Source organism: Collinsella sp. AM34-10, from assembly GCF_003469185.1.
GTDB lineage: Bacteria > Actinomycetota > Coriobacteriia > Coriobacteriales > Coriobacteriaceae > Collinsella.
On record NZ_QSIL01000005.1, the window covers coordinates 57,672 to 173,014 of the forward strand.

A 115,343-nucleotide genomic window follows, 5' to 3' on the forward strand; every position below is an offset into this window, starting at 1 on the left:
GCGCTGCCAAGCGTGTAGTTGCGCAGGGCCGTTGCCGCGTCGATACGCTCGCTCGGCAGCCAGCCGCCCTCGGGCCAGTGGCTGCGGGGATCTTGGCGCGTGATAGCCGTGTAGAGCACGTTCATGCTGGTAACGGCCGTGATGGGGCTGTCGGTACCGAAAGCTTGACGGATACCGCGCTGCTGATAAGTTGCGAACGGCCACATGATGCGGCTGCGTTCCAGGCCCAGGTCGCGCTCCGGGCCACCCGGGTCGAGCGTGATGTGGCAAGGCTGGCTCGAGGCAATGACGTTGAGTTTGCGCAGACGATCGATGTCCTCGGGCAGCAGATTCTCCAAATGCTCAAGCGTATTATGGCCGTGCGGGGGCAAACCGTAGAGCTCTGCCGCCTCCTCAAAGATATCGAGCGCGGCATGGATGGCGCCGTCGCCGATAACGTGGATGCGCACGGTGTGGCCGCGCTCGGCTGCCGCCAGGACCAGCTTGCGCATGCGCTCGACGGGAACCGTCAGACGGCCTTGGTCGCCCGGGAAGCGCGGGTTGGTATAGGGATCGGTGAGGTATGCGGTGTGCTCGCTCGACACGCCATCGAAGAACTGCTTAAAGCCCGGCGCCGAGAGCAACGCATTGTTTGCGTAGCGGGTCTGAAGTTCTTCCAAGCGCGATTGGTCATCCAACAGCGTGGGGAACAGGTGGGCGCGAATGCCCAGCTTGCCAATCGCCTGAAGCTTGTCGTAGACGTCGTCGCGGATAAAGTCACAGCCCGGCATGGGCATGAGCGACATGTCGCAAATCGAGGTAATGCCCTGCTCGGCCATGCGTTTCATTTGGTCGGCATACGCGCTCGCGATGCGATCCTCGCCCAGCCACTCAAGACAGCGCGGCAGCAGCTGCATGGCCGCAGCCTCGTGAGCGATACCCGTGAGCTCGCCATTTGCATCCTTGTCGTAGCTGCCACCCGCCGGCGGCTCGCTGTCGCGCGTCACGCCGAGTGCCTCGAGCGCGCGGCTGTTGAGCCACAGCGTGTGCCCGTCGCCCGAGTACATAACGCAGGGACGATCAGGAAATGCCGCATCGAGGGAGGCCTTGGTAGGGTGCTCGGGCGGATCCCAACGGTAGTCGCGCCAGCCCTGCGTCACAACCCAAGCGTCATCGGGCAGGTCCTGGGAAAACTCGAGCGCGTGTTGCACCAGCGCCGCCTCGGACGTGCCCATATCCATGAGCATGTACGGCGAGGAGCCGACCGAGGTATGGAAGAAGTGCAGATGAGCGTCATGGAAACCTGGGCAGACAAACTGCTCGCCGTAGTCGATAACCGGCGTGGCGGCAGGCGCGGCGGCAATCACGTCATCGGGCGCACCGACTGCGACGATACGGTCGCCTGCGATGGCAATCGCCAGCTCGCGGGCGGTATCGATGCCGTCTTGCGCGGTAAAGACGTTCTTGGAGCGGATAATCCGATCGATATGTTGCATGGGCATCCCCATCTCTGGCAGGAAATTCAACACCCCCGAGTGTACTCCCCCGCCCTTGTAACAAAACCCCAAGCGGCAAACGGCAACTTTACCAGCCCTAGCGGCAGGTGGCATACTGGAGAGAGCCTGTACGATTTTGCGATCAACCCAGCAAGGAGCAAATCGACCATGACGAAGACCAAGGCACAGCAGATTATGGCGGCGACCGAGGCTCGCGCGGCTGACGACGTCACCGCAGCCATCAAAGATATCGCTACCGAGTTTGAGCCCTATATCATCAAGCAGCGCCGGCACTTCCATAAGCACCCGGAGCTGAGCCTTGCCGAGGAGCGCACGACCTCCGACATCGCCAACCAGCTCGATGCCATGAATATCCCCTACGAGCGTCCGCTCAAGACCGGCTTGGTGGCAACGCTTCGCGGTACCGCGCCGGACGCCTACCGCGAGGACGGCACGCCGCGCCGCCGCATCCTGCTGCGCGCCGACATCGACGCCCTGCCCGTCACCGAGCAGACCGGCGAGGAGTTCGCCAGCGTCAACGAGGGCTGCATGCATGCCTGCGGCCACGACTGCCATATCGCCATGATGCTCGGCACGTTGCAGATTCTGCGCCACATGACCGATGACATTCACGGCGAGGTCCGCATCGTGTTCCAGCCCAGCGAGGAAAACGGCCAGGGTGCCAAGCTCATGATCGGCACCGGCGTGCTCGATGGCGTCGATGGCGCCTATGCCGCGCACATCTGGAGCGAGGTCGACGCCGGCACCGTGAGCTGCGAGCCCGGCCCGCGCATGGCCAATACCGACTGGTTCCGCATCGACGTTCGCGGCACCTCGTGCCACGGTGCCATGCCCCAGCGCGGCCACGACGCCGTTATGGTGGCGGCAGAGATCGTCAACGCCCTGCAGACCATCGTCTCGCGCGAGATTAGCCCCTACGAACCCGCCGTCATCACCGTCGGCGAACTGCACGGCGGCACCGCGCGCAACGTTATCGCCGGCACGGCGTACCTCGCTGGCACAGTGCGCACCTATGGCGACAAGACGCATGAGGAGATGCCCGAGCTTATGCGCCGCATCGTGGAGCACACCGCAGCAGCACTAGGCGCCGAGGCCGAACTCACCGACTACACTATCGCCAACTACAAGGTCGAAAACGATGCCGCCTCGAGCGAGCGCTGCCGCCAAGCTGTGCTCAAGTGCCTGGGCCCCGCAGGCGAGGGCCATTACCGCGGCACGCTTTCGGGCGAGGATTTCTCGGAGTACCTGCGCCGTGTGCCGGGCGTGCTCGCCTTTGTTGGCACGCGCAACCCCCAGATCGGCGCCACCTATGCCCAGCACTCCTGCTTCTACAAGATCGACGAGAGTGTGCTCGCCAAGGGCTCCATGGTAGCCGCCCAGTATGCCATCGACTTTTTGGCCGAGCCCACACAAGAAGAGCTCGACGGCCCCACGATCGCCGCGGTTGCCGAGACCAATCCCGACCTGGCCGCCAAGCTGCGCTCTGCCAAGGCAACGGCCGCCGAGGCCCGCGACGCCATGCACGACGCCCGCACCGCCCGCCATGCTGCCATCAAGGGCATCCACGATGCGCGGGCTGCCGCTCGCCACGAGGAGAAGCGCGACGAGTAGCCGTCACGCCCACCCATAACAACCTGGCTAGAGCAAAGCGGGGGCGAACGTTATCTCAACGTTCGCCCCCGCTTATGTGTCGACCGCTTTTCTAGCGCGTCCTCCGTCACGACAGGTAAGAGCGAAGGATGGTGAGCCAGCGTGGGGTTTCGAGGTGGATGATATCGGTGGGAACTCCGGCGGGAGCGTGACCACCAAAGAGCAGGCCCGCGTCTGCCGGGTTGATAAGGCGCACGATCCATACGGTAACGACCAGCACACACAGAACAATAACCGCAATGTCGATGCCACGCTTTAGCTTGCTCGATGCCACCTCCTCGCGCACGAACGCGAGCGCAAACGCAATCGGCACCACCCAAAACAGCGGATGGTAGGCAAAGGCAGCCGCATAATCGAGGCGCAGCGCCGCCAGCCACGCCCTCGTCATGCCGCATCCCGGACAAGGAATGCCCGTCATCAATCGAAAAATGCAGCCAATGTCGAGCAGGTAGAGCGCGAGCCAGGCGACAAAGAGCGCGCCGGTGCAAAAAAGGGCGCGGCGAAGGAGCTCTGCCGTGCCCCTATGTCCCTGGGAGCTGTTCACGCCGCCCTTATTGTTAGGCACGAGCGCCAAGGCGAGTGTTGTAAGCCGTTGCCATGGCATTGGTATTATTGATGACGATGTTCATAGCGAAGATGGGACCAAGGCCGCACAGGAGCGCGCCGAAGATCTGCCACAGAAGAACGGTGGTGCCGTTTTCCTGGAACACCAGGCCGTAGCGAGGAGCGTTGGCCTGCAGGCGGTTGCCAATCTTGTAATACCAGTAGTACGCGTAGAAGCCGCAGGTCACAAACGATAGAAGGATGAATTCCGCCAGACCCGGCGTGTAATCGCCGTCATCCTGACACAACGTGTTGACGTCGCGTGCCAAGCAATACAGGAAGTAGAACGAATAGATACCGCAGGTCACAAGAGAGAGCAGCAGCCAGCCGATCAGGCTGCGGTCAGCCTTAATGGGGCCATAGCCCATCGGAGCGGATGCGGACTGTTGGGCGTATTGACCGGTGTACTGCTGCTGAGGCTGGGGCGCGGGCTGAATAGCCTGGGCCGGAGCGGGCTGGGGCTGCGGGGCCGCAGCGGCAGAAGCGGCACCAACGGCGGATCCGCAAACAGGGCAGAATTTGGCATCATCCGAAATGGGAGAACCACAAGTGGGACAGAACATGAGCCTCTCCTTTTCCTAAGGCGTCGCACGCCTTCAAACCTTACACGTCTACGTTCTCAACAATAGCCGCGACGTTGTTGCGCAACATTGACCAATTTCCGAGAAATTTTGCTGCAACCGTTTTCCCAGGCATTTTCTTGCTTTCGCAGTAGAAAAAGGCACCCCGGGCTCAGTTGCCCAGGGCGCCTCGACCGGCTATTCGGTTTGATTGTTTTCGGCAGCAGGATTATCGCCCGGCTCATCCGCCGGCGTGGCAACGGCATCCCAATCGGGCTCCGCAGGCGTCGCCTCGGACGCCGGTGCGGGGACAGGAGCAGGTGCCGGGGCAGGGGCAGGCGCGGGTGCCGGGGCAGGTGCAGGCGCGGGTGCCGGGGCAGGCGCAGCACCAGTGGCTGCCGTGGGATTGAATCCCGCAGGAGCAGGCTTCTTCTCACCCGGGAGCACAAAAGTCAAAACGTCGTCCTTGTCCTCATCGGCCCATTCGCTTGCATAACGTGCAGCCCAATAGCCAACGGCACGGTGCTTGAGCATCTTGCCAAAGACCGTAAGGAACACCGTGACGAATGCAATCAGCACCAGGAACAATACGAGCGTGACACCACCGGCGGTAACAATCGCCTCGATACCCGTGGGGCGATAGTAATAGCCGTACGCGCCAATTCCGGCGATGGCACCAAAGACAGCTGTCAAGATCCACGTAATGGCGTTGGAAACCAGGCCCGTCAAAAACTCGGGAAGGAACGAAGCACAGAACAGCTTGGTCTTGTTGTGCTTAAAGGCCGCCCAAACCTTATCGAGCGAAAACGCGCTCTCGACGCGACCGGTCACCGCAAAGTGCATCACGGCGATGTCGGCGAACATCTTAAAGAAGACACCCAGAATCGCCGAGGCAATCAGAGCCAGGACAAGCAGGCCGAGCGAACCGAACAGCGCTGCCTCGAGTGCATAGGAGCCGTAATAAGAATACGAGCCCGCGGCGCCAATTACCACGCCCTCCACCAGCGAAAGCACTACACCGATAACGGGAATGGCAGCGATAACCTCGAGCACCACCGAGATGACGCTCGAAAAGACTCCGAGACCAAACGACGTGGAGCGCATGAGTGGACGGTCCATGCCGTCATCGACCTTGAGCGAAAGATCACGTCCCCACTCAATACCAAAGCCGGAACCGCACACGCTCGCAATGCAAGCTGCCAAAAAGCCGATGGCAGCCGCAATGCCGCCAATAACGGGAATAAACAACACGAGCACCGACACAACGCAAATCAGCGCCGGCAAAAACGCGATTTGGCATACACGCTGAAGCACGCCCGGAGTCTTTGTCATATCTTGGAACGCCTGAGCCGTGCAGCCCTTTGGCGCATTCGCCACGGGCGGTTGCGGAACAAACTGCTGAGGCTGAGGCTGACCCTGAGGGGCGGAGGCTGCAGCGCCGGCATTGGGGGCACCGCACACGCCGCAGAACTTGTCGTTATCGCCCATGGGGGCGCCACACTGCGAGCAGAACATCGAAATCATCCCTTCGTATCTTGAGCGAGTCACCTGGATCGCAAACGATGTCTTTGGCATCATTATCACCCAATGTGAGTTCAAATACTCAAAGATGACCGATTTGCAAGGTACACGGCGCCAGCAGGCGGTTCGTTGAATGCGTTCGCGCTAGTTCGTACCGCGGAAACCCTTGCCGACGATCTCGGAACTGTCGACAATCGTGATAAAGGCACCCGGATCGACTTCGCGCGCATAGCGGCGCAGCTGCACGGCCTCGCGACGGCTCAGCACGCTCATGATCACCGTCACGCACTTGCCCGAGAAGGCACCGTAGCCGCGACTGATGGTCGCCGTACGGTTGAGATGCTTGACGATAAACTCCTCGACCTTAAGGGGCTCGGAACAAATGACCGTGCAGACCTTACGAAGGTGAATGCTCTCGATGGCCTTGTCGACCACGAGCGTCTTGGCAAACAGGCCGAGCACGCAATACAGGCCGACACGCGGACCATACAAAAAGGCCGCGATGGCCACGATGCCGATATCAACCAACAGCAGCGCGCGGCCAATCTCGAGCGTGGTGCGGCGCTTGAGGATCATGGCGAGGATGTCTGTGCCGCCCGTCGAGGCGCCAATATCAAAGACGATGGCGCTGCCGAGCGCCGGCAGTATCACGGCAAAGCACAGGTCGAGCCACATATCGCCCGTCATCGAAACATCAGTCGGAATAAAGAGCTCAAAAAACGAAACATAGGCGGACAGCGCAAACGAGGCGAAGACGCTCCACAGGATTGCCTTGCGCTCCAAAAAGATAAAGCCCAAAACGACGAGAACCGCGTTGATAATCCACATAAAGACGCCGACGGGCAGGGTCGGGAACAGCGTGGACAGAATGACCGACACGCCCGAGGTGCCGCCAAAAGCAAAGTGATTAGGGGTTTTAAACGCAACGATGGCAAAGGCCGTAAGAATCAGGCCCAGATTGAGCTCGGCGAAAAAGCGCGGGAAGCCCGGCTCCTGGCTGCGCTTTTGGCCGGCACGCTCGCCGCGCTCAATATCGGTGCGATCAACCACGCGCTCCATCGGCACCACGGGAGGACGATGCACCTCCTCGGCAGCTCGCGATGCCGCCTCTGCCGCGGCAGCCTCAATTGCCCATGCCTGGCTTTCTGTTTCGTGCTCGTCAGCCATTACGGCAACCCCTCGTTAACAATTTGGAAACAATGCGCCCATTAGGGTAACGCGGAACGCGACGATTGCAACCCCTAGTTAGACGAGCGGTATGCCTACATCGGGGGCATACAAATAACGGCCGGCCGCACATACATCCGTGCGACCGGCCGTTTGACGTTTTCGCAGATAAAACCTGCCAAAATAAACCTGTCCCTTTTTGGCAGGTTACCTTTTTGGTAGGCTACTCGTGCTGGTTGGTGCGGTGCTCGTACTCCTCGGGGGTGATGACATCCTCGATGCGCAGGTTGACGCCTGCCACCTCAAGGCCGGTCATCGCGGCAAGACGCTCGGTGACGCGCGCCTTAACGTCGTCAAAGATCGCAGGCGCATAGGCGCCGTACTCGATGATGACCGAGATGTTGACGACCACGCGGTTGTCGTCGGTGACCTCGACCGTCACGCCCTTGGTCAGGTTCTCGGCACCAAACTGCTCCTGCACAAAGTGCATGAGGTTGCCCTTCATGCCCAGAACGTGCGGCACCTCGCGGGTGGCCATGGCGACGATCTTCTCAATCACGCCGTTGGAATATGTCAGCGAGTCCTCGGACTCGTCCGCCTCCTCGTCATCCTCGTCCGCCTCGTCTTCGGACTCTGCCTCGACGAGCGCCTCGTCCTCGAGCGTTACGTCCTCCGCCTCGGCGGCGACGGCCTCGCTCGTCTCGAGCTCGGTATCGGCCACATCGACCTTCGTGTTAAAAGCCATGGTTCCTCCTTATGCCTGCCACGGATGCGACAGTCGAATACATATTAGCGGCCGCTAAACAGACGGCCGAAGAAGTTAACGATACCGTTCTCGCCGTCGCGAATCTGGCCGATCACGGCGCCGATCAGCACAAAGAATGCGATGACAAGCGTGTCCCACAGGCCCAACGTAAGTACCAGCACGGCGAGGATAAAGCCTGCCACGGCGCCGAGTGTAGTGTTGGGGTGGCGCACGGCGTAGCTCCAGATAGCAGCGCCCGTACCTTTGATGAGACCCATGGCCTCGTCAAAGTCGTTGGCGGCGCTGTCGTGCTGCTCGCCGGCCTCGGGCTTGGTGTCGGCGGACTCGCCTGCCGGCATAGCGTTCTGATCGATCGTCAGGCGCGGCGTGCGGGCGGTCTTGTCTTGGTTGGTATCACTCACCGGAAACCTCCACGGTCTGGACGGTAGTCTTGGACGGCAAAAAACGGACGCGCGCGGTCGTGCCCGGCGTGCCGAGCATGGTGTCACAGGCCTTCTCGATACGCTGCTGCATCGAGGTGGCAAGAGCGGCAACGTCCCTATCATCGAGCGCGATGGCCTCGACCTTAAAACGAACGTGCGACTCGTCGGAGCCTTGAACGCGCGCCTCGATATGCTCAACCATCACGCGTTCATCGCACTCCGCCGCGGCACGGGCGCACGAGGAAAGCGCTGCGAGCGTGACCTCGATATTGCGCTCCCCCGCCGGATGCACGCAGGACGGCTCGCGACGCGCGAACATCAAGCGGAAAAACCCAATGAGCACGCCAAGCGCCACGATGGCGGCGCACACCGTAACGACGGCGCGAGGCATGGCGTCACGCAACAGCAGCATAAAGCGATACGTATACGGTCCCCAGAACTGGCAGACAAGCGTGCCCAGCGCCACGATGGCGGCGGCAAGGTACACGATTGCTAGGGCTCGTTTGAGCACGCGCATGCGGCGCTCCTTTCGGGTCTCGGTCCACAGAATGCAAAACGATTCGCATCATTATAAAAGAGCCGGGTCCGGTGCTCTACGCACGCGGATCCGGCTCATCTATTCCACGAGGCTTGCATGCTCGCTTCATTATGCCCAGATATGCGCGGCTTAACCCGCGCGGGCGCTACTCCTCCTCGAGGGCAGCGATGACCTCGTCGGTCATATCCATGGTGCTGTAGACGTCCTGGACGTCGTCGAGCTCCTCGAGGCGATCGATGAGGCGCTGAACCTTCTTGGCGTCGGTACCGGAGACCTCGGTCGGGGTGGTCGGAACCATGGTGGTCTCGGAACCCTTGACCTGGACGCCCTGCTCCTCGAGTGCCTTGGAGACAGCCATGACGTCGTTAGCAGCGGTCCAGACGATCCACTCCTCGCCGGCGTCCTCGTAGTCCTCGCCACCGGCCTCGGCGATTGCCATCATGAACTCATCCTCGTCACCGGCAGCACCGTTGGCGATCATGGTCTCCTTCTTGGCGTTCTCGTCCAGGATCTCCTTGGCGACGACGATCTGGCCCTTGCGCTCAAACTGGAAGGCGACGGAACCGGAGGTGCCCAGGTTGCCACCAGCGTGGGAGAAGGCGGAACGGACATCGGCGGCAGTACGGTTGCGGTTGTCGGTCAGGCAGTCGACGTAGACGGCAACGCCGGCGGGACCATAGCCCTCGTACACGATGTTCTCGTAGACGGCGGCGTCGGCACCCGAACCAAATGCCTTGTCGATAGCGGACTTGATCTTGTCCTTAGGCATGGACTGAGCCTTGGCCTTGGCAACAGCAGCAGCGAGGCTGGCATTGTTCTCGGGCAGCGGGTCGCCGCCGAGACGGGCGGCAACGGTGATGTTGCGGCTCAGCTTGGAGAAGAGGGCGGAACGCTTGGCGTCCTGCGCGCCCTTACGATGCTTGGTTGTGGCCCACTTAGAGTGTCCGGACATACGTGTCTCCTATCGGTTTTGACCTAAAGCCCAGCGCAGATGCTCGGGCAATATAAACAAACGTCGTTATGATATACCTACTGGCCTGCGAGATAAACCCCAAAATGAAGGCGTCGTGATGATGCAGCCCCTTGGTGCAAGGAGATCAGGCTTGTTTGCGCCAATGTGGTGCAGATTAAGCTGACCCCAATGCACCAAATTAGGACCAGAGGAGGTCGCTGCGAGTGATGGTGGCCCCGATGGCAAAGGGCATGCAGGCGATAACCGGATACAGGTAGCGCATATAGGTCGAACCGTTGCAGGGACCGATCAGGCACACGGCAAGCACGCCCAGCAGCGGCAACCAAATGGCCAGACCGCGCCATGAATGACGACGTAGCAGATAGACCACCACGGCGATCATGATCCACACATAGGTGGCCGAGCTCATGGTGAGCGAGATAAACGGAATGCGCTGCACTGCCACGCGATACAGGTTGATCAGGTGGTCGCACCAGCGCACAACCTTGCTATCGACCGGATGGAAGTCAAAGTACTTGAGGTTATCGGGCTTCGCCATAATCTCGGCACTGCGCGCCGTGCTGTAGACCCACGCATCGCGGGCACTCGGATAAAAGTAGCCGTAGTAGTTATTGATGAGCGCCGAGATGTAGCACTCGGGATCCTTTTTGAACATCTGCGCCCAGACCTCAAAATAGGCCTTGATGTCCTCCTGCGAGGCGTACTCGTTAAAGCAGTTCTTGACGGCGTCGGACTTGTCGGGGTTGTAACGGCGGCCCAGATTGTCGTACTTGAGCACACGGTCGATCACGGCACGCTCATCGTCGGTCACCAAGCCGTCGCAAGGAGCCTCCACGATAGTGCCGTCCTCCTTAACCGTAGGGTTGACACCCGAGTTGAGGCCGTCGTGCTTTTGGACGAAACGAGCCGTCTGCTGGAACGGAATCGAGAGGATTTCGCGCTTGGAACCAGGCGTAATGTCGTGCGCCGGCATAAAGACCTTGGTGAAGTACATATTAGAGGCAAGGCAGAGTGCAAGCACCGCAAGAACTCCCATCCAGCGGAAACGCGGGATGGAGCCCGAAGACGCAGCACCAGCCTGCTTGGCTGCGCGACGAGCCACATGCGCGTCCCATGCGCAGAACGCCGCCGCGATTACGCATGCCGCCAGGGGAAACACCAGGCCGCCGTTGCGCAGAAACGTGGAACCCATGGCACCCAGAGCGAGCAGCAGCCAGTCATGGCGCGCAAAGAGCACGGGCCTCTGTTCGCCCGCACGCTCGGCATTGGCATCGCGACGGGGCAGGCCGCATGCCACGAGCTTCACGGCCTGCACCAACAGCACCAAAAACGCGTCGGCAAACAGCACATCTTTGGTAAGCAGGGCCGCGTAGTTGGAGAACATGGGCATAAACACAAAGAACAGCAAGATCACGCCGCGAATCGGCAAGCTCACGCCCAGCTTGCGCAGCGACGAGATGGAATAGGCCATGCAGGCGGCCGTAATGACGAACTGAGCGCAGGTGTAGATGGCAAGACCTGCGTTGGCACTGTTGAACAGTGAAAGCCCCAGCTGGACGCACGAACCGATGATAGCCGTGTGCACCACGGGGTGATGTCCGTTGAGCAACACATTGGGATTGAGCAGACGCAGGTAGTCACTCGTGCCGTTGGGGTAGTTGAACCACTGGCGAATCTGCGCACCCGTATCTCCCATAAAAAGGCCGGGCAGCGAAGCGATGAGCGTGGGCGCCCAGGCGACCATAAGCACCAGGAAGGGCCCGGCAAAGGGATGGACCGAGAGCACGGCGTGAGCCACACGCCATACGCGGCCAAAGTGCGCTTCGGAAAACGGAATGCGCCGAGAGCTCAGCCAATCTAGACACTCAAAAGCCAGGTAGAAGGCAACGACCGCCAAGAGCATCCAGCCCGCACCGCCTATCCAGGCGCAGATGATGCGAGCCTTGTCGCCGAGTACGATCTCGGCAGAATCGGTGAGGTCGTAGCTGCGGCCAAACACCATGCAGACGGCAAAGAACAGCGACGGAAGGATCACCGAAGGACGCCAAGCATCGCCGCGGCCAAAGAATACGTAGCGAAACGGCAGCGTGAGCAGGCAGGCAAGCGCAAGCAGCATGACCGCGTCGGTATGGCCGGCAAACGAGAGGAGCACCTCGTAGCACACGTACAGCATGCCCGAGGCTTTGGGGTCAATCGCCAAGACTGCGTTGCTCGAGACCGGCGCGGGATCGATGGAAAACGCCGTGGTCGCCAACAGCGCGAGCAGAAATGCGATGAGCGTCTGCTTGGCGGGGTAGCGCTTAAACCAGACGATGCGGGCAGCGTCGCGCGCAGCCGTTGTGGAGAGGTCGGAATCCTTCACAGTCCGAAAGCCTTTCTAGAAACCTATCAAACTCGGCAAAACCACCACAAAGGTGCCTGTCCCCTTTGTGGTGGTCTTGGCTAGGCGTCCAGGTAGACGCGCTGAGGCTGGTTGCGGTGTCGGGCGAATATGATGAGCGCCAGGCCTGCAATCACAAGTGGCAGACTCAGCAGCTGACCCATGGTGATGACGCCGCCCAGCAGATAGCCCAGCTGGGCATCAGGCACGCGCACAAACTCAATGAGGAAGCGGACGATGCCGTAACCCATCACAAACACACCCATAAACGTACCCTGGGGCAGCAGCGGCTTTTTGCGGCTGAGCACCTGCAAGATGCAAAAGAGCACAATGCCCTCGAGAAATGCCTCGTAGAGCTGGGAGGGATGGCGCGGCATATCGCCTGCGGTGCCGCCAAAGATCACGCCCCAGGGCAGATCGGTCGGCTTGCCCCACAGCTCGCCGTTGACAAAGTTGGCACAGCGCCCCAGGCACAGGGCCAGCGGAGCACCGATGACCGCAAGGTCTGCCAGAGTCCACGCATCGAGCTTGTACATGCGGCACACGAGCACGCCGCCGATGATGCCGCCCACCAGGCCGCCATGGAAGCTCATACCGCCCTCGTTGGTGGCAAAGATCTCGAGCGGATGCGCCCAGTAGTATCCGTCGCCGTAAAAGATAACGTAGAACAGGCGGGCGCCGATAATGAGGCCAAAGACAACACCGACCACGACACTCGTCAGGTCGTCAATCGTGATATCGAAACCCCAACGGCGCTGCGTGCGGTACATGACGACTGCTGTGAGCAGAGCTCCAACCACATAGGCCAAGCCGTACCAGTAGATGGTGATGGGCCCTGCCGAAATGGCGACGGGATCAAGCATATGGTAGAAGTCGTTGAGCATGTCGACCCTCCTACTCCCTACATACAAATGCGGCCGCGGGCCTTGCGCTCGCAGCCGCATATTTGGGCGTAACGTCTATGCGGAGTATGCCGTCCGCAGTTTTCGCATCTTAGAACGGCGCATACTCGTCGTACAGGTCATCGGTCTCGCCGGAGGCATTGACCTGCTCGACACGGGTAACGCCGGGCACATGCTCCTTCAGGATGCGCTCGATACCCATGGACAGGGTCAGCGAGCTCATGGGGCAGCCGGCGCAAGCGCCCTGCAGCTCCAGTTTGACGACGCCCTCGTCGTCAACGCCCACATACTCCATATCGCCGCCGTCGGCCTGCAGGTTGGGGCGGATCTCCTCAAGAACCTTCTTAAGCAGCTCTTCGTTAACAGCCACAGGGGCTCCTTTCTCACAATAACGCGGGCGCGCCCGCGGACAGGGGCTATGTTACTACAGCCATGTACCCGCTCACGAGCCATCCATGCGCGTGGACACGACTTTCACGAGCAGTCAATTTGGGACGGGGCTCTTTTAGCTGCTTTTGCCGGCGCCCGGCGCTAGCACACGTTGCCGCTACTGCTGAGTTTGTTCCCCGGTGCCAATGTGGACATCGACGATGACCTGGCGGTAGCTAATGCCGCAGGAGTCGAGAATACGGCGACTGATGCGGCCGTCGTCGGTGTCGGCATACTTATTGTCCAGGTAGACAACCTCGCCCACACCTACCTGCGCCAGGATCTTGGCGCAGTCGTGGCACGGGAACAGCGTGACGTAGACTGTGGAACCCTCAAGGTCTTTGAGCGAGCCGCGGTAGTTGAGCACGGCGTTGGCCTCGGCATGGACTACGTAGTTATGCTTGTCCTGCAGCGGGTCATCGCTCGTGCCCCACGGGAAAAAGTCGTCGTTGAGTGCCGAGGGCGTACCGTTGTAGCCCACCGAAAGGATGCGGTGGTTGGTGCTGGCGATGCACGCGCCCACCTGCGTATTGGGGTCCTTGCTGCGGCGCTGCGCGGCGATGGCCACGCTCATAAAGAACTCGTCCCAGCTAATAACGTCGCGGCGCTTGCCCGACGTGGTTTGATGAAGATCGTCCGACATGGCAGACACCTCCGAAATCGCAATAGTTTGACCCATTGTAGCAGGTGAAAGGTGGAGACGTTTTTGTCCCACCGCCCCCATCGCTACGCGCGACGAGGCTTTTGGTTGATGCGGTACAGTTCGGCGAGACCCCGCAGCGTCAGTGCGTCGTCTACCGTCAGGCTGTGGCCGAGCAACGCCGCGAGCGCCTCGGCATCGTCGCCAGTGATGACGATGGGCACGCTGCCCTCGCCCGCCGCCTTGGTCGAGCGCATCTCGGCAAGCACCATGTCGAGCATGCCGTCGATGCGAGCCACCTCGCCCAGAACCACGCCCGAGCGCATGGCCTCGCGCGTGTTGCGACCGATCACATGCGTTGGTGCCGAGGGCTCGACCTGCGGCAGGCGCGCCGCAGCGGCCGAAAGCGAGCGGGCGCCAAGTGCCAGACCAGGCGCGATGACGCCGCCGACAAAGGTTCCGCGCGCATCGATGACCTCGATATTGGTCGTAGTGCCCAGGTCGATCGCGATGCACGGAGAGCCGTAGACGGCACGGGCCGCCACGGCGTCGGCGATGCGGTCGGGGCCGATCTCGGCCGGGTCGTCGTAGTGCACGGGCATGCCGGTCTTGAGGCCCGGCCCCACGGTGAGCACGCGCCCCGTGCAGGTGCGGGAAAGTGCCGCCTTCCACGGGCGCTCGAGCGCCGGCACCACGCAACTCAGCACGGCCGCCGCGGGAACGAGTACACCCGGCATGCCCGCATCGATTGCCAGCGCGCCCATGACCTGCACGAGCCTCATGCGCGCCTCGTCGGCCGTGATGCTCGACGGCGTCGTGATCTCGCACGTCGCAAGCGGGCATTCCTGCGCCGCGGCCGAATCCTCGGCAAACAGGCCAAAGCGAATGAATGTGTTGCCCACATCGACCGTCAATATATATGCGCACCCATTAAGCATCGTCGGCGCTCCTTTCGTCTGCCCAGCAGTATATCGCCTACCCAAACCAGCTAAAAAGCCCCGTCCCAAATTGACTACCTTGCGGCTATACTGATGCGCGGTCGTACGTGAGCTCACGCGTCGGCCCTTGGTAACCCGACTTCCCGCGCCGTATCCGTAGCGGCGCTTGCGGGGGAAGCGGATATACGCAAAGGAGTTCTATATGAGCAATCCCTCGAACCGCACCTCGATGCGCGGTCAACTCACGCTGCGCGGCGTCGTCATCGGCGTCCTTGGCTGCGTGATTATCACGGCAAGCTCGGCCTATACTGCCCTCAAGATGGGCGCCCTCCCCTGGCCGATCATTTTCGCTGCCGTCATTTCGCTGTTCTTCCTGAAGCTCATGGGCAACGCCAGCCTCAACGAGGCCAACGTCACCCACACCATCATGTCTGCGGGCGCCATGGTCGCCGGCGGCCTGGCGTTTACCATCCCGGGCGCCTGGATGCTGGGCTATGCCGACCAGATCAGCTGGCTTGACATGTTTATCGTGGCACTCGCCGGCACTATCCTGGGCCTTCTGGCGACAGCGCTCATCCACCGTCACTTTATCGTGGACGCCGCGCTGGAGTTCCCCACCGGCAACGCCGCAGCTCAGACCCTGCGCGCCACCGAGGCCGGCGGCAAGACCGGTAAGCAGCTCTTTGGCTCCATGGCCATCGCAGGCATCTACAGCGTGCTTCGCGACGCTCTGGGCGTGGTGCCCAGCATGCTTTGCACGCTCAATATCCCCGGCGTGACCTTTGCCATCTACAACTCGCCCATGCTGCTGTCCATCGGCTTTTTGGTGGGCTTTGCCCCCGTCGCCTTCTGGTTTGCCGGCGCGCTGCTGGGCAACTTTGGCATCATCGTTGGCGGCACCGCTGCCGGCCTGTTCGATATTGCGACCGCGCAGGGCATCGTCAAGTCCCTCGGTATGGGTCTTATGATGGGCTTCGGCGTCGCCGTCGTCCTTAAAGACATCCTGCCGCAGGTCACCGGTATCGTCCGTGGCCTCGCCGCCGACAGCTCCACCGACACCGACGAGCAATCGCTCATCTCGGGCTCCCTTAAGCTCGACGCCGGCATCATCGGCCTGGGCACCGCAGCCATCGCCGTGATCGTCGCCATCGCGCTCGACCTTGGTCCCGTTCCGGCCGTCATCGTCACGCTGTTCACCTTTGTCACCACCATCATGAGCGCTCAGAGCTGCGGCCAGACGGGTATCGATCCCATGGAGATCTTTGGCCTCATCGTCATGCTCATCGTGGCAGCCTTCGCGCAGCTCGCACAGGTCAAGCTGTTCTTTATCGCTGGCATCGTGGCCGTGGCGTGCGGCCTTGCGGGCGACGTCATGAACGACTTTAAGGCCGGAGCCGTACTGGGTACCAACCCGCGCGCACAGTGGGTCGGCCAGGCCATTGGCGGCATCGTGGGCGCCCTGGTCGCCGCCGCTGTCATGGTCGCGCTCGTCACCGCCTATGGTCCGGACGCCTTTGGCCCTGACAAGAGCTTTGTGGCCGCGCAGGCAAGCGTGGTCGCCACCATGGTCTCGGGCATCCCGAGCGTGCCGTGGTTTGCGGGCGGCTTTATCGCCGGCATCGTCATGTACTGGCTCGGCATTCCGGCCATGATGATCGGCCTGGGCGTGTACCTGCCGTTCTACATGTCGCTCACGGCCTTCTTGGGCTCCTGCGTCAAGCTCGCCTACGACAAGTGGGCCGCACACCGCGACGCCACCGCCGGCCTTTCGGACGAGGAGAAGGCCGCCAAGGATGCCGCCTTCCAGGAGCAGGGCCTGGTCGTTGCCAGCGGCCTGCTGGGCGGCGAGTCCATCGTTGGCGTTATCCTAGCGTTCATCTCGGTGGGATTGAGCCTGCTGGGCTAAACCCAACAACAACGTACCCGTGCAGAGCGCGGGGTCGGAATCAAACCGGCCCCGCGCTTTTTTGTCTATTTGACTCTTATGATCCTCACGGCGTTTTTAGTCATGCCGATTGGCCTTACTTCCAGGTCAACAAACCTTGTCTGACACCTCGCTCAGCGCGGTGTAGAGTAAGGACGACGGGCGGGATACACGGCCCGTGCCAGAACGAGGTGAACATGGAACTCGATAACCAACAGCTCAAGCGCCTGCGCGAGCGTCATCATCGGCGTCACGGCATCCGCCCTGCTCATAGCGAAGCCATGGAAAACGTCACCCGCTTCCTCAAGCGTGCGTTCAACATTCGCGAGGGACGCGCGCCCTATCACGTGATCCGCAAGCGTTTTGTAAACGGGGCGCGTCTGACTGGCTCCCACCTATGCATCCTCATCATCGCCATGTTGATCGCGAGCATCGGCCTCGATATCGATTCGGACATCGCCATCGTGGGCGCCATGCTCATCTGCCCGCTTATGGGATCGGTGCTTGCCATGGCATACGGCATCGCCACGCTCGACCGCGAGATTACCCTCGAGGCCGTCGCAGGCTTGGCTCTACAGATGGCCTTTTGCCTGGTCACGTCCACGTTGTACTTTAAGCTCTCGCCCCTTGGCACCACCACGGCCGCCATCATCGACAATTCGACACCGACTGTGTGGGACCTTGTCGTCGCGCTCGCGGGCGGCTTTGCGGGTGGCCTGGGCAACTCGCGCGACCAGGAACCCGCCACGCTCATCGCCGGCGTGGCCGTGGCGACCGCGCTCATGCCGCCCCTGTGTGCGGCGGGCTATGGCATCGCCATTGCAAGCGGGTCACTGTTTCTCTCGGCGCTTTATGAGTTTGGCATCAACGTGGTCTTTATCGCACTGGCCGCCGAAGCCGTGCTGCTTCTTTTGCGCGTGCCGCTCAAGCGCGACCTGAACGGCGACGGTATTGTGACTGCTGAAGAAAACGCCGAGGTCAACGAGCTATCGCGCAAGGTGCGCCGCCACATCATCGTGGGCACGGTGATCTTTGCCATCCCCTGCATCGTTATGACCGCGGGGTCCATTGGCTCGGCGCAGGCCGGCGTGCAGGACGGCTACGGCGTCACCGAAACCACGCGCGAACTTGCCGCGGTGCTGCCGGGCTTTAAGGATTACACCGTCGCCGTCGAGACCTCGGCTACCGAAGGCGAGGAAGAGGGCATGGTCGAGCGCGAGGTTGTCGCTCACGTGACAACAAGTGAGGCGCTCGGGGCACACGACCGCCGCGTTGCCCGCAAGCTCATCGATCTCAACGTGCCAGAGCTCGATCGCGTGGAGTTTGACGTGAAGTGATGCCGGCGCGGGATGAGCGCTCGCACGGACGCAAGTTATGACGAGGCGCAGACGCGATACGGACGCGAGCAAATAGCGTGGTGCAGTTCACACCCGCGCCCCGCTCGCCGTTTTATTGCCGTGAATCAACTGTCCACATCGACATCGCCAGACTCCACCATAAACGCCGGATCGGTGCTCACCAGATAAAAACGGGTCACCTTGGTATCTCTAAATAGGTAGAGCAAGCCCTGATCGCGTCGGCGCGAAATATGCGCCACGTGGACCGTACCGAATATTTCGCCGTTTTCATTCTTTAATATCAGAATGTTGGGGTCATCCGTACGCTTAAACTGCCCGTCTGTGCAGATTCCGTCTTGGTCAACCAGCTGCCATCGACAGTTGTCCTCCTCAAGAAAAGCCAGGGTTTCCCGACTCGTTTTGTCATCCCGATAGTAACCATCAATGGCGAAGCCTTCGGAAGCACATTCCTGCATATAGGATGTTTCTCGACTTATAGCGAACTGCCCCATAGCGCCCAGGAGCACAGCTAGGCAAACCACTGCAAGGGTTATCGAGATAGTACGGCGGCCCATATTAACCAGCCCGATACTTGTTTAACGGAGCGTGAAACATACTTGGCACCTCCGATATCAGAGCAAACGTCACCCGCAGCCCGGCGGCAGTCATATGTTTCCAACATCAAACCATATGGCAACCACTCGCGAGAGGAGTATCGGCGAACGGTGCATTTTTGCGCTCCATTGGTCAAACGTCAACGCGCGCTACAGCTCTTGCCCGATCAATTCAGATTTTGTCGCATACTACCGTAGATCCCCAACGCTTCCACCCCCAAGAGATCATTTTTAGTACGTAAAGAAGCCCTCGCCCGAGCTTTCGCCCAGCTTGCCTTCGTCGAGCATTTTCTTGAGGACGGACGCCATAGCCTTAAAGTTGTAGGGCATCATCATTTTTTTGAGCAGCGGGCTCACCAAGCCCGGCACCTTCTGATACTGCATGACGATGTTGTAGGCCGTCTGGATACCCACCGTGTCGAATACGCGAAACGGACCCTTGGGGGCACCGGTGCCACGCGTCCACGCGAGGTCGATGCTCTTGGGATCGCTCACGCCCGAGACATACAGGTCAAGGCCCGAAAGCAGCCACGGCACCAGCATGGAATTGAGCAGGTAGCCGTTCTTTTCCTTGTTGACGGGCAGCGCCAGCATGCGGATGTCGTTGGCAAAGTCGACGAGCTCGTCGAAGTAGCGTTTGTCGGCCTGGTCCTGCGCCATGACCTCGGTCATGTTGTTCTTCCAGATGGAGTTGGCAAAGTGCAGCGACAAGTACTTCTCGGGGCGGCCGGTGTACTTGGCAAAGGTGCTCGGCAGCAGCGTGGAAGAGTTGGTAACGATGACGGTCTTTTGCGGTAGTACCGGGGCGAGCTTCTTGTAGAAGTCGATCTTTGCCTGGGTGTCCTCGGCCATAGACTCGATGACCAGGTCGGCGTCGGCCACGGCCTTGGCAAGATCGAGCTCCAGCTTGAGCGTGGAGTAGGCGCGCTCAACGGCAGCGAGCGCCGCCTCCTTGTCGAAGGGCTTGCCGCTATCGGCGATACCGGCACACCACTCGCCCGTGCCGTCCGCCATGCCCTCGATAGCAGCGATGTACTCCTTGCGCACGTGATCGATCTTGGGCTGGGTGCGGCCGATGCTGCCCTCGCTGCGCAGCCAAATCGTTACATCAAAGCCGCAGTAGGCAGCCTGAAAGGCAATCTGGCTTCCCAACACGCCGCCACCGGCAACACAAACGGTCTTGTAGCTCATGGAACGGTCCTCTCTTGCGTAATTCCATAGATGTGTATTTATTCAACCGTAAGAGGACTGCACGCCGGGCATATGTTCTATAAACGGACAGTAATTTGCGGCGAGCGGCAACACCTGTTCATTATCTCAGGGTTCCATGTCCAGCAAAAACGGGTGGTAGCCGGTACGGCTACCACCCGTTTGTCTCATATCTAGCCCAAAGCAGGCCAGTTACTTCTTAATGCCACGTCCCAAACGCTTGGCGACCGATGCAACGGCCTCCTCGCTGGCCGGCCCGCAGCTCACGCAGCCATCGTGGGCACGCATCTGGCCGGTGACCTCGTCCATCGCGAGCGGCGCCACCTTCTCGAGCTTAAAGCCCTTGCCGGCGCGCATGTTTTCCTTGGCCACGCTGATCATGAGCTTAATGCGGTTGAGCTGGTTGACCTCGGACGCGCCGGGGTCGTAGTCCACCGCGACGATGTTGCTCTCGGGGTGCTGGCGGCGCAGCTCCTTGATCACGGCCTTGCCCACCACGTGGTTGGGCAGGCACGCGAAGGGCTGCGTGCAGATGATGTTGGGCGCGCCGTGATCAATCAGGTCGAGCATCTCGGCCGTGAGCAACCAGCCCTCGCCCATGTTGTTGCACACCGAAAGCACCGTGCGGGCCTTGTCGGCCATGGTGCCGATGCGCTCGGGCGCCTCAAAGCGGCGGGACTTCTCGAGCATCTCCTCCACCGGCGTACGCATCCAGTCCACGAGCTTAATAAGCGCTTGCATGCCCGCGCGCGTAGTGGCAGAGCTTCCCAGCTCGTCCTTCTGCAGCTCGGCATTGCTCATGGAGTACAGGAAGAAGTCGAGCAGGCCCGGCACCACGGCCTCGCAGCCCTCGCGCTCGATCACGTCGACCACATGGTTGTTAGCCGTGGGGTGGAACTTGACCAAGATCTCGCCGACCACGCCCACGCGCGGCTTGGTGCCCTCGCCCACAAGCGGCATGGTGTCGAACGCGTGGATGGCCTCGCGGCACAGCTTGGTGTAGTTGTGGCGGTTGAACTTGGGCGCCAGCTTGCGGGCTCGTGCCATGTACTCCTCGTAGAGCGCGTTGGCGGCACCGGACGTGGCCTCGTACGGGCGGCAGCGATAGAGCATCTGCATCATCACGTCGCCAAAGAGCACTGCGTACACGGCCTGCTTAAGCAGCGCCGGCGTAATCTTAAAGCCGGGGTTGTCCTCGCCGAGCGCCACGGCCGAAAGCGAGATCACCGGGATCTCGGGGTGACCGCTCTCGCGCAGGGCCTTGCGGATGAGCGCGATGTAGTTGGTGGCACGGCAGCCGCCGCCGGTTTGGCTGATAACCACGGCCGTCTTGGACAGATCGTACCGACCGCTCTCGATGGCCTCCATAATCTGACCCGTTACCAGGATCGACGGATAGCAAATGTCATTGTTCACATAGCGCAGGCCAGCCTCGACGGCGTCGTGATCGGTTGAGGGCAGCAGCTCCAAGTTGTAGCCGGCACCGCGGAACACCTCTTTGACCAGGTCAAAGTGAATCGGCGCCATCTGCGGGCACAGGATGGTATAGCCCTCGTCACGCATCTGCTCGGTAAAGGGCACCTTGGGCCATGCGGTCGAGGCGCTCTCACGCTGCGCCTCGAACGTGTACTTGCGGCTCGCGAACGCGGGGGCATCCGTGGAAGGCGCCACCGGCGCGGCATCGCCCTGCTCGTAGGCCTCGCCCGCGGCCGTGGCCTCTGCCAAGCGCTCGGCCTCCTGGTCCTTGAGCGCCGCCATGAGCGAGCGGATGCGGATGCGCGCGGCGCCCAGATTGGACACCTCATCGATCTTGAGCACGGTGTAGATCTTGCCGCTGGCCTCAAGGATTTCCTGCACCTGGTCGGTGGTCAGGGCGTCCAAGCCGCAGCCGAAGGAGTTGAGCTGAATCAGGTCCAGGTCGTTGCGCATCGTCACAAAACGGGCGACGGCGTACAGGCGGCTGTGGTACATCCACTGGTCGACGACGCGAATCGGACGCTCGGGCTTCACCAGGTGCGCAAGCGAATCCTCGGTAAAGACCGCAAAGCCAAAGCTCGAGATAAGCTCGGGAAGGGCGTGGTTGATCTCGGGGTCGTTGTGGTAAGGACGGCCGGCGAGTACGATGCCGTGGCCGCCGTGGTCCTCGACCCACTTAAGGGCCTCCTCGCCCATGGTCTGGATATCCTCGTGGAAGCGCGCATCGGCCTCAAAAGCAGCGTTGACGGCGGCATCGACCTCGGAGCGCGTGATCTTGGGACCGCGCACACGACCGCGACCGGCTTGCGCATCGGCCACACGGTCGACGGCGAGCACCTGGTATAGACGGCGCTTGAGCTCGGTCTTGTCGTGATAGGGCACAAACGGGTACAGGAACTCGATGTTCTGCTCGCGGATCTCGTCGATGTTGAGCGCCAGCGCCGTGGGGTAGCTCATGACGATGGGGCAGTTATAGCAGTTGCCGGCGGTCGGATCCTCCTTGCGCTCCCAGCGCACGCACGGCATCCAGATGAAGTCGACGTCACGGTCGATGAGGTTCATCACGTGGCCGTGGCTCATCTTGGCCGGGTAGCACACACTCTCGGACGGCATGGACTCGATGCCCGCCTGGTAGGTCTTTTTGCTCGACTGATCGGACAGCTGCACACTAAAGCCCAGGCGCGTAAAGAACGCATGCCAGAAGGGGTAGTTCTCGTACATGTTGAGTGCGCGCGGGATACCCACGGTGCCGCGCGGGGCCTCGTCGGGGCTCAGCACCTCGCGGTCAAAGAGCAGCTCGTTTTTCTTTTTGAAGAGGTTGGGGGCCTCGGTCTTCTGCTTTTTGTGACCGGCGCCCTTCTCGCAGCGGTTGCCGGTAATGAAGCGCCTGCCGCCGCCAAAGTCGTTGACGGTAAGCTGGCAGTTGTTAGAGCAACGGCCGCAGCGGACATGCTTTTGCGTCACGGTGAGGTGCGCGATGTCTTCGGCAGAAAGAATGGTCGAGGTGCCGTTCGCGCCGGCGCGATCGCGGGCGAGCAGGGCCGCACCGTAGGCGCCCATGCAGCCGGCGATGTCGGGGCGCACGGCGTGAACGCCGGTGAGCTGCTCAAACGCGCGCAGCGTGGCATCGGACATAAAGGTGCCGCCCTGGACGATCACCTGGCTGCCGATCTCCTTGGGATCGCGCAGCTTAATGACCTTGAACAGAGCATTCTTGATGACGGAATAGGACAGGCCGGCCGCGATGTCGCCCACCGTGGCGCCTTCCTTTTGCGCCTGCTTGACGCGCGAGTTCATAAAGACCGTGCAGCGACTGCCCAGGTCGACCGGGGCCTTGGCATGGATGGCGGCGTTGGCGAACGCGTGCACGTCCATGTTCATAGAGACGGCGAAGCTCTCGATAAAGCTACCGCAACCCGACGAGCAGGCCTCGTTGAGCATGATGTGCTCGATTACACCGTCCTTGACGCGCAGGCACTTCATGTCCTGGCCGCCAATGTCCAGAATAAACTCGACGCCGGGCAGGAACGCCTTGGCGCCGCGCAGGTGCGCAACGGTCTCGATCTCGCCGGAGTCGGCCTTGAGGGCTTCGATGAGCAGTGCCTCGCCATAGCCGGTAGTGGTCACGTGGCCGATGGTGCAGCCGGCGGGAATGTGGTTGTAGAAATCGGCCATGATGACCTTGGCCGTGCCCAGGATGTCGCCGTTGTTGTTGCCGTACCAGGTGTGCAGCAGCTGACCGTCCTCGCCCACGAGCGCGGCCTTCATGGTGGTGGAGCCGGCGTCGATGCCGATGAACACGCGTCCGGTGTAGCCTTCGAGCTTGCCCTTGGGGACGACCTCTGTGTCGTGGCGGGTCTTGAACTCGGCAAAGTCCTCGTCGGTGGCAAAGAGCGGATCCAGACGCTCGACCTCGGCACCCTGCGTGTCACCCAGGGCATCGATGGCCTCGATGAGCTGCGGGAACGTGCTGAGCTTATTGGACTCGTGCGCCATGGCGGCGCCGCTCGCCACAAACAGGTGAGCGTTTTGGGGCACGATACGGTGCTCCTCGTCCAGGTTGAGCGTGAGGTAGAAGCGGTGGCGCAGCTCGGAGAGGTACTGCAGCGGGCCGCCCAGGAAGGCGACGTTGCCGCGGATGGGACGGCCGCACGCCAGACCCGAGATGGTCTGGGTCACGACAGCCTGGAAGATGGAGGCGGCCACGTCCTCGGGGCGGGCGCCCTCGTTGAGCAGCGGCTGGACGTCGGTCTTGGCAAAAACGCCGCAGCGGCTGGCAATGGGATAGATGGTGGTGGCGTTGGCCGCGAGTTCGTTAAGGCCGCTGGCGTCAGTGTGCAGCAGGGTTGCCATCTGATCGATGAACGCGCCCGTGCCGCCGGCGCAGGTGCCGTTCATGCGCTGCTCAATGCCATTATCGAAGTAGATGATCTTGGCGTCCTCGCCGCCCAGCTCGATGGCGACATCGGTGGCCGGGATGAGGGTCTCGACGGCACGCTTGCTGGCGATGACCTCCTGGACAAACTCCAGGTCGAGCCACTGGGACAGCAGCAGGCCACCCGAGCCGGTAATGGCGCAGGTCATCTGGGCCGTCGGCAGCACGGTCACAGCGCCCTCGAACAGGTCGCGGGCGCAGGCACGGACGTCGGTGTGGTGGCGCTGGTACTTGGCGTAGACAATCTGGTTGTCGTCGTTGAGCACGGCGAGCTTAACGGTGGTGGAGCCCACGTCGATGCCCAGGTGCAGGTTGCCGTGGGCGTTGCCGGGGTTGAAGATCGCGCCTTCGGGGGCGTGGGCGGCGGCTACGGGCTCAGCGGCGGTGGCGGGCTCGCTGGCAACGGACGTCTCCCCTGCCGCGTTCTTGGCATCGGCAACTGCCTCGGCGACCTTCTCGGCAGCGGCAGTCGCGGCCTTCTGCGCGGCGTCCACCACGGCGGGCGCGGCCTCGCGTGCGGCAGCGACCATGCGGTCCTTGATGCCCTCGACGAGTTTGCTCATTGTCTCTCCTCTTAGTTGTTGGACTCGACGGTTGCGGCGGTGTCGGCCGCGTCCTCGAGCTGCAAGTTCAATAGCTTCATGCCGTATTCCGGCACGTTGATATCGATGGGTTGGCCATACAGGTCACCGGGGCGCACAAAAGCGAGCACCGTCATAATGCGCGCCATGGCCTCAGGCGATTCGGTGAGTCCACGCTCAAACCAGCGCTGAATCATGCCGACCTCGGCACTTACGACGTAGGTAACGTAGTAGTCAAAGAACGTGCCCAGCGCCAGGCCCAAAATGCCCGTCTGCGCACGCGGCACCACAGCCTCACGAGCGGTGTCGATGATCCTTTTAATGAAGGCCTGGTCGCCGCCCGGACCCAACAGCGCACCGATTAAGTCGCGGTTGGCCGCAAGATAACGCAGCAGCTCAACCGAACCGGGCGCCGGCTCGAGCTCATCTATGTTGTGATAGAGATCGGGCAGCTGAGCTGCGGTGATGAGCTCAATGCGCTCACGGATCTCGGCCAGCAAGCCGTCCTCGATTTGATTGATAAAGTCAGGGATATCGCGGTAGTGCGAATAGAACGTGCGGCGCGTAAGACCGGCGCGCTCGGTGAGCGACGCGACATTAATGCGCGAAAGGTCGCCGCTTTCGGCAAGCTCGCTGGCAAGTGCCTGGCGAAGGGCACGCTGCGAGCGAAGGGACCGGCGATCGCATTTCTCGAGCTGGGACAAGCGTCCTCCTTGTTACTCAGCCTGTGCGCTATTGCACAGTGCGAGTATTATTGCACACCGTGTGCATCAACACGTAAAGGCAATATTTTGGATGTGATAAAGGGACAGCCCCTTTGTCCCTTTGTCCCAGCCTGAAGCGACATTGCCGATTGTCCAAAATGTCATTCGTGGGTAGAATAGTGTCGACGGCAGCCCAAGTTCTGGAAAGCTGGGCAGCGCCGTTGCTTGTTTTAGGGGGTCAACGCCTTAGCGGCGGCGACCCCTTCTGTTACGCTTCGAGCGTTGCTTGAGTGCCTCGGAAAGTCCGATAAGCGTCGTAAGAAGCGAGACCAATGCGGTCAGGAGCCTCACGAAATCAATCAAATCGGTCATGGGCATCACCTCCCATCAGATGGAGGGCGCTGCCCGGCACATGGAACTGCCGCCAACGATACCGATTCTATCAAAGCGCAGTTAAATATGCGAATATATGTTCGTGTTTAAAGAAGCTCGTCCCCACTGTGACAAAGGGACAGTCCCTTTGTCACATTATTCGATGACGGTGCAGGAGTTCTGCTTGCGCATGGTGGCGAGCATGTGTTTGGGGACGGCGTGGACCATGCAGTTGCCGATAGTTGCGCTCGCGGCGGCCTTAGCTGCATCGCTTGCGTTTTTGGTCGCGTAGCTGTGGCGGAAACGCTTGACCATGGCGATATCGTTGCCGCCGTCGCCGTAGACCGCGACCTCGTCCTCGGCAATACCGTAGTAGCCCGCCAGCCAGGCAATACTCTCGCCCTTGTTGCACGTCACGTCCGTGATTTCGAACATCACGGGGTCAAACGGCGCGTTGACCACACGGTCCGAACGCTCGGCAAGATACGCCTTAAGGTCGCGCTCCAGCTCGCGCGAGGTCACGCGACAGTTGATCTTGCACACATCGTGGCGCAAGATGTCGCCGATCGACTGGTCGAAATACTGCTCCTCGTGATAGCCGCCACGTGCACGCATGCCACGCATCACGATACGCTTGATGGGGCTGTCCTTTTTAAAGCCCGCCTGGTGCATCTCGAACGAACCACTCGAGAACATGCCGTCGGGCGTGGAGCAGTCAAAGCAGATATCCGGAAACTCCTTGAGTAGCTCCTCGGTGATCTGCGGGTCGACGGTCCAGGTTTTGAGCACCTCGCCATGACTGTCGCGCACGATGGATCCGTTGGAGCAGCAGGCGTCAAGCGCCAGGCCTGTAAAGCCATGCTCGCCGATCGGCAGCGTCGAGCGTCCGGTCGCGGGAACCACATGCAAGCCAGCCTCGGTCAGCTCGCGAATGGCGCGGCGGATAGTCCCATCTGCCTCGTGCAGGGCGTTAAGCAGCGTTCCGTCTAAATCACTCGCGAACATCTTGATCATGGACATACCTCTCTTTCGTCTGCACGATATTGTAGACGAGCAGGAGAACTGGAAACGGCGGGGTAAGCAAACCTTACGCGAGGGCTTACACCGCCCAAGGCCTTACTCGCCCGCCCCTTTGCGTTCAAACATGCCGAGCAAAAGAGCGACGAGCACGCCGGCAGCGACCATCGCCGCCATAACGACCGCAGGCGTTGCCATGTCGTAAGCGTAGCCATAAACCATCTGCCCTATCGGAGTGGTGCACGAAAGCAGCAGGTGAACAATCGAGAGAGCCTTTCCTCTCACCCCTCTTGCAGCCTCGCGCTGCACGCGCCCAATAAGCTCGATCGAAGCGATATTGGCCCACAGCATCACCCAGAACATGCCGAGCGAATAGGCGATGCATGCGGCCCATGCGGGCGCGCCGATCGCCAACGATATCCAAACCGGAACGACCCCAAGAGTCGACAACAGGATGTATCGCCCCATGTGCCCCGCGTTGAACCTATACGGTGACATACCGACCATTAGTCCGCCAACGAGTCCGCCGGCCCCGGCCGTCCCCTCAATGAGGCCAACCCATTGAGCGGACGCCCCGAGATGCACTGAAACGACAACGGGGGTACCCAACGAGGCGCCCGCGAGCGCCAGGTTGAACAACGCTACCAGCAAAACTGTGAGCAACAGCGTTTGTTTAGCCCCAAAGAAAGCAATCGCATTACGTAGGCCAAGATCGGGGCCCTGGCCCTTTTTCGCATCTCTTTCTTTGTTGCATGAAGGCGCCCGAGAAAACAGCGTGCCAACAATTGCGGAGAAGGCAAAGCCCAAAGATGCCACGGCTCCTGCGCCATCGATTCCAGCCCAGCCGTAAAGGGCCGCCCCGGCAAAGGGGCCCAGGATGTTTGCCCCCATCGTGACTTGAGAAGCCCAGGCGCACCCTCGCTCAACCTGATCTTCACCCAACAGCTCGGGAATAGCGGCCTGAACCGCAGGTTTGCAGATTGCCTGAGCGGCATAGTCGGTACACAGCAACACTATTGTCGACGAGACGCAGCCAAACGCGTTCCGGCACAGGGGCATGCAAGCAGTCACCGCCGCGAGCGCCATCCCAAGAACGCTGAAGATGCGACCGCAATCCGCGCGGTCCGCAAGCACACCGCCCAAAGGTGTTGCCGCAAGATAAGGAAGAAAAGACACCGCCCCCACAAGGCCATATGCGGTGGCAGAGCCCGTCTCGTCCAGCACATAAAGTGGATAAGCAAAGCAGAGAACGACACTTCCCAGAAGCAAGCATGCCTGGGCCAGCAGCAAGGCGGCAAACCGCCGTGTGCTCGCGCGACGGACTGTATCGGCACCCGCCGCGTCAAGTCTTTTCCGCTCGATGGACATGCAAAACTCTCCCCAGATACATACTATTGGTATGTATTATGTACAGCCAACTTTCTCCGGGTAGCGCCGGCGCGTTCCTCCACACAATACATACCGTTGGTATCTATCTAGATGTCTGCCGTCCAGGCATTCCAGACCTTCTTGGTAGTCTCGCAAACGTCCTGCCCCAGGTCGATTCCAAGCGCACGGGACATCCTAGAGAGGCACTCTGCCCTCGCGAGCATCGCCTCAAGCGAATCGTTTGGTCTGAATAGCGGAATCAGCCAAAGATTCGCAAGGAGCGCTATGGCCTCTGCCGCCTGCTCCGGGTACTCGCATGTGAGAGAGCCATCCGCCGCGCCTTCCCGGATGATGGGCAATAGGCAGCGATTGGCTGACTCATCAAATGTGCCCTGAAACTGAATCGCCAATAAGCGCGAGCTCTTGATGGGGTCGGCAGCGGGGCTCATACGTCGCCACAGCTCTACCTGGGGAACGATCGAATCCGCAGAGTACAGGCGCTGGAGCTTCTGCGCCCCGTCAAGGCGCCGGTCCTCGAAAAGCTTTTGACGAGCCTCGACGACGGGAGCCATCGCCCGATCAAACGCGGCGTTGAAAATCTCTTCTTTGCTCTTGAAGTGATGATAGACAGCGCCCTTGGTCATGCCATCGAGACGGTCAACGATATCTTGAATGCTCGTCCCCTCATAACCCTGTGCACAGAATAGCTCCAGTGCCGCGTCGAGAATCTTCGCGACCGTCTCCTCGGGATATTTATTGCGACCCATAATCCGTCCATCCGCAACACAAGCCTTATGCCTCACTGCAGTATTTTAACGTTGCAGATGACAGACGGTCGGCCCTACACCGCGGCGGGGCCGTGTTCGCCGGTACGGATGCGGATAACATCCTCGACCGGCTCGACCCAAATCTTGCCGTCGCCGACGGCACCGGTGCGAGCGGCGCTGCAGATAATGTCAACGATACCGTCGACATGCTCGTCGGCGCAGATGAGGGTGAACTGCACCTTGGGGATCGTGTTGACGAGCAACTCGTTGCCGCGCACGTATTCCTTCCAGCCATGCTGCGCGCCGCATCCCTGCACCTGGTTGATAGTCATACCGCGAACATCAGCAGCAAACAGCGCATCTTTAAGAACCTCAAGCTTCTCAGCACGAACGATCGCCGTAATTTTCTTCATAGTGAATTCCTCTCTTCAATAAAAGAAATGAGTTGCCATTCAATGAGGCGGGTTTCCCAGGTGCCGCAGATTGGGTTGAAAGAGGAGCGCCGCGTACTTTTGTACGCAAGCGACGGTTTGAAACCCAAGGTGCGGTGCCTGGGGAAGCCGCGCGACGATTGAACGGCAAGGTGCGGAGCCTGGGGAAGCTGCTAATCGAGTCCCGAGAAGGAGGGGTACGCGCTCTCGCCGTGCTGACTGGCATCCAGGCCCAGCGCCTCGTCGGCCTCGCCCACACGCAGGCTACCGTGGAACAGCGCTTTGACCACCGCGGCGATTGCCAAGTCGAGCACCAGCACAATAGCGACCGTCACCACAATGCCCAGGACCTGCGAGATGAGCAGCGACACGTCGCCCGTGTAGAATAGGCCGCCCTTACCGGTCCACGAAAGCCCCGGCACGCAGAACAGACCCGTGAGCACGCCACCCAAGATGCCGCCAATGCCGTGGCAGCCAAACGCGTCGAGCGCGTCGTCGTAGCCGAACTTGGTCTTAAGATGGCTGATGGCCAGGTAGCAGACGGGCGATACGATCAGGCCCATGACCAACGCTGCCCACGGCTCGACAAAGCCCGCGCCCGGCGTGACCACCACAAGGCCCGCAACCAGACCGGTGCTGGCACCCACCAGCGTGGGGCGACCGGTGTGCACGCGCTCGACGGCAAGCCACGAGACCATGCCTGCCGCGCTGGCCGTCACGGTGTTGAGGATGGCGAGTGCCGCCACGGCGTCGGCCTTAAACTCGCTGCCGCCGTTAAAGCCAAACCAGCCAAACCAAAGCAGGCCGGCGCCCAGCGCCACAAACGGTACGTTATGCGGACGATAGCTCACCATGCCAAAACCGCGACGACGGCCGAGCATTAAGCAGAGGACCAGGCCGGTAAGACCAGACGAAATGTGCACCACGTCGCCGCCGGCAAAGTCGAGTGCGCCGATGATGTCGCCGATAAAGGAGCCATCGCCGCCCCAAACCATGTGGGCGAGCGGCGCATAGACCACAAGCAGCCAAATGCCCAGGAAGGCCGTCATGGCACCAAACTTAACGCGACCGGCCAGGCTGCCCGTGACGATAGCTGCCGTGATCATGGCAAACGCCATCTGAAAGGCGATGTTGATGATCTGAGGGTAGACGGCACCGTCCGCGGCATTGCCCTCGGCCGCCTGCAGCACCTGGTTGAGCACCGGCAGGCACAGCAGCTGGTCAAGGCCTCCAATAAACGGGCTGGAACCGTCGCCGCCGTAGGCCAGCGACCAGCCGGCAACAATCCACAGCACACCAACCAGGCCAATGGCGCCAAAGCACATAAGCATGGTGTTGATGACATTTTTGCGCCTGGACAGGCCGCCATAGAAAAACGCCAGACCCGGTGTCATTAAAAACACGAGCATGGTGCAGATGAGCATAAACGTTGTCGATCCCGTATCGTACATTCGCTCCCCCTTGGTCGCATGGACGTTGTCGGCGCCCATAATGCGGCCGAGGGGCAACTGGTGTAGACCAGATACGGCGTTGTTAAACGCCGCGTTGTCGAATGGAAACGGTGCCGCAATCTTGGAAACGGCGCGGCAACGGGCGCGAAACGAACGGGAAACGTGCGAACGAGAAGGGCGCGCTTGGCCCCGCTCTGGCTAGCGCCGGAACAGCTCGCGGGCTCGATCGCGGAGGTCGGTAGCTCGGATGACGCCCTCGTAGCGATTGATGCGCAGACGCGGGAAGGCGTTAAAGAAGCGCAGGTCGCGACGGCTGAGTGACACGCTCGGCACCGGACGGCTCATGCGCTTGCCGGCAAGGCGACGACTGAGCGACGGACGCGACATGCTCGGCGCGGCATCGGCAACGCGGCGGGCAGCAAGCGCCAGGCCGCGAGCACCATCCGAGATAAACGTCGGCATCGAAGCCTTCTCGCGCAGGGCATCGAGCGCGGCGTCACCCAGCTCGGCCAGCCACGCGTTAACGGCGCGACCGCGGATATGCGTCTGCGCCACCGAGTCGATCGCCGAATCGGGAATACGTTCGAGCATTGAGTCCGAGGCATCGGCAAGCGACTCGTTGATGCGGTCGGCAAGGTCGGCACGCACACGCTCAAGCTGATCGGACAGGCGGCGCCAGCTGGCCAACGAGCACACCGCGTCGACCATCATCGCGACCGCGACGATAAAGGCGGACAGCCGCACAATCGGCACCGGCAGATGGCCAAGCAGCCCCAGCAATGCCGGCTCCACTAAACGGCAAATGCACAACGCACCCAAGCCAAACGCGAAGGCCCAGTACAGGCAGATGCGTCCGTGCAGGTTAAACGGCAGGTGCGAGTAATCCCAAAAGCGCGCACCTGTTGTTTTTTCCAACAAAACGCCTACGCCGTACTCAATCACGCTGCATACGAGCGCCGCGGCAACAAACTGGCTCGAGGCATCCGGAATCCCGCGCAGCAAAAGCCAGCAGGCTATGCCGCCCACACCATAGATAGGACAACACGGCCCCAGCAAAAAACCGCTGTTGGCAAAGCGTCCGTGGTTGAGCATGGCGCAGACTGTCGACTCCCACGCCCAGCCGCAAAACCCGTAAAAGGCAAACGAGAGTACCAGCGCTGAGAGTGGGCAGGCGGCAAGTGTCGCGCCGTCAAATGCCATATCAATCGCGGTTCCCACCGTCTACCCTCTCCTCTTTTCGCTCGATTCTTTACTCGAGCCGTCACTCGAGCCCTCGTTCAAATCGTTCGCGCCGCCTTTGCGCGGCAGACGGCCGGCGACCGTCTCACGCAGCGCGCACCACTTATCAGCCAGGCACACAATCCATGCCTCGCGACACGTCGGCGGCACTGGCACCAGCGGAAACATATGTCGCGCGATAATATTCCGTTCGCGCGGCGTCAGCTCAAAATCCTCTTCGGCACGTGCCAAGGCAAAAAATGGATGCCGAAATCCGTGCAGCCGATGGCTCGGATCAGAGTCATGCCAATCGTAGAGAAAGTAATCGTGTAACAAGGCTCCGCGCAGCAGCGAGGCGCGGTCGACCGAAATGCCAGCACGGCCCAGGCGCTCGGCAAAGGACAGACTTGCCCGCGCCACCGAGGTCACATGCGCATAGACCGTCACATCGCCATGCTGGATAAACTCGCGCGTCAGGTCCAGACGGCCCGCCTGCGCCAGTTGACGGGCAGCATGGTCTACTTCGCGCGCGATGCTCTCGGCACGAACGGTTTCGGACATGCGGCCTCCTTCCAGCGGCTCTCGACGGCAAGCCACAGCCTGCACGCAATGAATAAAATCACCATGGAACTTATCAGTATGGCATCGGGCAAAACGTTTTGCCCCGCCAGTTGGCGAATTACCGCGCCGCCGTCACATATCAAACGCCAAAATGTGCGAGACTGTCTTGTGCAATTGTGCCGGCCGAGGGAGCGCCGGTGCTCGATTCGCATGGAGTAACCCACAACGATGCTGCTTACGCAAACGACAACGCCCGAGGACGTCAAGGCTCTCGACCGCGCCGAGCTTCCGCTGCTCTGCGGCGAGATCCGTCAGGCAATCCTCGAAAGCTCCGCCGCCGTCGGCGGGCACGTTGCCCCCAACCTGGGCGTCGTTGAGCTTACGGTTGCGCTTCATCGCGTGTTTAGCTCCCCCATCGACAAAATTGTCTTTGACGTTTCGCACCAGACCTACGCCCACAAGGCGCTGACTGGGCGCGCGTATACCTATATCGACCCGGCACGCTACGGCGAGGCCTCTGGCTTTGCCAATCCCGACGAGTCCGAGCACGACCTGTTCGCCATGGGCCATACCTCCACGTCGGTGAGCCTGGGCTGCGGCCTGGCGCACGCGCGCGACCTGGCAGGCGACATCTACAACGTCATTACCGTCATTGGCGACGGCTCGCTTTCGGGCGGTCTAGCGTTTGAGGGCTTCAACAATGCCGCCGAACTCGACAGCAACTTGATCATCGTCGTCAATGACAACGACCAGTCCATCGCCGAAAACCACGGTGGCCTGTATCGCAATCTGGCCGAGCTGCGCGCCAGCAACGGCACCTGCGAGCGCAACGTTTTCCGCGCGATGGGGCTCGACTACCGCTATCTGGACGCCGGCAACGATGTGTTGACCCTCGTCGACGCGCTGCAGGAGCTGCGCGATATCGATCATCCCATCGTGCTGCACGTCTCCACCGCCAAGGGCAAGGGCTTTGAGCCGGCCCAGAGCGACCCCGAGCGCTGGCACCACGTGGGTCCGTTTGACATGGCAACCGGGCGCAAGCTCTGCCCGGGCCATCCGAGCGAGCCTGCGCCGCGCACCTATGCCGACATTACGGGCGAGGCGCTCAGCGCCGCCATCGAGCGCGATCCGCAGGTCGTTGGCATCACGGCCGCCACGCCCTACATCATGGGCTTTACACCCGAGCTTCGCGCCGCGGCAGGCAAGCAGTTTGTCGATGTGGGCATTGCCGAGGAGCATGCCGTGACCTTTGCCACCGCGCTTGCGCGCTCGGGCGCCAAGCCGGTCTTTGGTGTGTACGGCACTTTTTTGCAGCGCGCCTACGACGAACTGTGGCACGACCTGTGCCTCAACGACGCCCCGGCGACCATCCTGGTATTTGGCGCGTCGATCTTTGGCACCACATCCGAGACGCACCTCTCGTTCTTTGATATTTCCATGCTGGGCGGTCTTCCCAACATGCACTACTTGGCGCCGACCTGCATGGAGGAATATCTGTCCATGCTGAGCTGGTCGCTCGATCACCGCGAGCATCCCGTGGCGATTCGCGTGCCGGGCATTGGCTTGGTAAGCCGCCCCGACTTGGCGCCTGCCGAGGACGCCGATTACGGCGCCGTTCGTTACAACGTGGTGCGCCAGGGTCGCGACGTAGCAGTGCTCGCGCTCGGCGATTTCTTTGAGCTGGGCGAGCGCGTAGCAAACCGTTTGGCAGCCGAGTACGGTATCGAGGCCACGCTCGTCAACCCGCGCCATGCAACTGAGCTCGACCGTGAGTTCCTCGACAGCCTTGCCGCCGAGCATCGCGTTGTCGTCACCCTCGAGGACGGCATCTTGGACGGCGGCTGGGGCGAGCGCGTGGCGTGCTACCTGGCCTGCACACCGCTGCGCACGCGCACCTTCGGCATCGCCAAGGGCTTCCCCGACCGCTACGACCCCAACGAGCTGCTCGCTCAGAACGGCATGACGGTCGAGAACATGGCCGCCGAAGCCGTAAGGCTACTCAACGAGTAAGAAAACCTCCGCAAGGAAAGCACCCCTGCGGAGGTTTTTATTTTCGCGGCGCGATTATCTCAATCTGTAACATCTATGGCCCGAATTCCCGTCTAACTGTTACAGATCGAGACAAACCGTCTTTGCCCCTGACCTTTGTCTCAATCTGTAACAGATAGAGACCTTTTGCCCGTCTAACTGTTACAGATCGAGACATTCGAATTCCGCTGAAGAGAAAATCTCAATCTGTAAATCTCAATCTGTAACAGTTACTCGGCAAAAATGGCTGCAGATGTTACAGATTGAGACAAAACAGTAAGGCATGCCGCCGCACCCGCCCAAACCACCGCAAAGGTGCCTGTCCCCTTTTGGTGGGTACAATAACCCATAAGGTAAGTATGTTTCTGAGTTATTTCGTGTTGACCCGTCTGAGCGCGATAGGGTATAACTCTACTCAACCGCTAGGGATTTTATTGAGAAAGGTGTTCTACCATGAGCAAGAACCTCTCCCAGCAGGTCGTTCTCGACCGCCGCGGCTTCGTTGCCGCCACCTTCGCAACCGTCGCCGGCCTTGGTCTTGCCGGCTGCTCCGACACCAGCGCCGAGGCCGACAAGGGCTCCGCCGCCTCCTCCAAGAACTCCGAGGATACCGAGGTTTCCGCCACGCTCGACGCCAAGGCATTCGACAATCTCGTCAACGATGGCCCCAAGGCCGATGACGACGCCATCGCCGCCAGCAACTGGGCCACGGCCGTCAAGGACGCCGGCGTCTTTAAGATCGGTGGCGTTCAGACCTCCACACTCTTCTCCCTCCTCAACGAGAAAGACGGTCAGACCCGCGGCTTCGACGCCGGCATCGCACAGCTCCTGTCCAACTACATCCTGGGCGAGAACAAGGTCGAAATCACCCAGGTGACCTCGGACACGCGTGAGTCCGTCCTGCAGAACGGCCAGGTTGATGCCGTCTTTGCCACCTACACCATCACTGACGAGCGTAAAAAGCTCGTCTCCTTCGCCGGCCCCTACTACTACACCCAGCAGGCCATCCTGGTGCTCGCCGACAACGACGACATCAAGAGCGTCGACGATCTGGCCGATAAGAACGTCGCCGTCCAGTCCGGCTCCAACGGCCCCGCCATCCTGGAGGAGTTCGCCCCCAAGGCCAGCCAGCAGGAGTTCAAGACCGACGAGGAAGCCCGCCAGGCACTTCAGCAGGGCCGCGTTGACGCCTACGTCATCGACAACAACATGCAGCAGAGCGCCCTAGTCCGCGAGCCCGGTAAGTATAAGATCGCCGGCAAGCCCTTCGGCAGCAAGGAGCCCTATGGCATCGGCCTGCCGCTCGATTCCGACGGCGTCGCCTTTGTCAACGACTTCCTTAAGAAGATTGAGGACGACGGCACCTGGACCGAGCTGTGGCAGATCTGCATCGGTGACCGCACGGGTGACACCAATGTTCCCGAGCTGCCCGAGATCGGCGCCTAGGCAACGCGCCTAGTAACGGCCGCAACGAAACCATACGGAAACGCACGGTGCGCTTTATTGCGCTAAACTGTTTCCTTACTGAGTTGTCGGGGCTTCCGTACACACGGGAGCCCCTTTCCTTATCGGCGGGAGGTCCGCATGAGTCTCTCCGAGCTCTGGTCGCTCTATGGCCAGAACTATATCGACGCGCTGCTAGCAACCTGGGGCATGACGCTTGAGTCGTTTGCCATCGCCATGGTGCTGGCCGTCGCCGTCACCGTGATGCGCGTGTCGCCGCTCAAGCCGCTGCGCGTCTTTGGCGACCTGTATGTCCAGGTCTTCCGTAACATCCCCGGCATCGCGCTGCTCATTATCGTCGTCTATGCGCTGCCCCCGCTCAAGGTCGTCCTGCCCTACCGCACCTGCGTCATCGTCGCCACAGTGCTCTTGGGTTCTGCCTTTGGTTCCGAGAACTTTATGAGCGGCATCAACACCGTCGGTGTCGGCCAGGTAGAAGCTGCCCGCTCGCTCGGCATGAGCTTCAACCGCATCCTCGCCAAGATCGTGATTCCGCAGGCACTGCGTTCGAGCGTACTGCCCATGACCAACCTCTTTATCGCCGTCATGCTCACCACCGCGCTCGGCAGCCAGGTACCCCTTAAACCGCAAGAGCTCACCGGCGTGGTGAGCTACATCAACACGCGCTCGCTCGGCGGCGTCGCCGCGTTCTTTGTCTCGGCGCTCGGCTACCTGGGCACGGCCTTTGTGGTGAGTCACATTGGCAACTATATCGATAAGAAGGTGAGGATCCTCCGATGAGCAAGCACTCCTCCCCCGCACTCACCATGCGCGACGCGCTCTACGAGGCTCCCGGCCCCAAGATGCGCGCCAAGATTCGCGTCGGCACCGCCATCTCGCTTGTCGCTGTGGCCGCACTTGTCGCCCTCGTGCTGCAGCGCTTTTATGTGACCGGTCAGCTTTCGGTCCACTATTGGTATTTCTTTACACACCTCACCACCTGGAAGTTCCTGCTTGCCGGCTTTGAGGGCACCGTTAAAGTCGCACTCACCGCTGGCGCCATCGCGCTGGTGCTGGGTCTGACCCTCATGCTCGGCCGCACGAGCGACATTAAGCCGCTGCAGCTGGTCTGCCGCGTGCTCACCGATTTCTTCCGCGGTGTGCCGAGCCTGCTGTTCATCTACTTCTTCTTTTTGGTGCTGCCCCAGTACAAGATCGCGCTGCCGTCGTTTTGGATGCTCACGCTTCCCGTCGCGCTCGCTGCAGCCGGCGTACTTGCCGAGATCTTCCGTGCCGGCGTCAACGCCGTGCCGCGCGGCCAGGTCGAGGCCGCCCAGGCGCTCGGTCTCTCCAAGGCTAAAATCACCTTTAAAATCGTGCTGCCGCAGGCTATTCGATTTATTATTCCGTCGTTGATTTCGCAGCTTGTGGTCGTCGTCAAAGACACCACCGTCGCCTACGTGGTGAGCTACCCCGACCTTATGCAAAACGCCCGCGTGCTCATTACCAACTACGACGCCCTCGTGTCGGTCTACCTGGTCATCGCGGTCATCTACATCCTCATCAACGTCGCAATCAACAAGGCCGCTGTCTACGTTTCGCACAAGACCGGCGCGACCATCATTCGCTAACGATTTACCATTTCGAGTCATAAGGAGCCGAGCACCATGGCACAGAGCACTTCTTCTACCGGCAATCAGCCGCTGATTGAGCTCAAGCACGTCGATAAGCACTATGGCGATCTGCACGTCCTCAACGACATCAATCTCTCGGTCGACCGCGGCGAGGTCGTCGTTGTGATCGGCCCCTCGGGCTCGGGCAAGTCGACCATGTGCCGAACCATCAACCGTCTGGAAACCATCGACTCGGGCGAGATCCTCATCGAGGGCGAGCCTCTGCCGCAGGAAGGCAAGGATCTTGCCCGCATGCGCGCCGAGCTAGGCATGGTGTTTCAGCAGTTCAACCTGTTCGCACATATGACCGTGCTGCAGAACGTCATGCTGGGACCGGTCGACGTGCTGGGCGTGTCCAAGGACGAGGCCCGCGAGCGCGCCATGGACCTGCTGAGCCGCGTGGGCGTTGCCGAGCAGGCCGATAAGGTGCCCGCACAGCTCTCGGGCGGCCAGCAGCAGCGCGTAGCCATCGCCCGCTCGCTTGCCATGCAACCCAAGGCCATGCTTTTTGACGAGCCCACGAGTGCCCTTGACCCCGAGATGATCAACGAGGTGCTCGAGGTCATGGTCCGTCTGGCCCAGCAGGGCATGACGATGATCGTCATCACACACGAGATGAACTTCGCCCGCCGCGTGGCCGACCGCGTCGTGTTTATGGCCGACGGCCAGATCGTAGAAACTGGCACGCCCGACGAGTTCTTCGACCACCCCCAGACCAAGCGCGCCCAGGACTTCCTCAACTCCATCAAGGGCCACTAGCCCAATTGCCACGCGGGCAAATTCATCACCAGCGTTTGTCCCACGTCACCCCTGTGCCATGTCCACCCGGATTCGAAAGCCACACCCATGATCGGAACCCGCACCTCATCGTCCTACACTCCGCACGTCGACGTCAATCCCGCCGACCGCCCGCTCATCCTGGTAGCACCACGCTGGGAAGAAGCGAAACCCTATTTGAGCGAGACGCTCTCCCCCAACGAGGAGATTGCGAGCGTCTTTGTCGATGCCATCCTTGCCGCCGGCGGCCTGCCGCTGCAGATGTCCATTACCGAAGACGTCGATGTCATCCGTCATTACGTGGAAATCGCTGACGGTATCGCCATTCCCGGCGGCCCGGACGTCAACCCCAAACGCTGGGGCGACGAGCGTCCGTACGACCCCACGCTGTGCTGCGAAATTCGCGACCGCTTTGAGTTTAAGCTGGTTAACGAGGTGCTTCGCGCCAAGAAGCCGCTCTTTACCACCTGCCGCGGCACGCAGTTGCTCAATGTCGCCACTGGCGGCACCCTGTGCATGGACGTGCCGAGCCTGGGTGCGCGCGAGGGCCGAACGCAGTGGCGCCACACCCACGTGCTCAACGACCCTGTGCACCCTGTCGAGGTCGTGCCGGGCTCGCTGCTGGAGCGCGCGGTTGGCGGGCACAGGCTGATCCAGACCAACTCGGCACATCACTGCTGCGTCGATCGTCTGGGCAAAAGCACGCGCTTGGTCGCCAAGGCAACTGACGGCGTTCCCGAGTGCATCGAAGTCGAAGGCCAGCCTTTCTGCCTGGGCGTGCAATGGCACCCTGAGTACACGTGGAAGACGCTCGAGACCGACTTTAACCTGTGGAAGTCGTTTGTCGAGGCAGCGACCAAGGTTAAGCAGGCCCGCTAGCTTACGAACCACACCGGCTAAAACCATCCATGCCAGGGGGGGCGGACACCAACTACGGTGCCCGCCCCCTGTATTTGATATGCTAGGTCCACTAACCCGTCAGGCAATTTCAATCACCTCATCGCATGCCGAAATAAGCACAGGGTCGTGCGTAGCGATGACCGTGATATGTCGCCCCTTTCTTTCCTTAAGGATTTCGATAAACGCCTGCTTGCTCTGACTGTCAAGTGCAGATGTCGGCTCATCAAACATCATCACGTCCGGGTTTTTCAGCAGCTGGCGAATTATCGCTATTTTTTGTTTCTCCCCCCCTGAAATGTTGTTCTGCTTATCGTCCAGCTCGACATCAAGTCCACCACTTGAATCGACCATCTTTTTAAGCCCCATTCTCTCAATGAGGCTCTCAAGGTCACGCTCTTCAGTGCTTCTGCAGCAAAGAGTTAAATTGTCCCGTATCGACCCCTCGGTCAGGGGCGGCTCCTGCTCAGTAATCCCGATATTGCGCTTCCGCAGCGCATAACGGTCCAGAGAGCTCAGGGGCTTGTCGTTAATCCAAATATCACCCTTGCAGTTTTCTGGATCGCAACCGCTTATCACATCCAACAGCGTGCTCTTACCGGAACCGTTCGGCCCAACGATTCCGTATACCTTTCCTTTTTCCAAAGAAGCTCGAATGTCTCTGAACGCGGTTTTTTCAGACCCAGGATAGCTATACGCCAGCTCGGAACAGCTCACCTCGTAAACATCGGCGAGGATAATGGCCCCATTTGAGTCCTCTGGCATGTCCAGCAAGCGCCGCAAACGCTCGTAGGATACTTTTGACGTTTGATAGTCCTTGCCCAGCGCAAGGAAGAATTCAATAGCCGAAGAATAATAGGAGTAATAGCTTAGCGCCGTCATAAGATAGCCGGGCAGCAAATTGCCGTCGAGAACTTCCTTTGCGCCCAGGATCAAGATTCCACCCTGTGCCAAAGATGTGACGACAGTGTTGGCAAACGTAAAGGTCGCATTAATTTGCTGGTTCTGATAAACGCAACGATATAGCTCTGCAAAAGAGTGCTCAAGCCTTTGCTTGAAAACCTCGAATAGAACATGTCTGCGGATAAATTGTGCGTTGCTAAGCTGCTTCTCCAGATCGGAAAAGAATCGAGCCTCCTGCTCTTGAGCCTCGAAACTTCTTGCGAACAAACACTTTTTGAAAAGCGAATAAACCGCGCCACCTATTATGCCAAGAGCCATACACAGCATTGCCAGGTGACCGTTTATGGTCGCCAGGACAACAAACACCACAAGCAACGTCACTATATTGCTCACGCTTTGGACACTTGCGTTTATAACAAATATCACCAAATCGTTAGCGTCATGATTAATCTGTTGGTTGTAATATGAGGCATCAAAATTAGAAAAGAAGGCCCGTGGTAGCCTTTGAACGTGACTTATCACCTCTTCATTCAATGCAAATCCCACATGTGTTTGCAGATCGACATAGACCAGCTCACTGACGCAATTCAAACCGGCTCGCACAATACCCAGCGCTGCTATCTCAGCGCCGATGGCGATTGCGCTTTCCCCATCTCGCGCGACACCGACAAAGTTGTTGACCAGTTGTCCCGTCAGAAAAGGAATTGCGAGACCAACCATAAGCGAGAGCAGGCACATTAGAAGATAGGTTATATACTTTGGATTCTTGATTATTGTTCTTGCGCAGAGATTAAACATGAGCTGAATCCAGTTCCGAAAGCAATCGCTGAGCCTTCTCGGTCAAAATCATTCGTTGGCGCACCTGATACCTTTGAGATACGCACTGTTTTGACCCTCCATGAAGAGCGTGATTAGGGCAACCTCCCATACATGAGGGATAGGCAAAACACTCTTCACACTCATGATCGCTCGGCTCATAGTTTAGCCATTGGACCAGCTGAGCATTCATCCTCGGCCCTTCGGCAAGCGTACCGACGCAGCGTTCACGCATCCCGATTTCGTCCCAACATTTATAAAGATAGCCCTCCGGATCCACTACAAACGACCCTGCACAAACGGCGCCACAAATAGCCGGATTAAAGCGCACCGTCAGGTCAACGTAGAACCCCCTATCAACTGCATGACTATAAAAGTCCAGCTCTTCCCGAGAAAACGCCTCCATCGAAAAACAACTACTGTCACTTGGGCACGTATCGTTAATATTGTCGACAGGCGCCAGATAGAATCCAACCTTGTTTTTAAGGCCCTTTTCCTCGAGTGCATCCAGCAAATCGCCAGCACCGGCAATGTTATGGGCATCGACATTGCACCTGATAGAAATATCCAACAGATGCGTGACTTTAGAAACGTTGTCTAGAATCGCATCGTACGTCGGCTGTCCGTTCCGCAAGAACCGTCGAGAATCGTGGTCCTTTCGAGACCCGTCCAAGGTTATTTGAGCCATCTTGACGTCACAAGCCGCGAGAGTCTCGGCCACTTCTGGCGTCAGAAGATATCCATTTGTAACGATGGATGCCGAATAGGAGCACTCTGGATTAAGGATCGCCTTTATACGCTCCGTAAGCCGCTGAATTTTATCGACTTGCAGCAACGGCTCTCCACCATACCAACCGATCTCAAGCTCGCTCAGCCCCCGTGAACGCTCCTTCACGAATGAGACAAGCCGGTCTTCAACCTCCGGAGTCATTGTCGTTTTGCGTTGTCCTTTTTCATAACAGTATGGGCAACAGAAGTTGCACTCCAATGTCGGGGCTATCGTCATGCCTAGAGAGCGATTGGAAAATCGAAGAAGACGGCCTATCGCCTTCATTTCCTCTTTTTCGTCACGATCATCTTCTAACAGCATTCCTCCTTGAAGCAACGCTTCGCGCAATTCATCTGGCTCCCATTCGGTTCCCGATACCATGCGGCACATACTTTCTGCATGTTGTTTATCCAACGAAAGGATCGCACCGGTCTTCGCATTCATCACCAGCGTTCTTTCGCCGTGGTTTTCAATCAAGTTGTATTGAGACGGCCTCATATGATTATCCCTCACAAACAATCAAAGAAATCTCGACCGCAATTGGTCGACGGTAAAGCAAATGGCAAGAACGCTTGTTACGTTAATCAGGCAGTCAATTAAAATCGAGGTGCATTGACTATCCTCCAACGGGGTCACGCCGCAAATCCACATGAGCATCGAGGACGGAAACGGAAGCATGGAATTGGCTCCGACCTGTATGTAGATCGTTACGACGTTGACAAGCAGCAGCATGCCAATAGGACCGAAGCCGGACCCAAAATAGGAAACAACGATCACGCAAGAGACCACATATGCAAGGCAGACGGCACTCGCCAGAAGAAGTCGATCGCAAAACATATTCAGGTTGAAACACTGTTGAGCATCCAAAACGATTGCACAGTTAAGACAGTACAAAACGACACTTGACAGGACAAACGCGCCCAATAGGGCGAAAGAAGACAGCACCGTTCGCGCAACGGTAACGCACGCCCGCTTCCCTCCCCGAGCCTCCGACAGCCCCCACGGTTCCTCGACAAAGCCCGAACTAACAAAGCGCGGCACAATACAAGCCGCGATGAACGGAAAGAACAATGCATGAGCCAACGGGGCCACGTTGAACAGCAAGCCGCGAAAAACCTCTGCATTACCAAATAGAAGGGCGTCCTCTGCCGACAGTTTAAGCGTCGGGTCTGGGAAAAAGCCCAAGAAACTGCCCTCGCGGAGGCTACAGAACCACATCGGGAAAGAATTAAGCTGCAATATCACCATACACGCATAAATTGCCAGGATTAAGACGTACGTCCATTTGCTCACATGCTTCAATTCTGAATGGAGGAACCTTTTAATCTGACGAGCCATTGAGCACACCTCCGACACGACAGGTCACGAGAGCGTAAATCAATACCGATAGACAGCTGGCTGCCACGCCATAGCCCAGAAGCGCCAGGTGCCCCATATCGCTATACCCAAGGGCACATCCGACCCCTAGGTACGGCCCAGGAAGGAAGAAGATCCATCGCAAGGATGGTATAGGTGCCTGAAGGAAGGTTCCGTAGAGCGTCAAGCTCATGACAAATCCAATTATTATTACAGCCCCGCTCAATACAGCGCTGCCTGTAATCCGATAGATGGTCATCGTCTCCAACGCAACCGATATCACCAATACGGCGTTGATTATCATCGCAGGAAAAAATGCAGCCAGCATGCCGTGCGTGTAGTTTTGCTCCCCACGCATTATGGCTATTGCAAACAAAAGAAGGCAAAGTGCGCTATATGCTGCACCGACTATTAAAGCAGACGAAAGCACATGTGCCAGAGCCCCATTAAAGCGGGCGAGACCTCTTGCTGAAGAAATTCGGTATCCCTCTTTATAGCCATGCTCCTGTAAAAGCACCAAACAAACGATGAGTGGAACGAACAGGGATGTACCGGCAAAAGCGCTGCGCGCAAGGGACTCATCAGGCGCAGAAGGATCGATTGCATTCCAGAGGAAACCAATATCCTCCCCACAAACGCCATAGCCAAAGCCTAGCAACGTTGCTCCGTTATTTAAAAAAACACCGAAGAGAAGACCGCACGCCAACATAAGCGTAAGACCAAACTGCGCCGGAAACATCCTGTGTAGACGCATCATATCTGCCTTTATGGGATGGATCGCCCGCTTCATAGCGAGACCGCGTTCATCAAGCGCCTGTAATATTCTTTTAGGGACGACGCCTCATCCCTTATGACATCCATCGATTCCTTTTTCAGCAGTTCACCGTCATGAATAAACACGCAACTTGTTGCAACCGATGCCAACTCATCCAAATCATGGCTAGAGATGAGCATGGTCTTACCCTGTTCTCGATTCAATCGGCCGATAAGGGCCCATATACTCTCGATGCCCAGCGGGTCCAACCCATTTGCCGGCTCATCGAAAATTAGTACGTCGGTGTCGCCCAACAAAGCCGTAGCTATATCCAGTCGCCGTTTCATTCCCAGAGAAAAACTGCTCACGCTCTTTTTCTCATCGACGTCCAGCCCGACTAGGCCCAAGACGCGAGGAACCTCACGTGTCTCATCGAGCCCCCATTCCGCACATCGGATCCGAAGATTCTCCACCGCACTGAGGGATTGGTATGCTCCGCTGGAATCTGGCACATAGCCGACACGCGTCCGCATCAGGCTCAGCTCTTTTTTCGACTTGCCTCCAAAGAGCTCCACGCTCCCCGACGATGGCTCACAGAGGCCCAGCACTATTTTAATAAGCGTGCTTTTGCCCGCCCCGTTTGCACCAACAAGGGCGCAAAGTTCAGACTGATTCACCTCGAAGGAAACGTCATGCAACACACGCCGTTTTCCATAGCGCTTTGACACCTTTGATAGCTTTATCGCTGATGCGCTCATTGGCCTCCTATTCTGCTTGATAACAAAACCGCTGCTGCCAGACTGTCGCCTGGCAGCAGCCGCAACTGCTAGAAATTAACAACACACAAGTTTTTGCTGCAGTTATTGACGCAGACGCGTGCTCCACAGAATGCCTTGCAGTAACCGTTGCACCCACCACCGGGGTCCACATAACTCGGCTTTACAATCCAGCTCATATCGTTCCTCCTTTCTTTTATCGTTCGTTCTTGATATTATTGTTTGCCGATAACTTATATTTGTCAAGATAATTAATAAACAAAGAACCCGTGTTAGACACGGGTTCCGTTACACTGATATTTCGTTATAGTTGTTCTTTTTATGCTACTCGTCGCTCAAATCTACAGCGAAGACCGATGTCGGAAGCGACACCTCATTGCCTCTGCCATCCCGCATCTGCCTCACGGCATTCTTCGCGCGCTCGACAATAAGTTCCTCGAGCTCCTTCTCGCTCACGCGCTGAATAATATCTCCCGGTTGACAATCAAGCTCATCACAGATTTCAAGAAGCGTCTTAAGACGAATAGCTTTAATTTTTCCGTTTCTTAGCTTAGAAATATTAGCCGGAGTATGCCCCGTGGCACGAATCAGATCAGAGCTGGTCTTTCCGGTCTTAAGCAGCTGCGTCTCAAGCTCGATGATGAGATAGCTCATGTTTCCTCCTACACAAGCTCGTCAGACTGCTCCTGGAGCAGCGAGGCATAGCTCCAGATCACCGAGACAAACAAACAGACGGCCGCGCCGATAAGCGACCCCGCGTCAAAGGCAACGCCCTGGCAAATCGCGATAACGAAGGAATGAGGCACGACGCAAAGCTCCAGCCCACCAATGGTAAGATTGACCGATCCATAGGCACCAACAAGCGAAACCGCGGCGTTAACAGCAAAGGCAAGCGCGAGAACACGGATAAGCCGCACATGCGCCCTGGTAAAGGGCGATACGCCCCGCGAAATGTCACGGCTGATTCCGCACAAAACGACAAGCGAAATACCCATGACAAGCGCCATGCACAGTCCGCTTGGGATAACGATGCACCCGCCATTGAGAAGCGTCACAACACCGAAAGAATCGACAGAAGCAGCGTTTGCAACCGCATACCAGATCACGTAAACAACCAACGCGGCGAAAGCGACGAGCATTCCCGCAAAAACGACCGCCATGCAAAAGCCAAGCTTCCTTACAGTCTCGCCCGCCTTGGCCATACGCTGAACGCTGTTGGACATATACTCACCCTCATCGAATCTATCGTTATCGGAATAGTTTATCGAACAACGATATGGATTGCATGTACAAAGCCCAGCCGGTACGCATAGGTTATTTACTAATCCGAAGGGTGAGAGTGGATTTTTGGACACGTATCGAACGAGAGTGGATAATCTCCCACTTTGAGGCCGGGGACTGCGGACAAAAAGTTGGACCGTCAAGGTCCGGTTTGGAGTCCGCATGACATACAGTAGAGCCGTAGTAGAGAGGGCCGGGGAGCTCCGCCGCTCCGGGCTCTCGTGCAGGGAGATAGCCCGGGAGCTCGACGGGCCGAGCAAGAGCGCCGTCGCGCGCTGGACGAGGTCCGTGGCCGCGGGCGGAACCGTCGGGAGGGCGGTCGCGAAGATGGAGCTGCCGAAGGTCGTCGGGGACGGTCCGGTGTACCCCGACATCGACCCGGACGACAAGGACGCCCTGATAGAGCGCCTCGTCCTGGAGAACGCCGTCCTCAGGGCGGTGAACGACGTTTTAAAAGCCGCGAGCCTCGACGGGATGTCGAACAGGGAGAAGACCCTGGTGATAGACCGCCTGAGGCCTGCGGGGAAGTGGTCCTTGAGAGAACTCACCGCTTTCTTGAGGATATCGAGGAGCTCCTATGACTACCAGCGGCGCGCGATCGCCAGGCCGGACCGCCTGGCGCCGCTGAGGGCCCTCGTGCGGCGCGTGTTCCTGGAGGACGGCGACGGCGCGCGCGGCTACCGCTTCGTGGTGCGCAGGCTCCGCGAGCGCGGCGCGACTTCCGCTCGGCCCTGCCGAACTTCCTGTGGCTCACCGACATCACCGAGTTCAGGCTGCCCTCCGGCAGGAAGGTCTACCTGTCGGCCATCAGGGACTGCTTCGACTCCTCGGTCGTGGCGTGGAGGGCCGGCGAGAGCCCGGACGCCGCGCTCGCCAACTCGACGCTCGAGGACGCCTGCGCGCTGCTCGCGCCCGGCGAGGGCCCCGTCATCCACTCCGACCGCGGCGGGCACTACCGCTGGCCCGGCTGGATCTCGATCTGCGAGGGGCACGGCCTCACCAGGAGCATGTCGGCCAAGGGCTGCAGCCCGGACAACGCGGCGATGGAGGGCTTCTTCGGCCTGCTCAAGAGGGAGTTCTGGCACGGCAGGGACTGGGCGGGCTGGGCCCCCGCCCGCTTCATCGAGGAGCTCGGTGGCTGGATCGGCCGCTACAATACGGAGAGGCGCAGCGATGCGCTCGGCGGCCGCACGCCGGCCGAGTTCCGCGCCGCGCTGGGAAGGGCCGCGTGACGGTCCAGGAAATCGTCCGCAGTTCCCCGTCACCGGGCCTAAAACGGGAAATTATCCACTCTCATAGTCATCAAGGCTCACAGCCTCTTACTCGGCCACCTCGCGCAGGGCCGACATCGTAGCTGCATATTGCTGCTGCAGCGCATGCATTCCCTCGCGAGCGCCGTCAACGGAGCCGGCACCGCGCAGCGCTTCGGTCACCACGACCGCCGGCTCGTACAGATTATCGAATCCCAGGTTCTGGCTCACGCCCTTGAGCGTGTGCGCTGCCATAAACGCACCTTCGGCGTCTCCTGCCGCCATGGCGGCCTCCAGCTTGTCCATGCTCTCGTCATCCAAAAACTTGAGGGCAAAGCGGGCAAGCATTTCCTCGCCCATCAGCCGAGCGCACGCGTCATCATAATTAGCGCCGATCTTCTCATACGCCTCACGCATGGAAATCATGGATTAAAACTCCTTTGGTCAAACTAAATCGTGGGAAACGCGACGACGTCAGCGGGGCGTGCCAACGTCTCGGCAATTTGGTCTTGCACCTCGAGCAGACAATCGAGCAGCAGCGGGTTAAAGGTGCCGCACTTACCGTCCAGGATCATCTGAATTGCCTCCTTGTGCGGGATAGCGTCCTTGTACACGCGCACGCTCGTCAGAGCATCGTACACGTCGGCCACCGAAACCACCTGTGCGGCAATGGGAATTTCGTCGCCCTTAAGGCCATCGGGATAACCCTTGCCGTCCCAGCGCTCGTGATGCCAACGCGCAATCTGGTACGCATATTCCATAAGCGCATTGCCGGCGTGATGGCTACCCAGCTCAAGCAGCATGTCGGCGCCGATTGTGGTATGCGTCTTCATAATCTCGAACTCCTCGGGCGTAAGGCGCCCGGGTTTGTTGAGAATCGCATCGTCAATCGACATCTTGCCGATATCGTGCAGCGCCGAAGCCAGGGCAATCGTGGAGCGCTCCTCATTGTCAAGGGAAATGGTGTCGCTACGCTGGACCAGACAGCCAAGCAGCAGCTCGGTCAGCTTTTCGATGTTCGTAACGTGCCTGCCGCTCTCGCCGTTGCGAAGCTCCATGACGCCAGCCATGATGTCGATGAGCATGCGACTGTTCTTGACACGCTCGTTGTACTGCTGGGACAGCAGGCTCGTCAGGCGGCGCTGTTTGGCGTATAGGCGGATGGTGTTGCTTACACGGCGGCGCACGACACGGGAGTCAAACGGGCGGTTGATATAGTCCGAGGCGCCTAGCTCGTACGCGCGCAGAACCATATCATCGGAGTCTTCGCTCGAAATCATGATGACAGGCAGATTGTCACCAACCGATCGGCGCGACAGACCGGCCAGCACCTCAAAGCCGCTTATGCCCGGCATGACAATGTCCAGCAGCACGAGCGACAACTCATCGCCATAGCGGTCGACAATGTCGAGCGCCGCACGACCGTTATCGGCCTCGAGGATGCAATATTCGTCCTTGAGCATCTCGCTGAGAATGACTCGGTTCATCTCGGAGTCATCGACAATAAGCACCAAAGGCCTTTCGCTTTGGAAGGCCTCGATGGAATCGGCATCGGTCACGACCGTACCGGCTTTTGCCTTAGCGCGGCTCAGTAACTGGACAGCGCGGCCAACGCCCTCATCGACCGTCTCGCCATGAATGCGAACGCCACCAACACATGCCGTCAAGCTCACGTACTCATGGCCCGGAATAATCGTGGAACGAACGGCATCGGACACCTGATGCAGGCGACGGGTGAAGTCATCGGAGGGAATATTGGGCATGACAACCACAAACTTGTCGCAGCCATAGCGCACAAGCTCGTCAGTCGAACGGATTCCGCTGCGCATGGCTGTCGCCACAGCACCGAGCGCAAGGTCGCCGGCATGACGGCCACACGTATCGTTGAAGACCCTAAAATCATCAAGGTCGATCATCGCAACGCCGGCATTCATGCGGGCGCTTCGGAGCTTTTCCTCGTAATACCGGCGATTATGCACGCTCGTCAGCACGTCGGTGTAGACAAGGTCCTCTTCTGCAGCCTCTTGCCCATCGATCGGACGCACCATCAGCAGGACATGAGGCTTGCCCTCGACCTTCAGAGGGCGCAGATGGGCACGGTACTCAACGCCATCGTTGAGCAGTTGCTCCGACACCTCATCGGAATCTGTCAAGGCCTCAAGACTTGCCTGGCGCAAACAAGGGCAGCGATCGCCGGCGAGCAGGCAGTTAGGCTCGCTCTTAATCTGATCGGCCGACAGTAAACGTACCACGGGGTAGGTCTTCGCGACACGGGCGACCTCGGCGGCAGCCTCCTCGTCGGTTAGATTGACCTCGTGATTATTGAGCATATGGGGCCCTTTCGATAGTTTCGCATGGTGGCGGTGGGTTCCAAATGTTACAAGGGTAACACCTTGTCGATGCAGGTAAGCACGTGAATGCTGTTACATTTTTATGAGTTGGCAGACGGCGCGATTAAAGCCGCAGACGTGAGGTTTTGAGCACATTTGTTAACACGGCCGAAACGTTTGCGGGTGAAGTCTGCTTTGGCTATTGCGGGTGTTAGAGCCCCAGGATGCCAAGGACAGTCTGGGCAGCCGCTCCCGGGCGATCGCGCAGGCCGTTGTGCGCGCCGGGAACCATTACGAGCGGACAGTCCAAAAGCTCAGCCGCCACCCTCGTGCCCGCCTCGCGAGGCGTGCCAATCGAGAGCTCGCCCAGGAGCACGGCGGCCACCGTTTTCGACGCACGGACGCTATCCCAATCGGGAACGCAGGTCATAGTAATCCCGTATTCGTTCGCCATGAAACTGCGGCCGTTGCGCAGGGCATGCTTGGCTTCCGCCTCGGTTAACTTGGGGGCCTCAGGGTCCGAATCGCCGATGGCGCCCAGGAAGGCCCGTAATGCCCTGGAGACCTTTCCCGCGGCGATCATCTCGAGCAAAACCGGGGCCGCGCCCAGACCGGCGCCCTCATCCGTCACGGCGGGTTCATGCAGAATCGCACGCGAGATTATGGCGGGGTTTGCACGGAGAAGCTCCAGGGCCACCAACGTACCGGCACTGTGCGCGAGCACGTTTGCCGGAGCGCCAATATGCTCGATAACGACCTGCAGGTCGGCGGCTTGGGCGGCGAGGTCGTAGCGTCCGTCTGCAGCGTCGCCGCTCTCGCCGCAACCGCGGCGGTCGTAGGTAATGACGCGATAGTCACAGGCGAGCTCGCGGGCGATGCCGTCAAAAAAGACACCGTCGACGCACGCACCGTGCACGCAAACCAAGGCGGGTGCATCGGACGATACAACCGGGCCGGCATACTCGCGGCAGGCGATCGTAGTGCCCGCATTCTCGACCGTAAAATCCATACTGTGTTCCCATCATCAACGCCCATCCAGTTGCACGTCAGTACGATTGGATGGACCCGCATTGCCTTACGACTTGTTAACAGATTAACTGTACCCGACCCGAGGCTTTTCATGGCACGGCATAATGAGCGACGTGAAAAAACGAAACTTGTAAAGCAAGAGCCCACACCTTGCTTTGGAGCCGATGCTATGCTTAGGCACAATTGTCTTGAGGAGCATATGCCTATGTCTACGTTTTTGAATGCCGGCCCCATCTTTGGGCCCGTTCGCAGCCGTCGCCTGGGCCTTTCGCTCGGCGTCAACATGATGCCGGCCAGCGGCAAAATCTGCACGTTCGACTGCATTTACTGCGAAAACGGTCTCAACGCTGAGCGCCCCTGCCATGAGCCGTACAACACAGCTGCCGTGGTACTCGACGCGCTCGAGGTAAAGCTGCGCGAGATGGCAGCCGAGGGCAAGCTCCCCGATGTAATCACCTTCGCAGGCAACGGCGAGCCCACCGCCGCACCGGAGTTTCCGCAGGCCATCGCCGGCGCCGTCGCGCTGCGCGACGAGCTGGCCCCAAACACCAAGATTGCCGTGCTTTCCAACGGCACGCGCGCCGACCGTCCCCAGGTACACGATGCGCTCATGATGGTCGACGACAACATCCTCAAGCTCGATACGGTCGACCCGGCTTTTATCCAGCTGCTCGACCAGCCCGTTGGCCCCTACGATGTAGAGCACCAGATCGAGACGTTCGCGAGCTTTAACGGCCGCGTCATTATCCAGACGATCTTTTTGACCGGCGAGCACCGGGGCAAGTCTCTCGATAACACCGGCGAGGAGTACGTCGGCCCTTGGCTCGCGGCGCTCGAGCGCATTCGCCCGCAGGAGACGACCATCTACACGGTGGCGCGCGAGACACCGGTCGCCGGCCTTGCCAAAGCAGCGCCCGAGGCACTCGACACGATCGCCGCACGCGTGCGCGCCCTCGGCATCCCCTGCCAGGTGAGCTACTAGCAAAACCACGCAGCAGCCAGTGCCCGCCATCCCGCCCCATCAGTTGCGGTGATATAGTTCCTATTTGTGCTGTTAAACCGCTTAAATCGGAACTATATCACCGCAACTTTTATAGACGCGTGAGTGGGCTATACTAGCTGCGGATGAAAGGAAGTTAGCCATGTTTGACAAAGGACCCGTGCCCGGCCGCAACGACGCTTGCTGGTGCGGCAGCGGCAAAAAATATAAGAAATGCCATAGCACCTTTGATGAGCGCCTCGAGCGCTTGTGGGAAGAGGGCTGGGAGGTTCTGCCCCGCACGCTCTACAAGACGCCCGCCGATATCGAGGGCATCAAGCGCTCGGCCGCCATCAACGTGGGCGTGCTCGATTACGTAGGCGAGCACATCGCCGCGGGCATGACCACCAACCAGATCGACCAGATGATCTACGACTACACCGTCGAGCACGGCGGCACGCCGGCCGACCTCAACTACGAGGGCTACCCCAAGAGCGTATGCACCTCGATCAACGACGTGGTCTGTCACGGTATCCCCTGCGATACGGACGTGCTGCACGAGGGCGACATCATCAACGTCGACTGCTCCACGATCCTGGACGGCTACTTTAGTGATTCGAGCCGCATGTTCTGCATCGGTGAGGTCTCTGCCGAGCGCCAGCGCCTGGTCGAGGTCACCCGCGCCAGCGTGGAAGCGGGCTTGGCAGCCGTCAAGCCATGGTTGCCGCTCTCCGTTATGGCCGAAGCCGTGCAAAAGACGGTCGAGGACGCCGGCTTTAGCGTGGTGCGCGAGTACGGCGGACACGGCATTGGCAAGGAGTTCCACGAGGACCCGTTTGTGGGCTTTACCACCGAGGCGCCCGATGTGGACACCATCATGGCTCCGGGCATGGTCTTTACCATCGAGCCCATGGTCAACGCCGGGGCGCCCGACATTAAGATTAGCAAGGGTGACGGTTGGTGCGTGCGCACCAAGGACGGCAGCGATTCGGCTCAGTGCGAGGTACAGCTCGTGGTGACCGAGGACGGCTACGAGCTGCTGAGCTGGTAGCCGCAGATGCGCCGGATGCTGACGGGCAAACCCGCTTTGCATCCGGCGTTTTATTTGAACGTTTTGCCTGATAAAACCTGCCAAAATAAACCTGTCCTTTTTTGGCAGGCTGAGCGGAGATGACTGCTTGTGAACATCCTGGTTTTGTTGCCTGTCAACGACCGCCATCGTGCGATCCTCGAGTCGAGCGCTCCAGGCGAGGACTTTATCTACACGAGCGCCGACGCCGCCACACGTGAACAGGTCGCCGATGCCGACGTGATCCTGGGCAACATCGACCCTGGCATGCTCACGGCATGCGAGCATCTCCAGCTGTTGCAATTGCAGACCGCCGGCTATGACGATTACTTGGCCGCCGGCACCGTGCCGGCTGAAGCTAAGCTGTCTTGCTCGATCGGCGCCTACGGTCAGGCCGTGAGCGAGCACATGTTTACCATGGTCCTTTCCATGATGAAGCGCCTGCCCGGCTATCACGATTTGCAGCGCGAGCATCGCTGGGAGGATTTGGGGCCGGTTACCTCGCTCAAAAATGCCAACGTGCTGGTGCTGGGCGCGGGCGACATTGGCGGCCACTTTGCCACGCTCTGCCGCAGCATGGGTGCGCACGTCCGCGGCATCAAGCGCCATCCGCTCGTCTACCCCATTGTGTTTGAGGACATGGACGGCATGGACGCCCTACCTGAGCGCTTGGCGGAGGCCGACATCGTCGCATCCTTTATGCCGAGCACACCCGAGACCCGCGGCCTGGCGAACGCCGAGTTCTTCGCCGCGATGAAGCCGGGCGCCTTCTTTGCCAACGGCGGCCGCGGCGACCTTGTGGTCGCCGACGACTTGGTTGCCGCCTTGGAGTCGGGACATCTCGCCGGCGCCGCGGTCGACGTCACCGACCCCGAGCCCCTGCCCGCGACAAGCCCGCTGTGGGATGCGCCCAACATGCTCATCACACCGCATATCTCGGGCTGGTTCCACTTGGAGGCCACGCTCAACAATGTGGTCGACATTGCCGCGGAGAACTTGCGTCATCTGCAAGCGGGTGAGACGCTCCGCCGTTGGATCGAACACTAAGAATTACGCCGTTTTACAAACGGCGTAATGAGCCGACGCTGCGAGCCCGCCGTTTGGCCAACCTGCGGCGCTTTGCTGGCGCGGCCCTACCTGTGGGCTCTCGCTGACCATTATTCGACCAAAGGGGTCTAGCGCTATTTAAGCGTTGTTAGATAGCTTCTTGCGTCTTCTACGCTCATTGCTGCGACAGGCGCGTGTGAACAGAGTTTGACATCGTTGGTGACCAGTAAATCTGCTTGGGAGCGCATCGCTGCCGCAATGATTAAATCGTCTTCGTAATCGCTATGGAGATTACGCTGCTTGCTCGCCATCCATATGTCACTCAGGTCGCAGGGTACCGGCGTGGCAAGTTGCGACAACACGTCGAGGCAATCCCATGCAAGTGATGTCGCCGCCACGGCGGCATCTTGGGATAGTGAGCCATGCTCGCGCCGATACCATGCCTTATGTTCGCTTGAAATCAAATAGAACAGGTCTTTGGACGATGTCGCCGCATACAGCAAATCCACCTGCGCCGTGCATGCATCGCGTAAAAACTCAATCGCCACCGAACGACCACGTCGTGAGGGAATGAAGTAATCGAGCCACACGTTGGTGTCAACCAAGATACGCCTTGGAGCCTCACTCATACAGCCAGCTCATCTCCTCGCCATAGCGATCCGCATAGGCATTCCGTTTGAGCTCTTCGTCGTCCGATGGCTGAGCCCTGACCATATCGATTCCCGACTCACGGCAAGCGGCAGCGAACAGCTTCGACCCCTGATCCATGAGCTCGAGCTTACGTTTGGCGGCCTTTTCGCGCTCGCGCTGTTCCGCCCGGGCACGACTGGGCAGCAGGATATCCTCGAGCGCGCCGGGCCGATCAGCCAGAGATGCCGCAAGTTGCCAGAGCGCACGCACCGCTTGGCTCGGCGTCATACCGGCCCTGGAGAGAGCGGCGTCCCCACTCCTTTTAAGATCGGCATCGAGACGCACGTTGATCTGAGCGGCTGTTGTGGTCATGACCCCTCCTTAATACTTCAAAACTATCATAAAACTCTATGGTAAATACGTAAAGCATGTATAGCATTTATAAGCATTAGCCGTACTCTGTACACAAAAAGCCGCCGAGGCACACTGCACCTCGGCGGCCACGTATCACAGATCTAACTCGGTTTCACCCTTTGCATTTGCCCAGATAAAACCTGCCGAAATCAACATCCCTCTTTGGCAGGTTTTAGAGCTCCGCGCTTTCGGCTCCGTTGATATGGAGGTCGCGCTCGTAGAAGGCGGTGAGGGCGCGGATGGCGTACATCACGTCGCGTACGCCGCCGGTCTCGTAGCTTGAGTGCATGGCCAGCTGCGGCAGGCCCACGTCCACGGCATGCATGCTCGCCTGCATATTGGACAGGTTGCCGAGTGTGGAGCCTCCGGCCATATCGCTCTTGTTGGCGAAGGCCTGTGTGGGTACGTCGGCGTCATCGCAGATGGCCTGGAACACCGCGCGGCTAAAGGCATCGGTGCAGTAGTGCTGGTTGGCGGCTTCCTTAATGACGATGCCGCCGTTGAGCACAACCTGGTTGCGGGCATCGCACTTCTCGGCGTGGTTGGGATGCACGGCATGCGCGTTGTCGCAGCTCACAAGCATCGAGGCGGCAAGTGCGCGATGGTACGACTCGTCGTCAAAGCCCAGCGATCCGTTGATGCGGCGCAGCGCGTCGGCCAAGAACGTCGACATGGCGCCCTGCTTGGTCTCGGAGCCAACCTCCTCGTTATCAAAGCAGCAGAAGACCGAGATGTCATGCGCATTCTCGGCACCCAAAAATGCCTGCAGCGAGGTATAGGCGCAGGCCAGGTCGTCAAGCTTGGGCGTCGAGATAAACTCGTCGGCCCAGCCCCAAATGCGCGCATCCTGACGATTGACCAGGAACAGGTCGCGACCCAGAATCTGCTCGGGCTCAACGTCCAGTTCGTCAGCGATCAGTGCGTCAAAATCTCCCTGTTTAAGCTCGCCGACGCTGATGAGCGGGCACAGGTCGACGGCTCGGTTGGGAGCAAAGCCCTCGTTAACGCCGCGGTTCATGTGGATGGCAAGGCTCGGAATGATAGCGACCTCGCGCTCGGTAGCAAGCAGGCGGCTCTCGATACGGTCGCCCTCGCGCACCAGTACGCGGCCCGCGAGCGCCAGCGGGCGATCGAACCAAGTGTAGTCGATCATGCCGCCGTAGGCCTCGATGTTCAGACGCAGCGTCTCGCCCGCACCGTCAAGTTCGGGCACGGCCTTGACCTTAAACGTCGGAGAATCGCTGTGCGACGCCGTGAGCTGAAAATGATAGTCACCGGCAACACCGTCCTCGCCCCACGTCGCGGCCAGGTCCTCGCCCACCTTAAAGGCAACAACGCTCGAGGTGTTGCGCTGCGTGTAATAACGCCCGCCCGGCTCGATGTCCCACGCCGCATTCTCGGGCAGGTAGGTAAAGCCCGCCTCGTCGAGCTCGGCCATAATGGTCGCCGCCGTATGGAACATGCTGGGGCATGCCTCGATAAAGTCGATAAGGTCGTTGGCGGCCTCGATATCATCGGCCGTCACATGCGCGCGCTCGGGCGTTTCCTGATCCGTCATGCTCTCCCCTTTCGCTGGGTTGATGGTCCCCTCCAGCATACCCCGCCACGCCAGCGCCGCACTCTTCATTCCGTGCTTAATTCCGCGCCACTCACCAAGTTGAGCCATCATGCCCGCGCTCCTTTTGCGACAATTGCGCTAACAGGACGAGAGGAGCCGTCATGAAGCCACGTAACATTGCCATCACCTGCGGTGTCGCGGGAGTCGCCGTCGGCCTTGCCGCTGCCACCGGTATCGTTTATCACAAGCAAATCAAGTCCGCCGCGTCGCTCAAACGCTTGACCGGCTACGCGGATGGCTATGACCTGTACGCAATCGACATCGCCTACGACTACGATCTCGATCGCATCATCGCCGCTGGCGTGCGCGACGACCAGGCCTACATCGATGCCGTGGTGGCGCAGGTGCTGCCCGGTGTGCCGGCACATGTCCAGGCGCCCCAGTTTGCCTGCAGCGCTTTTGTCGCCGTAGATGCCGAAGGCCGCGTGCGCACCGGTCGCAATTACGACTTTAAGGACGACACCTCGGCGCTGCTGGTGCGCAATCACCCACGCGGCGGCTATGCTTCCATCGGGCTTGCCGCCCTTAACAACCTGGGCGATAACACTCCACTTGACTCCGTCGCCGGACGCGCCGCGGCACTCATGGGCCCGTTTGCCCAGCTCGACGGTGTTAACGAATGCGGCGTGTTCATTGCCGTACTCACCCTGGATTCCAAGCCCTGTGACCAGGACACGCAACGGCCCGTCATCAACACCTCGCTCGCCATCCGTCTGGTGCTCGACCGTGCCGCCACCACGCAAGAAGCTGTCGACCTGCTTTTCGCCTACGACATGCACGCCATGGCAGGACGCGATTACCACTTCTTTATCAACGACGCCGCCGGTGACGCGCGCGTAGTAGAATGGGACCCGCGCGATCCGGACCGCGCTTTCAAAGCGACTCCTGTACGCCAGGTTACGAACTTCTACGCCTGCTATGACGACGAAGTGCTGTCCAACCAAAAGAATGGCGAGCTGGGCCATGGTAAAGAGCGCGCCGTCGCAATCGCCGATGTTCTTGACGCCCATGTCGGTGCCCAGGACGAAACGATTGTCTGGGAAGCCCTGCGTGCCGCAGCGCAAGAACCCAATCCGGAAGACATCACCAGCAATACGCAATGGTCGGTCGTCTTTGACAATACCGAACCCGCCGCCGCTATTACGCTGCGCCGCCACTGGGGCGACGTCGACGCCTTCGCACTGTAAGGAGCCAGGCCCGTCAACCTTACGCCCGCCTGACGTTGTTTACATTTCCATACGCTTGAGCTAACACGTTTTACCCCCGCGTCAACAGTGTGCGGGGGTAAACTTATGCGCATGTTATAACTTGCCCGGAAGGATTCATCATGCTTAGGATCGGTCTTCTTACCAGTGGCGGCGACTGCCAGGCGCTCAACGCCACTATGCGCGGCATCGTCAAAACGCTTATGACAAATAGCGAAGAACCTATCGAGATCTATGGTTTTGAGGACGGCTACCAGGGCCTTATCTACAGCAGATTCCGCGTCATGACGCCCGCCGATTTTAGCGGCATCCTCACCCGCGGCGGCACCATCCTGGGCACGAGCCGTACGCCGTTCAAGCGCCTGAATGTTCCCGAGGCCGATGGCGTCGAGAAGGTGCCCGCAATGGTCCACACCTATCATAAACTGCAGCTCGACTGCCTGTTTATGCTGGGTGGCAACGGATCCACCAAGACCGCCAACCGCCTGCGCGAAGAGGGCCTCAACGTTATCGCGCTGCCCAAGACCATCGATAACGACACCTGGGGCACCGAGTTGACGTTTGGCTTTACGAGCGCCATCGACGTCGCTACCAAGTGCATCGACGACATCCACACCACCGCCTCAAGTCACGGCCGCGTGTTCGTTATCGAGATCATGGGTCACAAGGTTGGCTGGATTCCGCTGTATGCCGGCGTCGCGGGCGGCGCAGATGTCATCTTGATTCCCGAGATTCCCTACGACATGGATAACGTCATCAAGACCATCGAGCATCGCATGGAGACCGGCAGCCGCTTTACTATCGTGGCCGTCGCCGAGGGCGCTATCTCCAAGGAGGACGCGGCGCTGCCCAAGAAGGAGTACAAGAAGAAGCTCGCCGAGCGCACGAGCCCGTCAATCGTGTACGACATCGCCAAGGAGATCGAGGCCAAGACCGGTCGCGAGACCCGCGTCGCCATCCCCGGCCACACGCAGCGCGGCGGCCAGCCCGACGCCCAGGACCGCATCTTTGCGACCCAGTGCGGCGTCGAGGCAGCGCTCGGCTGCCTGCGCGGCGAGTTTGGCTACATGATTGCCCTGCGCGACGGCAAGATGTGCCACATGCCGCTCGAGGATGTCGCCGGCAAGCTCAAGTTTGTCGATCCCCAGAGCGATCTGGTGCGCGAGGCCAAGGCGTTGGGCATCAGCTTCGGCGACGAATAGCCTCGGCTGGAACCGCCCCCATCGGAGGCCCCAGGGCTTACCTCCCAAATCGTCCTCGGACATGTCAGGACCCCGCCGTGCGCTTCGCGCGGCGGGGTCCTTCCGTCCTGCGGAAAGATTTGGGAGGTAAGCCCTGGGGCCTCCTACGGTAACTAAGGAGACCGAGGCTATTCGCCTTCTTGCTGCGGGTGCCTAGGGTGGGGTGCAACGTGCATTTTCGGGAGTTTTCAGCAGCCGTGGGTGCCTGCATACTGGATTTTGGGCGAAAAGCAGGCGCCATGGGCCACGTTCTGTAAAAAATGACCAGCTCTTGAGGCATTGGGGGTCCAGGACCAGGGCATTCAACGCGGTTTTGTGCACCCGTTCCCGTACCCGCGGGCTCCGGGATGCTGAATACTCCGGAATTTGCACGCCGCCCCCGGGGGTACCTGTGGGCAAAAAGCAACCACCCAGCCGAAATATGCATTTTGCGGTGCGGTTTATGCAGTACAGCGGCTGTGGATGCGCATGCCGCCCAGCGTTCTTACCGACCGATGCAACGTCGTGCGTAGCCCTTAATGTCTTCGGTGAAACCGTCAAGGTCGTCGAGCGTGATCACGTTATCGGAAAGCAAGTTGGCAATCTCGTAATGCATGGTGCTGCGGCGAATATCGTTCACAAGCACTCCTGAGGACAGCTTGTCCCTATTGATACGCTCTTCTAACGCCCAAAATCTACTGGACGCTTCACTGCCACCGTTCAGTATCTCGATGTACTGGCCGATGAGCATTTCCATATAGCTTTCTTGCCATTTTGGGAGCAGCTCTTTAAACAGCTTCCAGTCGCTTTCAGCTAGCTCGCCCATGCTTCCTCCACTCGACAAGCGGACTTTGCCAAACGACTCTATTCTATTTGGTATTTTGCTCGCAACCGTGGATCAAGGGACCTTCGTTCTTCGAGTATGAACCTGAATGAACCGTTTGCTACAAAATGCGCCTAATTACTACGATGATTCGAATGCCTTCGACCATGCCGAAAAGGGTGAAAGTAAAACCGCAGGTAGATGGCTTGCCGATTTTCGAAAAAGATAAGTGTGGTCAGCCTCATCGAGTTCATCGTAGTAAATCGGCCTTTTTCTTGGCATGCAGTGAGTTAAATGCCAGTTCCCGTGCTGGAATTGCCCGCCCCATTCGTGAGTTGCGGTGAAATAGGGACTGTTAGACACTCCAAGGTCCTCAACGGTCCGTATTTCACCGCAACTTGGAAGGGGCGAGCGGCGTTGGCCAAGCATTGTTGACGGGTTGGAACGGCTTAGGCTTGTTTGCGGCGCTTCCATTGCTTTCGGCACCAGCACATGAGTGCCTCTATGAAGGGAAGCGTGATGAGGATGACCCATGCGGGATGGGGCTGCGCCAAGCAAAGCCACATATAGAGAAACCAGGCAATGGCGGCTGTTGGATAGACGCTGCCGATTAGCTTAGATAGATGACGTCGGTCGATGAAGTCGCCCATCGCATAGTAGACGGGAATCAGAAAGACCAGAAAGAGCCCCATACCCCACGTGCCGCAGATGATGCCGAGCGCGAGATAGGCGAGGACGACAAGTGCAGGAAAGGGAAACTCGTTCCATGCGCGACCGATCTTGGTGTGGAAATGCTTGCCATGATGGTCGAGCTTGTCGTGTGCCTCTTTCCAGCTGGAAAACGTCTCGCCGTCGATGGTGACGGTGCCGTCGTCATTGGTATGTACACTGTGTCCATCATCCTCTAGCGTATCGATATGCAATCCGCCCGGCCCCACATGGACCTCTTCACCCTTGCGCTCGTTAGCCACGTGGATGCCACTCCAACCAACATGAACCTCTTCGCCTTTGTTGGGATCAATAACATGGATACCGCGTGCGAGAGAAATATCGACAAGTGGCTTGCCGTCAGGATCCACGTGCTCGGTAGAAGACTCGGCGCCTTCAGACTCGTCCAAATTGTCTGCGCCAGAGTCACTGTCTGCCGAGTCATCGGTATCACAAACCGCTTCTCCATACAGCAGTTCATCCAGTGACACGCCATACAGCGCGGCGAGTGCAATAAGGTTATCGGTATCGGGCGAGGATTCGCTGCGTTCCCATTTGCTGACAGCTTGGCGGCTTACGCCCAACTGGGCAGCAAGAGCCTCCTGGGAAAGACCGGCAGCTTTGCGGCGATCGACGAGGCGCTGTGCCATCGCAAGATCCATAGTGGTTCCTTTCATGTGGCGACCGTAATCGAATGAGCCGAGTATGCCGAGAATAACCGGTAGCGACCACCATTTCTAGTTAGAATCTGCCCCAACCCTACCGCAACTACGAGTAGCAACCCCCTAATGGCCTGCCCTTTCATGACAAATGTCAGTACGCATAACAGCCAAGAGCCCTCTCAATATGTTGCGGTGGAATAGTTCCTGTTTCATGGCTCTGCTATGCCAAACAGGAACTATTCCACCGCAACTTACTATCAGGCCACGCACCCGCAGAGTAGCTACGGGTGCCTAGGGTAGGATGCGGCGTGCATTTTTGGGAGTATTCAGCAGCCGAGGGTGCCTGCATACTGGATTTTGGGCGAAAGGCAGGCACCATGGGCCGCATCCTGTAAAAAACGAGCGGCTCTAGAGGCGTTGGGGCTCAGAATCGGGGCTTTCAGCGCAGTTTTGCACTCCCGCCCCCGCGCCCGCGGACTCCGGGATGCTGAATACTCCGGAATTTGCACGCCGCCCCCTGGGGCACCAGTGGGCAAAAAGCAACCGCCCCGTCAAAGTATGCATTTGGCGGGGCGGTTTATACAAAAAGGCGGTTGTGGACGCGTCAACGGCTCGCTAGAACTTGAATCCCAGAACAGGCTACTCGGCACTCTTGAGGGCGCCGACCATGTCGATCTTGTTGAGGGTACGATTGGTGGCGAGGTTGACGATAAACGTAAAGCCAAAGGAAAGCACCACGGCGAGCACGTAGCTTAGCGGCTCGACCTCGACATCAAAGTACAGCGACGGCATCTGCAAAATGTACGTAAAACTCTCGGCCAGCAAGCCGCCCAGCGGCACGCCCAGCGCAGCGCCAATCGCCGTGAGGATCAACGTCTCCTTGTTGACGTAATGGTGCACCTCACCGCGGCGGAAGCCCAGTACCTTGATGGTCGCCAGCTCGCGCTCGCGCTCGGAGATATTCGTGTTGGACAGCGTAAACACCACCACAAACGACAGGCACGCTGCCATGAAGGTCACGAGCACCACAACCGAATTGATGATCGTAAAGTTCGCCTCATAGTTTTCCCAATGCTCGGCCGTACTCGAAATCGTAAGCCAACCGTCACTCTTAAGATTCTTGCTAAACGCAATCTGGTCGGCCGACGAACCCTTAAGCAGCACAAAGACGCCGTTAAGACGTGCGCTTCGACCGAACGCGCGCTCATAGGTGCCCTGCGTCATGTAAAGCGTGTTGCCCAGATAGTTAAGCGAAATGTCGCTGACTTTGACCTTGGCAACATTGAGCGACGAATCCTGGACGTGAGCCGTATCGCCCGGCTGAATCCCCAGCACCAGCTGTGAACTTTTGCTCAGATACACGTCTCCGTCACGCAAAGACAGCGGTTCTTTTGACTCATCCTCCAGACGCACGTAATCGCCCAAGTCACTCGTGCGGTTATCGGGCACCACGATCAGCTGCACGGTCTCGCTCTTGCCGCCAAACGTAAAGGTGACGTTGTCGGTCATAATCGGCAGGGTCGAGGTCACGGTCACGTTGAAATCATTGGCCGCGCTGCGCTCATCCAATGCCGCGCACGTCTGCGAAAAATCGTCGGGATTGGCGACCGCCAGCAGGTCGTAGCGCGTGATATGCCCGTACTGTTTGGGCGAAAGCGCCACCGACGTGTCGCGAATGCCCATACCGCAGATCACGAGCGCCGTGCAGCCGGCGATACCGAAGATGGTCATAAAAGCGCGCTTTTTGTAGCGGAACAGGTTACGTGCTGCCACCTTGTTCAAAAAGCCCATGCGGCGCCAGATAAAGCCGATGCGCTCAAGCAAGATGCGAGAGCCGGCGCGCGGGGCCTTGGGACGCATGAGCGAGGCTGGGGTCTCGGCCATCTCGTGGCGGCAGGCGATAATCGTAGCGCCCACCACGCCCACGGCAAACAGCGCCACCGACACGAGTGAAGACACGATATCGTACGAAAGCAGCATCTGGGGCAGCGAGTACATGTCGTCGAACACCGTAAACAAGAACAGTGGCAGGCCCACAAAGCCGATGATGTTGCCGAGCACGCCGCCGATCAGACATGCCCACAGCGCATAGTCCACGTATTTGGACAGAATACGCCCGCTCGAATAGCCGAGTGCCTTGTACAGGCCGATGAGCGTGCGCTCCTCCTCGACCATGCGCGTGGCGGTGGTAAGACTGATGAGCACAGCAACGACAAAGAAGATAAATGGGAAAACCGTGGCGATGGCCTCGATCGAAGAACTGTCGCTCTCGACGCTCGAGTAGCTTGCGATGTTACCGCGGTCCTGAATGTACCAGGTGCATTCGCCCAGATCGGAAAGCTCGGCGCGGGCATCGGCAAAATGCTGGTCGGCGGCGGCGCGGCGCTGGTCCAACTCGGTCTGAGCCTGGACGCGCTCCTCGCTGCCCTCGGCCATACGGTTGATGTTATCCTGCTCGATCCCAAAGAGCATGGCGGTCTGACGCTCGGCCGCATCCAAGCTTGCCGGCGTGTCGACCGTCAGCTCCTGAGCGCGCGCCTTCTCGCGCTCCTCGCGGATCTTCTCGATATTGCCTTTGACCTCGTTGATCTTTGTCGTGTAGGCATCCGAATAGGAGTTGAGGCTCTTGGCTCCCTCGACGATCACGTGGACCGCGGAGTAGGAAGAAGATGTCGCGGCATCCTCGCTCACATAGAACTTATAGTCCGCCGCCGAAGCAGCGCGAAAGGCGTTGACTGTCGAGTCGGAGCTCACATCAGTGGGATCGAGGACCTCGGCCGTAATGGTGTAATCGCCTGCGGCAAACTGATCCTTGGCGCTTTGGTTCGACGAGCTCGCGTCATTGGCGGCAAAGCTCACCGTATCGCCGAGCTTTTTGCCCGAAGCCTTCAGGAACTTCGAAGTCACCGCGACCTCATCGGCGCTCTCGGGCAAATCGCCGTTCACGAGCACCGGCTGATCGATGTTCTCTTTGGAAAGGCTCTGCACGACCACGCGCTCGCGCGTTGTGCCCACGGCGGTGTAGGCGGTCTCGGTGTAGATGCCCTCGGCCGTCTCGACGCCGTCGACCTCTTGGATAGCCGCAAGATCGTCACGCGTAAGACCATAGGTCGACTGCACGTTAATGTCATAGACATTCTGCTGGTCAAAATAGGCGTCGACCGAATCGCACAGGTCCTCGCAACCCGCCTTAAGGCCGCACATCACGCTCACGCCGAGCGCGGTGATGACCACGATAGATAGGAAGCGCTTAAGACTGCCCCGAATCGTGCGGTAGATGCCACGGCGAAATACCGTCGGCACCATATCGTTTGAGCTTTGAGCGGTGCGGTAGGTCGCGAACTCCCGGTCGCGACCCGCGTGCTCCGTATCGTGGTTTTGGCTGTTTTGGCGATCTTGGTCCATGGGCGCTACCACTCGATCGTCTCGATAGACACGGGATTTTGCTGAACCGTCTCGCTCTCCACGCGACCGTTCTTAAAGCGAATCAAGCGATCGGCCATGGGCGCCAGCGCGGAGTTATGGGTGATGATAATGACCGTGATGCCCTGCTTGCGACAGGTATCCTGCAGTAGCTGCAAGATCTGCTTGCCAGTTTTGTAGTCGAGTGCACCCGTGGGCTCGTCGCACAAAAGCAGCTTGGGATTCTTGGCCAGTGCGCGGGCGATGGACACGCGCTGCTGCTCGCCGCCCGAAAGCTGCGCCGGAAAGTTGGCGAGGCGCTCGCCCAGGCCAACCTGGCGAAGCGTCTGTTCGGCATCGAGCGAATCGGGGCAGATCTGAGCTGCGAGCTCGACGTTTTCGAGCGCCGTCAGGTTGGGGACCAGATTGTAGAACTGGAAGACAAAGCCCACGTCGGCGCGGCGGTATTCCACAAGCTGTGCCTCGTTGGCAGCGCTCACGTCACGCCCGTCCACCGTCACGGTGCCGGAGGTTACCGTATCCATGCCGCCCAGGATGTTGAGCGCCGTGGTCTTGCCGGCACCCGAGGCGCCTAGGATAATGGCGAGCTCACCGCGCTCAACGGTAAAGCTCGCGCCGTCGAGCGCGTGAATGCGGGCATCGCCCTCGCCGTATGCTTTGATGACGTCTTTGAATTCGATATAAGCCATCGATTAATTCCAATCTGGTCGGATAACTCTTTAGTATTACCCATTTCCCACCGACCAAAAAGGGACAGGTTTATTTTGGCAGGTTTTAGAAGCGGACGATGAAGGTAATCTGGTTGCTGTGGCCGCAGACAGAAGCACTCCCGCCATGGGCCTCGGCGATGGCTCGCACCACAGATAGGCCCACGCCCGAGCCGCCCGTCTTGGAGTTACGCGAGACATCTGCGCGGTAGAAGCGGTCAAACAGCCGGTCCAGGTCACCCTCGGGCAGCTCATCAACAGCATTCGATACGACAAGCTCGGCCGAGCCTTTGCCCGCACCGCGCGAGTCTGCGCGCAGGCTTAGCTCAATCACGCTGCCCTCGCTTGCGTAGCGTGTGGCGTTGTCCAGCAGCAACTCAACCACCTGCGCTACCGCCGCAGCATCGGCATGGGCCCGCACGCCACTCGCAATCGACGTCGACAGACGCTTGCCGCGCGAAACCGCCACCGACTCAAACGGCGCCGCCGCCTTGTCCACGGCCTCCGAAAGATCGATCGATGTCATGGTAAAGCCGGCCGAACCCTCGTCCATACGCGCCAGGAACACCAGACGCTCCGTCAGCGCCGTCAGCCGCGCGACCTGCTCGTGAATGCTCTGCGTCCATTCGCTCTCGCCGCTCTCGATTTCCTGCACCTCGTTGGCGGCGTCGATCACAGCTAGCGGCGTCTTGATCTCGTGGCTTGCATCGGTAATAAAGCGCTTTTGCTTGCTGTAGCTCTCGACCATCGGCCGAATCACCGCACCCGAGGCGCCCGCCACAATTGCCAGCACTGCCAACCAGCCAATGCAACTGATTGCCACGCTCGCGCTCAAAAACGAATGAAAGCTTGCAAGCTCACGCGAGCAGTCCACGAACACATAGGTGGTCTCACCGTCTTGAACGTCAGTCGTATAGCGATAATTGCCAGAAAAACCCGAGACCCAACCCTTGGAATGCAACTTTGCGGCAATACTGGCGGCGCGCTTGGCACCCACCGCGGCAATGCGGGCCGTGTTGACATCGGCAACCTGTCCGGCGGCAATCGTCACCGTAAAGTAGCGCGTGTCAAAGGGAGCTTCCGCCGTCATGCCTTCAAAACGCCCGTCGCGAACAGCCGCCCGGTTACCAGTAGCAACCTTGCCGGCAACCGCATCCTGGCCGGGATCGGCTTTAGGCTCGTTCCCCCAATCGATACCGTCCTTGCCCGCCAGGATATAGTCCAGGCGAGCGTCGGCCATCTTGCAGACATGCGAATAATTGACGATGTTGATGCCGGCGATGATGAGCGTGAGCACCACGGTCACGGCGCCCATGGCAACCAGGATGAACTTGCGACGCAGGCGGCGGCCCAATGCGTCAGCAGAATTTGCCCGCCCCGTACTACTCGAGGCGGCGTGAAACCGCTCCGTCATGCGTTTACACCACGTGCGCACGCTCACGCCTGCTCGCCTTCCTCGACAACCTCAAGCGAATATCCCTGGTTGCGCGACGCGCGGATGGCCACATTGGCACCCAGCGCCGCCAGCTTTTTGCGCAGGTACGAGATGTAGACCCACACCACGTTGGCGCCTTCGGGCGCGTCCTCACCCCAAACCTCGAGCATCAGACGCTCGGTGGGCATACGCGTGCCAGCGTTGCGCATAAAGAGTTCCATAAGCTGAAACTCGCGATTGGCTAGGTGTTCCTCGCCCAAGGGACCCACAAGCGTGCAAGCCGCCGTATCGAGGCGCACGTTGCCCACACTGAGCGTCGTGGCATCGATCGCAGTCGCGGCGCGCGTCATGGCGCGAATGCGCGCGAGCAGCTCCTTGGCGGCAAACGGCTTGGTCAGATAGTCATTGGCGCCGGCGTCCAGGCCCTCAACCTTATCGGACACCTCGCTTTTGGCCGTGAGCATGATGATGGGCAGTCGCTTACCGGCGGCGCGTGTGCGCTTGAGCACCTCAATGCCATCCATGCCGGGCATCATGATGTCCAGGATTGCGGCGTCATAGTCGTTGGCGAGCAGATATTCGAGCGCCGTCAGACCGTCGAGGGCGGCATCGACCTCGTAGTCGCTATGTTGAAGAATCGCGGTAAGGGCACGGGAGAGGCCGGGTTCGTCCTCGGCAAGCATCAGCTTCATAGTTGTTCCTTTGGCGCACGGCTATACAGGTTTCGATACCGCCGATGATAGTGCACCGCCAGCCGTCTTAGCGCAGCCTTAGCTGCTCAACCTGCGCGTTTTCAAATACGCAGGATATAGCTTAACCAAACTTAAGGCTCAGATGCCGAGCGCTTGGACGCATGCCGGTCGCGAAAAGACAGCGACTCGTCCTTTCGCGACGTCCTAGTTATGCAAAGTGTTCGAGCGTTACGCCTCGTACGCGCCCTCAAGCCGAAGCAGCCACTCCTTGCGATCGAGCCCGCCGGCATATCCGTTAAGCGAGCCGTCGGCGGCAACCACGCGATGGCACGGCACGATAATCGAAATGGGATTGCGAGCGACCGCAGCCCCCACCGCACGGGGAGATACAACAGGGTCCTCATTTCTCGGCACACGATGTCGAGCGGCAACACGCTGGGCGATCTCGCCATACGTAGCGACCTCGCCACGCGGGATAGAAAGCAGCTCAAACCAAACCTCGCGCTGAAACGCCGTACCAATCATATGCAACGGCGGCGTAAACCGAGGCTCCTGCCCCGCAAAATACGCATTCAGCCAAGCCCAAGAACGCTCAAGCACCGAAGAAGCCGCGCCATTTGCCGGACTCACCGAAGACATCCCACCGGTACCAGAAACCGCATCGGCACCTACGACATACTCCGCATCCTCTTTGAGCAGCGTAGAGCCAAAGTGCTCCTGCCCTTCAAACCAAAGCCCCGTCAAACCGCGGCCATCAGCGGCAAGCAGGATTTCGCCCAAAGGCGAAGCAAATGTCGTCGTGACCACCAGCGGCTCCTTTCAAAACTCCGCAAACATAATACCGCGAACTGTGCAGACAACCTGTCAGATACACCTGGGCAGGCTCGTAATTGTTTAAGCGAGGCCGCTTTCCCCAATCAAGCGAAGAAGACGCAGGGCTTCGACGCCAGAGCGGTACCTCTATCAGCTGAGCTCTAATACTTTCCCGAGAAGTGAACGAGTAAAAACGAAGCCCCGGAGCATCCACATCTTTAGACCAGAAAACCGCAGGATTCGCGCTGCAAAACCTCAGGAAATAGCGGTCAAAATATGCCAATGCTTCGGGGGTCCAAATAAGGTCGTTCACTTCTCGGGAAAGTATTAGACCCCGATTCACCCCAACCCCAAAGTCACCCCAGGCAGCAGGCGCAACGCGCCGCAGCTGCCGGCCGCGCTCCGCAGTCCCCCAAGGCGGCAGGCGCGAAGCGCCGAGGCCGCCGCCGGGACCAGGGCCCGCAACGGCCACGTGCCCTCACATCAGCCCAGCGGCCCCAACCAACAACGGCCCCATCGCAAGCCGCTTACAGCAGCGTCGCCGCAGGCGGGGCCGGGCTTAGTTTTCAGAACACTCCGCAGACCAGTGTGGCGCCTTGTCCGCAGCTCCGAAGGAGCAGGACAAGGCGCCACACATGGTCGAGGACGTTCTGAAAACTAAGCCCGGCCCCCGCCGGACAGGTCAACCGCTACTCGCAGAGCAGCTTAGCGATCTGGACGGCGTTGGTTGCCGCGCCCTTACGGATTTGGTCGCCGCAGCACCAGAAGGTGATGCCACGCGCGGCCTCGGGGTTCGAGATATCGCGGCGCACACGACCGACCCAAATCAGGTCCTGGTCGGAGGTGTCCATCGGCATGGGGAAGCGCTCGTGCGCATCCTCGGCAGCCATATCGTCAACCAGCTTGACGCCGGGAGCGGCAGCCAGCGCAGCACGGGCCTCGTCAACCGTAATGTCGCGCTCAAACTCAAGCGTAATGCTCTCGGAGTGCGAGCGCAGCACAGGCACGCGCACGCAGGTGCAGTTCACGCGCAGCTCGGGCAGGTGCATGATCTTGCGGCCCTCGTTCTGCAGCTTCATCTCCTCGGAGGTAAAGCCCTCCTCCTTGACGCCGCCAATCTGCGGAATCAGGTTGCTCGCGAGCTGGGCGGCAAATGCGCGCGGCTCGGGAATCTCCTCGCCACGGCCCAGGGCGACCAGCTGAGCCTCGAGCTCGGCCATACCGGGAGCGCCGGCGCCCGAAGCCGCCTGATACGTCGAAACAATCATGCGCTTCACGCCGGCGAGCTGATGCAGCGGCCACGTGGGAACCAGGCCGATGATGGTCGCGCAGTTGGGATTGGCGATAAGGCCGTGATGCCACTTGATATCGTCGGCATTGATCTCGGGCACGACCAGCGGTACCTCGGGATCCATGCGGAAGGCATGGCTGTTGTCGACCACGACGGCGCCGCGCTTGACGGCCTCAGGCAGTAGCTCCTTCGCGATATCGTCACCGGCGGCTCCGAGCACAATATCACAGCCCTCAAAGGCCTCGGGGCAAGCCTCTTCGATCACGATCTGCTCACCGCGGAACTCAACGGTCTTACCCGCGGAGCGTGCACTTGCCAACAGCTTGAGCTTGCCGACCGGGAACTCCTGCTCGTTTAGGCACTCGAGCATCTGGGTGCCCACGGCTCCCGTCGCGCCCAAAATAGCAACCGTGTACTGTTTCATGCTTCCCCCTTTAAAGGTTTTGGCTTTTGCCCGCACGCCGAGCAGGCTGATTATTGTTGTCAGTGTATACAAGAACGGGGCGGACACGAAACCCGCCCCGTCGAAACGAAACCGAAACGAAACGCCCCGCCGTAGATTTTTGAGGCGAGTCCCAAAAATCTAGCGAGATAGTAGCTACTTGTGGAGCGCAGCCAGGGCGGGATCGACCGGCGCGGAAGCCTCCAGGTCGGAGACCTTCACAATGCCGTTCTCGTCGGAGAAGGCACGGTAAATGGTCCGAATCGCCAGGTCGAAGTCCTTCTCCTCGACACCGATAATGATGTTGATCTCGTCGCAGCTCTGCGAAATCATACGCACGCTCACGCCGGCCTGGCCAAGCATACCAAACAGATGGCCCGAGATACCTGCGCGGCCGCGCAGGTTACGGCCGACGGTAGCGATGAGCGCCAGGCCCTCGACAACCTCGATCTCGAGCGGCTCGACCTCCTGCTGAATGTCGCTCACAAGCGAGTACAGCGAATCGTGAACGTCCTGCTCCTGCACCACGGCGCCAAAGCGGTCGACACCGGTGGGCATGTGCTCAACGGAAACGTCATAGCGCTCGAAGACCGAAAGCGCGCGGCGCATAAAGCCGACACGGGGCTTGGTGCGGTCGCGGGCCACATTGATGGCGACAAAGCCGCGTTTGCCGGTCACGCCGGTAATGATGGGCTCCGCCTCGCCCTCGTCAGCCGTCTCGCTAATGATGGTGCCGGGGTCCTGCGGCGCATTGGTGTTCTTGATGACCAGCGGAATGCCTGCCTCGCGCACGGGGAACACGGCCTCCTCGTGCAGGACGCTTGCGCCCATGTACGAAAGCTCGCGCAGCTCCTCGTAGGTAACGCGCGCAATGGGCTGAGCCTCGGGAACAATACGCGGATCGGCAGAATAGAAGCCCGAAACGTCGGTCCAGTTCTCGTACAGATCGGCGCCAAGGCACTTGGCCAGAATCGAGCCCGAAATATCGCCACCGCCTCGATCGAGCAGCTTGATCTGGCCCTCACGCGTCGCGCCGTAGAAACCGGGCATAACAAAGCCACCCTGCTGGCCGTACTCCTGCACCAGCTCGGAGGTGCGGTTCATGCTGAGCGTACCATCGTGATGGAACGCCACAACCGTCGCGGCGTCCAGGAACGGCAGGCCCAGATACTCGGACATCAGGCGAGCGGTGAAGTACTCGCCGCGGCTCACAAGCTCCTCGGTGGAGTAGCCGCCCGAGCGGGCGCGCTCGGCAAAGGCTGCGAACTCCTCGCGGATGGGATAGGTGAGCTCCAGCTCGTCAGCGATATCAAAATAGCGCTGACCGATGTCCTCGAGCAGCTCCTCGCACGACACGTGATACTTAACGTGCGCGTTAACCAGGTAGAGCAGGTCGGTCACCTTGGTGTCGCCCTTAAAGCGGCGACCGCAGGCGGAAACCACCACAAAACGGCGGGCAGGGTCGGCATCGACGATGGCCTTGATCTTCTTGAAGTGTTCGGCGTCGGCGACCGACGAGCCGCCAAACTTGGCAATTTTTATCATGGCGTGGAGGTTACCTTTCTAAAAGCCTCTGCAAACCTGTTTTGCGCGCTCTGATACCATGGTTTCACCGATTGGGACCAAGGTATCCGAGGAGCACTGTTATATGGGAACTTATCATAGTACACGAGGACGCACTTTATCATGCTCAAGTAAGGTGGCAATCCGTACCGGCATCGCTCCCGACGGGGGTTTGTTTGTCTCGGACGAGCTTGGCACCCAGCAGGTCGATATCAGCTCGCTTGCTGATAAATCGTACTTTGAAATCGCTCAAAATGTGTTGGGAATGTTACTGAACGATTACACGGACGAAGAAATTTCGGCGTGTGTCGACGAGGCATACCGCGGCACGTTCGCGAGTGAAGAGGTCACGCCTCTCGTCAAGCTCGACGCAGCACCGGGCACCGACGCCCCTCAGACCTATGTGATGGAGCTCTTTGGCGGCCCCACGAGCGCCTTCAAGGACGTCGCCCTGCAGATGCTCCCCCGCCTCATGGCCCGCACCTCTGCCAAGGACGGCGGCGCCGAGCGCATCATGATCGTCACCGCCACGTCGGGCGACACGGGCAAGGCAGCACTCGCCGGCTTTGCCGACGCCCCGGGCACGGGCATCACCGTCTTTTATCCCGAGGGCAAAGTCAGCCGCGTACAGAATCTGCAGATGTCCACTCAGGAGGGCGATAACGTCGCCGTCTGCGGCATCCGCGGCAACTTTGACGACGCCCAGAGCGCCGTCAAGCGCATCTTTGCCGATAAGGAGCTTGCCGAGCGTCTGGAGGCCGCAGGCACGGTGCTTTCGAGCGCCAACTCCATCAACGTCGGCCGTCTGGTACCGCAGGTCGTCTACTACTTTGCCGCCTATGCGCAGCTGTTGCGCGCCGGCGCCATCGAGGCCGGCGACGCCGTGGAGTTCTGCGTACCGACCGGCAACTTTGGCGATATCCTGGCCGGTTACTATGCCAAGCGCATGGGTCTGCCCGTCGCCAAGCTCATCGTCGCGAGCGACAAGAACAACGTGCTGGCTGACTTCCTGAGCACCGGCGTCTACGACCGCAACCGCCCGTTCTTCACGACCATCTCGCCTTCGATGGACATCCTCATCAGCTCTAACCTGGAGCGCATGCTCTACTTCCTGTCCGATGGCGACTGTGAGCTCGTTGCCGGCCTTATGGAGCAGCTGGCGCGGACTGGTCGCTACGAAGTTCCCGCCGACCTGCTGGCAAAGATTCAGAGCGTCTTTGGCTGCGGTTGGGCCAGCGAGGACGAGGTACGCACTGCCATCAAGAGCTGCTGGGACGCGAACGGCTACGTGATCGACCCGCACACCGCCTGCGGCTATCACGTCTTTGAGCAGGTCGCTCCCGCCGAGGGCGCCAAGGCCCGCGTGCTGCTTTCGACCGCCAGCCCCTACAAGTTCCCGCGCGCCTGCTGCGACGCCCTGGGCCTCGACGTTCCCGAGGACGACTTTGAGGCCATGCGCGTGCTCGAGCAGGCAACCAACACGGTTGCCCCGGTCCAGCTCGCCGAGCTCGAGTCCAAGCCCGTCCGCTTCGAAGACGTCTGCGACGTAGCCGACATGGCCAACTACGTAGAGCAGGCTGCAAAAAAGATGGCTACCAACTAAACCCTTACTAGGCGCCGGCGAAAGCCGGCGCACCTTCTTTTATCAGATACTCACCGGGATAATGACGAGCTGACATGCGGGTCTGCCTGTTTAGTTCGTCGCGAGTTCCGCACGAGCCGGAAAGCACTTAATGTGCTTTCCGAGCGAGCCAGGACTGCCCGAGCAGCGAACTAAACAGGCAGACCGCCCAGGAGATTCCCATGATCAAAATCACCGTCCCCGCCACCAGCGCGAACCTAGGCATTGGCTACGACACCCTCGGCATGGCCGTCAGCCTCTACTCGCACTTCACCTTCGAGCGCGCCGACAAGCTCACCATCACGGGCTGCCCCGAGGAATTCCAAAACGAGAACAACCTGGTCTACGTTAGCTTTGTCGATGCACTGGCCGCATGGGGCGAGCCGGCCTTCCCCGTCGCCATCGACATTCAGACTGACGTTCCCGTCGCCCGCGGCCTGGGCTCCAGCTCCACCTGTGTCGTCGCCGGCATTATGGCCGCCGCCGCGCTGACAGGCCACACCGTCGACCGTGCCGAGCTCGTCCGCATTGCCACCGAGGTCGAGGGCCATCCCGATAACGTCGCCCCCGCTATCCTGGGCGGCGCCGTCTGCTCCTTTACGCCGACCGATTCGCTCCCCCAGTGCCTGCGCTACGAGGTGAGCGATCGCCTGCGTTTTATTACCGTGATTCCTCCCTACGAGGTGCATACGAGCGAGGCGCGCAAGGTCGTGCCGCAGGAGGTTCCGCTCTCCACCGCCGTATGGCAGATGGGCCGCATCGCCGGCATGACGCGCGGTCTTGAGTCCGGCAACCTCGACCTGATTGCCGCCGCCAATGACGACCGCATCCAGGAACCCTATCGTCGCCGTCTGATTCCCGACTACAACGCCGTGCGCGACACCTGCCTTAACGGCGGCGCCAAGACCATCTGGATCAGCGGATCGGGCTCGACCCTTATGGCTGTGACCGACGACACCATCGTGGCAAAGTTCCTGCAGGTCAAGCTGCGCGAGCAGTTCCCTAAGTGTGATACGCATATTCTGACGTGCGACACGGAAGGCGCTCAAATCGAGTACCTGTAGACATCGCCGATCGGTCTGTCCGGGCCACCCAGGGGCATCCCCTTAAAAACGTCCTCGCACTTGAGGCCCGCTTATCCTGCTCCTTCGGAGCTGCGGATAAGCGGGCCTCGTGCTGCGGAATATTTTTAAGGGGATGCCCCTGGGTGGCCCTATGGCAACGTGGCGAGCGATGTCTACAGGGACCCACGCTTTGAAGGGGCGCCGGGCTGATAATTTGGCTCTTTATTGGGGAGGGCTCTTGCTAGGCTGGGGCACTTATTAGAGGCAGGCTTCGGCGATGCGGCGCTTGAGTTCGTCGATGCCGGTGCCGGTTTGGGAGCTTGTGATGATTACGTTTTCGGCCGGGACGTTGAGTTGCTTTTTGATGGCAGCTGCCTGGCGGGCCTGCTGGGTGCGGCTGAGCTTGTCGGCCTTGGTGAGGCAGACGATAAAGTTGAACTCGTTGCCCTGCAGATAGTCGATCATGTCATGGTCGAGCTTGCTCGGGTCGTGACGAATATCCACCAGCGACACGACCAGGTTAAAGCTGCGCTCCGAGTCAAAGAAGTCGCCGATAAGTTCTGCCCAGCGGTCACGCTCGGCCTTGGAACGACGGGCGAAACCATAGCCCGGCAGGTCCACAAAGTGCACGTCGTCGGCCTCGAAGAAATTGATGTTGCTCGTCTTGCCCGGCGTGCTCGAAACCTTCACCAGGTTCTTGCGGCCAAAGAGCTTGTTCATAATGGACGACTTGCCCACGTTGGAGCGGCCAACAAAGCTCACCTCGGGACAGGTGGACTCGGGGATCTGCGAAACCTTGCCGTAGCTGGCGACGAACTTGGCAAGCTGGTAGTTAATGGAATCGGCCATGGACACTCCTTGGTCGTAGGATCTTGCAAAAAACGCGCTATTGCGCAGCGGCAATGCGTCGAACGATATCGAGCGTGATATCGCTTGCGGCACGCGCATACTCGAACAAATCGAACTCGCGGTCGCAAATCGCATCATACGCCTCGTCACAATTATCGCTGATAGCACGCAGCACCAGGCAATCGACACCATTTTTGGTTGCGACATGGGCAATTGCCGCGCCCTCCATGCCGACACAATCGGCATGCGTCGCCTCGATGGCATCATTGCGCATAGCGGCGCCCGTCACAAAGCGGTTACCCGTGGCAATCGTGCCGACCAGGAACTGCTTTGCACCCTCGTTCGAAGCGGTCTCATTTGTCGAAGCATCAACAAACCCACGCTCAGCAAGCACATCGGCGGCAATATCGACCAGCGCGGGCGTCGAGACAAACTCCTCGAGCCCCGGTGCAGACTCGGCGATAAGCGCGGTATCGGTATCTAGATAGCGCAGGCATTTGCCAATGACGACATCGTCGATATGGAGCTTGGGATTCAGGCCACCTGCGATACCAGAAAACACAACTGCCTGTGGAGCATACTTGCTAATGAGGTGCTGTGTTGCGGCGGAAGCGTTTACCGTGCCCATACCCGCCGTCGTGGCGACAATCGACAGGCCGTCGAGCCCGCCGGTCACAACGTTCAAGCCCGCCTCCTGTACCATGCAAACGTTGCTCAACTCTTCCTTAATCTGCATGATCTCTTTTTCGAGCGCACCGATAATCGCGATGGTAGCCATGCCATTCCCCAAACCTATACGAAATTCTCAACCACGGTATGGTACCAGCATTTTGTTTGACCTCGTCAAACGAACACGTTAGGCCAGCGCAGCTCGGGTATCAAAGAATGTCTTAGCAATCGCAGCCACCAGCTCGCTCGAGCGATCGCTCCATGGCATCGATGTCATGATACTCATAATGTAGGTGTCGCCATCGACATCGATGAGGCCCGCATCGCATGTCGAATAGCAACCATCCTCGCTAATCCAGCCGGCCTTGTTGCGCACCAGGGCTTGGTCGTCCGCAATGCCGTCGCGGATAAAGGACCGGGTCGTAGAGGCCAGAAGATCCGATAGCCATTGCGACGTCTCGGTATCACGGCTCAAATACTCGCTCATCTCGCGCCACAACTTGGCCGAGGTGCGCGGGCAATAGGTGGGAAAATCACTCATCGGATCGAGTGCGGTATCGTAATCGATGCCAAGACTGGCAATCCAATCCTCGTAACCGACACGGTCAAACGTCGCGCGTAACGCAATAAACGAATCGTTGTCCGAATTAACGATCGCGGCCTCGATCAGGTCGCGCACCGTCTGCCAACCCATGTTGTAGCCACCATAGGTGCCAAGGGAATCATCGAGTGAAACCTGACCCGTCTCGACCAGAAATTCGCAGATGTACAACGCATAGAGCGCCTTGTAGCTACTCGCGCCGTAAACCTCGACATCGGGGTTATACGTCACGCCCTTGCCGCTTGACAGGTCGTAGAACACCACGCCCACATCGCCTAGCTCCTGCGCCCGACTCAGGGCATCCTGGAGCAAGGCAAGGCTCTCATCCTCCAAGGTAGGAGTCTTGTTATCCACCAACGAGAAGGCCTGAACGGTATCACCCGAAGGGATATCGTTGAAGTCCGCCTTCGAAAGTCTCGTCTTGAGATCTGCCGACGCTTTGGACTTTGAAACCTTCTCGTTTTGCGTCTGTACCGTTGACGCATCTGAGTGTGCCATTCGCTCCGACGCGTAGGTTTTGGCGGTAATTCCGAGGATAATAATCGCCAACGTTAGCATCCCAATGGCGGCAATCTTCGTCACGCGGACGCGAGCGTCGGCAAGGCCACGCGAAGATGTGCCCTTCGTCTCATATCTGCTGCTATGCTGCGGCATATACTCGTCCCGCGATGCGTTATTTCGCACGTGGTCTCCTGACTGCTACCGTTCATATACGAGCAGCATAATACCGAGCAGGCATTTCTTTCCAAAGATATTCAGCGGCGTTTAAGGCGTCTTTAAAGAAACCACAAGCGTATTTATCCAAATGGCGCGATTCTGTTGCGCATCTCCGCCCAAAACGCAGTTGCGGTGGAATAGTTCCTATTTGGGCGGCATAAGCCGAAAAACAAGAACTATTCCACCGCAACTTGACGGAGCTCTTTGGCAATCAACTTGGTGCCCAGGGGCACTCATTTAAGTCTGTCCCCAATGAGTGCCTTTGGGGAGCGAAAATGGCTCGCTAGCCGATAGCGTTTTTGAGTTCCGCGCGACGCTTTTTCATGCCCGTCATGACGGCGTTGCGCAGCTCGGGCATGCGCGCGGTATCCATCTGTGGAACGCCCTCGAGCTTATAGGGAATGCCCAATTGCTCGTACTTGACGACACCCATCGTGTGATACGGCAGCATTTCCAGGCCCACCACGTTGTGCCATGGAGCGATGAGGCGGCCGAGCGCCTCGCACTCCTCAACCGTATCGGTAATGCCGGGCACCACCACGTGGCGGATAACGACCTTAATCTTGCGACGGGCAAGCTCATCACCAAACGCCAGAATGCGTGCGGGATCGCAACCGGTCAGCTTTTTATGCTCAACGGGATCGGCATGCTTGATGTCGAGCAGCACCATGTCGGTCTCGTTGAGAACAGTATCGAACTTCTCGGGATGGTTGGGGTCAAACGCATAGCCGCAGCTGTCGAGGCAGGTATGCACGCGGCCATCGGGGTTGTTGTGCATTGCACGGAACAGGTCGGCTAAAAACGCGGGCTGCAAGAGCGGCTCGCCGCCGGACACCGTAATACCGCCGCTGCGGTAAAACTCATGGTTGCTCTGGAACTCGTCCATCAGGTGCTCGACGGTCACCATGGTGCCGCCGCTAACCGACCAGGTATCGGGGTTGTGGCAATACGCACAGCGCATGGGGCAGCCCTGAACAAACACCACAAAGCGGATGCCGGGTCCATCGACCGTTCCCATCGTCTCAATCGAATGTACGCGGCCCAGGGCAAACGCAGAGTCCTCGGGACGAGCGTCCACACCCTCGAGCGTCATCTCAGCCATTCCCGCTACCTTGCCTCTCATTGGTTTTAGCTACATAAATGCCAGAATCATTCTAGCCCATACGCATGATGGCGAAACGGTTTAGCGGTCAATTGGGTTGTCCTATTTGGCCCTACGCAAGAGCGGCGGGAAGGTTATCGCAACCCGCCCGCCGCTGAGGCAATAGAAATCGATAGACGCCAGACCTTACGCCTTAAGCGTGAGCACCGCACCGAAGGCGGTCGGGCCGCAATGGCTCGAGATGACACCGCCGACCTGAGTCCAGGTAACGTCCTTAAAGCCCAGGTCGTGCGCATAGACTTCCATGTCGTCGCGCAGCTCCTGGGAAAGGCCTACCGAATACGCCAGGCCAATATGCGAGTAGTCAATCTCGCCCTTCGCAACCATGTGGTCAATAAAGGCGCGGGCGCACTTGAGCATAGAGCCGCGGAACTTCTTGGTTGCCACGAACTTGCCGCCCGTTACCTCAATGCAGGGCTTAATCTTGAGCAGATGGGCACCGAGGAATGCCACGTTGGATAGACGACCGCCCGCCTTAAGGAAGGCTAGGTCGGTAGGAACAAAGCCCAGCAGCACACGGTCCATGACGGAATTCGTAAATGCAAAGATTTCGTCGACGGTGGCATCGGGGTGAGCCTCGATGTATTTGGCGGTCTCGACGGCAACAAGCGACTGGCCCACCGAGACAAAACGCGTGTCCATGGAGTAGACGTAGTCGCGACCCTTGGCGGCAATCTTAGAAGACTGGTGTGAGCAGGTCGTGGCCTCGGAATACGCAAGGTGCAGAATAGTCGCATCGGGCTGCTCGGCATGGATGCGATCGTACACGTGCGCAAAATCTGCCGGCGCGCAGCCGCTGGTCTTGGGCATCACGCCAAACTCGTTGCAGCGCGAATAAATCTCGAGCGGATCGATCGAGCCGTCCTCGACGGTCTCGTCACCAATCGTGACATGCATAGGTACGCGCACGATACCGTAGCGTTCGCAGAGCTCCGGCGTCACATCCGAACCAGACTCAACCACGATTACGTACTTGCCCATTATCATCACGACCCATCTCAACATTGGCTTTTCAACACATGGCACGCGCCGCCGCACTGTTGCACAACGGCGGCAGAGCGCCAAAGAGACGCCGCCCCTTGCACACAACAAAGGACAGCGTCTCCCTGGAAAAACTCCGTGCTAATCTGAGATTCTACACGGTTTATTACTAAGTGTTACTTACTCCGCAAACGGTCGCTATACGCGATAAACGGTAGTTCGCTGCGGCAACTGCGACACATTCCGCCCAGCAAGTCCAATCGTGCTCCACACACGGTTAATGCGCGAGGCGGTAGAAATTCATCGATGCCGCGCCCTCGGCGTGCAGCTCCATCGCCGGAACCGCCGGCGAATAGGTACGGCTCGTAAGTGCCGCCTCGCCGCCATTTGCAAAAATCTCGACCATCGTAGTGTCCGAAAGCACGCGCAGGTCGCGAAGCTCGCTGAGCTCAATCGACCTCTGGTCGCGCCCATAGCCTTCGTCACCCATGTCGAGGGTAAGCATCCCGTCTGCATAGCGCACAAAGACACCCTTGCGGATTTCGAGCTCGACCATCTTGGCGCCCTCGCAGGAAACCACAAGATCAAACAGGCGGCCCGGCTCCTCAACGGTTTCACCGCCTATCGCGCGAACGCAGTCACCGCGCATCCTCTCAATCTCGTGCGCCGGCCGCTGGCAGAGCTTACCATCGCGTATGCTCAGCTCTCGCGGCACCGTCAACGCGCACTGCCACCCGCGCGCCACCGTCGGGTTTTCTGCCGTCGCGTCGGGGCAACCCGACCATCCGATCATCAAACGCCGGCCTGCAGTATCCTCAAAGGACTGCGGAGCATAGAAATCAAAACCGGCATCGACCATCGGGGGCATGCCCTGCCCGACGATTTTAAAGCTCGGCGCCTCCCAATCGGCCTCGATGGAGAACCACACGCACTGATGCGGATTGCGGTAATGCCAACCATCGGCAGGCACACCCTGCGGACAGCAAACGAGAATAAGCTCGCCATCGAGCTCAAACAGATCGGGGCACTCCCACATAAAGCCAAACTTCTCGTCCAACTCAATGCGCGTCGCATAGCTCCAGTCCTCAAGATTGCGCGAGGTATAGACAAGCACGCACCCGCGATCGTCTTTCGTACGAGCGCCGAGAACCATGTAGTAGATACCGTCGTGTTCAAGGATCTTGGGGTCGCGCACGTGCGTACCGATATCGTCGGGGTAATCGACCGGCCCAACAGCTATGCGCTTCTCGCCCAATTCGTCGGGATTCTCGGCAACCATATGAATCTGGTTTTGCTCACGGCCCGTCAACACGTAGTCGTAATCATCGCGGTCAAAATGCTTAACGTTGCCGGTATAGAAGTAGTGAATCTTGCCATCACGTACAAAGGCAGAACCAGAATACGCTCCACTCGAATCCAAATCGGAATCGGGGAACAACACGGGGCCGCGATTCTCGTACGTCACAAAATCCTTTGTCGTCAGATGGTTCCAAAGCACTGGACCGCCATGCGCAGCATCGAACGGATCGTATTGATGATAGATGTGATACGTATCACCAATCTGAACCAAACCGTTGGGGTCGTTGAGCCAGCCAAGCTCAGGCTCCACATGGAACAAAAGCCTATCGGGGTCGGACGCGATGCGAGCCGCCGTCTCATCCTGTCCAGCTCGCCACTGCTCATAGTCCGCACGCATCACCTTGTTTTTTTGATTAAACATCGCCATTGACCTTCTCGTCTATGGGAAAGGACGCTCGACTCACACGAGCCGAACGCCCTTCCTCAAATGGACTTATCCTCAGATTACGCTGAACGGCTCAACTAGAAGCTGACATCGAAGCCAGCGCCAGCGCCCTCTTCATCAGTGGTCGGCACGCCCTTTGCCTTGTTGTAGGCAAAGATCAAGACGATCGGCACGATAAAGGCGATGAGATTGCCAGCCACATACCACATGAGCGTCTCGGGCGTGACGATGAGCAGGCCAAGCACGCCGGTCAGACCCTGACCGATGGCGCGCACCTCAAAGAGCTTCACGAAGGCACCGCCGCAGCCTGCACCGATGCAAGCGCAGATGAACGGGATGATCGAGTAGCGCATGTTTGCAGCGAAGATAGCGGGCTCGGAGATTCCGACCAGCGTCGGGATAAAGGACGACATGCAGATGTTGCGCTCTTTGGAATGCTTCTTATGAATGAGGTACATGCCGATGGCGCCGCCGCCCTGGGCGATAATGGAAACCGACCAGATGGCCTGGATGTAGTTGAAGCCAGTCGTGGCGACGAGGTTTGCCTCGATACCCTGGATGAACTGATGCGTACCGGTAACGACAAGCGGCTGCAGGAACGCGGCGAAGACAAAGGCACCAAAGACGCCCATCCTGTTGTACAGGATATCGATTACGCCGCCGAGGACGTCGCCGATCAGGTTGCCGAGCGGGCCGAACACGGTGAACAGGGCGACGTTAGCAAGAATCAGGGTAACGGTCGGGACAAAGACGAACGAAACGACCTCGGGGATGTACTTCTGGGCAATCTTTTCGACCTTGGCCATAAACCAGGCAGTCAGGATTGCAGGGAACACGCCGCCCTGGAAAGCAACCATGGGAATGGATAGCGGACCAAAGTTCCAGTACTCAGCACCCGTCGGGTCCATAACGAACGTGTTGCGGTTCATAAGGCTCGGGTGAACCATGACGATACCGACGAGGATGCCCAGGATCGGGTTACCGCCAAAACGCTTGACCGCGCTGTACATAACCAGGACAGGCAGGTAGTCGAACGTGGTGGCGATAATGGCAAAGAAGCTTGCGAGGTTCTTGAGGAACTCGCTGTGATCGGCGAGGCTGCCTTCCATGCCAAAGAGGCCGTTGGCAACGATCAGCGACTTAAGGCCGATGATGATTGCAGCGCCGACGAAGGCAGGAATGATGGGGATAAAGATATCCGAGAATACCTTGAGGACCGAGAAGAACTTGCCCTTCTTGTCCGCCTCGGCGCCCTTGACCTCGGAAGCACTGATCTCCTTAACGCCCGTCAGAGCCATAAACTCATCGTAAACCTTGTTGACGGTACCGGTACCGAAGATGATCATGAGCTGGCCGCTGTTGTACAGCACGCCCTTGACGCCATCGATGTTCTCGAGCTCGGCCTTGTTGTATTTGCTCGTATCCTTGAGCACCAGACGCAGACGGGTCACGCAATGCGTGGCGCCCTCGATGTTCTCCAGTCCGCCGACGTTGTCGACGACTTGCTGGGACACTGCCTTGTAGTCCATGTTCCTCTCCATTCCTTTTCTAAATCATAAAACGGTTCGTTGCCGCTACAGAGACGCGATCGTTGCGTTTGCGCACTTGAGCGCACCGTCGGTGACGGTAAGCGCCACACCCTGGCCCTGCTTGTTGCAGAAGCGAGCGTTGAGCGCAACATCATCGACAAAGATGGTCGCGATGTCGTCGTCGACGACCAGACGCACATGGTGAGTGCCCTCGCCCTTAAAGAACAACGGACGCTCGAGGCCCATGTTGTTGACCTGGAACCACGGATACTGGGGGGCCGCCGTAAACTCGAGTTTGCCCTCACGCAGGTTGGCGCGGAACTCATAGGCAAGACCGGACTCGGCGTCCTCGGCAAGCTTCACCGAGAAGCCGGCAGCGTCACCGGCGAGCTCGATGTCGGCGTCGAGCATATAGGTAGAACCGGCATCCGCGGCGAGCACCTGCTCGACCTTGCCCGACTCGCACGAAAGCTCAAAGGCCTCGACTGCCTTAGCCTCGCCAAAGGCGCCAAGCATGCTGTCGGGAAGCTTGGTGCCGAGCGTTCCGTCGGCACGCTGAACGATCTCGAGAGGCATAAAAGTGCCACCCCACAGGTAAGAGCTGGGGTCGCCGCCCTCGTCGCGCGTAGGAACCCAACCAAAGAGAACGCGGCGCTCGCCGTCAAATGCGGTACGTGCAGCATAGTACGCGCGGCCATCGAAGGAATCGTCCGCAGGAGTGATCCAAGGACCGTTGATAGAGCGAGACATGCGGTAACGGGTCTTGTTGCCATCACTGTACTCAGAGAACACCAGATACCACCAGTCGCCCATCTTAAAGAGATCAGGCATCTCGAACATGGTGTACAGGCCCGGATTCCACCAGTCGCCCTGGAACTCCCAGGTATCCAGGTCCTTGGAGGTGAACTTGACCAGACGACCGGTCATCAGACGCTTGTCCTCGCCCACACGCGTGCCGAGGATGAGCATGTACTCTTCGTTCTCCTCATCCCAAAGAACAAAGGGATCGCGCCAGTTGCGGTCATCGTAACCCTCCTGGGGCGGAAGCAGCGTCTCGGCGATGTTCTTCTCCCACTTGACGGCGTCGTCACTCGTTGCGTGAAGAAGAACCTGCTTCATCAAGCGCGCGCGGACCTTATCGCGATTGCAACCAGTGTAGAGCGCATGGTACTTGTCGCCCACCTTAAACACTGTGCCGGCATAAACATACTGGTCGACTTCCTCGTCGCCGCCACGCTCAAGGCTCTCGCCAAAGTCCTTGTAGTTGACGAAATCCTTGGTCGTCGCGAGTGCCCAGCCAAACGGCTCTCCGAAAGGTCCGGGGTTACGCGTGTCACGCTGATGATAGAGATAGAACGTGCCGTCCTCGCCGTACGGCATGATGTCGCCTACCCAAATTCCCTCAGGCTGGTAATACACCTTGTGCATCCGAGACTTCCTTTCCCACAAGATACTAACTCGGTACAACTGCAAGATATGTCAATCGTTTTCATATGTCAAACGTTTTCACATCAATACGTCTTTTCGCAGTTCCAGTCGTCGGCAAACGGTTGACATATGCCGGCGAACGGTCATCAGAGGCGTTTGAGGAATTCTTTTGGCACGGGATGAACTACGCGGTTTTGCCCTCAATGAGTTCAACGGGGAGCTTGATATTCGATTCAGGATTATCGCCGTTAACAAGAGCGATGATGGATTGCGCCGCGAGCTCTCCGATGCGATCGATATCTTGGCGTACGGTTGTTAAGTCAGGCATAAACGTCATAGTGCGGCGGGCACCATCCGCGCCCACGACCTTAATATCGTCCGGAGCGCTCAAGCCGCGCTGCTTCATAATGTTGAGACAGATGGCCGCCATCGTGTCGTCTCCCGCAAAGATGCCGTCAATATCGGGGTTCTCATCGAGGATCTTCGCAACGACCGCGCTCTTTTCGTCATCGGGCTTAACGAACTCGACCTCACGGACAAGCGCGGGCAAACCGGCCTGCTCAACAACATCGAGGTAGGCATCGGTACGCTTATTGGCAGGCATGCGCATGCGGCTATTGCTGCGCAGGCACAGGATGCGTGAACACCCGTCATCGATCAAGCGACGCGTGGCAAGTTCGCCGATGCTATAGCTGTCGCTCGCAATCTGAACAGAGGCCTCGCCAAGGTCGCAGTCGATACCAACCAGGCTCAAGCCCATCTCGGCATATGCCTCAGCACCGATATTGAGGGAGTTGACGATGACGCCGTCGACCATATTGCGGCGGAGCATGTCAATATAGGAACGCTCAAGATCGGGTCGATTGGCGCTGTTGCACAGCAACATCTTAAAGCCGTTTTCCGCCAACGTGCGCTCGACCGCCTGCACAACCTGAGCATGGAACGGGCTGCTCACAAAGGGAACGATCATGCCGATAAGGTTCAGGCGACCGTTGAGCATGGCACGGGCGATATCGTTGGGCGTATAGTTGATGCGCTCCATCGCGGCATGGACCTTATCGCGGGTTTCTTGGCTAATATAGCCGCGATTATTAAGCACGCGAGATACCGTAGTGGGCGAAACCCCCGCCACCGCTGCAACTTCCTTGATGCCAGGCTTAGCAGAATCCTTAGAACGAGCGCCCTCGCGAGCCATAGCACCCTCCCCCATCAACATGTCATACGTTTACATACGAACAAAGCATACCCCAACAACAGCGGGAAGACGGTAACAGTACAAGTAAGTAAACGACTCATCCAAATAATTAGGAGAGTTTCGCCTAAAGGGTGACTACACAGGACCCCGCCGGGGCTGTTTGGGCTACCTCCCAAAACATTCCGCACTGATATTTTCTGTATTGAAGACGTCGATGATGCGCCCGTATACCATTGACGTCGACACCATCAGACGCGGTCCGCGCGGTGACCCCACATTCCGCTGGCGCCCACAGGGCTGCCCTCGTTTCCTGACATGTCCCGCGCGGGCCGCGGCGAGCCGAGACCGCCGCATGACCTAATAGGAGCATGGAGCGATACCGCGGACCCGAACAACCGCATTCTATCGCGCCCCGTCAGTGTGCCGTCTGCCCGGTCCAGGCGAGCACGGAAAGAACGGAGCGAGACATGAGAACCGAATCGACACCCGGCGCCCGCGGGCCGGTCTTCTGCGGGGTCGACACCCACGCCGACTCGCACTGGCTGTGCGTCCTCGACTGGAGGGGCCGCAAGGTCCTGTCCCGCCAGTTCCCCGCCGACGCGGCGGGATACGAGGCGCTCGCCGGGGCGATCGCGGCGGCCGGGGAGCCGGCCTGCGTCGCGATGGAGGGGACGTCGTCCTACGGGGCGGGCCTCACCAGGCACCTCGCGTCGCTGGGGATGCCCGTGCGCGAGGCGCTCTCCCCGGCGAGGATGCAGAGGAGGCGCCCGGGGCAGGGAAAGTGCGACGAGTCGGACGCGGAGAGGGCGGCCCGCGCGGCGATGTCCGGCTCAAAGCTCGGGACCCCCAAGAGCCAGGACGGGTGGGTCGACGGGGTGCGCTGCATGCTCGCGGCGCACCCCGGGAGCGGCCCCCCCCGGGGCGGTGAAGGCGCGGACCTCGGCGATCAACACCGCGAGGTCGCTGCTCACCACCGCCCCGGAGGGGCTCAGGTCGAGGTTCCGCGGCATGGGAGGGCCGAGGCTGATGGAGGAGCTCCCCTCCGTGCGCGCCGAGGGCGCGCTGGGCGCCGCGCTCGGCGCGCTGGCGGACCTGTGGGCGGCGGCGCGCGACGCGGCGCTCGACATGGAGCGCGCGATCGAGGCGTCCCTGGAGGAGAACTGCCCCGCGCTGCTGGCGATGTACGGGTGCGGGCCCGTGAGCGCGGCCAAGCTCGCGGTCGCGGCCGGGGACAACCCGGGCAGGCTGCGCTCCGAGGCGTCGTTCGCGGCGATATGCGGGGCCTGCCCCATCCCCGCCTCGAGCGGCAAGACCGTGAGGCACAGGCTCAACAGGGGCGGCGACCGGCAGGGGGACAGCGCGCAGACCGGCAGGCGAACAGCGCGCTGCACGAGATCGCGAGGCAGAGGGTCATGCGCGACCCCGAGACCGCCGAGTACGCCGAGAGGGCCAGGGGGCGGGGAAAGAGCGACAGGGAGGTCATGAGGTGCCTCAAGCGCTACGTGGCCAGGGAGGCGTACCGGGCGCTGATGCACCCGCACGAGATCAGGAGGCCCGAGGACGCCTCGGAGCTCGTGGCGGCCAGGCGCGCGGCGAAGGTCAGCCAGGCGAGGGCGGCGTCCATATTGGGAACCAGCGAGAAGTACATCTCGATGCTGGAGAGGGGACAAAGGGAGCTCAAGCCCATAAGGAGGGCCTACGAGGCATGGGTCGAGGCCGGACTTCCGCTCGATTGGGACAGGCAGGCCTTCGAGGCCGAGCGCAAAAAGGATTCTAAAAAACACCTTGCCAAATAGGAGCGTCAGGACGCAAGAAGCCCTCGCCGCACGAAGTGCGCAGCGAGGGCTTCTTGCATGTCCGAGGACGTTTTGGGAGGTAACCCAAACAGCCCCGGCGATCCTGCGGGAGTTAAATCCTTTTAGAACTTGTCGTGGAAGGTACGCGAAATGACCTCGTCCTGCTGCTCCTTGGTGAGCGTGTGGAAGTTCACGGCATAGCCGGAAACGCGGATGGTCAGCTGCGGATACTTCTCGGGGTGAGCCTGAGCGTCGAGCAGCGTCTCACGGTTGAAGACGTTGATGTTCAGGTGGTGGCCACCCTTCTCGGCGTAAGCGTCGAGCATGTGGACCAGGTTATCGGCCTGAGTCTCGGAAACTTCAGAAACCTTCATAATGTGTCTCCTTCGATTGATAGGCGCCGGCCGAAACCGGCGCGCCAATCAGTAATCGTTATTGTTAGTATAGCACTAACAATAGTTACTCGCCCAGCTGATCAAGGTCGATATCGCCAAAGAACACCTGGTCCTCCTTGCCGAGCGCACTCGGGATGATGGAGAAGGTGTTGGAGATGCCGTCCTGAGCATCGCGGAACGGGAGCTTGGAAACCGAAGACAGCGAGGCGATGGCGCCGTGGCTATCGCGCTTGTGCATGGGATTAGCACCCGGGGCGAACGGCTGGCCAGCCTTGCGGCCATCGGGCGTGGAGCCGGTCTTCTTACCGTACACGACGTTGGAGGTGATGGTCAGAACCGAGGTCGTGGGCACGGAGTTGCGGTAGGTGTCGTTCATGCGGATGTACTCCATGAACTGGTGCACAACGTCGTGAGCGATCTGGTCGACGCGGTCGTCGTCGTTGCCGTACTTGGGGAACTCGCCCTCGGTCTCGAAGTCGACGATGATGCCGTTCTCGTCACGGACGGGGTGGACCTTGGCGTACTTGATGGCGGACAGGGAGTCAGCCACGACGGAAAGGCCAGCGATGCCCGTAGCGAACCAGCGGTGCACGTGCTTGTCGTGCAGAGCCATCTGGATGCGCTCGTAGCAATACTTGTCGTGCATGTAGTGAATGATGTTCAGCGAGTTGACGTACACGCCAGCGAGCCACTTCATCATGTCGTTGTACTTGGCCACAACGTCGTCGTAATCGAGCGTGTCGCCCTCGACGGCGCGGTACTTGGGGCCGACCTGCTTCTTGGAGACCTCGTCAACACCGCCGTTGAGTGCATACAGCAGGCACTTGGCCAGGTTGGCACGGGCGCCGAAGAACTGCATCTCCTTGCCAATGCGCATGGAGGACACGCAGCAGGCGATGCCGTAGTCGTCGCCGTGGTAAACGCGCATGAGGTCGTCGTTCTCGTACTGGATCGAGGAGCTGGCGACAGAAGTCTTGGCGCAGAACTTCTTGAAGTTCTCGGGCAGACGGGTCGACCACAGAACGGTCATGTTGGGCTCGGGACTGGTGCCCATGTTCTCGAGCGTGTGCAGGTAGCGGTAGCTCATCTTGGTAACGAGCGTACGGCCGTCAACGCCCATGCCGCCGATGGACTCGGTGACCCACTGCGGATCGCCGGTAAACAGGGCCTGGTACTCGGGGGTACGGGCAAACTTGACCATGCGGAGCTTCATGATGAAGTGATCCACGAACTCCTGGATCTGCTCCTCGGTAAAGGTACCGTTGGCAAGGTCGCGCTCGGCGTAGATGTCGATGAACGTAGAGGTACGGCCGATGGACATAGCGGCGCCGTTCTGCTCCTTAACGGCAGCGAGGTAGGCGAAGTACATCCACTGGATGGCCTCCTGCGTGTTGGTAGCAGGGTTGGAAATATCGAAACCATAGGTCTCGGCCATCATCTTGAGCTCGCCGAGGGCGCGGATCTGCTCCTGCAGCTCCTCGCGATCGCGGATGTTGTCGGCGGTCATGACCGTCGGGGTGGAAGCCTTCTGGGCCTCCTTGTCCTTGATCAGGTAGTCGACGCCGTACAGGGCGACACGACGGTAGTCGCCGATGATGCGGCCGCGGCCATAGCCATCGGGCAGACCGGTGATGATGTGAGCCGAGCGGCAAGCACGCATCTCGGGGGTGTAGACATCGAAGACGCCAGCGTTGTGGGTCTTGCGCTCGAAGGTGTAGCGCTCGACAACGTTCTCGTCGACCTTGTAGCCGTGCTGGCTGGCAGCCTGGCAAGCGATGCGGATACCACCGTTGACGTGCAGCGCGCGCTTGAGCGGCTTGTCGGTCTGGAGGCCGACGATGGTCTCCTTCTCGCGGTGGGCGTTATCGATGTAGCCAGCGGGGTGGCTCACGATACCCGTGACAGTCTTGGTGTCCATATCGAGGACACCGCCCTGCTCGCGCTCCTTGAGCAGCAAGTCGAGAACCTCGCCCCACAGCTCCTTGGTACGCTCGGTCGGACCGGCGAGGAACGACTCGTCGCCCTCGTAGGGGGTGTAGTTCTTCTGGATGAAGTCTCGGACGTCAACTTCTCCCGTCCAGATGCCTTCCTTGAAGCCTTCCCATGCCTCCTGCATTGTGTAACCACGCTCCTAGTTACGTGTAATGCGGCGCTCTCTCACACCGCTGCTTATTGAATTCTTGAATTTTCGGCTTGCACTACCGGCTTCTTCCGTTCTTCACCACATGTTGGTGCAGGGAAAAACGTTTGTCCACCTTGGAACTGCAACCCAAACCCAAGATTTCACCCGTCTGAGAAGGATAACATAGCCACCCCCTTCATCAGGGCTGTTATATGTTTCTTTTTTTATACCATTATGGCGTTTTTAACAAATCCGCAGGAAATACGAGCGCGAACAACTACCGTTCACCGATTTGTTGGGTATTTTTCCTTGCCTTTGTACGACGTTCACTCTAGCTGTTATGCCAGCTTTAGCAGGGTAAAGTGCCCCAGAGACCCTACAGAAACTGAAGGGCGGCCACGGGATTTTCCCCGTGGCCGCCCTGTGGCGTGGCTAGTTTTTTAGCTTTGATTGCCACTTGGCATTAGGCGGCTGAGGCGGCCTTGTCGGTCGCTGCCTTGCTGTTGCTCTGCTGGCCCTCAAAATGCTTGTAGCACCAGCTGGTGACCAGCGGGGTCAGAATGGCCGTCACGATAGCACAGGCTGCAACCTGAGCCGTAGCCGTCGCGAGCACCGCGCCGCCGTACATGGCCTCGTTGACGCTTGCCATAGCGGCAGGCGTTGCCACGTTGGCGCCAGCGCAGCTGGAGATTGCCGCACCTGCGACACCGGTGCCACCGGTAAGCTTATCGACCGCAACAACGGGGATAGCGAAGACCACCGAGCAGATTACGCCGAGCAGAATACCGGGAAGACCGCCATTAATGAGCTGGCCAAAGGTCATGGTCGAGCCCATGGCAAAGAAGACGAGCACGATGATGGCGGAAAGTGCCGGTGCCATCATCTTCTTAAAGCTCGGGAAGAGGTTACCCAGAATAATGCCGACGACGATCGGCAGGATGGCGCCCACGAGCGACCAGCCGATCGGAGCCTGACCGGCAGCGCCAAGCACAATCATCGTGACCGGAGGGCCGACAACGAGCGTGGTGATGGCAACGGCGCCACGCTCGGCCTCGTTGCCCATGGTGCCCATCAGACCAGCGTACATAGCGTTGTTGGCGCCGGTGCAAGCGGCCAGCATTACCATGGCCGAGATGCCAAACAGGTTGTCGTTGAACACATAAAGGATGAGCAGCGACACGGCAACGACCACGATCTGCTTGACGGCGATGATGATGGCACCGCGGGCAGCAGCGGCAGGAGCACTCTTAAACGAAATCGTCGTGCCGACGATGAGCAAAAAAGCGCCCACGAGCGGGCCTGCACCCTGCTGGGTCATGCCAAGCGTAAAGCTGCCGAGCGTTTTGAATAGGTCGGGGAATAGCGTGTTGAGCAGGCAGCCCAGCAAAAGCGGCACCAAAATATTGGCACCCGGGATGGAGGACATCTTAAAGAACGGCTCCTTTGCCGCCGGCGCCTCCACCGCAGTCGATTCACTCATATATATCTCCTTTGGATGCATGCGAATCGTAGCCGCACGCGCCTATGTCAGAAAGAAGGCGACAACCCCGAGTCGCCAGGGTCGCCGCCAAACGATCACCGCGGGGTATTACCCGTCCAGGACGATGCCGCCGTCGCAGTCACCGATCTCGCCGTTCACGAAGCTGGCGAGGTCGGAAGCGAAGAACAGCACCATCTGCGCAGGCTCGCTGGCCTGGGCGGCGCGGCCCAGAGGAATACCGTTGATGATGCGCTGAGAGTTCTCGTCAGAGAGAATCGAGGTCATATCGGTCAACGTGAGCGACGGGCATACAGCGTTGCAGCGGACACCAAACTTGCCGCCTTCCTTGGCGACTGCCTTGGTTAGACCGTTAACACCGGCCTTGGAGCTGGCGTAGGCAGCGGTGCCGAGCAAGCCGCCACCGATCTTGCCAGCAACGGAGCTCACGTTGACGATAGTGCCGGCATGTGCCGCCTTAAAGTGCGGGTACACGGCATTCATCATAGTGAAGGTACCGTTGAGGTTGATGTCGATGGTGCGACGCCACTCGGTGTCATCGATCTCGTCGAACTTCTTGGTGCTGATGACGCCAGCGCAGTTGATCAGGATATTGGTTTGCGGCAGGTCCGTAAAAATCTGCTCGACGGTCTCGCGCGCCTTGGGCGCATCGGCGACATCGAGCTGATAGAACTTGTTGCCCTCGCCAAGCTCGGCCACAGCGGCCTCGCCCTTAGCAGCGTTCCTTGCGATGAGCGCGACATGTCCGCCGCCCGCGACGATGCCCTTGGCGATCTCGAGGCCAATGCCCTGAGTGCCGCCCGTGACAATCGCGGTCTTGCCCGTGAAGTCAAATGCCATGACTCCATCCCCCTTTATATAAGGTGTCTCCTCGCGGGAAGTTGGAGCATCGCACGTGGCGATTATATAAGTCCCAGTCGTCATGGTGGTGACAACCCCTCGCCTAACCGCGTGCATAATAGTTCTTTGAAACGCTTCAGCAATTGAATGATTTTAAGTCTTTATGCGCTCTTTATATTGCCCGCTGCATGAGGCCCGCATATGGGGGTATCATCTTCCACCGAAAATAGTTTCTAGTGTTAGGGGTTTTCGGTGGAAGATACCGATTTCCATGAGCTTGGGCGTCAGCTCTTAACTGAGTTTGGCAGCATGCATCAGCGCATTTCACGCTTTGCGGACAAAGCTCTCGGCGGCGAGATGGCTGTCATGCGCGCCCTCATGCTCGCTGGCGGCTCGCTCACGCCGAGCGAACTCGCCGATCGCGCCTGGGTCTCGAGCGCCCGCATCGCCAATATCCTACGCGCTCTCGAAGCCAAGGGCTGGGTCGAGCGCGAACACTCAAAGACCGATCGTCGTCGCGTACACGTCACGGTGACCGACAAGGGATTCCAGGATCTCGAAATCAAACGTCGGGAATTCGAGAACCGCACCGCGGCTTTCCTCGAGCAGCTCGGCGAAACAGATACCCAAGAGATGGTGCGCCTTCTTAGACGTGCCAACGAAATTATCGACCGCAATCAAGAAAGGAGAGATGCCGAGTGAGGATTCTCAAGCTCTTTAAAAAGCATATTCCGGCACTGTTCACAGCTATCGTACTTATCGTAATCAGCTGCAACGCCGATCTGGCGCTGCCTACCTATATGAGCGACATCGTCGACGTGGGCGTGCAGCAAGGCGGCATCGCGTCGCCCGTACCCGACACCATCCGCGCCGAATCGCTCGACGACCTCGAACTCTTTATGAGCGCCAAGGACGCCAAAGCTGTGGAGGCCGCGTTTAGCAAGGCGGACAATAACGGCATTCGCACGTACAAGGGAACCGAGGACGAGCGCGCCGACGGCAGCAAGCTCGCCGACATTATGAGTCTGCCTGAGACCGTCGTGCTCGCCTTCAACCAGGGCATCGACGCCGACTCCATGGGCGACATGACCGGCGCATCCACCGAGAAAAGCGATGGCGCCGCCGCCCAGGCCATGCCCACCCCCGAGCAGATGGCGGCGATGACGCCCGAGCAGCTCGCCGAGATGCAGCGGAAGGCCGCTGCGGCGCAGAACATGCAAAAGCAGATTGATGCCGACGGCGGTAAGATCACCATGAAGAGCCTGCGTCTAAGCGTTGAAGGCGGCCTAATCGACCAGGGCAAGCTCGTCGAGGGCGCCAACGATATGGCTGACAAAATGGGCTCCATGTCGGGCTCCATCGTCACCCAGCGCGCCGTGAGCTATGTGCAGGACGAGTACAAGGCACAGGGCATCGACCCCGCCGACGTGCAAAACGCCTACCTGGGCCGCATGGCGACCACGATGTTTGGTCTGTGTCTGGTGTCGCTGGTCGCCACCATCCTGACCGGCGCCGTGGCTTCGCGCACCGCCTGCTCCATCGCCCGCGACCTGCGCCGCGAGACCTTCAACAAGGTTATGCACTTCTCACCGGCCGAGGTGGGCAAGTTTAGCCAGGCCTCGCTCATCACCCGCTGCACCAACGACATTCAGCAGATCCAGATGGCCGCAACCCTGTTTATCCGCATGTGTCTGATGGCCCCCGTCATGGGCATCGTCGCCGTCATGCGCGTCCTGGCCAACCACACCGGCCTCGAGTGGACCATCGCCGTGGCCATCATCGCGGTCTCGGCCGTCGTCGGTGTGCTTATGGGCCTCACCATGCCCAAGTTCAAAAAGATGCAAAGTTACGTGGACCGTGTGAACCTTACCGCTCGCGAGCTGCTCGATGGCCTTATGCCCATCCGCTCGTTCAACCGCGAGGAACATGAGCTCGAACGTTTTGACAAGGCGTCACTCGACCTGATGACTACGCAGCTCTACACCAACCGCGCCATGAGCTTTATGATGCCGCTCATGATGCTCGTCATGAACTGCATCACCGTGCTTATCGTCTGGTTTGGCGCGCAGGGCGTGTCCGACGGCGTGATGCAGGTCGGCAACATGATGGCGTTTATCTCCTACACCATGCAGATCGTCATGGCGTTTATGATCCTCACCATGGTTTCGGTCATCCTGCCCCGTGCCGAAGTCGCAGCCGAGCGCGTGGAAGAGGTCATCACCTGCCCCACGAGCATCAACGACCCCGTCTCGCCCAAACTGCCCGCGGCCAGCGCGCCGCGCGGTGAGCTCACCTTCCGCGACGTGAGCTTCCAGTACCCCGATGCCCGCGCCGATGTCATCAGCGGCGTGAACTTCACCACACATGCCGGTCAGATGCTCGGCATTATTGGCTCCACGGGCTCGGGCAAGTCCACGCTCGTGCAGCTGATTCCGCGCTTATACGACGTCACGGGCGGCAGCATTTCGCTCGACGGCATCGACGTGCGCGACATGACCCTTTCCGAGCTGCGCCGCCGCATTGGTTACATCCCGCAGCAGGGTCGCCTGTTCTCGGGCACCGTCAAGAGCAACCTCAAGTTTGCCGGCGACATGGTGAGCGACGAGGACATGCACGAGGCCGCACGCATCGCACAGGCCGAGGACTTTATCGCCGAGCGCGAGGGCGGCTACGACTCCCCCATCAGCCAGGGCGGCTCCAATGTCTCGGGCGGTCAGCGCCAGCGTCTGGCCATCGCCCGCGCGTTGGCCAAAAAGCCCGAGATCGTGGTTTTCGATGACTCATTTAGCGCCCTCGACTACAAGACCGACGCGCGTCTGCGCGAGGAGCTGGCTAAAAACGTTACCGACGCCGCACTCGTGGTCGTGGCCCAGCGCATCGCGACCATCATGCACGCCGACCAGATCATCGTGCTCGACGACGGCCACGTGGTGGGCACCGGCACGCACGAGGAGCTGCTTCACAACTGCCCGGCGTACCTGGAGATTGCACAGTCGCAGCTTTCCGCCGAGGAGCTGGGACTTACCCAAGAAGAGATTGCAACCGTTATGGAAGGAGGCGAGCGCTAATGGCAGACGAGACCAAGACTCAGATTCCCAAGCCCACCCGCCGGCGTGGTCCCATGGGCCGCATGGGCGGCATGGGCCGCGGCGAAAAGGCCAAGGACTTTAAGGGCACCATGAGGCAGCTGCTCGGCTATATCGGCCAGCACAAGATTGCCGTGTTTGCCGCCGTCGCCTTTGCCGTGTGCTCGGTCATCTTTAATATTGTGGGGCCAAAGGTACTTGGCCAGGTTACGACCAAGCTGTTCGAGGGCCTGGTTGCCAAGGTCAACGGTACCGGCGATGTCGACTTTAACTGGATCGCCAAGACGCTCGGCTTTTTGCTCTGCCTGTACCTGGCAAGCTCTGCCTGCAGTCTGATCCAGGGTTGGCTCATGACCGGCGTCACGCAAAAGATTTGCTACCGCATGCGCAAGGAGATCGCCGCCAAGATCGCCGTCGTGCCGATGAGCTACTTCAACGGTCACAGCAAGGGTGACGTGCTCAGCCGCATCACCAACGACGTCGATACGCTCGGACAGTCGCTCAACCAGAGCGTGACGCAGCTTATTACGTCCGTCACGCAGATTATCGGCGTGCTCGTCATGATGCTTTCGATCAGTCTGCCGCTCACCGGCGTCACCGTGCTCACGCTGCCGGCAGCCGCGATTATCCTGACCGTTATGATTCACTTCTCGCAGCCGTATTTCCGCGAGCAACAGCAGGTCCTGGGCGCCGTCAACGGCATTATTGAGGAGGATTTTGCCGGCCAGAACGTTATTCAGGTGTTCGACCGCGCCGAAGCCTCGATCGAGGAGTTCGACCGTCAAAACGACCGACTCTTTATTAGCGGCTGGCGCTCGCAGTTCCTGTCGGGACTGATGATGCCGCTTATGAGCCTGGTGGGCAACATGGGCTACGTGGGCGTCGTCGTGGTGGGCGCGCAGCTCGCGCTGACCGGCAATGCCACGCCCGGCGACATCCAGAGCTTTATCCAGTACGTTCGCAACTTTACGCAACCCGTGCAGCAGCTGGGCAATGTGAGCAACACGATGCAGTCGATGGCCGCCGCCACCGAGCGTGTCTTTGAGTTCCTGGCCGCGCCCGAGGAGGAGCAGAAGGCCGACGCGCAGATCCCCGAGAAGCGCCCCGGCCACGTGGAGTTTGACCATGTCAAGTTTGGCTACACGCCCGACAAGACCATCATCCACGACTTTAGCTGCGAGGCACAGCCCGGCCAGACCATCGCCATCGTCGGCCCCACCGGCGCCGGCAAGACCACGCTCATCAAGCTGCTGCAGCGCTTCTACGACGTGGACGGCGGTTCGCTGCGCGTCGAGGGTGTCGACGTGCGAGACTGGGATCGCGCGGCGCTGCGCGGCGAGTTTGCCATGGTGCTGCAGGATACCTGGCTGTTTAACGGCACGATCCGCGAGAACATCCGCTACGGACGTCCCGATGCGAGCGATGCCGAGGTCGAGGCCGCCGCACGCGCCGCACGCTGCGACCACTTTATCCATACGCTCGCCGGCGGCTACGACTTTATGATCAACGAGGAAGGCACTAACCTGTCGCAGGGCCAGCGCCAGCTCGTGACCATCGCCCGTGCCATTTTGGCCGACCGCCCGGCGCTGATTCTGGACGAGGCGACCTCCAACGTCGATACCCGCACCGAGGAGCTTATTCAGCGCGCCATGGATGCGCTGATGCAGGGCCGCACGAGCTTTGTCATCGCGCACCGCCTGTCCACGATCCGCAACGCCGACGTGATCTTGGTGATCCGCGACGGCGACATCGTCGAGAAGGGCACGCACGATGAGCTGCTCGCCCAGGGCGGCTTCTACGCCGACCTGTACAACTCGCAGTTCGACGAGGCGGCGTAGATTCGGCCGCAGGGAACGGATAACGCCCGAGAACGGGGGCGCAGGACAACCTGCGTCCCCTTTTTTGTTCTGCGGCCCTCGAACTGCCTCCCCTGAAACTCGATCGACGACCTCTTCCAAGCCACGTGGCATCATTCCATTCCAGGACTAGCTGACGTTTACCCAGATAAAACCTGCCAAAATAAACCTGTCCCTTTTTGGCAGGTTTCGTGGTGACAAGGGCTTGCACTTTAGCGTGCGACAGCGGATAATGCCGAGCATTCGGCAATTCACACTTTGTCTTATTTGATTGAGGAGGCCCCGCATGGCCATGGATTTTAAACGCAGGCTGCCGATCCCCATGGAAATCCGCGAGGAAATGCCACTTTCCTCCGAGCTTACCGCCAAAAAGCAGGCATTCGACGCCGAGGTCGCCAAGATCTTTACCGGGGAGGACGCGCGCAAGGTGCTCATCATCGGCCCGTGCTCTGCCGACCGCGAGGACTCGGTCCTCGAGTACATGAACCGCCTGGCCAAGGTCGCCGAAGAGGTCAAGGACAAGCTCATCATCATTCCGCGCGTCTACACCAACAAGCCGCGCACCAAGGGCACCGGCTACAAGGGCCTGCTGCACAACCCCGACCCCGAGGCCCCCGACGACCTGCTCGAAGGCGTTAAGGCCATCCGCCACATGCACCTGCGCGTAATCGAGGAGACCGGCTTCTTTACCGCCGACGAGATGCTCTATCCGTCTAACTACCAGTACCTCGTTGACCTGCTGAGCTATGTTGCCGTGGGCGCACGCTCGGTCGAGAACCAGGAGCATCGCCTGGTGTCGAGCGGCATTTCGGTGCCCGTCGGCATGAAGAATCCCACCGCCGGTTCCACCACCGTCATGCTCAACTCCATCTACGCCGCCCAGGCACATCAGAGCTTCATCTTCCGTAACTGGGAGGTTGAGTGCGACGGCAACCCGCTCGCACACGCCGTCATGCGTGGCTACATCGGTCTCGACGGTCGCACCTACCCCAATTACCACTACGAGCACCTGGAGCGCCTGGCCGAGCGCTATACCGAGCATGCCGGCTACGCCAATCCGGCGGCGGTCATCGACTGCAACCACGACAACTCGGGCAAGCGCCCGCTGGAGCAGTACCGCATTTGCAAGGAGGTACTCGACAGCTGCCGCCGCAACGAGTCCATCTCCAAGCTGGTCAAGGGCTTTATGATCGAATCCTACCTGGAGGACGGTAACCAGCCTGTCGACGGCGGCGTCTTTGGCAAGTCAATCACCGATCCGTGCCTGGGCTGGGAAAAGACCGATTACCTCATCCACGAGATCGCAGAGCGGGTGTAGGTTACGGCGTTTTACCAAACGCCGTAACCGGCCGACGCTGCAAACCCGCCAGAGCGGCAATCTGCCTTTCAGCTTCGACGGCATGACCAAAAGGTCAATGCCGCCTCGCTTCAAGGCACCTTGCTCGCTCTGGCCGGTTTTCGCTGACGTTTTTCTACCAGCGTCGTTGCCAAAGCTGGCACTTGGGGACGCTCCTTTTGGGGTAGTCGTTGGGGACATTCTTAAACGACTACCCAGAATGAGAGTGGATAATCTCCCGTTTTTGTGGCCTGCTTTTCGAGCGAAAGTGGGAGATTATCCACTCTCATTCTGGTTAGTTCCGCCCATGCGCTGGGGTGGGGGATATGCGTCTTCCACCCTCATTCCTTCTTAGGGCCCTCCGTCCCCGAGTGATCGAGGCTCGTCTGCCGAATGGTCGATGCGGCCGTCCTGCGTCCATGTCACACTCAGAGATGGCCTGACCCAACCTGGAAGGAGCCTCCATGAGCCTTGACAACGTAACTCTGCGCGCCGCCACGCTCGATGACTTGACCGGCATCGCCGCCATTTACAACCAGCTGTGGTGCAACACACTACGCAACCGCGGCGACGTCGAAGCCGCCGATTTCTGCGCCCGCTTTAACATCGCTATGCAGCTGCAGCGCTCCCCCATCGCACTCGTCGCCGAGGCCGAGGGCCGCACTATCGCCGCCTGCTGTATCGGCATCTTCGAGGACGGCAAGCCGCGCACCAATCCCACGTGGGAGCCCTGCTACGACGAGATGCTCGCCCAGGCAACCGAGATGGCAAAGACCGCCGATGCCAAGCTCGAGGGCTCGCTCTTTGGCGACAGTCGTGAAAAGGCCACGGCCGACCGCTTTGCCGCCACGGGCAACGAGTATGCCCAGGGCCAGCTCAACCTGATCATCATCGTGCCCGAGTGGCAGGGCAAGGGACTCGGCCGCGCACTCATCGACCTTTCGCGCGCCGAGCTCGCCAAGGCAGGCTGCACCAAGTTCTTCCTGATGAGCGACTGCAACTCCGATTGGCAGTTCTACGAGCACCTCAACATGAAGCGCATCCTGGAAGATCACAGCCAAGACACCGGCGACGGCTTTATCGTCTACATGTACGGAGGCGACACGCAGGATTAGCCTGTGTGCCGCCTCACGGGCTTTCTCCAAGACAGTCAGCAATCAGCCAAGAGAGCTAACAGGGTGCGCTCTCCTCGACAATAGGGACATTCATCCTGCGAAGCGTCGTATAGATGACCGCGCCGCGGACACTCAACCGTCGTCTCGGATAGATACAGGTCGAGTAGGCGCGCCCATGTGCGTGCGTCAAGGCGCTCCTCCGCCCTGCCATACAACGACCGGCGGAAAGCCTCGCTCATAAGGTGGCCAAAGTCATCGAGCTCGAGAGCGTACACCGGGATAAGGTGTCCGACCAGCGTCCCCACGAAGGGACTGCGCCCGTTACACGCGCAGTTGTTCAGCGACGGTGCAGGCGGTATGTCGTCATCCAGGTCAAAAATGCCCAAGTCAAGTTCGCCAGAACTGTACGGATGAATTCCGCGATTGAGCATCTTGAAGATATGGACCGCGAGTCCAAAGTCGTCCGTCTGAGGTGTAAACACCGGGGCATTCGTGGACGCCGCCAAGCTCTCGAAATCGCTGATGCCGGCTATCTCCATGAGCTAAAGCACTCGGAGGCAATATAGCCGGGAGCGGCGCATGCAGTCCTATGTGTCACATCCGAAAGCGTAAAGCTATACGAGCGCCTTGATCGTATCCATACCCGCACGCGCCGAAACCTCGCAGCCCTTCTGCCCGTTGAGCACGCGCTCGAGCAGTTTATCGTATGCGCGCTGGGCTTCGGGGGCCAGGTGCGCCCCGTTAAACATGCCCTCGGGTCGCACGCTTCCCTTCGAATCGATCATACAAGCCCCCAATCCGTTTGGTTTCCCCAGATTGTGAGCCCGCACACCCAAGCCGCACGGCCCGCCGTTCAGGTGAAACTACCACACGAAAAGTCCGCCGACCGTTGAAGTCGGCGGACTTTCGTGTGCGGACAATCAAGCCCTGTTCACCATGGAACTGCTATTTACAGCGCGCCTTGGGCTGCTGCTGGGTGATACAGTGGATGTTGCCGCCGCCGTAGATGACCTCGCGGGTCATAATGCCGATAACTTCGCGGTCTGGGTAGGCGGCCTGGATGTCCTTGAGCGCCTGTGCATCGTTGGGGTCGCCGAACTGCGGCACGAGCACCGCGCCGTTAATGGGCAGGAAGTTGAGGTAACTGGGCTCAAAGGCGTCCTCGGGCGTACGCGGCAGCACGCCCTCGACGGGATCGATTGTAGAAGCCTCCTCCTCGGTCATGTATACCGAGGTCGCCGGCATAATTACCTTGTGCACTTTGAGCTTGCGGCCCTTGGCGTCGGTTGCCTCGGAAAGAGTCTTGTAGGCCTCCTGGCACTCCTTGTAGAACTTGTGGTTGGGATCGTCGGTCCACATGCAGCAAACCTCGCCAGGCGCGCTAAAGCACGCAACGTCGTCCACATGACCGTTCGTCTCAAACGGGTCGATGCCGTCCTTGATCCAAATAACCTTCTCGATGCCCAGGTACTCGCTGAGTTTTGCCTCGATCTGCTCCTTGGTGTACTGCGGATTGCGGTCCTCGTTGAGCAGGCACATCTCAGTGGTCACCACGGTGCCCTGGCCGTCGCAGTTAAACGAGCCCCCCTCGAGGATATAGTCCTCCGGACGATAACGGTTGACCTGCTCGAGCTGTGCCACCTGTAGGCCGATGCTCGCATCCTTGTCCCAGGGGAAGTACAGACCGTCAATGAAGCCGCCATACGCGTTGAAGTGGAAATGCGATAGCGCCACATCGCCCTTGTCATTAACGAGGAACGCCGGACCGGGGTCGCGAATCCAGGAGTCGTTGTACTCCATGTGGATTACGCGCACGTTCTCCACGCCGTCAAAGATCTCGCACACCGCGGGGAAATCCTCAGCGTTGACGCCCACCGTAATGGGCTGGAAGCGTGCGACCGTTTTAATGATCTCGGTAAAGACCTTCTGAGCGGGCTTGGCACCGCAGCGCCACACGTCGGAGCGATGCGGCCAGAGAATCCAGGTGCGCTCCTGCTCCTCGTACTCGCCGGGCATATAGAAACCCTCTTTTTTGGGCGTTGATTCGCTCTCGTAAATGGTCTTCATGTTGGCTCCTCACTTTGGGTCGAACCTGTTTGATGACACCCCCATTGTGCTGCGGCGACAACGGCGTCTCAATGGGCCTTGGGTACCCATTCGGCAGCCAAAAGTCGACCGTTCACTGACCTAAAGTTCTAGTGGACCGGCACGCATGCCATACTGGCTAGATGGCACGAAAGGACTCCCCATGACACATGCGAACAACGCAGATAACCAGAACGTTGAGCTCTTTGCTCAAGATTGGGCCGCTCTCAACGAATGCGCACTGTGGACACATGAGCAGGGGTCGCTCAGTGCACTGCAGGAAGGCCTACTCAAACGCATCGCAGACGTGATTGTGCACCGTGTCTCGATGTTCGATATCGCCCAGACGGGGGCTCACGGACAAACGCAATTTGTTCGCCCCGTCGCATACGGAATGTCCGCACAGGCGCTTGATGATTATTACGAACGCTACGCCGCGTATGACTACACCATTTGGAGCTTTGACACGCGGGTGGTCGATGTATATCGCGATCTGGACCTGGTGGATGTCGAGCGCCGCAATGGCACGCCCATCTACCTGGAATGGATGCAGCCCCTGGGAATTTATTATGGCTGCACGGCCACACTGGCGCACAAGGCCACGCCGCTCGGCTCGATTACGCTGTTCCGCGCCGAGCAAGACGGCGACTTTACCGATTCGGAGCTCGAGATCCTCCGCCAGATTGCCCGGCACCTGAGCTTGCACCTGCATCAGCTGCTCCCACACGGGTATGCCGAGGGCGCAGATGAAAGCCCCGCCAGCGTGCTTGCCATCAAGGCCGCTCTGCTCCCCCGCGAAGCCGAGGTCCTCAAGTTCATGCTCACCGGCAAGACCAACCACGAGATAGCTGTTGAGCTCTATATCTCCGAGTCGACCGTCAAAAAGCACGTCAACGCCATCTACCGCAAACTCGGCGTCAAAAACCGCATGGGTCTCATGGCGCTGCTGCAGCCGTAGTGCACTCCCCCTCGGGACAGCATGGATCCACTTTGGTTTACAAACGGCGGATGAGCCAGTTGTAAATGACTTGGCCGATAACAGATGATGTTGACCAACTGTTATCGGCCAAGCGGATATCAACATGCAGCCTTTGTTTGCAGAAAAACCTGAGACCCTAAAGGGATGAAATCTAATAAAAGGTCCTCGGTAATTACCATAATCTTGTAGTAGTGTTTTCCACAATCTTATAGTAGCCCAGTTCAGAAGCGTTATTTATAGAATCGATATCTCGGACCCTAAATAACAATAACCACCACAATGGGAACTGTCCCCATTGTGGTGGCTTGCAGGCGAGTTGACTTATTCGACTATCGCGCGCCGGCCGTGTCCAAGTCTAGAGCGTGGCAAGGCGCTTGGACTCGTGCGCGGCGAGCGCAATGGAGATGATGCCGGTAATGGCGTCGGCCACCACCAGGGCGATCCACACGCCCTCAACACCCATCATGTTGCCGAGGAGGTACATAAGCGGCACTGAGCAGATCACATAGCGAAGCAGGCCGGTAAACGTGGCGACACCAACCTTCTCGACCGCCTGGAAATATATCGACATGGTCATGGCAAGATAGCCCAGGGCAACAGCCAGGATGACGGTACGCGTGGCGTTGGCGGCAACCTCAACGAGCGCAGGATCGCTGCCGGCAAAGAAGGCGCACACCGGCGTAGCGGCAAACCAGAGTGCAACGGTGACCAGCGCCAGCGTCACAACCTGGTACTTAAGCGTGCAAGAGAGCGTCTCCTTAAGGCGCGCCCAAGCCTTTGCACCGGCGTTGAAGGCAGCGATGGGCTGCAGACCGTAAGAGAAGCACTGGGCAACCATCATGGTGATGTAGAGGATGTAGCCGTTGATCACGCCAAAGGCTGCGATGTAGAGCGAGCCCATGTCGCCGCCGAGCGAGCCCAAAAGCGAGTTGGCAACGGTGTTAAAGATAAAGGTCGCGCCCTGGACCAGGAAGAACGGGAAGCCGATTTTGAGGATCTGGCCGCAGACGGCGAGGTCGAGCTTAAGGTCGGCCAGGCTAATCTGGAGCTGGGACTTTTTGCCCCCGATGAACCAGAAGATACCGATGGCCCAGATACCGATGGAAAGCCCGTAGTACACGCCGGCGCCCATAACGCCAAACTTGAGCACAAACGTAGAAAGCGCGAGCCAGCAGATGGCAACGATGGCCGAAACGGTCATGAGGTTGGCCTGGACCTGAACCTTCTCGTCCACACGCATCACAGCGGTGACCATCTGGCCAATGACCGTGAGCGGCAGCAGCACGGCGAAGGTGCGCACGCCGGCAACGGTATCGGCCATGATGTCGGGCGTGGCGCCAAAGAATGCGCAGATGGGCTCGGTAAACACGGCCATCACCACAGCAAGCAGCACACTCACAATCGTGGTGAGCCAAAAGCCCTGGCTAAAAGCCTTGCTTGCGCCCTTGACGTCGCCGGCACCCAAAAGGTTGCCCACCACGGCGGGCACGCCGGTGCCAAACAGGTTGCCAAAGGCCAGGTTGATGTACTCGACCGACATGATGATCGAGACGCAGGCCAGGCCGTGGGCACCCAGGCCCCAACCCATCACGAGGCCCTCGAGGACCACCATGATGATCTGGGCGAGCATGCCCTGGCCGGTGACGATGGTGTACTTACGCACCAGACCGGGAATCGGTTGGGAGGCGAGCTCGCGCTCCTCCTCCACGGCAGCGGTTACTTCTTCTGCCATTGTTCTCCCCTTTCCTTGAGAGAGTAGTGCTGAATGGATGTCAGGCGGCTGACAACTGGCGCCAAGCCGCCCAACCAAACGATGGCGCTAGGCCTCAAAGACCACCTTGCCGGCGATCATCGTAAGGGCCGCGGTAGCCTCGAGCACCTCTGCCGGCTCGCAGGTAAAGAGATTGCGGTCGAGTACGCAAATGTCGGCTTGCTTGCCGCAGGCGAGTGTGCCGATGCGGTCCTCAGCATGCATAGCGTAGGCGCTGCCGTAGGTGTATGCGCGCAGGGCCTCGGCCATAGTGATTCGCTCCTCGGGGAACCAACCCTCAGGATTAGATCCATCCTCGAGCATGCGGTAGACCGCTCCATAGACTTCCTCCATAGGCTCAAGCCCCACGACCGGGAAGTCGGAGCCCAGATGCACGCAGGCACCGCTCGCGAGCAGGCTATGAATTGGCCACGAGAGCGCCGCGCGCTCGGGACCAACGGCGTCGTCCTTTGCCAAGTCTGCCATATCAAGCAGCATATGCCACGGCTGCATGGCCGGACAGACGCCGAGCTCCGCATAGCGCGGCAAATCCTCAGGTTGAACAGTCTCGTTGTGCTCCATGGAGTGACGACGGCCCATAAGACCGTAACGCTTCTCGCCCTCCTCGAAGCAGTCCAGGATAAAGCGTACGGAACGATCGCCTATGGCATGGATGCGCGTGTCGACACCCCACTCAAGCGCTTTAAGGATGGCTTTGCGCACACGCTCAGGTTCCTCAGCCGGCTCGCCACAGGTCTCGGAAGCATTAGCATAGGGCTCGAGCATCCAAGCAGTATGATCGGAACACACACCGTCAATGAACTGCTTAAAGCCATGCCACTCGACTTGCGTGCCCGGGAAGTCGTATTTCGCCCGAATCTCCTCGAGCGTCATGGCCTCGTTCTCAAAAAGGTCTGTGTACATGAACACGCGCAACGGAAGTTCGCCCTTGCGGTTAAGCTCCGCGAGGAATTTATAGGGGTTATCCATGCTCACAAAAGTGGGGTTTACCATGCCGACTGTCGTAATACCGAGAGCGTTGGCACGATGCGCGGTCTTGGCAAAGGAAGCACTAGCCACCTCGGGGGCAGGATTGTATACCTCATCCAAGAAAAGGGATCCCGCGTTGTTCGAGAAGACCCCAGTGGGGTTGCCAGCTTCATCCCTAAGAATCTTGCCGCCTGATGGGTCTGGCGTTTCAGCAGTAATGCCGACTTTCTCGATAGCGCAGGTATTGGCACTAAACGTATGCATGTCGACCTGCTGCAAAAATACCGGACGGTCCGAGATGTATTTGTCAATCATCGCGGCCGTGGGCATCTCGGGCACATCCCACTGGAACTGAATGATTTGGCAGCCCACAATCCACTCGTTGCTCGGGTGGCTTTCGGCAAATGCCTGAACACGCTCCATACACTGCTCGAAGCTTGTGCAATCGATGAGATTGACGGCAAAATCGGGATCAGTCATAAAGGCGCCCTGGGCAAAATGCGTATGCGAGTCGATGATGCCAGGCATGACGAGCCTATCGCCATAGTCGCGCACCTCAGTATCGGGGCCGATAAAAGCGTCGAGGTACTTATCTTCGCCGCACGCAACAATTCTGTCACCTGCGACGGCAACGCCGCCCTTGAACGGTGCCAGCCCGTCACCAGTGAACACAGCATTGCTTTTGATGACTAAATCCGCTTTGTCCATATGAGCCTCCTCAGACGTTACAGGACAATGGATGAACGCCACGATACGGCGCGCCCAATCGGTGAGGGAGCATTTGTTGCTCCCTGCATGACACGTGCCTACGAGCGGTCGGGCGTCTGTCCAGCACCCTACTCCCCGTGTCAACACCCATTGACGCACCTCCTGCACAAGCTGCCAAGATGGAAGCAGGCGAACGGACGGGTTAAGCAGGTTTACACGTCTGACCAGGTATTTTATTGTCTAAGTTTATTGTCGCTTCTTTACGCCGAGTGGTCTGCGATATGCCGTCAGCCGATCCACCCCAGCCTTACGAGCGCCAGAATGTCTCAATCAAGTCGTCGCGCGCCTTGACTTCGCTCTTTACATAGATGCGATGCAGGTGAGCCTTGACGGTACCTGGGCTAATCACAAGTTCATTAGCAATATTTTGGACATCGAGTCCACGCAATACGAGTGTAAGCACTTCCTGTTCGCGCTTTGAAAGCCCATGCTCGTCCGAGAAAATCGCAACACGCGAGACAAGGTCCTCCCGTGCATCACGGCGCTCTGTCGCTACCTCTTCATCGGCACGAGGGTGACGCGAGAACACACGTAAGATATGGCTGAACTGTTTAAATAGCTGAACGGCTGCAGCAACAAACAATAAATTCTCTGAGATATTCCGCTCGCCCAGATACCATAAAAAGGCGCTCACCATCACGTTGTCAACGTCAGGCGTGCAGAATAGGATCATATAGGTATCCTCGATAACCACCATCACGGTAAGCACGCAGGCTATGCGAAAGAACGTCCGAGAGCGCTCAAGATCGAGCCGCTCAGCCCTATTCTCCGTCTTGCGATAGCGGGCGTAAGCATATACCAAGCAGAATGCCATTCCCAAATCGCGCGAAAGCCAAAAAAGATATTGCTGAACCTGGCCCGCAAAGCCAGTACGAGGCACCAGAGCAAGCTGAAGCACGGCGATCGGTACGACATATGCGGCAACGCGCTTAACGGTCACCTCATCGTGTAAGCGAAACGTTACCCAAAGCCATACGCACGCAAGAATCGCCACGCCCAGCGCGCAGCGCAGTAACGGATGTTGAAGCGGCTCATCAAACGTCACCACATAGTCATATTTGAGCCGGTTGTACTCATCAAAGAAGATCACCGACATATCGAAGATATAGAGAAGGAAGCCCGCGGCCGCCACCAAACAATCGCGTCGACGAGTCATGAGCCATATTACGAGTGCAGTTGATGCCGTCACCAATCCAACGCCCATGACAAGAATCGTGTAGATAAAGAATGCGAAGCTCATACTACCCTCATTCCGCGCACAACCAGCTTGATTCCGCATTACAGTTATGGTAAGACATCGAACGAATACCAAGATCGAAAGGAGATGCCATGGCGCCGATTGCACCGCTCAAGATTATTGTCGCGCCCGCCGCCAAGGCCATCGCCAGGATCGGTTCGACCATGACCTACGATGACGTTCCTTGCATCGTTGATGAGCGCAACGACAGTTGCCCTTACCTGGGCCACGTCCCCTACTTTGCGCCTAAGCTCGCTTCTGATCCCGAGCACCGCGAACAGTAATCCAAGATGCAGCAAGCGCCGCGCAGCTCGCGGCGCTACTGTTTTGGTGCAAAGAAACCTGTCCCCCTTGCACCAACGCCGGGATTATCGACACTGCGGCCGCGGCGCGATATGAGGCGCGAAACCTCGCCCAGCAACACGCCGACCACCACACCCATGAGAATGGGCAGCTTTGCCATTTCGGCGGGCGAGCTGTTGAGCGGCGCAATCGTAGCGACAATCGAAAGCACGAGCTCTACCACGGGAATCGCGAGCGCCACCGCGAGTACTTTGCCCTCGAAGGGCGCACGGAACACACGCGGGCGACCGTCGTATTTGCGCAGACGCCAAAACGCCGGGAACATCGGGATATAGCTCATGAGCAAGAAGACGACGTTCATCGAGAAGAAAACCCAAAAGACGTCGGAGCCCTCGCCCAGCGGAATCTGAAGCAGTAGTACCAGGCTGGCAAAACATCCGTTAATGATTGCCGAGCCATTGGGCATGCCGGTCTTCTTGGACACCAGCGCAAAGGGACGCGGCATATTGCCATGACGCGCGGCATAGCTCGCCACGTTGTTAACGCCAAAGCTCCAGCAAATCATGTTGGCGAACAGCGTCACCAAAAAGGCCACGCCCACGACCATCGTCAGCGGATGGCTGCGCCCCAACATGGCGGCGACCGCGTCCACAATGCCCGAATCGAGCGAAAGCTGCTCGGTGGGAACCGCGGCTCCAATGCCGATGCCGCAGATAATGTAGATTGCCGCAATGGCAACGCCACCAGCGATAACCGCCTTGGGGATATCGCGCGATGGGTTTTTCATCGTGCTGGCAAAGGTCGCGACCACTTCGAAGCCCATAAAGTTGAACAGGATGATCGATAGGTACGTCAACGAATTGGTGTCGCCCAAATCTGGAATGAAGGTCTTAAACGACATATCGTTGGCAAAGCCGTTATTGCAGGCAAACCAAATGCCGACGATTCCCACCACAGCGGTAATGAGCACCTTGATGACGGCGCCGCCGTCCATAACCCAATCGGCCTCCGCCACCGGCTGCATTGCCATGACCGTGACGCCCCACACAAAGGCAATCTCGATGGCAATTCGGATCCCGAGTGAAAACTCGATACCCCACACCGCATTAATGACACTGGGGAACATGCAGGCGATACTTGCCACCCACAGCGGAAAGTTAACCCAGTAGCACCAAGAGCAACGGGCGCCCCAACGGTCGCCCAGGCCCAAGCGAACCCAATCGTACAGGCCGCCCTCGGAGTCGAACGCCGTACCCAGCTCGGCCACCACCAGGCCATAGGGGAGCAAAAACGTAATGATAAGGAAGATCCACCAGAAGAACTGCACGTTGCCCATGGCAGATGCCGGAGCCGCCGCCTCGATGGTAAACACGACGCAAATAACCGAAAGGATAACCTCGATCAGGGAGAACTTTTTACCTGCCATGGCGCGCTCCCCCTACAGCAAAAAGGATGGCATCTGTACCGAAGGCGCAGCCCAAGGTAGGGTTGCAGGCCGCGTCACCGGTACAGGTGCCATCCCAAAGAGAGGAGAGGATGCAGTTGTTGGACCAACGCTCGCGGAACAGACGCGTGTAGATGACGATACGCTGGTACATAGATACTCCGATCAAAACGGCCGCGTTCACGACCGGAAACTTTCGGCAATTGAAAACGCGTCTGACCTGGGAAATTCAAGCGAACAATTGGCCTAACCCGCAAAAAATCCCAGGCCAAACGCGTATTCAATCAAAGAAAAAAGGCACTCCGATGTGGAGGCAACGGAGTGCCCAAAGAAAACCCAACCGACCAAGACATCAAGCAAATCAGCCATCAATGCCCCAAGATGGCCCGATTCACCGACCGTCCGATTGATCGGCTGGGTTTTCGAGGTGCCCCAGGTCGCCGCGAAAGAGGAGCGAAGCGTACTTTGGTACGCGAGCGACGGTTTGAGCGGCGAGATGGGGTGCCTCGGAAAGTCAGACGATTAAGCGGACGGCTCCTGCTGCGTAATGCAGTGGATGTTTCCGCCGCCGAAGACGACCTGCTCGGACTGAACGCCGACGCACTTGTAGACGCCCTCGCCCCAGACCTCGTCATAGATCTTCTGGAGCGTGTCAACGGCCAGCTGGTCGTTCTCGTCGCCGTACTGCGGGACGATAACGCCGTGGTTGGTGACAAGGTAGTTCATGTAGGAGGCGATCAGCGGCTCGTCGGGGACGCGCGGCTCGGCGTTCTCGTCGGCGTCGATGGTGTCGCAGGAAGCCTGGTCCATGAACAGCGGGTTCACGGGCATGCAGAGCTTGTAGACCTTCAGCTTGCGGCCCTTGGCGTCAACGGCGTTGGAGAGGGTCTCGTAGGCAGCGTGGCACTGCTCGTAGAACGGGTACTCGGGGTCGTCGGTCCAGATGCAGGCCATGACGCCCGGGGCAATGAACGTGGCGACGTCGTCGATGTGGCCGTTGGTCTCCTCGGGGTCGATACCCTCCTTGACCCAGATGACCTTCTCGACACCCAGGTAATCCTTGAGGTGCTCGTTCATGTACTCGCGAAGCTCCTCGCTCCAGGGCTCGAACTTCTTGTGGTACTTGGGCCAGATGGACTCGGGATCCTCTTCCTCCTCGAGCACCGCAGAGCAGGTGCGGCCGGGGGACAGGAGGCACTGGTCGGTAACGACAAGGGTGCCCTCGCCGTCGACGGTGATGGAGCCGCCCTCGAGGATCATGTCGTCGGGACGATAGCGACGGCAGCCGGAGAGCTCAGCCATCTTAAGGGCGATCTGCTCGTCCTTGTCCCACGGGAAATAGAGGCCGTCGACGAGGCCGCCGTAGGCGTTGAAGTGCCAGTGGTTGGCGCGCTTCTCGCCCTTGCCGTTGATGACGTAGGTGGCGGCGGTGTCGCGGAACCAGGCGTCGTCGGTGGTCATCTCGATGACGGTGACGTTCTCGTCGTTCTCGAAGACGGCCTTGCAGTTGGCATAGTCGACCTGGTTGGCGCACATATAGACCGGGGTGAACTCGGAGATGGCGCGGGCGATGGCGGCATACTGCTTCTGAGCAGGCTTGGCGCCGTGGGCCCAGGTGTCGGTGCGGTGGGGCCAGCCCATCCACACGCGATCCTGCGGGGCGAACTCGGCGGGCATGAAGAAGCCGTCGGCCTTGGGGGTGGACTCGGACTCGGTGATCGTACGCATAAGATTTCCTCCAAATCGAACGATCGTTTGCCGCGGGCGGGTTACCCGCAGCCTAAAACCAAGAGATAGTGGGCGCCCGTCCCCCGGCAAAGGTCGGGGCGCCCGATGTCGGTTTTCACGGAGCCGCACCGACGAGCGGCGACGTAGCCAAGTGCGCGGAGACAAACGCACGAAGGATACGGGAGAGAGATTGGGGCGGGCGGTGGTTTGCGGAGCTATCGCTCACACCCACCCCAGGGAATGGCTAGACAATTTGTCGCTTGGGCACGACCCCCGAAGAGGCTAGCGTGCCTGGAGTCGGAAGCGCGACGAAGCGCACGTTGGTACGCAAGGAGGGTTGGAGCCCCGAATTCGGGCGCTCTAGTTCTCCTCAGCCTCGGCGGCCTCTTCAGCGAGACGCTGAGCAGCCAGCTCGGGGGTAAGACCCTTGTACTCGGTCTCGCGACCCTTGGCGCTGACGACGCGGACGACCTCGCCGATGAGGAGAAGCACGATGAAGATAACGATCATCGGGGCCTTGTCGGCAATTTCGGCGGCGGAGAACGGGACCAGCGTTGCAACGATGGCCAGAATCAGCTCGATGCAAGGGATAGCGAGCATGACCTTCATCATGGCGCCCTTAAACGGGAACGTGAAGATGCGCTCACGGTTCGGGTCGTTCTTGCGAAGGTTGAGGAACGCCGGGAACATCGGGATATAGGTGAGCAGCAGGAAGACGACGGAGGTGCCGAAGAGCATCCAGAACACGCCGTTGGAGATGGCGTCGATGGGAACCAGCTGCAGGCACAGCACCAGGGAGGCAACGATAGCGTTGACCAGGTTGGCGCCGTTGGGCATGTCGTCGTCAGAGATCATCGAAGCAAAGACCTTGGGCATGTTGCCGTGCTCGGCAGCGTAGCGAGCAACGGAGTTAACGCCGAAGGACCAAGCAGCCATGTTGGCGAACAGGGTGATCAGGAAGGCGATGCAGATGACCTTAAAGATCATGGAGTCGCCGACCATGGTCTGGACTGCATAGATCATGCCGTAGTCGGGGTCGATGGAATCGGCCGGCACAGCAGCGCCAATGCCAAAGCCAGCGAACAGGTAGATCACGGCGATGGACAGGCCACCGACGATGATAGCCTTGGGGATATCGCGAGCGGGATCGGCCATGTCGTCAGTCATGGTGCAGATGACCTCGAAGCCCATGAAGTTAAAGATGATGATCGACAGGTAGCCGAGAGCGTTGGTGTTGGTCAGCTCGGGCAGGAACGTGGCAGCGGACATGTCGTTCGCAAAACCGTTCTCCATGGCATAGCAGATGCCCAGAGCGCCGACGATAACGGCGACGGCGACCTTGATGATGGCGCCACCGTTAAGGACCCACTCGGAGTCGGCCGCCTTGGAGCGGCCCATAAGGTAGACGATCCACACAAAGGCAAGATCGATACCCATCTTGGCGATCAGATTGAACTCAACGCCAAAGACCATGCCCAGGATATCGGGGAACATGGTAGCCAGCGAGGCGATCCACAGCGGGTAGTTAACCCAGTAGTAGTATGAAATGCGGGCGCCCCACTTGTCGCCCAGGCCATCGCGCACCCAGTCGTAAATGCCGCCCTCGCCGTCATAGGTGGTGCCGAGCTCGGTGACGACCATGCCGTAGGGAAGCAGGAAGGTCAGGATCAGGAAGATCCACCAGAAGAACTGCTGATTGCCAATGGCAGCAGCAGGAGCGGCGGCCTCGCAAACGAAGACGACGCAGATGATGGTCGAAATGACCGTCAAGAAGGAAAGCTTTTTCTTTCCGTCGCTCATGATGAGCTCCTTCGCTCAGTCTTGGACAGATCCGAGGCCCGGGCAAAAGACGTGCGTTCAAGCCTCGGTGAGCGGGCGACAGGAGACGAGCATCCGCCGCCCGCAAACGTGCGTTTAGCAGCCTTGAGGCTTAGAGCTGCTCGAGGGCCTCGAGAGCGGCGTGGAGCTCGGCCTTGGCGGAGTACTCGACACCCTCGTCGTTGAGCGGGGTGCGCTTGCCCAGAGCGGCAAGGAGAGCACGGATGGAGTGCTTGCGGTTCTCGGCCTCGACCCAGCACAGGGAACGCTCGGGATCGTCCATGACCTCGTCGACGACTTCCTCATTGCGGGTGGCCGGCAGGCAGTGCATGAACTTGGAGTTGGGGCCGGCGAAGTTCATCATATCCATGGTGACCTGATACTTGGGATAGAACACGTCCATGTAGTTCTCGCCCGAGACCTCCTCGTCGTACAGGCCATACCACACGTCGGTGTAGATGAAGTCGGCGCCCTTGATGCACTCGATGTCGTCGGAGATGACGATGGAGCCGCCGGAGACCTTGCAGTTCTCCTCGGCGATGGCCATCATCTGCTTGCCGAACTCGGCGCGCTCCTCAACGGTGCCAACGTGCAGGCCGCCGTCGGGGATCTGGTGGCCCTTAGGTCCAAACTGGACAAACCTCATGCCGACCTTGGAGGCAATGAACATAAGGGAGACGCAGACCTGGGTGGCGTCGCCGATGAAGGCCAGGGTGCAGTCCTCGATCTTCTTGCCCTCGGGGAGGTTCTCGAGCATGGTCATGAGGTCGCCCATCTCCTGCGTGGGGTGGTTGAACTCGGACATGCCGTTGATGACGGGCACAGCGGAGCCCTCGGCGAGGCCGACGACGTCCTTGTGACGGTCAACGCGAGCCATCATGATGTCAAGCAGGGAGCCCATGACGCGAGCGGTGTCGCCCAGGGACTCGTGGCCACCGAGCTGAATGGTGCCAGGGCCGTAGAACTGGGCGTGGCCACCGAGGTCGGTCATGGCGGTCTCGAAGGAAAGGCGGGTGCGGGTGGAAACCTGCTGGAAGATCATGCCAAGGCTCTGGTTGCGGAGCAGGTGCGGATAATAACCGTCAACCTTGATGGCCTTCTTCATTGCCAGGCCAAGATCCTCGATAGCCAGGATCTGCTCTTTGGTGAAGTCGTTGGTGTCGATGAAATCCTTAGGCAGTGCCATGTCGATTTCCTTTCCGCCGGTCTTGCCGACTATTACTATGAGGCGCTCGAACATCACGCCTCGTGTTGACAAGACCATCATTCACCCATGTGCAATTTTTACCTAGTTTATTCGGGATTAAAGACCGTTCACGGAGTTACACCCTTCCTAATCCAATATAAACCCGCAGGTAGCGAGCTTGCAGGGGGTTTACTATCTAGAACCGCGAACGGTATACGGCTATCCTGTATCTCGGCGCCTAATCCGCAATGGAACGAAGGGTTGAGACGTCTATATCCCACAAGATATACAGGGCTCGGCCATAGCTAAAATGAGATGGGACGGTGACAGATGAACACCTTGATGTTCTTCTATACCCTAGCGATACTCGTGATCTGTATTGTGACGGCTGTGCTTTCGCTTGCCGCCTACGCCTCGTCTCGTCGACGCTTCTTTATCTATGGCAGCGGCGTATTTATCTGCTATGCCATCGAGATGACCGAGATCTTCTTTTTTGAATACACGCTGCAAAACCAGAGTTTTCCGGCCAGCGACTATTACTCAATTACCATGCCTGTGTTGCGGACCCTTGTGGCGACCGCTTCACAGGCTTTTATCTGGCTCATTGCCATGGACTTGCTCGACAAACATTCAAAGAAGCAGTTCGTTATCCCCGTCGCAACGTTTTTGCTGAGCGAGCTGCTGATTATCGTCGCTGTCCCCTACGGCCCCATGCATCAATGGCTCTACTACACGATGCGCCAGGTATTCCTGGGTTTTGTGGGGCTCTATATCTTTTGGACCGCACGCAAGAGTACGAAGGTTGAGCTGAAGGCGCGTGTCAACAATCAACGAAAGCACCTAGTCGTTGGCGCCATTTTGGTCGGCTGCATCATTGCCGAGGACTTCTACAACATCTTGGTCGTCCCCATGAGCCTGGCGCCCTCCTGGCTGCAGCTGTACCTATCCGAGCGCAACTTTAGCGAGAACGTCTTTGCGTGCTACTTTGCCATCCTGCTTATCCTGTACGCCTACCACGTGCTTTCGATTCGCATGCAGGAGGCGCCCGAGGAAAAGAACGTCAGCGATCTTGACAGACACATCGAAGAGCAGATGCCCTTCTATCGCAACGCCTACAAGCTCTCCAACCGCGAGACCGAAGTCATGCGTCTGGTTGTACTGGGCAAATCGAACCAAGAGATCGCCGACGAGCTCTTCCTTGCCGTGGGCACCGTCAAAACCCACATCCACAACATCTTGGTCAAAACCGAGCAGCAAAACCGCACGACCTTGATCCTCCACTTTTGGAAACGATAACCTACCAAAAAGGGACAGGTTTATTTTGGCAGGTTTTATCTGGGCGAACGTTAAGACCGCCGCGGGGGAACTGCTTTCCCTCGCGGCGGTTTTCTGGCTCACGCTTTCTTTCGTCTCAATCTGTAACATATGGAGACCAAATCGCCGTCTTACTGTTACAGATCGAGACGAGTTACAGAGCGCGCGTCGAATAATCTCAATCTGTAACAGGTAGAAGCGTTTTTGCCAGTCAGATGTTACAGATTGAGATAAACGAAGGAGCGGTAGCGTTAAACAAGTCCGCCACAAAGTTATTCGGAGAGATCCGATCCTAGAGTTGTCTACCAGGTACGATATGTGCACTGATATTTTGTCTCAAACCCGGGCATCCCGTTGCCGCGTG

97 protein-coding genes and 2 pseudogenes (1 of these 99 only partly in view) are annotated in these 115,343 nt (G+C 59.3%); 28 read left to right on the forward strand and 71 right to left on the reverse strand.

Annotation, left to right across the window (positions count from 1 at the left end; genetic code table 11):
• On the reverse strand, positions 1-1,475 hold the 5' portion of the coding sequence (locus DW823_RS05990) for an amidohydrolase (protein WP_233543015.1). Its footprint begins 163 nt before the window's first position; the window shows 1,475 of its 1,638 coding nt (coding positions 1-1,475); the start codon lies at positions 1,473-1,475; its stop codon lies beyond the left edge, outside the window.
• A gap of 168 nt (positions 1,476-1,643) precedes the next feature.
• On the opposite strand from DW823_RS05990, the gene DW823_RS05995 reads away from it, so the two are divergent.
• Positions 1,644-3,107 (forward strand): M20 family metallopeptidase, encoded by a 1,464-nt coding sequence (locus DW823_RS05995; RefSeq protein WP_117758403.1) that lies wholly within the window; start codon positions 1,644-1,646, stop codon positions 3,105-3,107.
• Between the two features lie 106 nt (positions 3,108-3,213).
• On the opposite strand, the gene DW823_RS06000 is transcribed toward DW823_RS05995, so the two are convergent.
• The 13 genes from DW823_RS06000 to DW823_RS06060 all read right to left on the reverse strand — a co-directional run bounded on the left by DW823_RS06000 (position 3,214) and on the right by DW823_RS06060 (position 14,985).
• A complete protein-coding gene (locus tag DW823_RS06000; protein ID WP_199574368.1) occupies positions 3,214-3,711 on the reverse strand; it encodes a DUF2752 domain-containing protein in 498 nt (165 codons plus the stop codon).
• On the reverse strand, positions 3,704-4,312 hold the full coding sequence (locus DW823_RS06005; protein WP_118081062.1) for a DUF4234 domain-containing protein: 609 nt from the start codon (positions 4,310-4,312) through the stop codon (positions 3,704-3,706). The genes DW823_RS06000 and DW823_RS06005 overlap by 8 nt, the downstream gene beginning before the upstream one ends.
• 195 nt (positions 4,313-4,507) lie before the next feature.
• On the reverse strand, positions 4,508-5,824 hold the full coding sequence (locus DW823_RS06010) for a zinc-ribbon domain-containing protein (protein ID WP_158567279.1): 1,317 nt from the start codon (positions 5,822-5,824) through the stop codon (positions 4,508-4,510).
• 150 nt (positions 5,825-5,974) lie between these two features.
• Positions 5,975-6,997, reverse strand: coding sequence for a YitT family protein (locus DW823_RS06015; protein WP_118081066.1), 1,023 nt, complete (start codon positions 6,995-6,997; stop codon positions 5,975-5,977).
• Positions 6,998-7,220: 223 nt separating this feature from the next.
• Positions 7,221-7,742: an Asp23/Gls24 family envelope stress response protein gene (locus DW823_RS06020; protein ID WP_118081068.1), complete on the reverse strand. Its 522-nt coding sequence runs from the start codon at positions 7,740-7,742 to the stop codon at positions 7,221-7,223.
• Between the two features lie 44 nt (positions 7,743-7,786).
• Positions 7,787-8,164 carry a DUF2273 domain-containing protein gene (locus tag DW823_RS06025; RefSeq protein WP_233502694.1) on the reverse strand — a complete coding sequence of 126 codons (378 nt, stop codon included), beginning with the start codon at positions 8,162-8,164 and terminating at the stop codon, positions 7,787-7,789.
• Positions 8,157-8,702, reverse strand: a complete 546-nt coding sequence (locus DW823_RS06030; protein WP_118081070.1) for a hypothetical protein — start codon at positions 8,700-8,702, stop codon at positions 8,157-8,159. The genes DW823_RS06025 and DW823_RS06030 overlap by 8 nt, the downstream gene beginning before the upstream one ends.
• Positions 8,703-8,868: 166 nt before the next feature.
• On the reverse strand, positions 8,869-9,675 hold the full coding sequence (locus tag DW823_RS06035; protein WP_055251993.1) for a YebC/PmpR family DNA-binding transcriptional regulator: 807 nt from the start codon (positions 9,673-9,675) through the stop codon (positions 8,869-8,871).
• Between the two features lie 199 nt (positions 9,676-9,874).
• Positions 9,875-12,058: a DUF6020 family protein gene (locus DW823_RS06040; RefSeq protein WP_233543016.1), complete on the reverse strand. Its 2,184-nt coding sequence runs from the start codon at positions 12,056-12,058 to the stop codon at positions 9,875-9,877.
• An 80-nt stretch (positions 12,059-12,138) separates the two neighbouring features.
• Complete coding sequence (gene lgt / locus DW823_RS06045; protein ID WP_118081072.1) at positions 12,139-12,960, reverse strand: prolipoprotein diacylglyceryl transferase; 822 nt, start codon at positions 12,958-12,960, stop codon at positions 12,139-12,141.
• 109 nt (positions 12,961-13,069) lie between these two features.
• A complete protein-coding gene (locus DW823_RS06050; RefSeq protein WP_099432127.1) occupies positions 13,070-13,348 on the reverse strand; it encodes a NifU family protein in 279 nt (92 codons plus the stop codon).
• A 177-nt stretch (positions 13,349-13,525) separates the two neighbouring features.
• Positions 13,526-14,050, reverse strand: a complete 525-nt coding sequence (locus DW823_RS06055; protein WP_118081074.1) for a dCMP deaminase family protein — start codon at positions 14,048-14,050, stop codon at positions 13,526-13,528.
• Positions 14,051-14,133: 83 nt separating this feature from the next.
• Complete coding sequence (locus DW823_RS06060; RefSeq protein WP_118081076.1) at positions 14,134-14,985, reverse strand: type III pantothenate kinase; 852 nt, start codon at positions 14,983-14,985, stop codon at positions 14,134-14,136.
• 202 nt (positions 14,986-15,187) lie between these two features.
• Between DW823_RS06060 and DW823_RS06065 the strand changes: the two genes are divergently transcribed.
• Together DW823_RS06065 and DW823_RS06070 are read left to right on the forward strand one after the other, a co-directional pair.
• Positions 15,188-16,891, forward strand: coding sequence for an OPT/YSL family transporter (locus DW823_RS06065; RefSeq protein ID WP_118081078.1), 1,704 nt, complete (start codon positions 15,188-15,190; stop codon positions 16,889-16,891).
• A gap of 215 nt (positions 16,892-17,106) precedes the next feature.
• Complete coding sequence (locus DW823_RS06070) at positions 17,107-18,246, forward strand: DUF389 domain-containing protein (RefSeq protein ID WP_118081080.1); 1,140 nt, start codon at positions 17,107-17,109, stop codon at positions 18,244-18,246.
• 125 nt (positions 18,247-18,371) lie between these two features.
• Here DW823_RS06070 and DW823_RS06075 read toward each other — a convergent pair whose 3' ends face one another.
• The 11 genes from DW823_RS06075 to DW823_RS06125 form a co-directional block, all read right to left on the reverse strand.
• Complete coding sequence (locus tag DW823_RS06075; protein ID WP_147350663.1) at positions 18,372-18,722, reverse strand: hypothetical protein; 351 nt, start codon at positions 18,720-18,722, stop codon at positions 18,372-18,374.
• 369 nt (positions 18,723-19,091) lie between these two features.
• Complete coding sequence (locus DW823_RS06080) at positions 19,092-20,051, reverse strand: 3-hydroxyacyl-CoA dehydrogenase (RefSeq protein ID WP_118081084.1); 960 nt, start codon at positions 20,049-20,051, stop codon at positions 19,092-19,094.
• Positions 20,052-20,261: 210 nt separating this feature from the next.
• Complete coding sequence (locus DW823_RS06085) at positions 20,262-25,043, reverse strand: 2-hydroxyacyl-CoA dehydratase (RefSeq protein WP_118081086.1); 4,782 nt, start codon at positions 25,041-25,043, stop codon at positions 20,262-20,264.
• Between the two features lie 11 nt (positions 25,044-25,054).
• On the reverse strand, positions 25,055-25,765 hold the full coding sequence (locus tag DW823_RS06090) for a TetR/AcrR family transcriptional regulator (protein WP_040358972.1): 711 nt from the start codon (positions 25,763-25,765) through the stop codon (positions 25,055-25,057).
• A gap of 528 nt (positions 25,766-26,293) precedes the next feature.
• Positions 26,294-27,151: an HAD-IIB family hydrolase gene (locus DW823_RS06095; RefSeq protein WP_118081231.1), complete on the reverse strand. Its 858-nt coding sequence runs from the start codon at positions 27,149-27,151 to the stop codon at positions 26,294-26,296.
• A 102-nt stretch (positions 27,152-27,253) separates the two neighbouring features.
• Positions 27,254-28,522 carry an MFS transporter gene (locus DW823_RS06100; protein WP_118081088.1) on the reverse strand — a complete coding sequence of 423 codons (1,269 nt, stop codon included), beginning with the start codon at positions 28,520-28,522 and terminating at the stop codon, positions 27,254-27,256.
• Positions 28,523-28,629: 107 nt separating this feature from the next.
• Positions 28,630-29,289, reverse strand: coding sequence for a TetR/AcrR family transcriptional regulator (locus DW823_RS06105; protein WP_118081090.1), 660 nt, complete (start codon positions 29,287-29,289; stop codon positions 28,630-28,632).
• Between the two features lie 74 nt (positions 29,290-29,363).
• Positions 29,364-29,702: a P-II family nitrogen regulator gene (locus tag DW823_RS06110; protein ID WP_118081092.1), complete on the reverse strand. Its 339-nt coding sequence runs from the start codon at positions 29,700-29,702 to the stop codon at positions 29,364-29,366.
• A gap of 191 nt (positions 29,703-29,893) precedes the next feature.
• Entirely contained in the window at positions 29,894-31,171 is a 1,278-nt protein-coding gene (locus DW823_RS06115) for an ammonium transporter (protein WP_118081094.1), read from the reverse strand.
• Positions 31,172-31,369: 198 nt separating this feature from the next.
• Positions 31,370-32,389, reverse strand: coding sequence for a putative ABC transporter permease (locus tag DW823_RS06120; protein WP_233543017.1), 1,020 nt, complete (start codon positions 32,387-32,389; stop codon positions 31,370-31,372).
• A gap of 3 nt (positions 32,390-32,392) precedes the next feature.
• Complete coding sequence (locus tag DW823_RS06125; protein ID WP_118081096.1) at positions 32,393-32,950, reverse strand: HD domain-containing protein; 558 nt, start codon at positions 32,948-32,950, stop codon at positions 32,393-32,395.
• A gap of 228 nt (positions 32,951-33,178) precedes the next feature.
• Between DW823_RS06125 and DW823_RS06130 the strand changes: the two genes are divergently transcribed.
• From DW823_RS06130 to DW823_RS06155, 6 genes are all read left to right on the forward strand, one after another.
• Positions 33,179-34,960: a 1-deoxy-D-xylulose-5-phosphate synthase gene (locus DW823_RS06130; protein ID WP_118081098.1), complete on the forward strand. Its 1,782-nt coding sequence runs from the start codon at positions 33,179-33,181 to the stop codon at positions 34,958-34,960.
• A 471-nt stretch (positions 34,961-35,431) separates the two neighbouring features.
• Positions 35,432-36,424, forward strand: coding sequence for a glutamate ABC transporter substrate-binding protein (locus tag DW823_RS06135; protein ID WP_118081100.1), 993 nt, complete (start codon positions 35,432-35,434; stop codon positions 36,422-36,424).
• 138 nt (positions 36,425-36,562) lie between these two features.
• On the forward strand, positions 36,563-37,222 hold the full coding sequence (locus DW823_RS06140; protein ID WP_118081102.1) for an amino acid ABC transporter permease: 660 nt from the start codon (positions 36,563-36,565) through the stop codon (positions 37,220-37,222).
• Entirely contained in the window at positions 37,219-38,052 is an 834-nt protein-coding gene (locus DW823_RS06145) for an amino acid ABC transporter permease (RefSeq protein WP_118081104.1), read from the forward strand. Before DW823_RS06140 ends, DW823_RS06145 begins: the two co-directional genes overlap by 4 nt.
• Before the next feature lie 36 nt (positions 38,053-38,088).
• The gene (locus DW823_RS06150) at positions 38,089-38,853 is read left to right on the forward strand and encodes an amino acid ABC transporter ATP-binding protein (RefSeq protein WP_035137613.1); all 765 of its coding nucleotides are present in this window, start codon (positions 38,089-38,091) and stop codon (positions 38,851-38,853) included.
• Between the two features lie 87 nt (positions 38,854-38,940).
• A complete protein-coding gene (locus DW823_RS06155) occupies positions 38,941-39,750 on the forward strand; it encodes a gamma-glutamyl-gamma-aminobutyrate hydrolase family protein (RefSeq protein ID WP_118081106.1) in 810 nt (269 codons plus the stop codon).
• Positions 39,751-39,849: 99 nt separating this feature from the next.
• Here DW823_RS06155 and DW823_RS06160 read toward each other — a convergent pair whose 3' ends face one another.
• The 7 genes from DW823_RS06160 to DW823_RS06190 form a co-directional block, all read right to left on the reverse strand.
• Positions 39,850-41,469 (reverse strand): ABC transporter ATP-binding protein, encoded by a 1,620-nt coding sequence (locus DW823_RS06160; RefSeq protein WP_118081108.1) that lies wholly within the window; start codon positions 41,467-41,469, stop codon positions 39,850-39,852.
• The gene (locus tag DW823_RS06165; protein WP_118081110.1) at positions 41,462-42,754 is read right to left on the reverse strand and encodes a radical SAM protein; all 1,293 of its coding nucleotides are present in this window, start codon (positions 42,752-42,754) and stop codon (positions 41,462-41,464) included. Before DW823_RS06165 ends, DW823_RS06160 begins: the two co-directional genes overlap by 8 nt.
• A 21-nt stretch (positions 42,755-42,775) precedes the next feature.
• Positions 42,776-43,594 carry a hypothetical protein gene (locus tag DW823_RS06170; protein ID WP_118081112.1) on the reverse strand — a complete coding sequence of 273 codons (819 nt, stop codon included), beginning with the start codon at positions 43,592-43,594 and terminating at the stop codon, positions 42,776-42,778.
• Complete coding sequence (locus DW823_RS06175; protein ID WP_055251648.1) at positions 43,578-44,402, reverse strand: hypothetical protein; 825 nt, start codon at positions 44,400-44,402, stop codon at positions 43,578-43,580. The genes DW823_RS06170 and DW823_RS06175 overlap by 17 nt, the downstream gene beginning before the upstream one ends.
• Positions 44,399-45,124 carry an ABC transporter ATP-binding protein gene (locus DW823_RS06180; protein ID WP_118081114.1) on the reverse strand — a complete coding sequence of 242 codons (726 nt, stop codon included), beginning with the start codon at positions 45,122-45,124 and terminating at the stop codon, positions 44,399-44,401. Before DW823_RS06180 ends, DW823_RS06175 begins: the two co-directional genes overlap by 4 nt.
• A 342-nt stretch (positions 45,125-45,466) precedes the next feature.
• Positions 45,467-45,796, reverse strand: coding sequence for a helix-turn-helix transcriptional regulator (locus tag DW823_RS06185; protein WP_055251651.1), 330 nt, complete (start codon positions 45,794-45,796; stop codon positions 45,467-45,469).
• An 8-nt stretch (positions 45,797-45,804) separates the two neighbouring features.
• Positions 45,805-46,365: a hypothetical protein gene (locus DW823_RS06190; RefSeq protein WP_055251653.1), complete on the reverse strand. Its 561-nt coding sequence runs from the start codon at positions 46,363-46,365 to the stop codon at positions 45,805-45,807.
• Positions 46,366-47,094: 729 nt separating this feature from the next.
• On the opposite strand from DW823_RS06190, the pseudogene DW823_RS06195 reads away from it, so the two are divergent.
• Positions 47,095-47,655 (forward strand): annotated as a pseudogene (locus DW823_RS06195) (IS3 family transposase); the annotation flags it as partial.
• 87 nt (positions 47,656-47,742) lie between these two features.
• On the opposite strand, the gene DW823_RS06200 reads toward DW823_RS06195, so the two are convergent.
• The 3 genes from DW823_RS06200 to DW823_RS06210 all read right to left on the reverse strand — a co-directional run bounded on the left by DW823_RS06200 (position 47,743) and on the right by DW823_RS06210 (position 51,012).
• Complete coding sequence (locus DW823_RS06200; RefSeq protein ID WP_055252489.1) at positions 47,743-48,099, reverse strand: Hpt domain-containing protein; 357 nt, start codon at positions 48,097-48,099, stop codon at positions 47,743-47,745.
• 23 nt (positions 48,100-48,122) lie between these two features.
• Positions 48,123-50,003, reverse strand: a complete 1,881-nt coding sequence (locus DW823_RS06205) for a diguanylate cyclase (RefSeq protein ID WP_118081116.1) — start codon at positions 50,001-50,003, stop codon at positions 48,123-48,125.
• Positions 50,004-50,214: 211 nt separating this feature from the next.
• Entirely contained in the window at positions 50,215-51,012 is a 798-nt protein-coding gene (locus tag DW823_RS06210; RefSeq protein ID WP_055252491.1) for an alpha/beta fold hydrolase, read from the reverse strand.
• A gap of 225 nt (positions 51,013-51,237) precedes the next feature.
• Between DW823_RS06210 and DW823_RS06215 the strand changes: the two genes are divergently transcribed.
• From DW823_RS06215 to DW823_RS06225, 3 genes are all read left to right on the forward strand, one after another.
• Complete coding sequence (locus DW823_RS06215) at positions 51,238-52,014, forward strand: radical SAM protein (RefSeq protein ID WP_055252492.1); 777 nt, start codon at positions 51,238-51,240, stop codon at positions 52,012-52,014.
• Positions 52,015-52,174: 160 nt separating this feature from the next.
• Positions 52,175-53,062: a type I methionyl aminopeptidase gene (gene map, locus DW823_RS06220; protein ID WP_118081118.1), complete on the forward strand. Its 888-nt coding sequence runs from the start codon at positions 52,175-52,177 to the stop codon at positions 53,060-53,062.
• A 129-nt stretch (positions 53,063-53,191) separates the two neighbouring features.
• Entirely contained in the window at positions 53,192-54,127 is a 936-nt protein-coding gene (locus tag DW823_RS06225; RefSeq protein ID WP_118081120.1) for a D-2-hydroxyacid dehydrogenase, read from the forward strand.
• A 134-nt stretch (positions 54,128-54,261) separates the two neighbouring features.
• Here DW823_RS06225 and DW823_RS06230 read toward each other — a convergent pair whose 3' ends face one another.
• The 3 genes from DW823_RS06230 to DW823_RS06240 all read right to left on the reverse strand — a co-directional run bounded on the left by DW823_RS06230 (position 54,262) and on the right by DW823_RS06240 (position 56,729).
• Positions 54,262-54,732, reverse strand: coding sequence for a PIN domain-containing protein (locus DW823_RS06230; RefSeq protein WP_158567280.1), 471 nt, complete (start codon positions 54,730-54,732; stop codon positions 54,262-54,264).
• A 16-nt stretch (positions 54,733-54,748) separates the two neighbouring features.
• Positions 54,749-55,129 carry a translation repressor RelB gene (locus DW823_RS06235; RefSeq protein ID WP_118081124.1) on the reverse strand — a complete coding sequence of 127 codons (381 nt, stop codon included), beginning with the start codon at positions 55,127-55,129 and terminating at the stop codon, positions 54,749-54,751.
• 214 nt (positions 55,130-55,343) lie between these two features.
• The gene (locus DW823_RS06240) at positions 55,344-56,729 is read right to left on the reverse strand and encodes a M18 family aminopeptidase (protein ID WP_233543019.1); all 1,386 of its coding nucleotides are present in this window, start codon (positions 56,727-56,729) and stop codon (positions 55,344-55,346) included.
• 161 nt (positions 56,730-56,890) lie between these two features.
• On the opposite strand from DW823_RS06240, the gene DW823_RS06245 reads away from it, so the two are divergent.
• Together DW823_RS06245 and DW823_RS06250 are read left to right on the forward strand one after the other, a co-directional pair.
• Positions 56,891-57,976 carry a carcinine hydrolase/isopenicillin-N N-acyltransferase family protein gene (locus DW823_RS06245; RefSeq protein WP_118081126.1) on the forward strand — a complete coding sequence of 362 codons (1,086 nt, stop codon included), beginning with the start codon at positions 56,891-56,893 and terminating at the stop codon, positions 57,974-57,976.
• A 140-nt stretch (positions 57,977-58,116) separates the two neighbouring features.
• Positions 58,117-59,196, forward strand: coding sequence for a 6-phosphofructokinase (locus tag DW823_RS06250; protein ID WP_118081128.1), 1,080 nt, complete (start codon positions 58,117-58,119; stop codon positions 59,194-59,196).
• Between the two features lie 523 nt (positions 59,197-59,719).
• Here the strand turns inward: DW823_RS06250 and DW823_RS06255 are convergent.
• The 9 genes from DW823_RS06255 to DW823_RS06295 all read right to left on the reverse strand — a co-directional run bounded on the left by DW823_RS06255 (position 59,720) and on the right by DW823_RS06295 (position 71,755).
• Positions 59,720-60,040: a multidrug transporter gene (locus DW823_RS06255; RefSeq protein WP_118081130.1), complete on the reverse strand. Its 321-nt coding sequence runs from the start codon at positions 60,038-60,040 to the stop codon at positions 59,720-59,722.
• Positions 60,041-60,486: 446 nt separating this feature from the next.
• Positions 60,487-61,407 carry a helix-turn-helix domain-containing protein gene (locus tag DW823_RS06260; protein ID WP_118081132.1) on the reverse strand — a complete coding sequence of 307 codons (921 nt, stop codon included), beginning with the start codon at positions 61,405-61,407 and terminating at the stop codon, positions 60,487-60,489.
• A gap of 639 nt (positions 61,408-62,046) precedes the next feature.
• The gene (locus DW823_RS06265; protein WP_233543020.1) at positions 62,047-64,812 is read right to left on the reverse strand and encodes an FtsX-like permease family protein; all 2,766 of its coding nucleotides are present in this window, start codon (positions 64,810-64,812) and stop codon (positions 62,047-62,049) included.
• Between the two features lie 5 nt (positions 64,813-64,817).
• Positions 64,818-65,519 (reverse strand): ABC transporter ATP-binding protein, encoded by a 702-nt coding sequence (locus DW823_RS06270; protein WP_118081134.1) that lies wholly within the window; start codon positions 65,517-65,519, stop codon positions 64,818-64,820.
• 85 nt (positions 65,520-65,604) lie between these two features.
• Positions 65,605-66,951, reverse strand: coding sequence for a cell wall metabolism sensor histidine kinase WalK (locus DW823_RS06275; protein WP_147350664.1), 1,347 nt, complete (start codon positions 66,949-66,951; stop codon positions 65,605-65,607).
• A 23-nt stretch (positions 66,952-66,974) separates the two neighbouring features.
• Positions 66,975-67,664, reverse strand: coding sequence for a response regulator transcription factor (locus DW823_RS06280; protein ID WP_118081138.1), 690 nt, complete (start codon positions 67,662-67,664; stop codon positions 66,975-66,977).
• 228 nt (positions 67,665-67,892) lie between these two features.
• Positions 67,893-68,471 carry a methylated-DNA--[protein]-cysteine S-methyltransferase gene (locus tag DW823_RS06285; protein ID WP_233543022.1) on the reverse strand — a complete coding sequence of 193 codons (579 nt, stop codon included), beginning with the start codon at positions 68,469-68,471 and terminating at the stop codon, positions 67,893-67,895.
• A gap of 695 nt (positions 68,472-69,166) precedes the next feature.
• Positions 69,167-70,192: an aspartate-semialdehyde dehydrogenase gene (locus DW823_RS06290; RefSeq protein WP_118081142.1), complete on the reverse strand. Its 1,026-nt coding sequence runs from the start codon at positions 70,190-70,192 to the stop codon at positions 69,167-69,169.
• A 174-nt stretch (positions 70,193-70,366) separates the two neighbouring features.
• Entirely contained in the window at positions 70,367-71,755 is a 1,389-nt protein-coding gene (locus DW823_RS06295; RefSeq protein WP_118081144.1) for an aspartate kinase, read from the reverse strand.
• A gap of 103 nt (positions 71,756-71,858) precedes the next feature.
• On the opposite strand from DW823_RS06295, the gene thrC reads away from it, so the two are divergent.
• Positions 71,859-73,376, forward strand: a complete 1,518-nt coding sequence (gene thrC / locus DW823_RS06300) for a threonine synthase (RefSeq protein WP_118081146.1) — start codon at positions 71,859-71,861, stop codon at positions 73,374-73,376.
• Positions 73,377-73,576: 200 nt separating this feature from the next.
• Positions 73,577-74,458: a homoserine kinase gene (gene thrB, locus DW823_RS06305; RefSeq protein WP_118081148.1), complete on the forward strand. Its 882-nt coding sequence runs from the start codon at positions 73,577-73,579 to the stop codon at positions 74,456-74,458.
• 258 nt (positions 74,459-74,716) lie between these two features.
• Here thrB and yihA read toward each other — a convergent pair whose 3' ends face one another.
• The 9 genes from yihA to DW823_RS06350 all read right to left on the reverse strand — a co-directional run bounded on the left by yihA (position 74,717) and on the right by DW823_RS06350 (position 85,333).
• Positions 74,717-75,307: a ribosome biogenesis GTP-binding protein YihA/YsxC gene (yihA, locus tag DW823_RS06310; protein ID WP_055252447.1), complete on the reverse strand. Its 591-nt coding sequence runs from the start codon at positions 75,305-75,307 to the stop codon at positions 74,717-74,719.
• A gap of 37 nt (positions 75,308-75,344) precedes the next feature.
• Complete coding sequence (gene mtnN, locus DW823_RS06315) at positions 75,345-76,085, reverse strand: 5'-methylthioadenosine/S-adenosylhomocysteine nucleosidase (protein ID WP_117821047.1); 741 nt, start codon at positions 76,083-76,085, stop codon at positions 75,345-75,347.
• 78 nt (positions 76,086-76,163) lie between these two features.
• Positions 76,164-77,231 carry a serine hydrolase gene (locus tag DW823_RS06320; RefSeq protein WP_118081150.1) on the reverse strand — a complete coding sequence of 356 codons (1,068 nt, stop codon included), beginning with the start codon at positions 77,229-77,231 and terminating at the stop codon, positions 76,164-76,166.
• Positions 77,232-77,577: 346 nt separating this feature from the next.
• Complete coding sequence (gene pflA / locus DW823_RS06325) at positions 77,578-78,396, reverse strand: pyruvate formate-lyase-activating protein (RefSeq protein ID WP_117821045.1); 819 nt, start codon at positions 78,394-78,396, stop codon at positions 77,578-77,580.
• Positions 78,397-78,582: 186 nt separating this feature from the next.
• Positions 78,583-79,437: a DegV family protein gene (locus tag DW823_RS06330; RefSeq protein ID WP_117821044.1), complete on the reverse strand. Its 855-nt coding sequence runs from the start codon at positions 79,435-79,437 to the stop codon at positions 78,583-78,585.
• A gap of 277 nt (positions 79,438-79,714) precedes the next feature.
• Positions 79,715-81,157, reverse strand: a complete 1,443-nt coding sequence (locus DW823_RS06335) for a glycoside hydrolase family 32 protein (protein ID WP_158567281.1) — start codon at positions 81,155-81,157, stop codon at positions 79,715-79,717.
• 101 nt (positions 81,158-81,258) lie between these two features.
• Positions 81,259-82,710 carry a PTS transporter subunit EIIC gene (locus DW823_RS06340; protein ID WP_118081156.1) on the reverse strand — a complete coding sequence of 484 codons (1,452 nt, stop codon included), beginning with the start codon at positions 82,708-82,710 and terminating at the stop codon, positions 81,259-81,261.
• Between the two features lie 45 nt (positions 82,711-82,755).
• On the reverse strand, positions 82,756-84,138 hold the full coding sequence (locus tag DW823_RS06345; protein ID WP_055310708.1) for a family 43 glycosylhydrolase: 1,383 nt from the start codon (positions 84,136-84,138) through the stop codon (positions 82,756-82,758).
• A gap of 184 nt (positions 84,139-84,322) precedes the next feature.
• Positions 84,323-85,333 (reverse strand): LacI family DNA-binding transcriptional regulator, encoded by a 1,011-nt coding sequence (locus DW823_RS06350; RefSeq protein ID WP_233543024.1) that lies wholly within the window; start codon positions 85,331-85,333, stop codon positions 84,323-84,325.
• Positions 85,334-85,800: 467 nt separating this feature from the next.
• Here DW823_RS06350 and DW823_RS10050 point away from each other — a divergent pair.
• From DW823_RS10050 to DW823_RS09855, 3 genes and pseudogenes are all read left to right on the forward strand, one after another.
• Positions 85,801-86,172 (forward strand): annotated as a pseudogene (locus DW823_RS10050) (transposase); the annotation flags it as partial.
• A gap of 340 nt (positions 86,173-86,512) precedes the next feature.
• Positions 86,513-86,818, forward strand: coding sequence for a transposase (locus tag DW823_RS10055; RefSeq protein WP_369831714.1), 306 nt, complete (start codon positions 86,513-86,515; stop codon positions 86,816-86,818).
• Complete coding sequence (locus DW823_RS09855) at positions 86,746-87,129, forward strand: helix-turn-helix transcriptional regulator (protein WP_199574384.1); 384 nt, start codon at positions 86,746-86,748, stop codon at positions 87,127-87,129. Before DW823_RS10055 ends, DW823_RS09855 begins: the two co-directional genes overlap by 73 nt.
• A gap of 122 nt (positions 87,130-87,251) precedes the next feature.
• Here the strand turns inward: DW823_RS09855 and grcA3 are convergent, their stop codons facing one another.
• The 4 genes from grcA3 to DW823_RS06375 all read right to left on the reverse strand — a co-directional run bounded on the left by grcA3 (position 87,252) and on the right by DW823_RS06375 (position 91,984).
• Entirely contained in the window at positions 87,252-87,503 is a 252-nt protein-coding gene (gene grcA3, locus DW823_RS06360) for an autonomous glycyl radical cofactor GrcA3 (RefSeq protein ID WP_117583521.1), read from the reverse strand.
• Positions 87,504-87,588: 85 nt separating this feature from the next.
• Positions 87,589-89,640 (reverse strand): formate C-acetyltransferase, encoded by a 2,052-nt coding sequence (gene pflB, locus DW823_RS06365; RefSeq protein WP_055310750.1) that lies wholly within the window; start codon positions 89,638-89,640, stop codon positions 87,589-87,591.
• 469 nt (positions 89,641-90,109) lie between these two features.
• A complete protein-coding gene (locus DW823_RS06370) occupies positions 90,110-91,126 on the reverse strand; it encodes a 2-keto-3-deoxygluconate permease (protein ID WP_233543026.1) in 1,017 nt (338 codons plus the stop codon).
• Positions 91,127-91,234: 108 nt separating this feature from the next.
• On the reverse strand, positions 91,235-91,984 hold the full coding sequence (locus DW823_RS06375) for an SDR family NAD(P)-dependent oxidoreductase (RefSeq protein ID WP_006234857.1): 750 nt from the start codon (positions 91,982-91,984) through the stop codon (positions 91,235-91,237).
• Positions 91,985-92,236: 252 nt separating this feature from the next.
• Here DW823_RS06375 and DW823_RS06380 point away from each other — a divergent pair, with 252 nt between their 5' ends.
• From DW823_RS06380 to DW823_RS06400, 5 genes are all read left to right on the forward strand, one after another.
• Entirely contained in the window at positions 92,237-92,686 is a 450-nt protein-coding gene (locus tag DW823_RS06380; RefSeq protein ID WP_118081164.1) for a MarR family winged helix-turn-helix transcriptional regulator, read from the forward strand.
• Positions 92,683-95,052, forward strand: coding sequence for an ABC transporter ATP-binding protein (locus DW823_RS06385; protein ID WP_118081166.1), 2,370 nt, complete (start codon positions 92,683-92,685; stop codon positions 95,050-95,052). The genes DW823_RS06380 and DW823_RS06385 overlap by 4 nt, the downstream gene beginning before the upstream one ends.
• Positions 95,052-96,908: an ABC transporter ATP-binding protein gene (locus DW823_RS06390; protein WP_118081168.1), complete on the forward strand. Its 1,857-nt coding sequence runs from the start codon at positions 95,052-95,054 to the stop codon at positions 96,906-96,908. The genes DW823_RS06385 and DW823_RS06390 overlap by 1 nt, the downstream gene beginning before the upstream one ends.
• Positions 96,909-97,212: 304 nt before the next feature.
• A complete protein-coding gene (locus DW823_RS06395) occupies positions 97,213-98,244 on the forward strand; it encodes a 3-deoxy-7-phosphoheptulonate synthase (protein WP_118081170.1) in 1,032 nt (343 codons plus the stop codon).
• 482 nt (positions 98,245-98,726) lie between these two features.
• On the forward strand, positions 98,727-99,377 hold the full coding sequence (locus tag DW823_RS06400) for a GNAT family N-acetyltransferase (protein ID WP_118081172.1): 651 nt from the start codon (positions 98,727-98,729) through the stop codon (positions 99,375-99,377).
• Positions 99,378-99,412: 35 nt separating this feature from the next.
• Here DW823_RS06400 and DW823_RS06405 read toward each other — a convergent pair whose 3' ends face one another.
• From DW823_RS06405 to aguA, 3 genes are all read right to left on the reverse strand, one after another.
• Complete coding sequence (locus DW823_RS06405) at positions 99,413-99,916, reverse strand: hypothetical protein (RefSeq protein WP_118081174.1); 504 nt, start codon at positions 99,914-99,916, stop codon at positions 99,413-99,415.
• 75 nt (positions 99,917-99,991) lie between these two features.
• Positions 99,992-100,162, reverse strand: a complete 171-nt coding sequence (locus DW823_RS09805) for a hypothetical protein (protein ID WP_158567283.1) — start codon at positions 100,160-100,162, stop codon at positions 99,992-99,994.
• Between the two features lie 160 nt (positions 100,163-100,322).
• Positions 100,323-101,444, reverse strand: a complete 1,122-nt coding sequence (gene aguA, locus DW823_RS06410; RefSeq protein ID WP_118081176.1) for an agmatine deiminase — start codon at positions 101,442-101,444, stop codon at positions 100,323-100,325.
• Positions 101,445-101,625: 181 nt separating this feature from the next.
• On the opposite strand from aguA, the gene DW823_RS10020 reads away from it, so the two are divergent.
• Positions 101,626-102,420: a helix-turn-helix transcriptional regulator gene (locus DW823_RS10020; protein WP_304999853.1), complete on the forward strand. Its 795-nt coding sequence runs from the start codon at positions 101,626-101,628 to the stop codon at positions 102,418-102,420.
• A gap of 376 nt (positions 102,421-102,796) precedes the next feature.
• Here the strand turns inward: DW823_RS10020 and DW823_RS06420 are convergent, their stop codons facing one another.
• From DW823_RS06420 to DW823_RS06430, 3 genes are all read right to left on the reverse strand, one after another.
• Positions 102,797-104,173, reverse strand: coding sequence for an MATE family efflux transporter (locus DW823_RS06420; protein WP_118081180.1), 1,377 nt, complete (start codon positions 104,171-104,173; stop codon positions 102,797-102,799).
• Between the two features lie 87 nt (positions 104,174-104,260).
• On the reverse strand, positions 104,261-105,889 hold the full coding sequence (locus DW823_RS06425; protein WP_118081182.1) for an amidohydrolase: 1,629 nt from the start codon (positions 105,887-105,889) through the stop codon (positions 104,261-104,263).
• Between the two features lie 307 nt (positions 105,890-106,196).
• The gene (locus DW823_RS06430) at positions 106,197-107,189 is read right to left on the reverse strand and encodes a LuxR C-terminal-related transcriptional regulator (RefSeq protein WP_158567284.1); all 993 of its coding nucleotides are present in this window, start codon (positions 107,187-107,189) and stop codon (positions 106,197-106,199) included.
• Positions 107,190-107,278: 89 nt separating this feature from the next.
• Here DW823_RS06430 and DW823_RS06435 point away from each other — a divergent pair, with 89 nt between their 5' ends.
• Entirely contained in the window at positions 107,279-107,470 is a 192-nt protein-coding gene (locus tag DW823_RS06435; RefSeq protein ID WP_118081186.1) for a hypothetical protein, read from the forward strand.
• A 35-nt stretch (positions 107,471-107,505) separates the two neighbouring features.
• On the opposite strand, the gene DW823_RS06440 is transcribed toward DW823_RS06435, so the two are convergent.
• The 5 genes from DW823_RS06440 to ptcA all read right to left on the reverse strand — a co-directional run bounded on the left by DW823_RS06440 (position 107,506) and on the right by ptcA (position 113,665).
• Positions 107,506-108,915, reverse strand: coding sequence for an APC family permease (locus DW823_RS06440; RefSeq protein ID WP_118081188.1), 1,410 nt, complete (start codon positions 108,913-108,915; stop codon positions 107,506-107,508).
• Complete coding sequence (locus DW823_RS09720; RefSeq protein WP_055252462.1) at positions 108,905-109,087, reverse strand: hypothetical protein; 183 nt, start codon at positions 109,085-109,087, stop codon at positions 108,905-108,907. Before DW823_RS09720 ends, DW823_RS06440 begins: the two co-directional genes overlap by 11 nt.
• 368 nt (positions 109,088-109,455) lie before the next feature.
• Entirely contained in the window at positions 109,456-110,661 is a 1,206-nt protein-coding gene (locus DW823_RS06445) for an agmatine deiminase family protein (protein WP_117583530.1), read from the reverse strand.
• A 360-nt stretch (positions 110,662-111,021) separates the two neighbouring features.
• Positions 111,022-112,461, reverse strand: a complete 1,440-nt coding sequence (locus DW823_RS06450; RefSeq protein WP_118081190.1) for an APC family permease — start codon at positions 112,459-112,461, stop codon at positions 111,022-111,024.
• A 130-nt stretch (positions 112,462-112,591) separates the two neighbouring features.
• Entirely contained in the window at positions 112,592-113,665 is a 1,074-nt protein-coding gene (gene ptcA, locus DW823_RS06455; RefSeq protein ID WP_118081192.1) for a putrescine carbamoyltransferase, read from the reverse strand.
• A 330-nt stretch (positions 113,666-113,995) separates the two neighbouring features.
• Here ptcA and DW823_RS06460 point away from each other — a divergent pair, with 330 nt between their 5' ends.
• Complete coding sequence (locus DW823_RS06460) at positions 113,996-114,961, forward strand: response regulator transcription factor (protein WP_118081194.1); 966 nt, start codon at positions 113,996-113,998, stop codon at positions 114,959-114,961.
• Positions 114,962-115,343: the final 382 nt, after the last annotated feature.

Bases quoted from the DNA above. Each gene is read 5' to 3' on its own strand.
- DW823_RS05995 (WP_117758403.1), top strand. From the start codon at position 1,644: ATGACGAAGACCAAGGCACAGCAGATTATGGCGGCGACCGAGGCTCGC.
- DW823_RS06005 (WP_118081062.1), bottom strand. From the start codon at position 4,312: ATGTTCTGTCCCACTTGTGGTTCTCCCATTTCGGATGATGCCAAATTC.
- DW823_RS06010 (WP_158567279.1), bottom strand. From the start codon at position 5,824: ATGTTCTGCTCGCAGTGTGGCGCCCCCATGGGCGATAACGACAAGTTC.
- DW823_RS06015 (WP_118081066.1), bottom strand. From the start codon at position 6,997: ATGGCTGACGAGCACGAAACAGAAAGCCAGGCATGGGCAATTGAGGCT.
- DW823_RS06020 (WP_118081068.1), bottom strand. From the start codon at position 7,742: ATGGCTTTTAACACGAAGGTCGATGTGGCCGATACCGAGCTCGAGACG.
- DW823_RS06030 (WP_118081070.1), bottom strand. From the start codon at position 8,702: ATGCGCGTGCTCAAACGAGCCCTAGCAATCGTGTACCTTGCCGCCGCC.
- DW823_RS06035 (WP_055251993.1), bottom strand. From the start codon at position 9,675: ATGTCCGGACACTCTAAGTGGGCCACAACCAAGCATCGTAAGGGCGCG.
- lgt (WP_118081072.1), bottom strand. From the start codon at position 12,960: ATGCTCAACGACTTCTACCATATGCTTGATCCCGTCGCCATTTCGGCA.
- DW823_RS06055 (WP_118081074.1), bottom strand. From the start codon at position 14,050: ATGTCGGACGATCTTCATCAAACCACGTCGGGCAAGCGCCGCGACGTT.
- DW823_RS06060 (WP_118081076.1), bottom strand. From the start codon at position 14,985: ATGCTTAATGGGTGCGCATATATATTGACGGTCGATGTGGGCAACACA.
- DW823_RS06065 (WP_118081078.1), top strand. From the start codon at position 15,188: ATGAGCAATCCCTCGAACCGCACCTCGATGCGCGGTCAACTCACGCTG.
- DW823_RS06070 (WP_118081080.1), top strand. From the start codon at position 17,107: ATGGAACTCGATAACCAACAGCTCAAGCGCCTGCGCGAGCGTCATCAT.
- DW823_RS06075 (WP_147350663.1), bottom strand. From the start codon at position 18,722: ATGCAGGAATGTGCTTCCGAAGGCTTCGCCATTGATGGTTACTATCGG.
- DW823_RS06080 (WP_118081084.1), bottom strand. From the start codon at position 20,051: ATGAGCTACAAGACCGTTTGTGTTGCCGGTGGCGGCGTGTTGGGAAGC.
- DW823_RS06085 (WP_118081086.1), bottom strand. From the start codon at position 25,043: ATGAGCAAACTCGTCGAGGGCATCAAGGACCGCATGGTCGCTGCCGCA.
- DW823_RS06095 (WP_118081231.1), bottom strand. From the start codon at position 27,151: ATGATCAAGATGTTCGCGAGTGATTTAGACGGAACGCTGCTTAACGCC.
- DW823_RS06100 (WP_118081088.1), bottom strand. From the start codon at position 28,522: ATGTCCATCGAGCGGAAAAGACTTGACGCGGCGGGTGCCGATACAGTC.
- DW823_RS06105 (WP_118081090.1), bottom strand. From the start codon at position 29,289: ATGGGTCGCAATAAATATCCCGAGGAGACGGTCGCGAAGATTCTCGAC.
- DW823_RS06110 (WP_118081092.1), bottom strand. From the start codon at position 29,702: ATGAAGAAAATTACGGCGATCGTTCGTGCTGAGAAGCTTGAGGTTCTT.
- DW823_RS06115 (WP_118081094.1), bottom strand. From the start codon at position 31,171: ATGTACGATACGGGATCGACAACGTTTATGCTCATCTGCACCATGCTC.
- DW823_RS06125 (WP_118081096.1), bottom strand. From the start codon at position 32,950: ATGTCCGAAACCGTTCGTGCCGAGAGCATCGCGCGCGAAGTAGACCAT.
- DW823_RS06130 (WP_118081098.1), top strand. From the start codon at position 33,179: ATGCTGCTTACGCAAACGACAACGCCCGAGGACGTCAAGGCTCTCGAC.
- DW823_RS06135 (WP_118081100.1), top strand. From the start codon at position 35,432: ATGAGCAAGAACCTCTCCCAGCAGGTCGTTCTCGACCGCCGCGGCTTC.
- DW823_RS06140 (WP_118081102.1), top strand. From the start codon at position 36,563: ATGAGTCTCTCCGAGCTCTGGTCGCTCTATGGCCAGAACTATATCGAC.
- DW823_RS06145 (WP_118081104.1), top strand. From the start codon at position 37,219: ATGAGCAAGCACTCCTCCCCCGCACTCACCATGCGCGACGCGCTCTAC.
- DW823_RS06150 (WP_035137613.1), top strand. From the start codon at position 38,089: ATGGCACAGAGCACTTCTTCTACCGGCAATCAGCCGCTGATTGAGCTC.
- DW823_RS06155 (WP_118081106.1), top strand. From the start codon at position 38,941: ATGATCGGAACCCGCACCTCATCGTCCTACACTCCGCACGTCGACGTC.
- DW823_RS06160 (WP_118081108.1), bottom strand. From the start codon at position 41,469: ATGTTTAATCTCTGCGCAAGAACAATAATCAAGAATCCAAAGTATATA.
- DW823_RS06165 (WP_118081110.1), bottom strand. From the start codon at position 42,754: ATGAGGCCGTCTCAATACAACTTGATTGAAAACCACGGCGAAAGAACG.
- DW823_RS06170 (WP_118081112.1), bottom strand. From the start codon at position 43,594: ATGGCTCGTCAGATTAAAAGGTTCCTCCATTCAGAATTGAAGCATGTG.
- DW823_RS06175 (WP_055251648.1), bottom strand. From the start codon at position 44,402: ATGAAGCGGGCGATCCATCCCATAAAGGCAGATATGATGCGTCTACAC.
- DW823_RS06180 (WP_118081114.1), bottom strand. From the start codon at position 45,124: ATGAGCGCATCAGCGATAAAGCTATCAAAGGTGTCAAAGCGCTATGGA.
- DW823_RS06185 (WP_055251651.1), bottom strand. From the start codon at position 45,796: ATGAGCTATCTCATCATCGAGCTTGAGACGCAGCTGCTTAAGACCGGA.
- DW823_RS06190 (WP_055251653.1), bottom strand. From the start codon at position 46,365: ATGTCCAACAGCGTTCAGCGTATGGCCAAGGCGGGCGAGACTGTAAGG.
- DW823_RS06200 (WP_055252489.1), bottom strand. From the start codon at position 48,099: ATGATTTCCATGCGTGAGGCGTATGAGAAGATCGGCGCTAATTATGAT.
- DW823_RS06205 (WP_118081116.1), bottom strand. From the start codon at position 50,003: ATGCTCAATAATCACGAGGTCAATCTAACCGACGAGGAGGCTGCCGCC.
- DW823_RS06210 (WP_055252491.1), bottom strand. From the start codon at position 51,012: ATGGATTTTACGGTCGAGAATGCGGGCACTACGATCGCCTGCCGCGAG.
- DW823_RS06215 (WP_055252492.1), top strand. From the start codon at position 51,238: ATGTCTACGTTTTTGAATGCCGGCCCCATCTTTGGGCCCGTTCGCAGC.
- map (WP_118081118.1), top strand. From the start codon at position 52,175: ATGTTTGACAAAGGACCCGTGCCCGGCCGCAACGACGCTTGCTGGTGC.
- DW823_RS06235 (WP_118081124.1), bottom strand. From the start codon at position 55,129: ATGACCACAACAGCCGCTCAGATCAACGTGCGTCTCGATGCCGATCTT.
- DW823_RS06240 (WP_233543019.1), bottom strand. From the start codon at position 56,729: ATGACGGATCAGGAAACGCCCGAGCGCGCGCATGTGACGGCCGATGAT.
- DW823_RS06245 (WP_118081126.1), top strand. From the start codon at position 56,891: ATGAAGCCACGTAACATTGCCATCACCTGCGGTGTCGCGGGAGTCGCC.
- DW823_RS06250 (WP_118081128.1), top strand. From the start codon at position 58,117: ATGCTTAGGATCGGTCTTCTTACCAGTGGCGGCGACTGCCAGGCGCTC.
- DW823_RS06255 (WP_118081130.1), bottom strand. From the start codon at position 60,040: ATGGGCGAGCTAGCTGAAAGCGACTGGAAGCTGTTTAAAGAGCTGCTC.
- DW823_RS06260 (WP_118081132.1), bottom strand. From the start codon at position 61,407: ATGGATCTTGCGATGGCACAGCGCCTCGTCGATCGCCGCAAAGCTGCC.
- DW823_RS06265 (WP_233543020.1), bottom strand. From the start codon at position 64,812: ATGGACCAAGATCGCCAAAACAGCCAAAACCACGATACGGAGCACGCG.
- DW823_RS06270 (WP_118081134.1), bottom strand. From the start codon at position 65,519: ATGGCTTATATCGAATTCAAAGACGTCATCAAAGCATACGGCGAGGGC.
- DW823_RS06275 (WP_147350664.1), bottom strand. From the start codon at position 66,951: ATGACGGAGCGGTTTCACGCCGCCTCGAGTAGTACGGGGCGGGCAAAT.
- DW823_RS06280 (WP_118081138.1), bottom strand. From the start codon at position 67,664: ATGAAGCTGATGCTTGCCGAGGACGAACCCGGCCTCTCCCGTGCCCTT.
- DW823_RS06290 (WP_118081142.1), bottom strand. From the start codon at position 70,192: ATGAAACAGTACACGGTTGCTATTTTGGGCGCGACGGGAGCCGTGGGC.
- DW823_RS06295 (WP_118081144.1), bottom strand. From the start codon at position 71,755: ATGATAAAAATTGCCAAGTTTGGCGGCTCGTCGGTCGCCGACGCCGAA.
- thrC (WP_118081146.1), top strand. From the start codon at position 71,859: ATGGGAACTTATCATAGTACACGAGGACGCACTTTATCATGCTCAAGT.
- thrB (WP_118081148.1), top strand. From the start codon at position 73,577: ATGATCAAAATCACCGTCCCCGCCACCAGCGCGAACCTAGGCATTGGC.
- yihA (WP_055252447.1), bottom strand. From the start codon at position 75,307: ATGGCCGATTCCATTAACTACCAGCTTGCCAAGTTCGTCGCCAGCTAC.
- mtnN (WP_117821047.1), bottom strand. From the start codon at position 76,085: ATGGCTACCATCGCGATTATCGGTGCGCTCGAAAAAGAGATCATGCAG.
- DW823_RS06320 (WP_118081150.1), bottom strand. From the start codon at position 77,231: ATGCCGCAGCATAGCAGCAGATATGAGACGAAGGGCACATCTTCGCGT.
- pflA (WP_117821045.1), bottom strand. From the start codon at position 78,396: ATGGCTGAGATGACGCTCGAGGGTGTGGACGCTCGTCCCGAGGACTCT.
- DW823_RS06330 (WP_117821044.1), bottom strand. From the start codon at position 79,437: ATGGGCAAGTACGTAATCGTGGTTGAGTCTGGTTCGGATGTGACGCCG.
- DW823_RS06335 (WP_158567281.1), bottom strand. From the start codon at position 81,157: ATGTTTAATCAAAAAAACAAGGTGATGCGTGCGGACTATGAGCAGTGG.
- DW823_RS06340 (WP_118081156.1), bottom strand. From the start codon at position 82,710: ATGGACTACAAGGCAGTGTCCCAGCAAGTCGTCGACAACGTCGGCGGA.
- DW823_RS06345 (WP_055310708.1), bottom strand. From the start codon at position 84,138: ATGCACAAGGTGTATTACCAGCCTGAGGGAATTTGGGTAGGCGACATC.
- DW823_RS06350 (WP_233543024.1), bottom strand. From the start codon at position 85,333: ATGGCTCGCGAGGGCGCTCGTTCTAAGGATTCTGCTAAGCCTGGCATC.
- DW823_RS10055 (WP_369831714.1), top strand. From the start codon at position 86,513: ATGTACGGGTGCGGGCCCGTGAGCGCGGCCAAGCTCGCGGTCGCGGCC.
- DW823_RS09855 (WP_199574384.1), top strand. From the start codon at position 86,746: ATGCGCGACCCCGAGACCGCCGAGTACGCCGAGAGGGCCAGGGGGCGG.
- grcA3 (WP_117583521.1), bottom strand. From the start codon at position 87,503: ATGAAGGTTTCTGAAGTTTCCGAGACTCAGGCCGATAACCTGGTCCAC.
- pflB (WP_055310750.1), bottom strand. From the start codon at position 89,640: ATGCAGGAGGCATGGGAAGGCTTCAAGGAAGGCATCTGGACGGGAGAA.
- DW823_RS06370 (WP_233543026.1), bottom strand. From the start codon at position 91,126: ATGAGTGAATCGACTGCGGTGGAGGCGCCGGCGGCAAAGGAGCCGTTC.
- DW823_RS06375 (WP_006234857.1), bottom strand. From the start codon at position 91,984: ATGGCATTTGACTTCACGGGCAAGACCGCGATTGTCACGGGCGGCACT.
- DW823_RS06390 (WP_118081168.1), top strand. From the start codon at position 95,052: ATGGCAGACGAGACCAAGACTCAGATTCCCAAGCCCACCCGCCGGCGT.
- DW823_RS06395 (WP_118081170.1), top strand. From the start codon at position 97,213: ATGGCCATGGATTTTAAACGCAGGCTGCCGATCCCCATGGAAATCCGC.
- DW823_RS06400 (WP_118081172.1), top strand. From the start codon at position 98,727: ATGAGCCTTGACAACGTAACTCTGCGCGCCGCCACGCTCGATGACTTG.
- DW823_RS06405 (WP_118081174.1), bottom strand. From the start codon at position 99,916: ATGGAGATAGCCGGCATCAGCGATTTCGAGAGCTTGGCGGCGTCCACG.
- DW823_RS09805 (WP_158567283.1), bottom strand. From the start codon at position 100,162: ATGATCGATTCGAAGGGAAGCGTGCGACCCGAGGGCATGTTTAACGGG.
- aguA (WP_118081176.1), bottom strand. From the start codon at position 101,444: ATGAAGACCATTTACGAGAGCGAATCAACGCCCAAAAAAGAGGGTTTC.
- DW823_RS10020 (WP_304999853.1), top strand. From the start codon at position 101,626: ATGACACATGCGAACAACGCAGATAACCAGAACGTTGAGCTCTTTGCT.
- DW823_RS06420 (WP_118081180.1), bottom strand. From the start codon at position 104,173: ATGGCAGAAGAAGTAACCGCTGCCGTGGAGGAGGAGCGCGAGCTCGCC.
- DW823_RS06425 (WP_118081182.1), bottom strand. From the start codon at position 105,889: ATGGACAAAGCGGATTTAGTCATCAAAAGCAATGCTGTGTTCACTGGT.
- DW823_RS06430 (WP_158567284.1), bottom strand. From the start codon at position 107,189: ATGAGCTTCGCATTCTTTATCTACACGATTCTTGTCATGGGCGTTGGA.
- DW823_RS06435 (WP_118081186.1), top strand. From the start codon at position 107,279: ATGGCGCCGATTGCACCGCTCAAGATTATTGTCGCGCCCGCCGCCAAG.
- DW823_RS06440 (WP_118081188.1), bottom strand. From the start codon at position 108,915: ATGGCAGGTAAAAAGTTCTCCCTGATCGAGGTTATCCTTTCGGTTATT.
- DW823_RS09720 (WP_055252462.1), bottom strand. From the start codon at position 109,087: ATGTACCAGCGTATCGTCATCTACACGCGTCTGTTCCGCGAGCGTTGG.
- DW823_RS06445 (WP_117583530.1), bottom strand. From the start codon at position 110,661: ATGCGTACGATCACCGAGTCCGAGTCCACCCCCAAGGCCGACGGCTTC.
- DW823_RS06450 (WP_118081190.1), bottom strand. From the start codon at position 112,461: ATGAGCGACGGAAAGAAAAAGCTTTCCTTCTTGACGGTCATTTCGACC.
- ptcA (WP_118081192.1), bottom strand. From the start codon at position 113,665: ATGGCACTGCCTAAGGATTTCATCGACACCAACGACTTCACCAAAGAG.
- DW823_RS06460 (WP_118081194.1), top strand. From the start codon at position 113,996: ATGAACACCTTGATGTTCTTCTATACCCTAGCGATACTCGTGATCTGT.